This is a genomic window from Bradyrhizobium sp. JHI2711 (assembly GCF_056156565.1).
The window spans coordinates 112,526-225,817 of sequence record NZ_JBPZPT010000002.1; the positions used below are offsets into that span (position 1 = coordinate 112,526).

Annotated in this window: 105 protein-coding genes and 2 tRNA genes (1 of these 107 running past the window's edge); 57 read left to right on the top strand and 50 right to left on the bottom strand. The window is 65.5% G+C overall.

Annotated features, from left to right (window positions below):
• Positions 1-76: 76 nt before the first annotated feature.
• On the bottom strand, positions 77-880 hold the full coding sequence (locus ACTEK7_RS13065; protein ID WP_225148335.1) for a HesA/MoeB/ThiF family protein: 804 nt from the start codon (positions 878-880) through the stop codon (positions 77-79).
• A gap of 106 nt (positions 881-986) precedes the next feature.
• Between ACTEK7_RS13065 and ACTEK7_RS13070 the strand changes: the two genes are divergently transcribed.
• Together ACTEK7_RS13070 and ACTEK7_RS13075 are read left to right on the top strand one after the other, a co-directional pair.
• Complete coding sequence (locus ACTEK7_RS13070) at positions 987-2,345, top strand: serine protease (RefSeq protein WP_225148336.1); 1,359 nt, start codon at positions 987-989, stop codon at positions 2,343-2,345.
• 360 nt (positions 2,346-2,705) lie between these two features.
• Positions 2,706-3,449: a ParA family protein gene (locus ACTEK7_RS13075; RefSeq protein WP_036009049.1), complete on the top strand. Its 744-nt coding sequence runs from the start codon at positions 2,706-2,708 to the stop codon at positions 3,447-3,449.
• A gap of 234 nt (positions 3,450-3,683) precedes the next feature.
• Here ACTEK7_RS13075 and mutM read toward each other — a convergent pair whose 3' ends face one another.
• The gene (mutM, locus tag ACTEK7_RS13080; protein WP_225128061.1) at positions 3,684-4,565 is read right to left on the bottom strand and encodes a bifunctional DNA-formamidopyrimidine glycosylase/DNA-(apurinic or apyrimidinic site) lyase; all 882 of its coding nucleotides are present in this window, start codon (positions 4,563-4,565) and stop codon (positions 3,684-3,686) included.
• An 81-nt stretch (positions 4,566-4,646) separates the two neighbouring features.
• Between mutM and ubiE the strand changes: the two genes are divergently transcribed.
• The 12 genes from ubiE (at position 4,647) to ACTEK7_RS13140 (ending at position 22,807) form a co-directional block, all read left to right on the top strand.
• Positions 4,647-5,408: a bifunctional demethylmenaquinone methyltransferase/2-methoxy-6-polyprenyl-1,4-benzoquinol methylase UbiE gene (gene ubiE, locus ACTEK7_RS13085; RefSeq protein WP_225148337.1), complete on the top strand. Its 762-nt coding sequence runs from the start codon at positions 4,647-4,649 to the stop codon at positions 5,406-5,408.
• Positions 5,405-6,979: a 2-polyprenylphenol 6-hydroxylase gene (gene ubiB, locus ACTEK7_RS13090; protein ID WP_225148338.1), complete on the top strand. Its 1,575-nt coding sequence runs from the start codon at positions 5,405-5,407 to the stop codon at positions 6,977-6,979. The genes ubiE and ubiB overlap by 4 nt, the downstream gene beginning before the upstream one ends.
• A gap of 56 nt (positions 6,980-7,035) precedes the next feature.
• Positions 7,036-8,478 carry a bifunctional phosphopantothenoylcysteine decarboxylase/phosphopantothenate--cysteine ligase CoaBC gene (gene coaBC / locus ACTEK7_RS13095; RefSeq protein WP_225148339.1) on the top strand — a complete coding sequence of 481 codons (1,443 nt, stop codon included), beginning with the start codon at positions 7,036-7,038 and terminating at the stop codon, positions 8,476-8,478.
• On the top strand, positions 8,475-8,933 hold the full coding sequence (gene dut, locus ACTEK7_RS13100) for a dUTP diphosphatase (protein WP_225148340.1): 459 nt from the start codon (positions 8,475-8,477) through the stop codon (positions 8,931-8,933). The genes coaBC and dut overlap by 4 nt, the downstream gene beginning before the upstream one ends.
• Positions 8,934-9,138: 205 nt before the next feature.
• Entirely contained in the window at positions 9,139-11,643 is a 2,505-nt protein-coding gene (locus tag ACTEK7_RS13105) for a sensor histidine kinase (protein ID WP_036024463.1), read from the top strand.
• Positions 11,640-13,157 (top strand): tRNA (adenosine(37)-N6)-threonylcarbamoyltransferase complex ATPase subunit type 1 TsaE, encoded by a 1,518-nt coding sequence (gene tsaE, locus ACTEK7_RS13110; protein WP_225148341.1) that lies wholly within the window; start codon positions 11,640-11,642, stop codon positions 13,155-13,157. Before ACTEK7_RS13105 ends, tsaE begins: the two co-directional genes overlap by 4 nt.
• Before the next feature lie 88 nt (positions 13,158-13,245).
• On the top strand, positions 13,246-13,563 hold the full coding sequence (locus ACTEK7_RS13115) for a PilZ domain-containing protein (protein WP_225148342.1): 318 nt from the start codon (positions 13,246-13,248) through the stop codon (positions 13,561-13,563).
• Positions 13,564-13,681: 118 nt separating this feature from the next.
• Positions 13,682-14,404 carry a nucleotidyltransferase family protein gene (locus ACTEK7_RS13120; protein WP_036040941.1) on the top strand — a complete coding sequence of 241 codons (723 nt, stop codon included), beginning with the start codon at positions 13,682-13,684 and terminating at the stop codon, positions 14,402-14,404.
• Between the two features lie 198 nt (positions 14,405-14,602).
• Positions 14,603-17,749 (top strand): double-strand break repair protein AddB, encoded by a 3,147-nt coding sequence (gene addB, locus ACTEK7_RS13125; protein ID WP_225148343.1) that lies wholly within the window; start codon positions 14,603-14,605, stop codon positions 17,747-17,749.
• A complete protein-coding gene (gene addA / locus ACTEK7_RS13130; protein WP_225148344.1) occupies positions 17,743-21,252 on the top strand; it encodes a double-strand break repair helicase AddA in 3,510 nt (1,169 codons plus the stop codon). Before addB ends, addA begins: the two co-directional genes overlap by 7 nt.
• Before the next feature lie 70 nt (positions 21,253-21,322).
• Positions 21,323-21,643 carry a thioredoxin gene (trxA, locus tag ACTEK7_RS13135; RefSeq protein ID WP_008540017.1) on the top strand — a complete coding sequence of 107 codons (321 nt, stop codon included), beginning with the start codon at positions 21,323-21,325 and terminating at the stop codon, positions 21,641-21,643.
• A 156-nt stretch (positions 21,644-21,799) separates the two neighbouring features.
• Positions 21,800-22,807, top strand: a complete 1,008-nt coding sequence (locus ACTEK7_RS13140; RefSeq protein WP_225148383.1) for an ATP-dependent DNA ligase — start codon at positions 21,800-21,802, stop codon at positions 22,805-22,807.
• A 99-nt stretch (positions 22,808-22,906) separates the two neighbouring features.
• On the opposite strand, the gene ACTEK7_RS13145 is transcribed toward ACTEK7_RS13140, so the two are convergent.
• The 12 genes from ACTEK7_RS13145 to aroA all read right to left on the bottom strand — a co-directional run bounded on the left by ACTEK7_RS13145 (position 22,907) and on the right by aroA (position 35,233).
• Complete coding sequence (locus ACTEK7_RS13145) at positions 22,907-23,647, bottom strand: metallophosphoesterase family protein (protein ID WP_225148345.1); 741 nt, start codon at positions 23,645-23,647, stop codon at positions 22,907-22,909.
• A 104-nt stretch (positions 23,648-23,751) separates the two neighbouring features.
• Positions 23,752-25,095, bottom strand: a complete 1,344-nt coding sequence (locus ACTEK7_RS13150; RefSeq protein ID WP_225148346.1) for a bifunctional folylpolyglutamate synthase/dihydrofolate synthase — start codon at positions 25,093-25,095, stop codon at positions 23,752-23,754.
• Entirely contained in the window at positions 25,092-26,033 is a 942-nt protein-coding gene (accD, locus tag ACTEK7_RS13155) for an acetyl-CoA carboxylase, carboxyltransferase subunit beta (RefSeq protein ID WP_225148347.1), read from the bottom strand. Before accD ends, ACTEK7_RS13150 begins: the two co-directional genes overlap by 4 nt.
• Positions 26,034-26,204: 171 nt before the next feature.
• Positions 26,205-27,041, bottom strand: a complete 837-nt coding sequence (gene trpA, locus ACTEK7_RS13160) for a tryptophan synthase subunit alpha (protein ID WP_036009108.1) — start codon at positions 27,039-27,041, stop codon at positions 26,205-26,207.
• Positions 27,038-28,252 (bottom strand): tryptophan synthase subunit beta, encoded by a 1,215-nt coding sequence (trpB, locus tag ACTEK7_RS13165; RefSeq protein WP_057027852.1) that lies wholly within the window; start codon positions 28,250-28,252, stop codon positions 27,038-27,040. Before trpB ends, trpA begins: the two co-directional genes overlap by 4 nt.
• Positions 28,249-28,908, bottom strand: a complete 660-nt coding sequence (locus tag ACTEK7_RS13170; RefSeq protein WP_036009115.1) for a phosphoribosylanthranilate isomerase — start codon at positions 28,906-28,908, stop codon at positions 28,249-28,251. Before ACTEK7_RS13170 ends, trpB begins: the two co-directional genes overlap by 4 nt.
• 67 nt (positions 28,909-28,975) lie before the next feature.
• Positions 28,976-29,368, bottom strand: a complete 393-nt coding sequence (locus ACTEK7_RS13175) for a lipopolysaccharide assembly protein LapA domain-containing protein (protein WP_225148384.1) — start codon at positions 29,366-29,368, stop codon at positions 28,976-28,978.
• A gap of 82 nt (positions 29,369-29,450) precedes the next feature.
• Positions 29,451-29,756: an integration host factor subunit beta gene (locus tag ACTEK7_RS13180; RefSeq protein ID WP_025032949.1), complete on the bottom strand. Its 306-nt coding sequence runs from the start codon at positions 29,754-29,756 to the stop codon at positions 29,451-29,453.
• Between the two features lie 172 nt (positions 29,757-29,928).
• Positions 29,929-30,909: a signal peptide peptidase SppA gene (gene sppA / locus ACTEK7_RS13185; RefSeq protein WP_036024439.1), complete on the bottom strand. Its 981-nt coding sequence runs from the start codon at positions 30,907-30,909 to the stop codon at positions 29,929-29,931.
• Positions 30,910-31,287: 378 nt separating this feature from the next.
• The gene (rpsA, locus tag ACTEK7_RS13190) at positions 31,288-32,994 is read right to left on the bottom strand and encodes a 30S ribosomal protein S1 (RefSeq protein ID WP_036009120.1); all 1,707 of its coding nucleotides are present in this window, start codon (positions 32,992-32,994) and stop codon (positions 31,288-31,290) included.
• Between the two features lie 266 nt (positions 32,995-33,260).
• Complete coding sequence (gene cmk, locus ACTEK7_RS13195) at positions 33,261-33,899, bottom strand: (d)CMP kinase (RefSeq protein ID WP_036009123.1); 639 nt, start codon at positions 33,897-33,899, stop codon at positions 33,261-33,263.
• Positions 33,896-35,233: a 3-phosphoshikimate 1-carboxyvinyltransferase gene (gene aroA, locus ACTEK7_RS13200; protein ID WP_225148348.1), complete on the bottom strand. Its 1,338-nt coding sequence runs from the start codon at positions 35,231-35,233 to the stop codon at positions 33,896-33,898. Before aroA ends, cmk begins: the two co-directional genes overlap by 4 nt.
• A gap of 158 nt (positions 35,234-35,391) precedes the next feature.
• On the opposite strand from aroA, the gene ACTEK7_RS13205 reads away from it, so the two are divergent.
• The 3 genes from ACTEK7_RS13205 (at position 35,392) to ACTEK7_RS13215 (ending at position 36,364) form a co-directional block, all read left to right on the top strand.
• Positions 35,392-35,799, top strand: a complete 408-nt coding sequence (locus ACTEK7_RS13205) for a TIGR02300 family protein (RefSeq protein ID WP_036009126.1) — start codon at positions 35,392-35,394, stop codon at positions 35,797-35,799.
• A 94-nt stretch (positions 35,800-35,893) separates the two neighbouring features.
• Positions 35,894-35,969: transfer RNA gene (locus ACTEK7_RS13210), tRNA-Ala, on the top strand.
• Between the two features lie 158 nt (positions 35,970-36,127).
• Entirely contained in the window at positions 36,128-36,364 is a 237-nt protein-coding gene (locus ACTEK7_RS13215; RefSeq protein ID WP_225142425.1) for a GIY-YIG nuclease family protein, read from the top strand.
• A 3-nt stretch (positions 36,365-36,367) separates the two neighbouring features.
• On the opposite strand, the gene ACTEK7_RS13220 is transcribed toward ACTEK7_RS13215, so the two are convergent.
• On the bottom strand, positions 36,368-36,826 hold the full coding sequence (locus tag ACTEK7_RS13220; protein WP_074447577.1) for a MarR family winged helix-turn-helix transcriptional regulator: 459 nt from the start codon (positions 36,824-36,826) through the stop codon (positions 36,368-36,370).
• Between the two features lie 155 nt (positions 36,827-36,981).
• Here ACTEK7_RS13220 and ACTEK7_RS13225 point away from each other — a divergent pair, with 155 nt between their 5' ends.
• The 11 genes from ACTEK7_RS13225 (at position 36,982) to ACTEK7_RS13275 (ending at position 49,054) form a co-directional block, all read left to right on the top strand.
• Positions 36,982-37,407 (top strand): organic hydroperoxide resistance protein, encoded by a 426-nt coding sequence (locus ACTEK7_RS13225; RefSeq protein ID WP_036009140.1) that lies wholly within the window; start codon positions 36,982-36,984, stop codon positions 37,405-37,407.
• 179 nt (positions 37,408-37,586) lie between these two features.
• A complete protein-coding gene (locus ACTEK7_RS13230) occupies positions 37,587-38,789 on the top strand; it encodes a CaiB/BaiF CoA transferase family protein (RefSeq protein ID WP_036009143.1) in 1,203 nt (400 codons plus the stop codon).
• Between the two features lie 283 nt (positions 38,790-39,072).
• On the top strand, positions 39,073-40,389 hold the full coding sequence (gene ugpB / locus ACTEK7_RS13235) for a sn-glycerol-3-phosphate ABC transporter substrate-binding protein UgpB (RefSeq protein ID WP_036009146.1): 1,317 nt from the start codon (positions 39,073-39,075) through the stop codon (positions 40,387-40,389).
• A 47-nt stretch (positions 40,390-40,436) separates the two neighbouring features.
• Positions 40,437-41,318 (top strand): sn-glycerol-3-phosphate ABC transporter permease UgpA, encoded by an 882-nt coding sequence (gene ugpA / locus ACTEK7_RS13240; protein ID WP_036009149.1) that lies wholly within the window; start codon positions 40,437-40,439, stop codon positions 41,316-41,318.
• On the top strand, positions 41,318-42,166 hold the full coding sequence (gene ugpE, locus ACTEK7_RS13245; RefSeq protein WP_036024416.1) for a sn-glycerol-3-phosphate ABC transporter permease UgpE: 849 nt from the start codon (positions 41,318-41,320) through the stop codon (positions 42,164-42,166). Before ugpA ends, ugpE begins: the two co-directional genes overlap by 1 nt.
• A 108-nt stretch (positions 42,167-42,274) precedes the next feature.
• Positions 42,275-43,363 carry a sn-glycerol-3-phosphate import ATP-binding protein UgpC gene (locus tag ACTEK7_RS13250; protein WP_109141873.1) on the top strand — a complete coding sequence of 363 codons (1,089 nt, stop codon included), beginning with the start codon at positions 42,275-42,277 and terminating at the stop codon, positions 43,361-43,363.
• 268 nt (positions 43,364-43,631) lie between these two features.
• Positions 43,632-44,057, top strand: a complete 426-nt coding sequence (locus ACTEK7_RS13255; protein WP_024338612.1) for an Hsp20 family protein — start codon at positions 43,632-43,634, stop codon at positions 44,055-44,057.
• 50 nt (positions 44,058-44,107) lie between these two features.
• Entirely contained in the window at positions 44,108-44,380 is a 273-nt protein-coding gene (locus tag ACTEK7_RS13260) for a BQ00720 family protein (RefSeq protein ID WP_007598581.1), read from the top strand.
• Between the two features lie 431 nt (positions 44,381-44,811).
• Positions 44,812-45,453 (top strand): TetR/AcrR family transcriptional regulator, encoded by a 642-nt coding sequence (locus tag ACTEK7_RS13265; RefSeq protein ID WP_225148349.1) that lies wholly within the window; start codon positions 44,812-44,814, stop codon positions 45,451-45,453.
• The gene (locus ACTEK7_RS13270; RefSeq protein ID WP_225148350.1) at positions 45,450-48,137 is read left to right on the top strand and encodes a molybdopterin-dependent oxidoreductase; all 2,688 of its coding nucleotides are present in this window, start codon (positions 45,450-45,452) and stop codon (positions 48,135-48,137) included. The genes ACTEK7_RS13265 and ACTEK7_RS13270 overlap by 4 nt, the downstream gene beginning before the upstream one ends.
• Positions 48,134-49,054: an FAD binding domain-containing protein gene (locus tag ACTEK7_RS13275; protein ID WP_225148351.1), complete on the top strand. Its 921-nt coding sequence runs from the start codon at positions 48,134-48,136 to the stop codon at positions 49,052-49,054. Before ACTEK7_RS13270 ends, ACTEK7_RS13275 begins: the two co-directional genes overlap by 4 nt.
• Positions 49,055-49,263: 209 nt before the next feature.
• On the opposite strand, the gene ACTEK7_RS13280 is transcribed toward ACTEK7_RS13275, so the two are convergent.
• From ACTEK7_RS13280 to ACTEK7_RS13290, 3 genes are read right to left on the bottom strand one after another with little or no spacing between them, the layout of a single operon-like run.
• On the bottom strand, positions 49,264-50,802 hold the full coding sequence (locus ACTEK7_RS13280) for an AMP-binding protein (protein WP_225148352.1): 1,539 nt from the start codon (positions 50,800-50,802) through the stop codon (positions 49,264-49,266).
• Positions 50,803-50,859: 57 nt separating this feature from the next.
• Positions 50,860-51,990: a DUF5938 domain-containing protein gene (locus ACTEK7_RS13285; RefSeq protein ID WP_036009171.1), complete on the bottom strand. Its 1,131-nt coding sequence runs from the start codon at positions 51,988-51,990 to the stop codon at positions 50,860-50,862.
• A 38-nt stretch (positions 51,991-52,028) separates the two neighbouring features.
• Entirely contained in the window at positions 52,029-52,832 is an 804-nt protein-coding gene (locus tag ACTEK7_RS13290; RefSeq protein WP_225148353.1) for an SDR family NAD(P)-dependent oxidoreductase, read from the bottom strand.
• Positions 52,833-53,144: 312 nt separating this feature from the next.
• Between ACTEK7_RS13290 and ACTEK7_RS13295 the strand changes: the two genes are divergently transcribed.
• Positions 53,145-53,780, top strand: a complete 636-nt coding sequence (locus ACTEK7_RS13295; RefSeq protein ID WP_225148354.1) for a TetR/AcrR family transcriptional regulator — start codon at positions 53,145-53,147, stop codon at positions 53,778-53,780.
• 96 nt (positions 53,781-53,876) lie between these two features.
• Positions 53,877-54,503: a GNAT family N-acetyltransferase gene (locus ACTEK7_RS13300; protein WP_225148355.1), complete on the top strand. Its 627-nt coding sequence runs from the start codon at positions 53,877-53,879 to the stop codon at positions 54,501-54,503.
• Positions 54,504-54,539: 36 nt separating this feature from the next.
• On the opposite strand, the gene ACTEK7_RS13305 is transcribed toward ACTEK7_RS13300, so the two are convergent.
• The 11 genes from ACTEK7_RS13305 to ACTEK7_RS13355 form a co-directional block, all read right to left on the bottom strand.
• Entirely contained in the window at positions 54,540-55,379 is an 840-nt protein-coding gene (locus ACTEK7_RS13305; RefSeq protein WP_225148356.1) for an outer membrane protein, read from the bottom strand.
• Positions 55,380-55,606: 227 nt separating this feature from the next.
• The gene (locus tag ACTEK7_RS13310; protein ID WP_225148357.1) at positions 55,607-56,626 is read right to left on the bottom strand and encodes a glycoside hydrolase family 5 protein; all 1,020 of its coding nucleotides are present in this window, start codon (positions 56,624-56,626) and stop codon (positions 55,607-55,609) included.
• 13 nt (positions 56,627-56,639) lie between these two features.
• Complete coding sequence (locus ACTEK7_RS13315; protein ID WP_225148358.1) at positions 56,640-57,923, bottom strand: O-antigen ligase family protein; 1,284 nt, start codon at positions 57,921-57,923, stop codon at positions 56,640-56,642.
• 347 nt (positions 57,924-58,270) lie between these two features.
• Positions 58,271-58,732 carry a PTS IIA-like nitrogen regulatory protein PtsN gene (gene ptsN, locus ACTEK7_RS13320; protein ID WP_008141251.1) on the bottom strand — a complete coding sequence of 154 codons (462 nt, stop codon included), beginning with the start codon at positions 58,730-58,732 and terminating at the stop codon, positions 58,271-58,273.
• 229 nt (positions 58,733-58,961) lie between these two features.
• A complete protein-coding gene (hpf, locus tag ACTEK7_RS13325) occupies positions 58,962-59,567 on the bottom strand; it encodes a ribosome hibernation-promoting factor, HPF/YfiA family (protein WP_225148359.1) in 606 nt (201 codons plus the stop codon).
• An 81-nt stretch (positions 59,568-59,648) separates the two neighbouring features.
• Positions 59,649-61,286, bottom strand: coding sequence for an RNA polymerase factor sigma-54 (gene rpoN, locus ACTEK7_RS13330; protein WP_225148360.1), 1,638 nt, complete (start codon positions 61,284-61,286; stop codon positions 59,649-59,651).
• A 90-nt stretch (positions 61,287-61,376) separates the two neighbouring features.
• Positions 61,377-62,390: an LPS export ABC transporter ATP-binding protein gene (gene lptB / locus ACTEK7_RS13335; protein ID WP_225148361.1), complete on the bottom strand. Its 1,014-nt coding sequence runs from the start codon at positions 62,388-62,390 to the stop codon at positions 61,377-61,379.
• A gap of 224 nt (positions 62,391-62,614) precedes the next feature.
• Positions 62,615-63,316 (bottom strand): LptA/OstA family protein, encoded by a 702-nt coding sequence (locus ACTEK7_RS13340; protein WP_225148362.1) that lies wholly within the window; start codon positions 63,314-63,316, stop codon positions 62,615-62,617.
• 5 nt (positions 63,317-63,321) lie between these two features.
• Positions 63,322-64,053, bottom strand: a complete 732-nt coding sequence (gene lptC, locus ACTEK7_RS13345) for an LPS export ABC transporter periplasmic protein LptC (RefSeq protein ID WP_225148363.1) — start codon at positions 64,051-64,053, stop codon at positions 63,322-63,324.
• Between the two features lie 164 nt (positions 64,054-64,217).
• Positions 64,218-64,832 (bottom strand): ribonuclease D, encoded by a 615-nt coding sequence (locus ACTEK7_RS13350; protein WP_225148364.1) that lies wholly within the window; start codon positions 64,830-64,832, stop codon positions 64,218-64,220.
• A gap of 207 nt (positions 64,833-65,039) precedes the next feature.
• Positions 65,040-66,362 (bottom strand): UbiA family prenyltransferase, encoded by a 1,323-nt coding sequence (locus ACTEK7_RS13355; RefSeq protein ID WP_225148365.1) that lies wholly within the window; start codon positions 66,360-66,362, stop codon positions 65,040-65,042.
• Between the two features lie 274 nt (positions 66,363-66,636).
• Between ACTEK7_RS13355 and ACTEK7_RS13360 the strand changes: the two genes are divergently transcribed.
• From ACTEK7_RS13360 to ACTEK7_RS13370, 3 genes are all read left to right on the top strand, one after another.
• Entirely contained in the window at positions 66,637-67,902 is a 1,266-nt protein-coding gene (locus ACTEK7_RS13360) for an MFS transporter (protein ID WP_225148366.1), read from the top strand.
• 189 nt (positions 67,903-68,091) lie between these two features.
• Complete coding sequence (locus tag ACTEK7_RS13365) at positions 68,092-69,045, top strand: Bug family tripartite tricarboxylate transporter substrate binding protein (protein ID WP_050995914.1); 954 nt, start codon at positions 68,092-68,094, stop codon at positions 69,043-69,045.
• A 351-nt stretch (positions 69,046-69,396) separates the two neighbouring features.
• Entirely contained in the window at positions 69,397-69,852 is a 456-nt protein-coding gene (locus ACTEK7_RS13370; RefSeq protein ID WP_225148367.1) for a lysozyme inhibitor LprI family protein, read from the top strand.
• 158 nt (positions 69,853-70,010) lie between these two features.
• Here the strand turns inward: ACTEK7_RS13370 and ACTEK7_RS13375 are convergent.
• Positions 70,011-70,097: transfer RNA gene (locus tag ACTEK7_RS13375), tRNA-Leu, on the bottom strand.
• A gap of 151 nt (positions 70,098-70,248) precedes the next feature.
• On the opposite strand from ACTEK7_RS13375, the gene ACTEK7_RS13380 reads away from it, so the two are divergent.
• Positions 70,249-71,214, top strand: a complete 966-nt coding sequence (locus tag ACTEK7_RS13380) for a complex I NDUFA9 subunit family protein (protein ID WP_225148368.1) — start codon at positions 70,249-70,251, stop codon at positions 71,212-71,214.
• A 188-nt stretch (positions 71,215-71,402) separates the two neighbouring features.
• On the opposite strand, the gene ACTEK7_RS13385 is transcribed toward ACTEK7_RS13380, so the two are convergent.
• The 3 genes from ACTEK7_RS13385 to ACTEK7_RS13395 form a co-directional block, all read right to left on the bottom strand.
• A complete protein-coding gene (locus tag ACTEK7_RS13385) occupies positions 71,403-72,143 on the bottom strand; it encodes an SDR family oxidoreductase (RefSeq protein WP_225148369.1) in 741 nt (246 codons plus the stop codon).
• 3 nt (positions 72,144-72,146) lie between these two features.
• Positions 72,147-73,472 carry an FAD-binding oxidoreductase gene (locus ACTEK7_RS13390; RefSeq protein ID WP_225148370.1) on the bottom strand — a complete coding sequence of 442 codons (1,326 nt, stop codon included), beginning with the start codon at positions 73,470-73,472 and terminating at the stop codon, positions 72,147-72,149.
• A gap of 173 nt (positions 73,473-73,645) precedes the next feature.
• Positions 73,646-74,452 carry an undecaprenyl-diphosphate phosphatase gene (locus tag ACTEK7_RS13395; RefSeq protein WP_036003355.1) on the bottom strand — a complete coding sequence of 269 codons (807 nt, stop codon included), beginning with the start codon at positions 74,450-74,452 and terminating at the stop codon, positions 73,646-73,648.
• A gap of 169 nt (positions 74,453-74,621) precedes the next feature.
• Here ACTEK7_RS13395 and ACTEK7_RS13400 point away from each other — a divergent pair, with 169 nt between their 5' ends.
• The 3 genes from ACTEK7_RS13400 to ACTEK7_RS13410 all read left to right on the top strand — a co-directional run bounded on the left by ACTEK7_RS13400 (position 74,622) and on the right by ACTEK7_RS13410 (position 77,417).
• Positions 74,622-75,314 (top strand): glutathione S-transferase family protein, encoded by a 693-nt coding sequence (locus ACTEK7_RS13400; protein WP_036024387.1) that lies wholly within the window; start codon positions 74,622-74,624, stop codon positions 75,312-75,314.
• Complete coding sequence (gene queG / locus ACTEK7_RS13405) at positions 75,263-76,438, top strand: tRNA epoxyqueuosine(34) reductase QueG (RefSeq protein WP_225148371.1); 1,176 nt, start codon at positions 75,263-75,265, stop codon at positions 76,436-76,438. Before ACTEK7_RS13400 ends, queG begins: the two co-directional genes overlap by 52 nt.
• A gap of 181 nt (positions 76,439-76,619) precedes the next feature.
• The gene (locus ACTEK7_RS13410; protein WP_225148372.1) at positions 76,620-77,417 is read left to right on the top strand and encodes an acyl-CoA thioesterase domain-containing protein; all 798 of its coding nucleotides are present in this window, start codon (positions 76,620-76,622) and stop codon (positions 77,415-77,417) included.
• Between the two features lie 132 nt (positions 77,418-77,549).
• On the opposite strand, the gene ACTEK7_RS13415 is transcribed toward ACTEK7_RS13410, so the two are convergent.
• Both ACTEK7_RS13415 and ACTEK7_RS13420 read right to left on the bottom strand, forming a co-directional pair.
• Positions 77,550-78,017, bottom strand: coding sequence for a nuclear transport factor 2 family protein (locus ACTEK7_RS13415; RefSeq protein ID WP_036024382.1), 468 nt, complete (start codon positions 78,015-78,017; stop codon positions 77,550-77,552).
• Positions 78,018-78,211: 194 nt separating this feature from the next.
• Positions 78,212-79,000 (bottom strand): alpha/beta hydrolase, encoded by a 789-nt coding sequence (locus tag ACTEK7_RS13420; protein WP_225148373.1) that lies wholly within the window; start codon positions 78,998-79,000, stop codon positions 78,212-78,214.
• 251 nt (positions 79,001-79,251) lie between these two features.
• Here ACTEK7_RS13420 and infC point away from each other — a divergent pair, with 251 nt between their 5' ends.
• Complete coding sequence (gene infC, locus ACTEK7_RS13425) at positions 79,252-79,791, top strand: translation initiation factor IF-3 (RefSeq protein ID WP_074447655.1); 540 nt, start codon at positions 79,252-79,254, stop codon at positions 79,789-79,791.
• 67 nt (positions 79,792-79,858) lie between these two features.
• On the opposite strand, the gene ACTEK7_RS13430 is transcribed toward infC, so the two are convergent.
• Positions 79,859-80,254, bottom strand: coding sequence for a hypothetical protein (locus ACTEK7_RS13430; protein ID WP_225148374.1), 396 nt, complete (start codon positions 80,252-80,254; stop codon positions 79,859-79,861).
• A 275-nt stretch (positions 80,255-80,529) separates the two neighbouring features.
• Between ACTEK7_RS13430 and rpmI the strand changes: the two genes are divergently transcribed.
• The 5 genes from rpmI to ACTEK7_RS13455 all read left to right on the top strand — a co-directional run bounded on the left by rpmI (position 80,530) and on the right by ACTEK7_RS13455 (position 85,638).
• Entirely contained in the window at positions 80,530-80,730 is a 201-nt protein-coding gene (gene rpmI / locus ACTEK7_RS13435; protein ID WP_008539890.1) for a 50S ribosomal protein L35, read from the top strand.
• A 79-nt stretch (positions 80,731-80,809) separates the two neighbouring features.
• Positions 80,810-81,169 (top strand): 50S ribosomal protein L20, encoded by a 360-nt coding sequence (gene rplT / locus ACTEK7_RS13440; RefSeq protein ID WP_027550107.1) that lies wholly within the window; start codon positions 80,810-80,812, stop codon positions 81,167-81,169.
• 214 nt (positions 81,170-81,383) lie between these two features.
• Entirely contained in the window at positions 81,384-82,466 is a 1,083-nt protein-coding gene (gene pheS, locus ACTEK7_RS13445) for a phenylalanine--tRNA ligase subunit alpha (RefSeq protein ID WP_128265094.1), read from the top strand.
• Entirely contained in the window at positions 82,463-84,871 is a 2,409-nt protein-coding gene (gene pheT / locus ACTEK7_RS13450; RefSeq protein WP_225148375.1) for a phenylalanine--tRNA ligase subunit beta, read from the top strand. The genes pheS and pheT overlap by 4 nt, the downstream gene beginning before the upstream one ends.
• Positions 84,868-85,638, top strand: coding sequence for a sulfite exporter TauE/SafE family protein (locus ACTEK7_RS13455; protein ID WP_225148376.1), 771 nt, complete (start codon positions 84,868-84,870; stop codon positions 85,636-85,638). Before pheT ends, ACTEK7_RS13455 begins: the two co-directional genes overlap by 4 nt.
• A gap of 182 nt (positions 85,639-85,820) precedes the next feature.
• On the opposite strand, the gene ACTEK7_RS13460 is transcribed toward ACTEK7_RS13455, so the two are convergent.
• Positions 85,821-87,209 carry a flavin monoamine oxidase family protein gene (locus tag ACTEK7_RS13460; protein ID WP_225148377.1) on the bottom strand — a complete coding sequence of 463 codons (1,389 nt, stop codon included), beginning with the start codon at positions 87,207-87,209 and terminating at the stop codon, positions 85,821-85,823.
• Between the two features lie 189 nt (positions 87,210-87,398).
• Here ACTEK7_RS13460 and ACTEK7_RS13465 point away from each other — a divergent pair, with 189 nt between their 5' ends.
• The gene (locus ACTEK7_RS13465) at positions 87,399-88,364 is read left to right on the top strand and encodes a YiiX/YebB-like N1pC/P60 family cysteine hydrolase (protein ID WP_225148378.1); all 966 of its coding nucleotides are present in this window, start codon (positions 87,399-87,401) and stop codon (positions 88,362-88,364) included.
• Positions 88,365-88,517: 153 nt separating this feature from the next.
• On the opposite strand, the gene ACTEK7_RS13470 is transcribed toward ACTEK7_RS13465, so the two are convergent.
• Positions 88,518-88,793, bottom strand: coding sequence for a metal-sensitive transcriptional regulator (locus ACTEK7_RS13470; RefSeq protein WP_225148379.1), 276 nt, complete (start codon positions 88,791-88,793; stop codon positions 88,518-88,520).
• A gap of 63 nt (positions 88,794-88,856) precedes the next feature.
• Here ACTEK7_RS13470 and ACTEK7_RS13475 point away from each other — a divergent pair, with 63 nt between their 5' ends.
• The 3 genes from ACTEK7_RS13475 (at position 88,857) to ACTEK7_RS13485 (ending at position 92,756) form a co-directional block, all read left to right on the top strand.
• Positions 88,857-91,307 carry a heavy metal translocating P-type ATPase gene (locus tag ACTEK7_RS13475; RefSeq protein ID WP_225148380.1) on the top strand — a complete coding sequence of 817 codons (2,451 nt, stop codon included), beginning with the start codon at positions 88,857-88,859 and terminating at the stop codon, positions 91,305-91,307.
• A 124-nt stretch (positions 91,308-91,431) separates the two neighbouring features.
• Positions 91,432-91,878, top strand: a complete 447-nt coding sequence (gene nikR, locus ACTEK7_RS13480; protein ID WP_109141916.1) for a nickel-responsive transcriptional regulator NikR — start codon at positions 91,432-91,434, stop codon at positions 91,876-91,878.
• A 137-nt stretch (positions 91,879-92,015) separates the two neighbouring features.
• Complete coding sequence (locus tag ACTEK7_RS13485) at positions 92,016-92,756, top strand: sulfate transporter family protein (RefSeq protein ID WP_225148381.1); 741 nt, start codon at positions 92,016-92,018, stop codon at positions 92,754-92,756.
• 21 nt (positions 92,757-92,777) lie between these two features.
• Here ACTEK7_RS13485 and nth read toward each other — a convergent pair whose 3' ends face one another.
• Positions 92,778-93,530 carry an endonuclease III gene (gene nth / locus ACTEK7_RS13490; protein ID WP_225148382.1) on the bottom strand — a complete coding sequence of 251 codons (753 nt, stop codon included), beginning with the start codon at positions 93,528-93,530 and terminating at the stop codon, positions 92,778-92,780.
• Positions 93,531-93,552: 22 nt separating this feature from the next.
• On the opposite strand from nth, the gene ACTEK7_RS13495 reads away from it, so the two are divergent.
• Together ACTEK7_RS13495 and ACTEK7_RS13500 are read left to right on the top strand one after the other, a co-directional pair.
• Positions 93,553-94,086, top strand: a complete 534-nt coding sequence (locus ACTEK7_RS13495) for a DUF2244 domain-containing protein (RefSeq protein WP_225135140.1) — start codon at positions 93,553-93,555, stop codon at positions 94,084-94,086.
• Between the two features lie 54 nt (positions 94,087-94,140).
• Positions 94,141-95,037 (top strand): methylated-DNA--[protein]-cysteine S-methyltransferase, encoded by an 897-nt coding sequence (locus tag ACTEK7_RS13500; RefSeq protein WP_036024351.1) that lies wholly within the window; start codon positions 94,141-94,143, stop codon positions 95,035-95,037.
• Between the two features lie 151 nt (positions 95,038-95,188).
• Here ACTEK7_RS13500 and ACTEK7_RS13505 read toward each other — a convergent pair whose 3' ends face one another.
• From ACTEK7_RS13505 to dnaK, 8 genes are all read right to left on the bottom strand, one after another.
• A complete protein-coding gene (locus ACTEK7_RS13505; protein WP_036003261.1) occupies positions 95,189-95,812 on the bottom strand; it encodes a 2,3-bisphosphoglycerate-dependent phosphoglycerate mutase in 624 nt (207 codons plus the stop codon).
• Between the two features lie 26 nt (positions 95,813-95,838).
• Entirely contained in the window at positions 95,839-96,654 is an 816-nt protein-coding gene (dapB, locus tag ACTEK7_RS13510; protein WP_036046077.1) for a 4-hydroxy-tetrahydrodipicolinate reductase, read from the bottom strand.
• Positions 96,655-96,908: 254 nt separating this feature from the next.
• Positions 96,909-97,220 (bottom strand): DUF1330 domain-containing protein, encoded by a 312-nt coding sequence (locus ACTEK7_RS13515; RefSeq protein ID WP_036046075.1) that lies wholly within the window; start codon positions 97,218-97,220, stop codon positions 96,909-96,911.
• A 24-nt stretch (positions 97,221-97,244) separates the two neighbouring features.
• Positions 97,245-97,955: an orotidine-5'-phosphate decarboxylase gene (pyrF, locus tag ACTEK7_RS13520; RefSeq protein ID WP_225135138.1), complete on the bottom strand. Its 711-nt coding sequence runs from the start codon at positions 97,953-97,955 to the stop codon at positions 97,245-97,247.
• A gap of 6 nt (positions 97,956-97,961) precedes the next feature.
• A complete protein-coding gene (locus ACTEK7_RS13525; RefSeq protein WP_036024345.1) occupies positions 97,962-98,540 on the bottom strand; it encodes an NADPH-dependent FMN reductase in 579 nt (192 codons plus the stop codon).
• A gap of 55 nt (positions 98,541-98,595) precedes the next feature.
• A complete protein-coding gene (locus ACTEK7_RS13530; RefSeq protein ID WP_036003251.1) occupies positions 98,596-99,195 on the bottom strand; it encodes a class I SAM-dependent methyltransferase in 600 nt (199 codons plus the stop codon).
• An 88-nt stretch (positions 99,196-99,283) separates the two neighbouring features.
• Positions 99,284-100,420, bottom strand: coding sequence for a molecular chaperone DnaJ (dnaJ, locus tag ACTEK7_RS13535; RefSeq protein WP_036024343.1), 1,137 nt, complete (start codon positions 100,418-100,420; stop codon positions 99,284-99,286).
• A 272-nt stretch (positions 100,421-100,692) separates the two neighbouring features.
• Positions 100,693-102,594: a molecular chaperone DnaK gene (gene dnaK, locus ACTEK7_RS13540; RefSeq protein WP_036003245.1), complete on the bottom strand. Its 1,902-nt coding sequence runs from the start codon at positions 102,592-102,594 to the stop codon at positions 100,693-100,695.
• A 394-nt stretch (positions 102,595-102,988) separates the two neighbouring features.
• On the opposite strand from dnaK, the gene ACTEK7_RS13545 reads away from it, so the two are divergent.
• Positions 102,989-103,930 carry a hypothetical protein gene (locus ACTEK7_RS13545; RefSeq protein ID WP_036003242.1) on the top strand — a complete coding sequence of 314 codons (942 nt, stop codon included), beginning with the start codon at positions 102,989-102,991 and terminating at the stop codon, positions 103,928-103,930.
• A 230-nt stretch (positions 103,931-104,160) separates the two neighbouring features.
• Complete coding sequence (gene pncA, locus ACTEK7_RS13550) at positions 104,161-104,883, top strand: bifunctional nicotinamidase/pyrazinamidase (RefSeq protein WP_036003240.1); 723 nt, start codon at positions 104,161-104,163, stop codon at positions 104,881-104,883.
• A 152-nt stretch (positions 104,884-105,035) separates the two neighbouring features.
• Here the strand turns inward: pncA and grpE are convergent, their stop codons facing one another.
• Together grpE and hrcA are read right to left on the bottom strand one after the other, a co-directional pair.
• Positions 105,036-105,653: a nucleotide exchange factor GrpE gene (gene grpE / locus ACTEK7_RS13555; RefSeq protein ID WP_036003237.1), complete on the bottom strand. Its 618-nt coding sequence runs from the start codon at positions 105,651-105,653 to the stop codon at positions 105,036-105,038.
• 94 nt (positions 105,654-105,747) lie between these two features.
• On the bottom strand, positions 105,748-106,836 hold the full coding sequence (hrcA, locus tag ACTEK7_RS13560) for a heat-inducible transcriptional repressor HrcA (RefSeq protein ID WP_036003234.1): 1,089 nt from the start codon (positions 106,834-106,836) through the stop codon (positions 105,748-105,750).
• A 168-nt stretch (positions 106,837-107,004) separates the two neighbouring features.
• Here hrcA and rph point away from each other — a divergent pair, with 168 nt between their 5' ends.
• The 3 genes from rph to hemW are packed head-to-tail and all read left to right on the top strand — an operon-like array spanning position 107,005 to position 109,509.
• Positions 107,005-107,718: a ribonuclease PH gene (rph, locus tag ACTEK7_RS13565; RefSeq protein ID WP_036024340.1), complete on the top strand. Its 714-nt coding sequence runs from the start codon at positions 107,005-107,007 to the stop codon at positions 107,716-107,718.
• Between the two features lie 11 nt (positions 107,719-107,729).
• Positions 107,730-108,365, top strand: coding sequence for an RdgB/HAM1 family non-canonical purine NTP pyrophosphatase (gene rdgB / locus ACTEK7_RS13570; protein ID WP_036003228.1), 636 nt, complete (start codon positions 107,730-107,732; stop codon positions 108,363-108,365).
• Positions 108,352-109,509 (top strand): radical SAM family heme chaperone HemW, encoded by a 1,158-nt coding sequence (gene hemW / locus ACTEK7_RS13575; RefSeq protein ID WP_225148189.1) that lies wholly within the window; start codon positions 108,352-108,354, stop codon positions 109,507-109,509. Before rdgB ends, hemW begins: the two co-directional genes overlap by 14 nt.
• A gap of 100 nt (positions 109,510-109,609) precedes the next feature.
• On the opposite strand, the gene ACTEK7_RS13580 is transcribed toward hemW, so the two are convergent.
• Positions 109,610-110,842 (bottom strand): penicillin-binding protein activator, encoded by a 1,233-nt coding sequence (locus ACTEK7_RS13580; RefSeq protein ID WP_225148190.1) that lies wholly within the window; start codon positions 110,840-110,842, stop codon positions 109,610-109,612.
• Positions 110,843-111,196: 354 nt separating this feature from the next.
• Between ACTEK7_RS13580 and rsmI the strand changes: the two genes are divergently transcribed.
• The 3 genes in view from rsmI to gshB are tightly spaced (at most 10 nt apart) and all read left to right on the top strand, a layout consistent with a single transcriptional unit that may run on beyond the window.
• Entirely contained in the window at positions 111,197-112,147 is a 951-nt protein-coding gene (rsmI, locus tag ACTEK7_RS13585) for a 16S rRNA (cytidine(1402)-2'-O)-methyltransferase (protein WP_057030544.1), read from the top strand.
• A complete protein-coding gene (locus tag ACTEK7_RS13590; protein WP_036003220.1) occupies positions 112,134-112,535 on the top strand; it encodes a YraN family protein in 402 nt (133 codons plus the stop codon). Before rsmI ends, ACTEK7_RS13590 begins: the two co-directional genes overlap by 14 nt.
• Positions 112,536-112,545: 10 nt before the next feature.
• A protein-coding gene (gene gshB / locus ACTEK7_RS13595) for a glutathione synthase (RefSeq protein WP_036024326.1) crosses the window boundary here: on the top strand, positions 112,546-113,292 show its 5' portion. 198 nt of this gene lie beyond the right edge of the window; only the first 747 of its 945 coding nucleotides appear in the window; the start codon lies at positions 112,546-112,548; its stop codon lies beyond the right edge, outside the window.

Consider the following 113,292-nt stretch of genomic DNA (forward strand, 5'->3'; position numbering starts at 1 on the left):
TGTTTTCCAAGTACTGGCGTCGAGTTCTACTGTTCGCATAGTGCTCTCGGTGCCGCCCGAATTTTGGGCCGGTGTCCTACTCGCGGTGGATGCTCAAGTCTTCGAACACGGGCCCGTCGCCGTTGAGCGGATTGGCGGGATCGCGTGAATAGCGCAGGGTCTCGAAGCGCATCGCGCGCGCATCGATCATCAGGAGGCGGCCGACGAGGCCGTCGCCGAAGCCGACGATCTCGCGGATCGCCTCCAGCGCCATCATCGAGCCGAGTACGCCCGCCAATGCGCCCATGACGCCGGCTTCCGCACAGGCCGGCACGGTGCCGGGCGGCGGCGCTTCCGGAAACAGGCAGCGGTAGGTCGGATTGAACTCGCCCTGCTCGCCCGTCTCATGCGCGCGGATGGTGGTCAGCGAGCCGTCGAAGGTGCCGAGCGCCGCTGATATCAGCGGCCGCTTGGCGAAGAAGCAGGCGTCGGAAACGAGATAGCGCGTCGAGAAATTGTCGGAGCCGTCGAGCACGAGGTCGTAATCGGCGATCAGGCTGAGCGCGTTATCCGCGTTGAGCCAGGTGGCGTGACCGATGAAGCGAACATGTGGGTTGAGCGCCGCGATCCGCTCGGCGGCACTCTCGACCTTGTGTCGCCCGATATCGGGCGTCGTATGGATCACCTGGCGCTGCAGGTTGGACAGCGACACCACGTCGTCGTCGACCACGCCGAGCGTGCCAACGCCGGCGGCGGCCAGATACATCAGCGCGGGCGCGCCGAGCCCGCCGGCGCCGATCACCAGCACCGAGGCCCGCTTCAGCGCCGCCTGGCCGGGGCCGCCGACGTCGCGCAACACGATGTGGCGGGCATAGCGTTCGAGTTCGTCCGGGCTAAGCACCTTCTCTTACTCCTGAACCGCACCGTCATTGTTCGCGACCAACGAGATGTGCTTCAATCGCATGCTTTTCAATGTTTTGGCGTTCAACGGGCTGGCTGGATTTGTCATGAGACCGATGCTTGCGGCAACACTGATGTTGGCGGCTGCCACGGGCGCGCACGCCCAGATGACGACGCCCCAAGTGCCAGGCGCCACCCCGAAAACGGTCCAGACCGTTCCGGTCAAGCCCCCTGCGATGCAGACGCCGTCCGCGACGGCCGATGGCATGGCCAAAGCCGAGCGGCTGGCGCTCCAGTCCGACCTCGCCTGGGTCGGACAATATAACGGCGCCATCACCGGCGACGTCAGCGAGCGCATGGTCAACGCCATCAAGGAGTACCAGAAGGCCAAGGGCGGCAAGCCGACCGGCGTGCTCAATCCGCAGGAGCGCACCGCGCTCACTGAGGCGGCACGCAAGAAGCAGGAGAGCGTCGGCTGGAAGATCGTGACGGAGCCGACCAGCGGCGCCCGGCTCGGCATTCCCGGCAAGCTGGTGCCGCAGCAGGCAAGCGACGCCAACGGCTCGAAATGGACCTCGCCGACAGGGACGGTGCAGGTGGTTCTCAGCCGCCGCAAGGAAGTGAGCCCGACCTCGGCCAAGCTCGCCGATCTCGAGAAGGAGCCGTCCGGCCGCAAGGTCGATTACACCGTGGTGAAGCCGGATTTCTTCGTGCTGTCGGGCTTGCAGGGCCAGAAGAAGTTCTACGTCCGCGGCACCTTCAAGGGTGACGAGGTCCGCACCATGACGATCCTCTACGACCAGGCGACAGAGAATACGGTCGAGCCGGTCGTGATCGCGATGTCGAGCGCGTTCAACGCGTTTCCGTCGGGACCGCTGGCCGGGCCGCCGCCGCGCAAGACCGTTGAATACGGCACCGGCATCGTCGTCAGCGAGGACGGCGCGATCGTCACCGACCGCCTCGTCACCGACGGCTGCCTTGCGATCACGATCGCCGGCCATGGCAGCGCCGACCGTCTCGCCGAGGACAAGGAGCACGATCTCGCGCTGCTGCGCATCTACGGCGCGCGCGACCTGAGGCCGCTCAGCCTCGCCGGAGGGGCCGCGAAGACCAATGTCGATGTCGTCGGCATCGCCGATCCGCAAAGCCAGGGCGGCGCCGCCGCCGTGTCGAACCTCAAGGCCGCGTTGACGCCGGCGATGAGCAGCAATTCCGCGCTCTCGCCGCCGCCGGCGGTCGGCTTCTCCGGCAGCCCAGCCGTCGACGGCGACGGCAAGTTCGCCGGCATCGCGCTGCTGAAGCCGGCGGTGGTCGCGGGACCCGCGACGTCGGTGCCGGCATCACAGGCGATGATGGTCTCTGCCGAGGCGGTGCGCGGGTTTCTCAAGGCGAAGGGCGTCAGCCCGAATGGCACGTCGACGGACGCCAAAGCCGCCGTCGTGCGCGTGATCTGCGTGCGGAAATAAGGCGCTGCCGGCGATCCTCGTGTCCCGGACGCGGTGCGGCGTGAAATGCCGCTCCGCTGAGCCGGGACCCATATCTCAACAGTCGCGCTTGTGGCTTCTGGGCCCCGGCTCTGCAGCGCACCGCTATCGCGTTGCGCTTTGTCCGGGGCACGGACCGCCTCACGTACGACTACGGAGCCGGTAATGGTACGGATTCGCTGGCATTCGCGATTCCGCCATCATCGTTGCCGTTGATTCGGACCTCCGCGATCCCCTTTGGATCGGGCCGGCACGTCCTGAGCGAGAAGCGCTCAGCATCCAGAAGCGATGCACGTTCGCGTGGCGTATCCCTGACCCAGCACTCCAAAGGATTGACCTTCAATGCACACGATCGTACTGGCCACCCAAAAGGGCGGCAGCGGCAAGAGCACGCTCGCCATTGGCCTCGCCTTGGCCGCCAAGCAGGCCGGCTTCACCGTCCGCCTGATCGAGACCGACCCGCAGGGCACCCTCTCCAACTGGCAGCGCCGCCGCTCTACCGACGATCTCGTCGTCGAGCCGATCTATCACGCCGCCGATATCGCGCCGCGTCTCAAGATGCTCGCCGACAGCGGCCTCCAGCTCGCGATCGTCGACACCGCCGCCGGCCTCAGCGCCGCCACCACCGCCGCGATCCGCCATTCCGACCTCTGCCTGATCCCGGCCCGTCCCAGCGTCGCCGACATCGAGGCGACCGTCTCGACGCTCAGCGTCGCCCGTGCCTGGAAGCGGCCTTACAGCTTCGTGCTCAACCAGACGCCGATCCGCGGTCAGCGCATCGACAACGCCGCGACCGCGCTCGCCGAGGAGGCCGCGCTCGATCTTGCCGAGGTGCTCGCGCGGCCGCTGATCGTGATGCGCAACGATCACCAGGACGCGCTTGCGAGCGGCCTTGCCGTGAGCGAATTCGCGCCGAATGGCAAATCGGCGGACGAGATCCGCGGCCTGTGGCGCTGGATCGAGACCCGGCTCGAGCTCGAAGCCACCACCAATGTCCTGATCGACCAGGTCATCTCGGCTGCGCACGGCATGCTGCAGATCGCTGCGGAACAGGCGGCGGACGAGACCACGGCACTGGCGTCCTGAGCGGGGCGATCGCTCGGACGACAGTCGGGCTCTGCGCCATCCGGTGAACGGGCCCAAGCGACGAAGCAGTTCGGCCACCAGCCCGGCCGGATTGCTTCGCCTCGTGCGTTGTAGCGAGGGCTCCCGTAGCCTGGATGAAGCGAAGCGCAATCCAGGAAGGTCTCTCCGCGGAGAGGCCGGCCCCGGATTACGCTGCGCTCCATCCGGGCTACGACGCTGCGGCAATCCCGATTGTCACTTCTGACATTTCGGGCACCAGAAGGTCGAACGACCGTTCTGCACGAACCGCTTGATCGTGCCGCCGCAGCGCGGCGTCGTGCATTTTTCGCCTTCGCGGTCATAGACCCTGAACGAATGCTGGAAATAGCCGAGCTCGCCCGAGGTCTGGCGATGGTCGCGCAAGCTGGAGCCGCCGGCCTTGATGGCATCGTTCAGCACGGTGTGGATCGCGCCGACCAAGCGCTGCGCATGATCCGTCGGCTCGCCCTTCCTGGTGGATAGCGTCGCAGCAATGCGCCGCGGCGACAGATGCGAGCGGTGCAGCGCCTCGCAGACATAGATGTTGCCGAGCCCGGCCACCACGCGCTGGTCGAGCAGCGCGGCCTTCAGGCTCGTGGTCTTGCCTTGGCAGGAGCGCGCCAGCATCGCGGCGTCGAATTCGTTGCCGAGCGGCTCGGGGCCGAGCCCGCGCAGCAGCGGCTCGTCTTCGAGCGCGCCACGCGCAATCACTTTCATGTATCCGAAGCGGCGCGGATCGTTGAAGACGATGTCGGCGCCTGAGGACATCCGAAACAGCACGTGATCGTGCGCGGAATCCTTGGCCTTCGGATAATGAAACTCGCCTGGCTGAGCCTCGTTGTCCGGCTTGATGACGCGGAACGAGCCCGACATGCCCAGATGCATCAAGAGCACGTCGCCGGAGGCGAGATCGGCCATGAGATATTTTGCACGGCGCCCGAGGCCCGTGACGACTTGCCCCTTGAGCCGGGCCACGAAGTCGGGCTGGAACGGAAAGCGCAAATCCGGCCGGCGGGCCTCCGCATCGAGGATTTTCGCGCCCTCCATCACGGGCTGAAGGCCGCGGCGGACGGTCTCGACTTCGGGCAATTCAGGCATGGTCGGGCATTCACCTTATGAAGGCGGTGTGATAGCGCCATTGCGGCGGGCGGGCTATGGTCCGCCGAGTGGAGTAGAGTAATGGATCGGCCGGGCGAAACCACGCATTTTGGCTTCAGGGACGTTCCCCTCGGGGACAAGCAGACGCTGGTGAACGATGTGTTTCGCAGCGTGGCGTCGCGCTATGACCTGATGAACGATTTGATGTCCGGTGGCCTGCACCGGGTCTGGAAGGACATCATGATCACCACGCTGGATCCGCCGAGGGGCGACCGGCCGTTCGCGCTGCTTGACGTCGCCGGCGGCACCGGCGACATCTCGTTCCGTGCCGCCAAGTCCGCCGGCCCCGGCTTCCACGCCACGGTGTGCGACATCAATGCGGACATGCTGGCCGTGGGGCGCGAACGCGCCGCCAAGCGTCATCTGGAGACCCAGGTCGATTTCGTCGAAGGCAATGCCGAATCGCTCGGCTTTGCCGATCGCAGCTTCGATGCCTATACGATCGCTTTCGGCATCCGCAACGTGCCGCGGATCGACCTTGCGCTGCGCGAGGCCTATCGCGTGCTGAGGCCCGGCAGCCGCTTCCTGTGCCTGGAATTCTCCACCGTCGAGATGCCCGGCCTCGACAAGCTCTATGATCTGTTTTCGTTCAAGGTGATCCCGCCGCTCGGGCGCATGGTCACGGGCGACGCCGAATCGTACCAATATCTCGTCGAGTCCATTCGCAAATTTCCGAAGCCGGCCGCCTTCGCCGACATGATCCGCGAGGCCGGCTTTGCCCGCGTCAGCTGGCAGACACTCTCCGGCGGCATCGTCGCACTGCATTCGGGCTGGCGTTTGTGATCTCTGCCGTCACCCATCTTGCGCGCCTGATCCGCGCCGCGTTCGTGTTTGCGCACGAAGGCGTGTTCGGCGCGGTCGATCCGAGCCTGGTGCCGCCGCCGGGACAGCTCGCGCTGAAGCTGGCGCGCATCATCGAGCGCCGTGGCGCCAAGCAGGGACCGCGGATCTCGCGCGCGCTGACGCGGATGGGCCCGGCCTATCTCAAGCTCGGCCAGTTCCTGGCCACGCGCCCCGACGTGGTCGGCGTCATCATGGCGCGCGACCTCGAAAGCCTGCAGGACCGCCTGCCGCCGTTTCCGCAGCAGGAAGCCGAGGCCACGATCGCGACCTCGCTGGAACGGCCGCTGACGGACATCTTTGTGAGCTTCGGCCCGCCGGTCGCGGCGGCCTCGATCGCGCAAGTGCATCGCGGCGAGGTGGTGCGCGACGGCATCCGCAAGTCCGTCGCGATCAAGGTGCTGAGACCCAACGTCGCCGCGCGCTTCCGCCGCGATCTCTCCGATTTCTTCTACGTCGCGCACAAGGCTGAGGCCTATTCGGCCGAGGCGCGGCGCCTGCGCCTGATCGAGGTCATCAACACCATGTCGCGCTCGGTCGCGATGGAGATGGACCTACGGTTAGAGGCTGCCGCGCTGTCGGAGATGGCGGAGAACACGCGCGACGATCCCGATTTCCGCGTGCCCGCCGTCGACTGGGACCGCACCACGCACAACGTGCTGACGATGGAATGGATCGACGGCATCGCGCTGAACGATCACAAGCGCCTCGCCGAGGCGCGGGTCGACCTGCCCGATCTCGGCCGCAAGGTGATCCAGAGCTTCCTGCGCCACGCGCTGCGCGACGGCTTCTTCCACGCCGACATGCATCCGGGCAATCTGTTCCTGGATGACGCCGGCCGCCTCGTCGCGGTCGATTTCGGCATCATGGGCCGGCTCGGCATGAAGGAGCGGCGCTTCCTCGCCGAGATCCTGCTCGGCTTCATCACCCGCGATTATCGCCGCGTGGCCGAAGTGCATTTCGAGGCCGGCTATGTGCCCGCGCATCATTCGGTCGAGAATTTTGCCCAAGCCATCCGCGCCATCGGCGAGCCGATCCACAACCGCACGGCGGAAGAGATCTCGATGGCGCGGCTGCTCACGCTGCTGCTCGAGGTCACCGGCCTGTTCGACATGACGACGCGGCCCGAGCTGATCCTGCTGCAGAAGACCATGGTGGTGGTCGAGGGCGTGGCGCGCGGCTTCGATCCCAAGCTCGACATCTGGCGGATCGCCGATCCGGTGGTGCGCGAATGGATCGAGCGCAACCTCGGACCCATCGGCCGCATCGAGGGCGCGCTGGCCGGTACCGGGGACATCGCGCGGGTCTTGATGCGCCTGCCTGAGATCGCCGAGCGGTCGGTGAAGGTGCTCGAGCAGCTCGAGACCATGACGCGGGAGGGCATCAGGCTTTCGCCGGAGAGCATCGCGGCGATGGGACGCAGCGAGGGCCGCAAGAACCGCTGGCGCACCGTGGCGCTCTGGATCATCGCCGCGACCTTCATCGGGATTCTGATCGCCGTCCGGAATCTGTGATTGCACTGCAATCACTGGAGTGATAGCATCGCTATCATTCCGTGCCGGAGGGCGTCATGGCAAGCCTGACCATCCGCAAGCTCGACGACGCCGTCAAAACCTATTTGCGGCTGCGCTCGGCCAAGAACCACAGGTCGGTCGAAGAGGAGGTCCGGGTCATCCTGCGGGAGCTGATCGAGGGCCGCGAGGAGCCGCTGACGCCGTTTGCGGTGCCCTCCGCCGCCCCGACGCCGCAGCGCAGCGGCGCCGTTCCCGAGGTCAACGTCACCCTGATCATCGGCGGCGGGATCGCGGCCTATAAGTCGCTCGACCTGATCCGCAGGCTGAAGGAGCGCCGTATCGAGGTCCGCTGCGTGCTGACCAAGGCGGCGCAGCAATTCGTGACGCCGCTGGCCGCGAGCGCCCTGTCGCATGAGCGCGTCTATACCGACCTGTTCGACCCGCAGAGCGAGTTCGATGCCGGCCATATTCGCCTCGCGCGAGACTGCGACCTGATCGTGGTGGCGCCGGCCACGGCCGACCTGATGGCGAAGATGGCGAACGGTCATGCCGACGATCTCGCCAGCGCCATCCTGCTCGCGACCAACTGCAAGGTGCTGCTGGCGCCGGCGATGAATCCGCTGATGTGGAGCAACGCGGCGACGCGCCGCAACGTCGCCCAGCTCCAGCGCGACGGCGTTGTGCTGATTGGCCCGAATGCGGGCGAGATGGCCGAGGCCGGCGAAGCCGGAACGGGCCGCATGTCGGAAGCCATCGAGATCGCCAATGCCGCCGAGCGCCTGCTGCGGCCGCCGACGCCGAAGCCGCTCGCGGGCACGCGCGTGCTGATCACCGCCGGTCCCACCCATGAGGCGATCGACCCGGTGCGCTATATCGCTAACCGTTCCTCCGGCAAGCAGGGCTTTGCCATTGCCGCCGCTGCACAGGCCGCGGGCGCCGAGGTTACTCTGGTGAGCGGTCCGGTCGACCTCGACGATCCCCCGGGCGTGACGGTGAAGCATGTCGAATCGGCGCGGCAGATGCTGGAGCAGGTCAAGGCCGCGCTTCCCACCGACGTCGCGATCTTCGCCGCCGCAGTCGCCGACTGGCGCGTCGCCAATGAAGGCGAGCAGAAGCTGAAGAAAACCGCGGCCGGCATGCCGCCGCTGCAATTGGTCGAGAACCCCGACATTCTCGCCACCATCTCCAAGCTCGCCGACAAGCGCCCGAGGCTCGTGATCGGCTTTGCCGCCGAGACCGAGCACCTCATCGACAACGCCAAAGCAAAATTCGCGCGCAAGGGCTGCGACTGGATCGTCGCCAACGACGTCTCGCCCGCCACCGGCGTGATGGGCGGCGACCGCAACACGGTCCACCTGCTCAGCCGCAAGACCGGTGCGAAGGACGGCGAGATTGCAGTTGATTCCTGGCCGCCGATGACCAAGGAACAGGTCGCCATCGAACTGGTCGCGCATATCGCGAAGAGCGTGACCGGCAAATCCCTGGAGTCCGCATCTTGAGCACGAAGGTTACCGTCGAGCTGCAACGCCTCACCCACGCTGAGGGCCTGCCGCTGCCGGCCTATCAGACCAGCGAAGCCGCCGGCCTCGATCTGATGGCCGCGGTGCCGGACAACGCGCCCATGACGCTCGCACCAAGCCAATACGCGTTGGTGCCGACGGGCCTTGCCATCGCCTTGCCGCCCGGACACGAGGCGCAGGTGCGGCCGCGTTCGGGGCTGGCGGCCAAGCACGGCGTCACCGTGCTGAATTCGCCGGGCACGATCGATGCGGACTACCGCGGCGAGATCAAGGTGATCCTGATCAACCACGGCACCGCGCCTTTCGTGATCAAGCGCGGCGAGCGCATCGCCCAGATGGTGATCGCGCCGGTGCTGCAGGCCGCGCTGGTTCCCGTCGCCACATTGTCGTCGACCGACCGCGGCGCCGGCGGTTTTGGTTCGACCGGGCGCTAACCCAAGACAACTCCAGCCGAATCATCCTCAGAATCACGCGCCTTGGAACCGCGCGGCCCGCATTTTTTTGGGGCCGCCTTTGCGTTCACGATCTGGACTCTTACCGGCGGAGTCGCGGTGAGGGTATTGTCTTTTGATTCGCGCGCGACGGGGGTCGCCGCGCGCAGATTCGTGCGGTCTTGAATTTCCGCGTCTTGGGGCAACTATGTCAGGCGTGATCGTGTCGATGCGTCGGACGCTGTTGTCGTGCACATCGCTGGCGCGCAACGGCTTGGTGGGAGGCGCTCTCGCAGCGCTGCTGCCGGCTGCGCCGGCCAAGGCCGCCGACCTCATCGACACCCTCGCCCTCGTGATGGATCTCAACCGGCAGGAACTCGCGGTGCTCGCCACCGCGCTGGCCCTGCTCGGCTTTTCGGTGATGGCCGCGATCCTGTTGATGCGGACGCGGGTGCGCACGGCGAAGAACGAGGCGCGGCTGCGCGCGCGGATCGGGGAACTTCAGCTCCAGGCCGACCGCTTCGGCGCACTGTTGTTCGCCGAGCCGCAGATCCTGATCTCATGGCCGGCGGGCGACAACCGCGCGCAGATTTCCGGCGATATCGCGCTGGTGCTGCCGCGCGATTCCTCGCCGCAGCGCGTGCTGGCGTTCGGAACCTGGCTGCCGCCGGAACCGGCGCTGCTGATGGACCATGCGGTCGATGCGCTGCGCGAGCGCGGCGACGGGTTCCAGCTGACGCTGACCACCGCGCACGGCCATATGCTGGAAGCGATCGGGCGCGCCATCGGCGGCCAGGCCATCGTCCGCATTCGCGAGCTCTCGGGCCTGCGCCGTGATCTGGCCGAAACCAATCTGCGCTACAAGGCGCTCTCCGACGAGACCGAGATGCTTCGCGGCTTTGCCGCGGCCGCACCGTGGCCGATCTGGGCGAAGGGCGAGAACGGCGCGCTGACCTACGCCAACCCGGCCTATGTGCGCGCCACCGAGGCGACCAGCGCCATCGATGCCCAGGAGCGCAAGCTCGAGCTGCTCGACAGTGACGACCGCAATGCGATGGAGCGGGGGCTGAAGGACGCCGCCAATTTCACCTCGCGGCTGCCGATCGTGGTCGGCGGCGAACGGCGCATCTACGACGTGCGCGCCGTCAATGTCGGCAGCGGCAGCGTCGGCGTCGCCATCGATGCCAGCGAGGCGGATGCGCTGAGCTCGGCGCTGGTGCGCATGGCGGAGGCGCACCGCCGCACGCTCGACCAGCTCTCCTCCGGCGTTGCCGTGTTCGACGGCCAGCGGCGCCTTGCCTTCTACAACGATTCCTATCGCCGGCTGTGGGATCTCGATCGCAACTTCCTCGACGCTCATCCCGACGATTCCAGCGTGCTCGACCAGCTCCGCGCCGCGCGCAAATTACCGGAGCAGCCGGATTTCCGCGCCTGGAAGGCCAAGCTGCACGAGGCCTATCGCGCGGTCGAGACCGCCAAGGACACCTGGTTCCTGCCTGACGGCCGCGCGCTCTCGGTCGTCACCACGCCGAATCCCGAGGGCGGCGTCACCTATCTGTTCGACGACGTCACCGAAAGCCTCGACCTCGCCCGCCGCTTCGACGGCCTGATCCGCGTCCAGCGCGAGACGCTGGACAGCCTCGCCGAAGGCGTCGCGGTGTTCGGCAGCAACGGCAAGGCGCAGCTGTTCAATCCGGCCTTCGTGCGGATGTGGAAGCTGTCGAGCGATGCCATGCGCGACGAGCCGCATATCCAGACCGTCGAAGGCTGGTGCCATCAGCTGTTCGACGATCCGCAAGTCTGGCGCCAGATCCGCGAGGCCATCACCGCGATCGAGAACCGCGCCGACCTGCCGCTGAAGCTGGAGCGCAAGGACGGCAGCGTACTCGACGGCATGATCCGGCCGCTGCCGGACGGCGCCACCATGCTGACCTTCCAGGACATCACCGACACCGAGAATGTCGAGCGCGCGCTGCGCGAGCGCAACGAGGCGCTGGAGGCGGCCGACCAGATGAAGGTGGATTTCGTCCACCACGTCTCCTACGAGCTGCGCTCGCCGCTCACCACCATCATCGGCTTCGCGCATTTCCTCAGCGATCCCTCGACCGGACCGCTGACGCCGAAGCAGGCCGAATATCTCGACTACGTCACCAAATCGACCAACGCTCTGCTCGCGCTCACCAACAACATCCTGGATCTCGCCACCATCGACGCCGGCGCGATGAAGCTGGAACTCGGGCAGGTCGACGTCAGCAAGGCCATCGAGCTTGCCGCCGAGGGCATCCAGGACCGGCTCGCCACCGACCGCATCCGCCTCAAGGTCGAGATCGCGCCCGACGTCGGCAGCTTCGTCGGCGACGAGAAGCGCGTGGTGCAGGTGCTCTATAACCTCCTCGCCAACGCCGTCGGGTTTTCTCCACAGGATTCCACCGTCGGCATCAGCGCGCGGCGCACCGAACGCAGCGTGGTCTTCACCGTGACAGATTCGGGCCCTGGAATACCTGCCGACATGAAAGACAAGGTGTTCAACTGGTTCGAAAGCCGCTCGCAGGGCTCGCGTCACCGCGGCGCCGGGCTCGGCCTGTCGCTGGTGCGCTCCTTCGTCGAGCTGCATGGCGGCAAGGTGCGGGTGGATTCGATCGTCGGCCGGGGCACGGTCGTGATCTGCGATTTCCCGACCGACCAGGCGGCGCATCGCGACGCCGCCGAATGACGGAAACAACCACATTCTCCGTCGCGCTTCACAACGAGACGGCCACGGCGCAGCTGATGGCCGACCTCGCGCTGCTGGTCGGTCCCGGTGACGTCATTACGCTGACCGGCGATCTCGGCGCCGGCAAGACCGCGGCGGCGCGCAGCCTGATCCGCTATCTCGCCGCCGACGAGGCGCTGGAAGTGCCGAGCCCGACCTTCACGCTGGTGCAGGGCTACGAGCTGCCGCCCTTCCCGGTGCTGCATGCCGATCTCTACCGTGTCGAAGACGAGAGCGAGCTCGAGGAGATCGGGCTGTCGCCGCTGCCCGATGCCACGCTGGTGCTGATCGAATGGCCGGAGCGCGCAACGTCCGCAATGCCCGAGGACCGCATCGACATCGCGCTGACGCACCGGCCGGCGCTGGGCGCGAGCGCACGTGCCGCCGACATCACAGGCCATGGCAAGAGCGCAGCTACAGTTGCGCGGCTGAAGGCGCTGCGCGACTTCCTCGACGCATCCGGTTACATCGATGCGACGCGCAGGCGCATGCCAGGCGACGCCTCGACACGCTCCTATGCGCGGCTCGTGCGCGATGAGGACATCGTCATCCTCATGAACTTCCCGCAGCGGCCCGACGGCGCGGCGCTCTACAACGGAAAATCCTACAGCGCCGCGGTGCATCTGGCAGAGAACGTAAAACCCTTCGTCGCCATCGACGAAGGCCTCCGGGCGCAGGGGATCTCCGCGCCTGCGATCCATCATTTCGATCTCGACCAGGGCTTTCTGATCTCCGAGGATTTCGGCAGCGAGGGCGTGATCGAGGGCGATCCGCCGCGGCCGATTCTCGGGCGCTACGAAGCCGCCACCGACGTGCTGGCGATGCTGCACGGCAAGACGCTACCGGAGACGCTGCCGCTGGACGGGCAGACCTACGCGATCCCCGTCTTCGACGTCGAGGCGCTGCTGATCGAGATCGGGTTGATGCCGGAATGGTATTTGCCCGATCGCAACGCGCCGCTGAGCGATGAGGCGCGCGCGGAATTTTTTGCGATGTGGCGCGAATTGCTGAAGAGACCGCTGGCGGCGCCGAGGACGTGGATCATCCGCGACTATCACTCGCCCAATCTGATCTGGCTCGGCGAGCGCAACGGTGTCGAACGCGTCGGCGTGATCGATTTCCAGGACGCCGTGCTGGGGCCGCAATCCTACGACGTGGTGTCGCTGCTGCAGGATGCCCGCATCGACGTCCCCGAGACCATCGAGCTGACGCTGCTGTCGCGCTACATCAAGGCGCGGCGGGCGCAGGACACGAGCTTCGACGCCGCCGGCTTCGCCGAGCTCTACGCGATCATGTCGGCGCAGCGGAACACGCGCCTGCTCGGCACCTTCGCCCGGCTCAACCGCCGCGATGGCAAGCCGCATTACCTGCGCCATCAGCCGCGGATCTGGACCTATCTCCAGCGCTCGCTGGCGCATCCCGCGCTCGCCCATCTGCGCGACTGGTATCTCGCCAACGTCCCGCCGCCGGGCTGATTCAGGACCGATTTACCGGCCGTTAGCCAAGATGTCGCTATTCTGGCGCCGAGGGAGCCGGAACATTGCGGGGCTGGAGCGGGGGCAGATGGCAGCGAAAGCGGATCAGCGCGGAAATAGCCGGGTTATTTTCGAGCGCGGGTTTTCGGCCCAGATGATGGGAATCGACGGCACCTGGCGGCGCGACTGCACCATGGAGGATGTCTCCGATAGCGGCGCCAAGCTGACGATCGACGGTTCGGTCGAAGGCCTGCATCTGAAGGAATTCTTTCTCCTGCTGTCGTCCACGGGGCTCGCCTATCGGCGTTGCGAGCTGGCCTGGGTCAATGGCGACCAGATCGGCGTCAATTTCCTGAAAGTGGGCGACAAGAAGAAGAAGGTACGTTCCACAGCCGTTGGGGCATGACGGCAACACCCGTCGTACAACCGTCACGGCGGGTGGTTAAGGCGGTCGAGATGCGGTGCGGCAGATCGAGCCTCGTGTTAGGATTGCTGCGAACGCGAAAGGTCTGAAAAGGGGAAGGATGTCCGTCAAGCCGACCAAAGCCATGGTGCTCGCCGCAGGGTTTGGCCTGCGCATGCGCCCCCTGACGGACAAAATGCCGAAGCCGATGGTGCCGGTCGCGGGCCAGCCGCTGCTCGACCACGTGCTCGACAAGCTCGGCCAGGCCGGCGTGACCGAGGCGGTGGTCAACGTGCACTATTTGCCGGACCAGATCATCGACCACGTCGCATCACGCCAGCTTCCGCGCGTGACGATCTCCGACGAGCGCGACCAGGTGCTCGGCACCGGCGGCGGCGTCGTCAAGGCGCTGCCGCTGCTCGGCGATGCGCCGTTCTTCCACGTCAATTCCGACACGCTGTGGATCGACGGTGTGCGCTCGAACCTGACGCGGCTCGCGGAAAATTTCGACCCTGATCGCATGGACATCCTGCTCCTGATGGCGCCGACCGCGACCAGCATCGGCTATGGCGGCCGCGGCGATTACGGCATGCTGCCCGACGGCGCCTTGCGCAAGCGCAAGGAGAAGGAGGTCGTTCCGTTCGTCTATGCCGGCGCGGCGATCATGTCGCCCGCGATCTTCGTGGACGCACCCAGGGGCGAATTCTCGCTGACGAAGATGTTCGATCGCGCGGGCGAGCAGGAACGGCTGTTCGGCCTGCGCCTCGACGGCGTCTGGATGCATGTCGGCACGCCCGACGCCGTGCACGCCGCGGAAGAGGCGTTTTTGGAGAGCGTGGCGTAGGGGCTGCCTCGAAGACGCCGTAGCCCGGATGGAGCGTAGCGTAATCCGGGGCCTCTCGCCGCGGAGAGAGCATCCCGGATTGCGCTGCGCTCCATCCGGGCTACGAACCTCGGCGAACAGCGGGGACGACTCCTCCGCCACCCATGACCAATTGACCCCGCCTCCCTATATTGCCTGATCCTTCGAATCAGGCAGCTCATGCGCGTCTTCAGCGTTCCCATCTCAGTTCCGTTCCTGCGCACGGTCGTCACCGCCCTGCTCGATGGGCGGCTGGTCGAGGGATTCGAGGCGCGCAAGGAACCGGCGCGGCTGGCGGACGCCACGCTGTATCTGCCGACGCGGCGCGCCATGCGGATCGTGCGCGAGATCTTTCTCGACGAGATGAAGGCGGATGCCGTCGTGCTGCCGCGCATCGTCGCGCTCGGCGACATCGACGAGGACGAGCTCGCTTTCGCGGGCGAGAGCGAACAGTTTTCCGGGACCGCGCCGCTCGACATTCCGCCGCGCCTGGGCGAGCTCGAACGGCGTCTGACGCTGGCGCAGCTCGTCGCCGCCTGGGCCAAGGGCCCGGTGCTGGCGCCGCTGGTCGTCGGCGGCCCCGCCTCGACGCTGGCGCTGGCGTCCGATCTCGCGCGCCTGATGGACGACATGGTGACGCGCGGCGTCGACTGGAGCGCCCTTGATGGGCTGGTACCCGACAACCTCGACCGCTATTGGCAGCACTCGCTCGAATTCCTGCGCATCGCCCGCATCGCCTGGCCCAATCATCTCGCCGAGATCAACCGGATCGAACCGGCCGCGCGACGCGACCAACTGATCGAAGCGGAAGCCAAACGGCTGATCGCGGATCCGCATGGCCCCGTCATCGCGGCCGGCTCGACCGGCTCGATGCCGGCCACCGCAAAGTTCCTGCATGCGGTCGCCTCGCTGCCGCATGGCGCCGTGGTGCTGCCCGGTCTGGACACCGATCTCGACGACGATTCCTGGCGCAGCATCGGCGGCGTGCGCGATGCGCTCGGCAAGTTCGCGGAACATCCGGCCTCGAACCATCCGCAATATGCCATGCATGCGCTGCTGGATCGCTTCGGCATCAAGCGCAGCGACGTCGAGATTTTGCAGCCGCCAGCGGAAGACGGCCGCGACCTGCTCGCGTCGGAATCGATGCGGCCGTCCGCCAAGACCGAGGTCTGGCACGACCGGCTGAAGCAGCCCGATGTTGCCGCGAAGATCGCGGGCGGCATGAAGAACCTCGCGGTGGTCGAAGCGCCCAATCCTGAAATGGAAGCGCTCGCCATCGCCATCGCCATGCGCGAGGCCAGACACCTGGACAAATCCGCGGCGCTGGTCACGCCCGACCGCGCCTTGGCGCGGCGGGTGATGGCGGCGCTGACCCGATGGGATCTCGCCTTCGACGATTCCGGCGGCGACGTCTTGATGGAAACCTCCGCCGGCACGTTTGCGCGCCTCGCGGCGGAGGCGGCGACCAAGGGCCTGGAGCCGCCGACGCTGCTGGCGATGCTGAAGCATCCGCTGTGCCGGCTCGGCCGCGCGCCGGGCGCGTGGAAGATGGCAACCGAGAGCCTGGAGCTTGCGCTGCTGCGCGGCACGCGCCCGCCGGCAGGCACGGCCGGCCTCCTGCGCGAGTTCAACCGCTTCCGCGAGGAGCTGGCAAAGCTGTGGCGCAGCGAGGTCTCCGCACTGCATCGCGCCGAGCCGCGGGCGCGTCTCAAGGCCGAGGATCTCGATCGCATCCAGGCTCTGATCGACGCCCTGCAAAAGGCATTGGCGTCGATCGAGAGCCTGCCGCCGGCGAAGCCGTATGATTTCGCGGAGCTTGCGCATCGGCATCGCGAGATCATGATCGAGCTGTCGCGCGACGATCAGGGCATTCCGCTCGCCTTCGAGGATCGCGATGGACTCGCGCTCGCCGGCGCCTTCGACGATCTCTTGCGCGGCGGCACGACCAGCGGATTGCTGGTGCAGCTAGCGGATTACCCGGACGTCTTCCAGACCGCGTTCAGCGATCGCGCGGTGCGGCGGCGCGACAGGCCGGGCGCGCGGCTGCAAATCTACGGCCCGCTGGAATCGCGCCTGATGCAGGCCGACCGCATCATCATTGGCGGCCTGATCGAAGGCGTCTGGCCACCGGCGCCGCGCATCGATCCCTGGCTCAGCCGGCCGATGCGCCACGAGCTCGGGCTCGATCTGCCGGAGCGCCGCATCGGCCTGTCCGCCCATGACTTCGCGCAATTGCTCGGCGGCGACGAGGTCATTCTCACTCATTCCGCAAAGGCCGGCGGCGCGCCGGCGGTGGCCTCGCGCTTCCTTCATCGGCTGGAGGCGGTGGCCGGCGATGAGCTCTGGAAGGCGGCGGTTCGCGCCGGCGAGACATATGTGCAGTTCGCCGCGGCGCTCGACCAGCCCGACGAGGTCAAGCCGATCAAGCAGCCGGAACCACGGCCGCCGCGCGCGACACGGCCGCTCAAGATGTCCGTCACCGAGATCGAGGACTGGCTGCGCGACCCCTACACGATCTACGCCAAACGCATCTTGCGGCTCGATGCGCTCGATCCCGTCGACATGCCGCTCTCGGCCGCCGACCGCGGATCGGCGATTCACGATGCCATCGGCGAATTCACGGAAAGCTATGCGGCGCGTCTGCCCGACGATCCCGCGCGGGTGCTGCGCGCGATCGGCGAGAAGCACTTTGCACCGCTGATGGAGCGGCCCGAAGCACGGGCGCTGTGGTGGCCGCGCTTCCAGCGCATCGCGCGCTGGTTCGGCGAATGGGAGACGGCGCGGCGCGAGGCGATCGCGGCGATCGTCGCGGAGACCCGTGGCGAGATCTCGTTCATGCTCGATCCTCAGCGCAGCTTCCGCCTTTCCGCGCGCGCCGACCGCATCGAACGCCGCCAGGGCGGCGGCTACGCCATCCTCGACTACAAGACCGGCCAGCCGCCGACCGGCAAGCAGGTCCGCATGGGCCTGTCGCCGCAGCTGACGTTGGAAGCCGCGATCCTGCGCGAGGGCGGCTTTCCCGGTATCGACGCCGGCGCCTCCGTGAGCCAGCTCGTCTATGTCCGCCTCAGCGGCAACAATCCCCCCGGCGAGGAGCGCATCCTCGAGCTCAAGTACAAGCCCGGCGACGAGCCGCAGCCGCCGGACACCGCGGCCGCCGAGGCGAGGGCAAAGCTGGAAGCGCTGATCCGCGCCTTCGAGGACGAGAACCAGGCCTATACATCGCTGAACCTGCCGATGTGGGCGAATCGCTACGGCACCTATGACGACCTTGCCCGGATCAAGGAATGGTCCGCGGCCGGCGGGTTGGGGATCGAGGAATGGTGAAGGCGCCGCGTCCCATCCCCGACGAGGTACGCGCGCGGCAGGCGCGCGCCTCCGATCCGACCGCGTCGGCCTTCGTCTCGGCCAATGCCGGCTCGGGCAAGACGCATGTGCTGGTGCAGCGCGTGATCCGCCTGCTGCTCTCGGGCGTGCCACCGGAGAAGATCCTCTGCATCACCTTCACAAAAGCTGCCGCCGCCAACATGGCCGAGCGCGTGTTCACCACGCTCGGTCATTGGGTGACGCTGGACGATGACGCGCTCGACGCGGCGATCCGCGCGGTCGGCATCCCGCATCCCGGCGCAAAGCTGCGCCGCGACGCGAGAAAACTGTTCGCCTGCGCGCTGGAGACGCCGGGCGGGCTGAAGGTGCAGACCATCCACGCGCTGTGCACCCGCCTGCTCCAGCAATTTCCGTTCGAGGCTAACGTTCCCGCGCGCTTCGCCGTGATCGACGAGCGCGACCAAAACGACATGATGGAGCGTGCCAATCTGAAGGTGCTGCTGGAAGCCGCGCGCGATCCGGAGAGCGTTACCGGCCGCGCGCTGCTGACGGCGATGGCGAGCGCCGCCGATGTCACCTTCAAGGAGGTCGTGCGCGAGGCGTGCCTCAGCCGCGATCATTTCATGGCCTGGACCGACCAGGCCGGCAATGCGGAAGCCGCAGCGGCGCAGATGGCTGCGGTGCTGGGCGTTGACATCGGCGACCGTATCGAAGCCGTCGAGACGGAAATTCTCGACGGCCCGTTCCTGCCGCGCGCGCGCTGGGACGACATTGCCTTCGCGCTGGAGGACGGCAGCAAATCCGACAATGACCAGGCAGGGCGGCTGCGCGCGGCAAAGGTGTTTTCCGGCAGCGATCAGGTCGACGCCTATCTGTCCGTCTTCCTCACCGACGACAAGCTGCCGCGCAAGGCGGTGCTGACCAAGAAGTTCTGCGATCACAATCCCTCCGTGGCCCGCCTGTTCGAAGCCGAGGCGCAGCGCCTTGCAGGGCTGATCGAAAAGCGCCGCGCCGTGACGGTTCGGGACCGCACCGCGGCCCTGCTGCATATCGCGACAGCGGCCGCCGCGAATTACCGCCGCGAGAAGCAGGAGCGCGGCCTGCTCGACTACGACGACCTCATCGACAAGACGCTGGCGATGCTGGACCGCATCGCCTCGGGCTGGGTGCATTACAAGCTCGACCGCGGCGTCGATCACGTGTTGATCGACGAGGCGCAGGATACCAGCCCGCGCCAATGGGACATCATCGCGCACATCATCTCCGAGTTCACCGCCGGCGAAGGCGCGCGCGAGGGGCTGAACCGCACCATCTTCGCCGTCGGCGACGAGAAGCAGTCGATCTTCTCGTTCCAGGGCGCAGCTCCCCACGAGTTCGACGCGCGCAGGCGCGAGCTGCATCGCAAGTTCACCGCCGCCGGCCTGAAATTCGATCCGGTCGCCTTCACCTATTCGTTCCGCTCGGGCGCGACGATCCTGCATTCGGTCGACCACGTCTTCCGCGATCCCGCGATCTACAAGAGCATCCATTCGGTCGAGATCGGCCATCCCCTGCACAATTCGCTGAGCGATGCCGGCCCGAGCGTGATCGAGCTGTGGGATCTCGCCGAGGCCGACGATCGGCAGGACATCGAGGGCTGGCGTGCGCCATTCGACGGCGTCGCCGTCACCAGCCCCGAGGTCAAGCTTTCCCGACGCATCCAGGCCGAGATCAAGCGGCTGGTCGAGAGCGGCACGCTGACCGGGCACGAGGGCGAGCGTCGTCCCTTGCGCTATGGCGACATGCTGATCCTGGTGCGCCGGCGCGGCAACGCATTCGACGCCGTGATCCAGGCGCTGAAGCACGCCGGCATTCCGGTCGCCGGTGCCGACCGCCTCAAGTTGACCGAGCACATCGCCATCATCGACTTGATGAACCTGGCCGACGCGCTGCTGCTGCCACAGGACGATCTCGCGCTCGCGGTGGCGCTGAAGAGCCCGCTGTTCGGGCTCGATGACGACGATTTGTTCACTCTCGCCTGGGACCGCAAGGGCTCGCTGCGCCGCGCGCTCGGCGAGCACGCGGCCACAAGCGAAAAATTCACCACGGCGTTGCGTCGCCTGGAGGCCTGCGAGATCCGCGCCCGCGACGAGACGCCGTTCGCGTTCTACGCCTGGCTGTTGGGCGGCGATGGCGGGCGTGCGCGCATCCTACGCCGGCTCGGCCATGAGGCCAACGACGCGCTCGACGAATTCCTGGAGCTCGCGCTGAACTACGAGCGCAAGGCGCCGGCTTCGCTGCAGGGCTTCATGGCCTGGCTGCGCTCGGCCGACACCGAAGTGAAGCGCGACATGGAGATCTCGCGCGACGAGGTGCGGGTGATGACCGTGCACGGCGCCAAGGGCCTGGAGGCCTCGGTCGTGTTCATGGTCGACACCACGTCCTCGCCCGCGGACTCGCAGCGGCTGCGGCTGATCCAGGTACCGCGCGGCAATGGCGGCGAGGTCGTGGTCTGGGCCGGCCGCAAGGCCGACGATCCCAGGCCTGTCGCCGAGGCGCGCAAGGCGATGCTGGAGGAGACCGAGGACGAATATCGCCGCCTGCTCTACGTCGCGATGACGCGCGCGGCCGACCGGCTGATCGTCGGCGGCTGCATGCCCGGCAACATGAAGACGGTGCGCAAGCTGAGCTGGTACGACCTCGTCGACACCGGCCTTGCCGGCTCGGGCCTCGACAAGCAGGTGATCGAGACGCCGCTCGGCAAGGTCACCCGGTTCGCCCGTCCTGAGGACGTCGCGGCGCTGGGCGCGCCGGCGGCCTCCGTGCACCAGACCATCGCGCTGCCGGAGTGGCTGCGGACACCGGCCCCGCGCGAGACCATCGACGAGGATCCCGTGCGCCCCTCGGGCCAGCCTGCCGAGGAGGGCCGCAGCGTCCGATCGGGCGAATCGGTGCAGTCGCGCGCGCGGGCGTTGCAACGCGGCACGCTGGTGCATCGCCTGTTGCAATCGCTGCCCGAGATCGCCGGCGAGCGCCAGCGCGAGGCCGCGCTCGGCTTCATGGCGCGCAACGCCGCGGACTGGCCGGAGGCCGATCGCATCGCACTGGCCGACAAGGTGCTCGCCCTGATCACGGAGCCGCGTTTCGCGCCCGTCTTTGCCGCCGGCAGCCGGGCGGAGGTCGCGATCGCCGGGCGGCTGGAGCGGCCGGGCCGCACGCCGGCCCTGGTGTCGGGGCAGATCGACCGGCTGGTCGTGCGCCTCGAGGAGGTCCTGATCGTCGACTTCAAGACCAACCAAGCAGCGCCTAAAAGCGCGGCCGAGGCGCCGGCGACCTATGTCCTCCAGCTTGCGCTGTACCGGGCGGTGCTGTCGCGGCTTTATCCCCAAAAGCCGGTCAGGGCCGTCCTGCTCTGGACCGAGGCCCTTGAATATATGGAGATTTCGGCCCCCGCGCTGGACGCGGCGCTGGCATCCCTTCATCTCGGTGTGAGCGTCCTTGACCCGGCAAGGGGCCGTTCATAGGTTCACTCCATGACCCCGGGCGCGATTCCAGGTCGCGCCGATTCTCTTTCAACCGAGTGAGGTACTCCCAATGGCCGTTAGCAAGGTTTCCGACGCCGATTTCGAAGCCGAAGTGCTCAAGGCGAACGGCCCCGTGGTCGTCGATTTCTGGGCCGAATGGTGCGGCCCCTGCCGCATGATCGCACCCGCGCTCGACGAGATCGCCGGCGCGATGGGCGACAAGGTCAAGATCGTGAAGCTCAATGTCGACGAGAGCCCGAAGACCGCCTCGAAGTACGGCGTGATGTCGATCCCGACCCTGATGATCTTCAAGGGCGGCGAGATGGCCTCGCGCCAGGTCGGCGCCGCGCCGAAGGCGAAGCTGCAGCAGTGGATCACCTCCGCGGTCTGATCAACTGGCCAGGATTATTGGCGCAAGATTATTTTCGACAACGGCCGGCGAAAGCCGGCCGTTTGGCGTTGATGGGACGTGTTCAGCGTATGACGAGTCCCGCCCTTGCCTGCTCCTCCCCGAAAGCGCGACCGCAAGCCCACCGCTCTCGCCGCAATGGAGGCGCGCTCGGTCGACGCGATCCCGCGCGGCGGTGAATGGCAATATGAACCCAAGTGGGACGGCTTCCGCTGCCTGTTGGCGCGCAACGGCAGCAACGTCGACCTGCGCTCCAAATCCGGCGAAGACCTCGCGCGCTACTTCCCGGAAGTCGTCACTGCTGCCTTGGAGCTGAAGGCCGACCGTTTCACGCTCGACGGCGAAATCGTCGTGCCGCACGGCAAGAGCTTTTCCTTCGACGCGCTGCTGCAACGCATTCATCCGGCGGCAAGCCGCGTGAAGAAGCTCTCGGTGGAGACACCGGCGCTCTACCTCGTCTTCGATCTGCTCGCGACATCCGGACAGAAGGGCCTGGCTGAGAAGACGCTGCGCGAACGGCGGCCGGCGCTGGAAGCCTTCGCGAAAGCCAACCTCAAGGGCAGCCTCTTCCGTCTTTCGCCGACGACGACGAGCTACGCCACAGCCAAAAAGTGGCTCGCGCAATCCGGCGGCGGCTCGGACGGCGTCGTCGCCAAGCGGATCGATCTGCCCTATCAGGCGGGAAATCGCGACGGCATGCAGAAGATCAAGAAATTCCGCAGCGCCGATTGCGTGGTCGGTGGCTTCCGCTATGCCACCAACAAGATCGCCGGCCGGAACGTCGTCGGCTCGCTGCTGCTCGGGCTCTACGACGATGACGGCCTGCTGCACCATGTCGGCTTCACCTCGGCGATCAAGGTGGAGGCGAAGCCTGATCTGACCGATCGGCTCGAAGCACTGATCGGCGAGCCCGGCTTCACCGGCAACGCGCCGGGCGGGCCGAGCCGCTGGTCGACGGAGCGTTCCGCAAAGTGGTGTCCGCTGAAGCCGAAGCTGGTGATCGAGGTCTGCTACGACCATTTCAGCGGCGAACGCTTCCGTCACGGCACCTCAATCCTGCGCTGGCGCCCGGACAAGGCGCCGCGGCAATGCACGTTCGAGCAGCTGAAGCAGAAGGCGGCCGATCCGATGAAGCTGTTGAAGTAGCGCGTAGCCCGGATGGAGCGGAGCGTAATCCGGGAATCATGCCCCAAGCAACGATGGCCCCGGATTGCGCTGCGCTCCCTCCGGGCTACGCAGCAACACCTACTTGATCCACCCCGTCGCCAGCGCGTTCGCAAGCTCCGGCTGACCATTGCGGCGCGCCAGCGCGGCCATGGCCTCGTGATCGTAGGCGACGTGGCGGAACGTCACCTGCCAGGCAGCATCGGCACGTTCGAGGATCGCATAGCGCGCGTGCGGCGTGCCGGCCTCGACCACATGCGCGTACGGATGCTTGTCGCGAAAACCAGGGCTGCCGACGCTGCCGGGATTGACGATCAGCCGGCCGTCGCGCAGGCGCACCGCGCGGGCGAGGTGGGTGTGGGCGCACAGGATCAGCGATTGCGTGATGCCGTCCGCGAGCTGCTCGATGCGGTCGAGCGGCGACAGCGCCACCGTGCCGTCGGGATGAACGGTGTCGAGCCAGTACACCTCATCGCTGCTGGGCGTCGCGTGGCAGACGAACACCTGCTCACGGAAGACACGCGTCATCGGCTGCGCGCGCAGCCAATCGAGGTGGGCGGCATCGAGCTGTTCATAGGCGGGACGATCCCACGACCCCATCTTCTCCGGCGGACGGTCGAGCAGATAGCGGTCGTGATTGCCGAGGACGTGCACGGCGTCGAGCGGCATCAGGATCTCGATGGTGCGGCGCGCATCGAGCGGGCCACTCAGCATGTCGCCGAGATTGACGATGTCGGCAATACCGAGCGCGCGGATGTCGGCGAGCACGGCCTCCAGCGCGAGATAGTTTCCGTGGACATCGGCAATCGCGGCGAAGCGCATTGGCATTTCCTGTAGCCCGGATGGAGCGCAGCGTAATCCGGGACCTTCCTTGCTTGTGGCGCGATCCCGGATTGCGCTTCGCTCCATCCGGGCTACGGCAACCTCTATGCAGGCGGCGTGCCGTTGATCGCCAGCACGTGGCCGGCGAGATACAGCGAGCCGGTGATCAGGATCCGCGGCGGCAGCTCGTAGGCGAGCTGCGCCAGCGCGCGCAGGGCGGCCTCGACGCCGGGGGCAGGCTCGACGCGCATGCCGAGGCTGCGCGCGGCATCGGCGAGACGGTCGACCGGCATCGCATTCTCCGTGTCGGGAATCGGCACTGCGATGATGTGGCGGGTGAGGCCGGCGAAATTGGCGAGGAAGGCGTGCGCATCCTTGTTGGCCATCATGCCGGCGATGATCACCAGCGGCCGCGACACCCGCTCCTCGAGGTCGCCGAGCGCGGCCGCCGCAACGCGCCCGCCCTCGGCATTGTGGCCGCCGTCGAGCCAGATCTCCGAGCCCTGCGGACCCCAGGACAGCAACTCGCCCGAGGTGAGGCGCTGCATCCGCGCCGGCCAGTCGGCACCGACGATGCCGGCCTCGAACGCGGCGTGATTGACCTTGATGGTCGGCAGCGCGCGTAGCGTCGCGATCGCGAGCCCGGCATTGACGAACTGGTGGCGCCCGAACAGACGCGGCGCCGGAAGGTCCATCAAGCCGCGATCGTCGGAATAGACCAGACGTCCGCGCTCGACATTGACGTGCCAGCTCTCGCCTGCGGCGAACAGCGGCGCGCGCATGCGCCGCGCCTGCGCTTCGATGACGGCCATCGCTTCCGGCATCTGCTCAGCGCAAATCACGGGCACGCCGCGCTTGATGATCGCGGCCTTCTCGCCGGCAATCGACGCCAACGTATCGCCGAGGAAATCCATGTGATCCATGCTGACGGGCGTGATCACAGAGGCCGCCGGCTGATCGACCACGTTGGTCGAATCCAGCCGGCCGCCGAGGCCGACTTCGAGCAGCACGATGTCGGCCGGGTTCTGCGCGAACAGCAGGAAGGCAGCCGCCGTCTTCAGTTCGAACAATGTCGCGGCCTCGCCGGCATTGACGCGCTCGACCTCTTCCAACGCCGCGCGCAGTTCGTCGTCGCCGACGAGCACGCCGCCACTGAGGCGGCCAAGCCGGAAGCATTCGTTGATGCGGACGAGATAAGGGGACGTATAGGCGTGGACGCGAAGACCTGAGGCCTCCAGCGTCGCGCGCAGATAAGCGAGGGTCGAGCCCTTGCCGTTGGTGCCGGCAATGTGGATCACCAGCGGCAGCTTGCGCTCGGGGTGGCCGAGCCGCTCGAGCAGACGGTGCATCCGCTCCAGCCCGAGATCGATGCGCTTCTGATGCAGGGCCGACAGCCGCCCGATCACGTCGTCGAGCGGTGTCTTTGCACTGTCAGGGGAGACGTTCACGCGTGCGGCGCTGCCGGCGCCGTCTCGGCGGCGGATACGATCTGCGCCGGGCTCGCGACCGGCTGCACGGACTTCGATGCATCTTCCTGCGCCGGCGCCTTGGTCAAGAGGCGGCAGAGCCGCGCCAGGGTCGGGCGCAGCTCGTGGCGATGCACGACCATGTCGACCATGCCGTGCTCCTTAAGGTACTCGGCGCGCTGGAAACCTTCAGGCAGCTTCTCGCGGATGGTCTGCTCGATCACGCGCGCACCGGCAAAGCCGATCAGCGCGCCGGGCTCGGCGATCTGGACGTCGCCGAGCATCGCATAGGACGCTGTGACGCCGCCGGTGGTGGGATTCGTCAGCACGACGATGTAGGGCAGCTTTGCCTCGCGCAGCATCTGCACCGCAACGGTGGTGCGCGGCATCTGCATCAGGGACAAAATGCCTTCCTGCATGCGTGCGCCGCCGCTCGCGGCGAACACGATGAACGGCGACTTCTTCTCGACCGCAAGCTCCATCCCGCGCACGATGGCCTCGCCCGCAGCCATGCCGAGCGAGCCGCCCATGAAGTCGAAATCCTGCACGGCGACGACGACGGCGGAGCCTTCGAGCTTGCCGTAGCCGACCTTGACCGCATCGTTCAGATTGGTCCGCGCCCGCGCATCCTTGACGCGGTCGACATATTTCTTCTCGTCGCGGAACTTGAGCGGGTCTGGGGTGACCTCGGGCAGCGCCACGTCGAACCAGGTCTCGTTGTCGAAGATCGACTTGAGCCGCGCGACCGCGCCCATGCGCATGTGATAGTTCGAGCCGGGGATGACGAACTGGTTGGCCTCGACGTCCTTGTAGAACACGAGCTGTCCGGAATCCGGGCACTTGATCCACAGGTTCTCCGGCGTCTCCCGCCGCAGCATGTTGCGGATCTTCGGCCGGACCACGTTGGTAAGCCAGTTCATGGTTTGCTCCGATGTGCGATCCCGCCGGGAATCGCCTGAAGGATATATGGCGGCCGGACATCTGCCCGGCAAGCCGCCGTGTCGCCCGCGTTAGAGCATGATCCGGAAAAGTGTGAAGCGGTTTTCCGACCAGATCATGCTCAAACTAAAGAGCTACAGCGGAATTATGGCCTATTCCGCCGCCTGCTGCGCGCCCTTGACGCCCTGGGCCAGAGCGGCCGTCAATTCGGCGACGGCGTTAACGGTCTTGGCGGTCGCCCGCCCCTCGGCATCGAGGCTGTTCTTGAGGGCGTCGACCAGCGCGGTGCCGACCACCGACCCATCGGCCTTCTCGGCAATGGCGCGCGCCGCCTCCGGCGTGCGGATGCCAAAACCGACGCAGATCGGCAGCCTGGTATGCCGCTTGATGCGCGCGACAGCTTCGCCGACGGCATTGGCGTCCGCCGCCGCCGCACCGGTGATGCCGGCGATCGAGACGTAATAGACAAAGCCTGATGTGTTCGCGAGCACCGCAGGCAGGCGCTTGTCGTCAGTGGTCGGCGTCGCCAGGCGAATGAAGTTGAGCCCCGCCTTCAGCGCGGGAATGCAGAGCTCGTCGTCTTCCTCCGGCGGCAAATCGACGATGATCAGGCCGTCGACGCCGGCCGTCTTGGCATCAGCCAAGAACTTGTCGACGCCGTAGATGTAGATCGGATTGTAATAGCCCATCAGCACCAGCGGCGTGACATTGTCGTCCTTGCGGAAGTCGCGCACCAGCTCCAGCGTCTTCTTCAAGGTCATGCCGATCTTGAGCGCACGCAGGCCTGCAGCCTGGATCGAAGGACCATCCGCCATCGGATCGGTGAAGGGAATGCCGAGTTCGATGACGTCGGCGCCGGACTTCGGCAGCGCCTTGACGATCTCGAGCGAGGTCGCGGGATCGGGATCGCCGGCCATCACATAGGTGACAAAGGCCGCGCGGCCTTGGCTTTTCAGCTCGGCAAAACGGGTATCGATACGCGTGGTCACTTCTTGCCCCTCAGGATGTCGCCGACCTGCGGGACGTCCTTGTCGCCGCGGCCGGAGAGATTGACGACCATCAGGTGGTCCCGCGGCCGCTTCGGCGCGAGCTCCATCACCTTGGCGATGGCATGCGCGGGCTCGAGCGCGGGGATGATGCCTTCGAGCTTTGACAGCAGCTGGAACGCGGCGAGCGCCTCGTCATCGGTCGCGGAGAGATAATTGACGCGGCCGACCTCGTGCAGCCAGGAATGCTCAGGGCCGATGCCGGGATAATCGAGACCGGCCGAGATCGAATGCGCGTCCTGGATCTGGCCGTCGGCATCCATCAAGAGATAGGTGCGGTTGCCGTGAAGCACGCCGGGGCGGCCGCCCGCGATCGAGGCCGCATGCAGCTGCGTCAGGCCATGGCCGGCGGCTTCGACGCCGAAGATCTCCACGGAGGAATCATCGAGGAACGGATGGAACAGGCCCATCGCGTTGGAGCCGCCGCCGATACAGGCCACCAGCGAATCCGGCAGGCGCCCCTCGATCTCCTGCATCTGCGCCTTGGTCTCGTCGCCGATGACCGACTGGAAATCGCGCACCAAGGTCGGATAGGGATGCGGACCGGCCACCGTGCCGATGCAATAGAAGGTGTTGTGCACGTTGGTGACCCAGTCGCGTAGCGCCTCGTTCATGGCGTCCTTCAGCGTGCGCGTGCCCGACTGCACCGGCATCACCTTGGCACCCAGCATCTCCATGCGGATGACGTTGGGCTGCTGCCGCTCGACGTCGACGGCGCCCATATAGACCACGCATTCGAGGCCAAAGCGCGCGCACAGCGTCGCGGTGGCAACGCCGTGCTGGCCCGCGCCGGTCTCGGCGATGATGCGCTTCTTGCCCATGCGCCGTGCCAGCATGATCTGGCCGAGCACGTTGTTCACCTTGTGCGAGCCGGTGTGGTTGAGCTCTTCACGCTTGAGGTAGATCTTGGCGCCGCGGAGATGCTCGGTCAGGCGCTCGGCGAAATAGAGCGGCGAGGGCCGGCCGACATAATTCTTGAGATAGCCGTTCATCTCGGCCTGAAACGCCGGATCGGCCTTGGCTGCGGTGTAGGCCTTCTCCAGGTCGAGGATCAGCGGCATCAAGGTTTCGGCGACGAAGCGTCCGCCGAAAATGCCGAAATGGCCGCGATCGTCGGGGCCGCTGCGGTAGGAGTTTGGCTTGGCAATGTTCATCGGACGCTTAACTCTTGGGTGGCGCGCGCGGCGCGGATGAAGGCCTTGATCATGTCAGGATCCTTGACGCCGGGCGCGCTCTCGACGCCCGAGGACACGTCGACGCCGCTGGCGCGGGTGACACGAAGGGCCTCGGCGAGATTCTCGGCGTGCAGCCCCCCCGAAACCATATAGGGCAGTTTCAGATCGAGCTTTTCGAGCAGGTGCCAGTCGAAGGGCTCCCCGAGGCCGCCGGGCCGCGTCGCGTCCTTCGGCGCGCGCGCATCGAACAGGATGCGATCGGCGACCGCGGCGTAGCCGGGCAGCACCGCGAGATCGGCCGCTGTCGCGACCGGGACCGCCTTCATCACCGGGCGGCCGAAGCGTTGCTTGAGGTCGCGCAGCCGCGCCACGCTCTCCCCGCCGTGGAGCTGGAAGATGTCCGGCGACAGCGCGTCCATGATGTTGTCGAGCGTTGCGTCATCGGCATCGACCGTGAGCGCCACCTTGAGCGCGCGCCGCTTGACCTGACGGCCGAGGTCACGGCCGAGTTCCAGGGACAGGTGCCGGGGCGACGGCGGAAAGAACACGAACCCGACCATGTCGGCGCCCGCCTCGAGCGCCGTTTCGAGCGTCTCGGGCGTGGACAGGCCGCAGATCTTGACGAGCAGGGACATGGTCTCAAAGCGGGTAGAGGCCGCGGGTCCGCGGCCGGAAAACGGGGCTTTTCGGTCGGGGCCGCTTCTACAACGTCGCGCGCTGCTTGTCTCGCCCGACGGGCCCGTACAGGCCCATCCCGGAGGGAACGGGAAGGCGCTGGGACTCCGCCTTCGCTGCCGTCGCCTGGGCCCGCAGATCGGCCAGTTCGGCCCTGACGGCCCGGGCCTCCGCGTCATTCAGGCGCGCCGCGCGCCGCCAGCGCCGCTGGCCGATCCAGACGGCGGAGCCGCCCGCGACAACGCCCAGGGCCGCCGCCAGGATCAGCAACAGGAACAGCGGCAGGGTGATCGACAGCGAGGGGTCGTCGGCAATGAAGGGGTCGAAGGAGACCGTGACGAAATGCCTGTTGGCGACGGCGAACGCCACCAGGATCAGGCCCAGCGGAAGTACGATCAGCGCGGTCAGGAACTTTCGCATCTGGCTTCGCTCGCCTTCAATCAAGCTTGCGGCCGCATCCTGTGCGACCGCGAAAAACCCCAAAGCGCGCTCACATCGCGCTCTAGTCTACGCCGCCGGGATCCGGATGGTCGCGGTTCAGCCGCTCGCGCATTTCCTTGCCGGTCTTGAAGAACGGAACGCTCTTCTGATCGACGGGCACATGGGCGCCGGTGCGTGGATTGCGCCCTGCGCGCGCAGGGCGATGCTTGACCGAGAAGGCACCGAAGCCGCGCAGCTCGACGCGGTCACCGCGTGCAAGCGCCGCTACGATCTCTTCGAGAATCGCATTCACAATGTTCTCGACATCCCGCTGGTACAGATGCGGGTTGTGCTCGGCGATACGCTGAACAAGTTCGGATTTGATCATCGAGAGATAGGACCCGGGAGCGTGCGGATGACCATTTCCGTGAAAATACCGTGATCTGTCAAGACGCTAAATCAAGGATGGGCGTCGTGAAAATGCGTGACAAATGCCGAAAAAGCAGGCTGCGCCAGCACGCGTCAGACGCGAAAAAGCTCTGAAACTCGCCTGCCGACGGTCAGTTGGACGCAGCCGGCTGCCACAAGGCCAGCATTCCATCCATTCCGAGCCGATCCACCGCCTGCGCGACGCCGGTTTGCCCGATCTGGTGCGCGATCGAGCCCAAACCGAGCGCTTCCAGCGTCAATGCGGCCGCCGTCTTCAGGAACGGCAGGTCGCCGAAGCGCGGCTGCAGCTTGTAGTCGCGCACCGGTAGCCCCTTCTTGACGCCCTTCTGCTCGACCAGCCAGGTCACGGCCGTCTTCTCGTCGCCGATCTGGTCGATCAGCTTGAGATCGATCGCCTGGCGCCCGGTGAAGACGCGGCCGTCGGCGACTTTTTCGAGCTGCGTGTCATCCATGCCACGCCGCTCCTTCACCATTCCCTTGAACCAGGCATAGGAATCCTTCACCAGCGCATCGAGCGCGGCGCGCGCCTCGGGACTGGTCGGCTCAAAACCGTTGGGCGCCGCCTTCAGCGGCGAGGACTTCACCTCCTCGACCTTGACGCCGATCGTCTTCATGAGCTCGGAGAGGTTGGGGTACTGGAACAGCACGCCGATGGAGCCGACCAGGGAGCTTTGCTGGGCGACGATGTGGTCGCTCGCAATCGCGGTGATGTAGCCCCCGGAGGCGGCCAGCCCCTCTACCACCACCACCAGCGGCTTTTTCGCCTTGAGACGGACCAGCGAGTCATAGAGCTGCTCGGAGCCGGCGGTGGTGCCGCCGGGCGAGTTGATGTGAACGATGACGGCGGCGGCCTGCGAATTCTCGAGCCGCTCCAGCGCCTGCGTGCGGTCGGAATCGCTGCGGATCAATCCCTCGATCTGGACGCGCGCGATCGAGCCGGCGGATGCGAGGGTGCCGCGTGCACCGGGCGTCGCAATCAGCGCGAAGCTTGCAATCGCCGCGATCGCGATCAGCGCCGCCATCACCCGCCAGAACGTCAGCTTGCGGCGGATCCTGCGGCGATCGACGATGATGTCCGAATCCAGCGACATCGGAATATCTCCAAATGAAAGATCAGGCGCGTTGTGCCGTCACGGCGTGACCATTGGCTTATCTCGATACATCAATTGCGGGCCAATTTGAAGAAAACAAGGCCTGGCAGCGGTGTGGCAGGAGCGGTCACATATTCGGTGTCGTCCCCGCCTAGTGCGCAATTGCGCACGGGGGCGGGGACCCACAACCCCAAGGAGGAGTCGTCGAGCGAGCTGGCAACTCCGAGTCTTCTTCAAACTTCTCCCTGGGGTTATGGGTCCAGGATCGGCGCTCCGCTTCGCGTCGCTTGTCCGGGACGACAGCGGAGTTCGTGGAGACAGCAACAAAAAAGCCCCGGCTTGCGCCGGGGCCTTGATGTCGCAAAACGGACGTTTCGCTTACTTGCTGTCGCGGTTCTTCAGCGCGGTGCCGAGGATGTCGCCCAGCGTCGCACCCGAATCCGAGGAGCCGTACTGCGCGATGGCTTCCTTCTCTTCGGCGACTTCGAGCGCCTTGATCGACACCTGGACCTTGCGGGCCTTCTTGTCGAACTGGATGACGCGGGCATCGACCTTCTCGCCGACGGCGAAGCGTTCGGCGCGCTGGTCGTTGCGGTCACGGGCGAGCTCGGATCGCTTGATGAAGGTGGTGAAGTCGGTACCGGCGATCTTAACCTCGATACCGCTTTCCTTCACTTCGAGCACTTCGCAGGTCACGACCGCACCCTTCTTGACATCGCCCGGCTCGGCGAAGGGATCGCCTTCGAGCTGCTTGATGCCGAGCGAGATGCGCTCCTTCTCGACGTCCACATCGAGCACCACGGCCTTCACCATGTCGCCCTTCTTGTAGTTGTCGATCACCTGCTCGCCCGGAAGCTTCCAGTCGAGATCGGAGAGGTGGACCATGCCGTCGACGTCGCCCTCGAGTCCCAGGAACAGACCGAACTCGGTCTTGTTCTTGACCTCGCCCTCGACCACCGAACCGGTCGGGTGCTTCTCGACGAAGACCTCCCAGGGGTTGCGCATGGTCTGCTTGAGGCCGAGCGAGATGCGGCGCTTGACGGAATCCACTTCCAGCACCTGCACGTCGACTTCCTGCGAGGTCGACACGATCTTGCCGGGGTGCATGTTCTTCTTGGTCCACGACATCTCGGAGACGTGGATCAGGCCTTCGATGCCCGGCTCGAGCTCGACGAACGCACCGTAGTCGGTGATGTTGGTGACGCGGCCGGTGAAGCGGGCACCCAGCGGGTACTTGGCTTCGATGCCCTGCCACGGATCGTCCAGCAGCTGCTTCATGCCCAGCGAGATGCGGTGCGTCTCGTGGTTGATCTTGATGATCTTGACCTTCACGGTCTGGCCGATCGAGAGCACCTCGGTCGGGTGGTTGACGCGGCGCCACGCGATGTCGGTAACGTGCAGAAGGCCGTCGATGCCGCCGAGGTCGACGAACGCACCGTAATCGGTGATGTTCTTGACCACGCCGTCGATGACCTGACCCTCTTCGAGGTTCTGCACCAGCTCCTGGCGCTGCTCGGCCCGGGTCTCTTCGAGCACCGTGCGGCGGGACACGACGATGTTGCCGCGACGGCGGTCCATCTTCAGGATCTGGAACGGCTGCGAGTTGTTCATCAGCGGCGCAACGTCGCGGATCGGACGGATGTCGACCTGCGAGCGCGGCAGGAAGGCCACGGCACCGTCGAGGTCGACGGTGAAGCCGCCCTTGACTTGGTTGAAGATGACGCCGTTGACCTTCTCGTTGTTCTGGAACGCCTTCTCCAGCTTGCCCCAGCTCTCTTCGCGGCGCGCCTTGTCGCGCGACAGCACGGCTTCGCCGAGGGCGTTTTCGATGCGATCGAGGAACACTTCCACCTCGTCGCCGACCTTGAGGTCGCTCTCACGGCCGGGGCCGGAAAATTCGCGAAGGGCAACGCGGCCCTCGGTCTTCAGGCCGACGTCGATGACGGCCATGTCCTTTTCAATTGCAACCACCTTGCCCTTGACGACGGAGCTTTCCTGCAGGTTGCCACCTGCGAAGGACTCGTCGAGCATCGCGGCGAAATCGTCGCGCGACGGGCTATAGGTATCAGCAGAAGTCGAAGCCATTTGTTCTCCAGTTGCGGATGTCTTGCCGGCCGTTGGGTTCATGGGCGCATCGCGCGCGCAGTGTCGGAAGGTCCGCAAGACCTTCGAGCGACCGCTCGTTGCCCCGATCTGGCGACCAGAACAGCGGAAGCGGGCCGGCTGAGGCCCGCGCGTTCGATACGTTGAAAGCTTGTCCGGAACCTGGATCGCGCCGGTCCCGAAACCGGGACGAAGCGTATCGACCTCAAAGAGCGGGAGCGGGCACTTCCTCCAATGACGGCGGCGGCTTAACCCCGCGACCGGCCCGCTCGGACAGCCTCGATAATGTCGATGGCGGCCCGGACGCCGCCTTCTATATCCAGTTGGGAGTTATCTAGCAAGTAAGCATCCGGGGCCGGTTTCAGAGGCGCAATCGGCCGATTCTTGTCACGTTCGTCACGCTGGAGGATGTCGGCGAGCACGGCCGCCTCGTCCGCCTCCTCGCCCCGCGCTTTGGCCTCCATGGTGCGGCGCCGCGCGCGGACCTTGGGGTCGGCGACCACGAAGATCTTCACGTCGGCATGGGGGCAGATCACGGTTCCAATATCGCGGCCGTCGAGCACGGCGCCGGGCGGATCGGCGGCGAACTGGCGCTGGAAATTGACCAGGACCTCGCGAACCCGAGGGATTGCCGAGACGATCGAGGCCCCCTCGCCGGCCTTCTGGGTCTTCAGCGCAGGATTACCGAACTTTTCGGGATCGAGCTCCAACGCGGCCTGCACCGCGGCCGCCTCATCGTTGAGATCGTGCCCCGCCTGCATCAAGGCGTAGGCGACCGCGCGATAGATCACGCCGGTATCGAGATGACGATAGCCGTAATGGTGGGCGAGACGCTTGCCGAGCGTCCCCTTGCCCGAAGCCGCGGGCCCGTCGATGGCGATGATCATGAAAACTCGGCCCCTAGCGAACGCATCATCGGAATGAAATCCGGAAAGCTGGTGGCGATGAAGGCGGTGTCGTCGACGGTCACGGGCTGATCGGAGGCGCAGCCCATCACCAGCGCGGACATCGCGATGCGATGGTCCATATGGGTGGCGACAGTGCCGCCGCCCGGGACGTGGCCGCGACCCCTTACGATCAGATCGTCGCCGGAGACCTCGACCTTGACGCCGTTGACGCGCAGCATGGCGGCGGTGGCTTCAAGCCGGTCGGATTCCTTGACGCGCAGCTCCTGCAGGCCGCGCATGATCGTGGTGCCTTCGGCGAACGACGCCGCCACCGCCAGCACCAGATATTCGTCGATCATCGACGGCGCGCGCTCCGGCGGCACCTCGACGCCGCGCAGCTTCGACGCCCGCACGCGCAAGCGCGCCATCGGCTCGCCGGCATCGCCGCGCACTTCGCTCTCCTCGATGGAGGCGCCCATTTCGCGCAGCGTGGTGAACAGCCCGGTGCGCAGCGGATTGGTCATGACGTCGGACAGCACGACATCGGAGCCCTCCACGATCAGCGCCGCGACGATCGGGAAGGCGGCCGAAGAGGGATCGGCGGGCACCACGACATTGGCGCCATGCAGCTCGGGCTGGCCCACCAGCGTGATGCGGCGGCCGTGCCGGCCTTCCTGGACCGAGGTGATGTCGGCGCCGAAATGCTTCAGCATCAGCTCGGTGTGGTCGCGGCTGGCCTCGGTCTCGATGACCGTGGTGGTGCCGGGAGCGGCGAGGCCCGCCAGCAGCACGGCCGATTTGATCTGGGCCGAGGCGACAGGGGTCTCGTAGACGATCGGCAGGGGGTCGCGCGCGCCCTGGAGGGTCAGCGGCAGGCGCCCGCCCTCGCCGCCGGCGGTGACCCTGGCACCCATCTTTTCCAGGGGATCGAGGATCCGGCGCATCGGACGGCTGCGCAGCGAGGCGTCGCCGTCGAATACCGCCGAAATCGGGCAGCCGGCGACGGCGCCCATGACCAGCCGGCAGCCGGTGCCGGAATTGCCGAAATCCAGTGCTGCCTTGGGCTGGGCCAAGCCTCCGACCCCGACGCCGTTGACGGTCCAGGCGAAATCGCCGGTGCGCTCGACGCTGGCGCCCAGCGCCTGCATCGATTTGGCGGTGTTGAGGACGTCCTCGCCCTCGAGCAGGCCCGAAATCCTGGTCTCGCCGACCGCGAGCGCGCCCAGGATGAGGGCGCGGTGGGAGATCGACTTGTCGCCGGGCACCCGTACTTTCCCGGTCAGGGGACCGCTGGCGCGAGACTGGAGCGGCCTCGGTTGATCGGAATGGGTCAAGATTGTGTCCTTGAATAGGCCCGGTGGGCTGGCGCGCAGGTACCACATGGTCCGCGCCCCGTCACGGGCATGTCGTTCTCCCGTAATGCGCTATTGACAGCGGGCCGCCAACTAGCCAAGTGAAGCACCGCTTTTCAGACATTCCCAGGATTCCTGCCGTGGCCAAGTCCGAACTCGGAACCAAACGTATTTGCCCGACCACGGGCAAGAAGTTCTATGACCTCAACAAGAATCCGGTGATCTCGCCCTATACCGGCGAAGTGGTGCCGATCGCCCCGGTCGCTCCTGCCCGCGGCCCCCGTGCGGCCGAGGCCCGCAACATGGCCCAGGACAACGCGCCGGAGCCGGCGGAGACCGAGGAGTTGGTCTCGCTCGAGGAGGCCGATGCCGAGGAGAACACCGGCAAGGTCAAGGCGGTCGTGCCCGAATCGGAGGACGATATCGAGGTCGACGAGACCCTCGATGACGATGATGACGACGATTCGACCTTCATTGCCGACGAAGAAGAGGGCGATGAGGACGTGACCGACATCATTGGTGATGTCGGCGGTGATGAAGAGACTTGAGATCAGCCCTGATCTGTGAAAAAGGGTGCACCGCGCGAGTCGGAAGGCTCGCCGGTCCGGGGTGATCGACCAGGTTCACTCCGTCTAGGGTTAAGGGGCCATAGCTCAGCTGGGAGAGCGCTTGCATGGCATGCAAGAGGTCGGCGGTTCGATCCCGCCTGGCTCCACCAGCCTTCGCTGGCTTCGCCAGCTACGGCTCGGCAAGCCAGCTCCGCTCCCTCGTGGCGAAGCTAGCGAAGGCTGCCGCGGCGAAGCCCGAAGGGCGAAGCCGGGCTTCAGCAAAACAAGAGCGGGTGTAAGCTCTCCTCGCCTACCGAGGAGTGTGCCCGTGAAGTACGTCTACATCCTTGAGAGCCTTGATTCTCTCCACTTCTATGTCGGGATCACTGACGACCTCCGCGCCCGACTGGCAAAGCACAATGCTGGCGAGGTGCCCCACACTTCGAAATACGGACCTTGGCGGCTCAAGACTTACGTCGCATTCAGCGACGAGAAGCAGGCCGTCGCATTCGAAAAGTACTTGAAGTCAGCATCAGGCCGCTCCTTCGCCAAGAAGCGGCTTTAGCCCCTACTCCCCGATCACCGCATTCAGCCGATCCCTTAACGCCACGATCTCGTCTTTCATCGCGACCAGCTCCGACACCGAGCAGTCCGATGCCGCCAGGATCGATTGCGGCACGCTGCGGGCCTTTTCCTTCAGTGCATGGCCCTGCGGCGTCAGGGCGATCAGAACCTGGCGCTCGTCCTCACGCGAGCGGGTGCGCCTGACGAGATGAGCGGCCTCGAGCCGCTTGAGCAGCGGCGTCAGCGTGCCCGAATCCAGGAACAGCTTCTCGCCGATCTCCTTGACCGGCACGTCGTCGCGCTCCCACAGCACCAGCATGACCAGATATTGCGGATAGGTCAGGCCGAGCCGATCGAGCAGCGGCTTGTAGACGCGGTTAAAGGCGTGCGTAGCGGAATAGACCGCAAAGCAAATCTGGTTGTCGAGACGAAGCGGGTCTACCGCCGTTGATTTCCGGGCCATGAAGAATCCTGCGCGTTTCTCCCATTCTGGTCCCGACCGGCGCCACATTCAATTGCGAACAATTAAATGTGAGGCGCGACGAATTATATTGCGCGCAATCTAATTGTCTGCGATAAAGCTTGCACCCCAACCCGGAAAGACCCGAGGAGACGACAATGTCCGTGAACGTCCTCTACAAGACCAGCGCCAAGGCCACCGGCGGCCGCGACGGCCATGCTGCGACCCTCGACGGCGCGCTCGACGTCAAGCTCACCACGCCGAAGGAGCTCGGCGGTGGCGGCGGCGCTGGCAACAATCCCGAGCAGCTGTTTGCGGCCGGCTATGCCGCCTGCTTCATCGGCGCGATGAAGTTCGTGGCCTCGCAGGGCGGCCCGAAGGTGCCTGCCGACGCCTCGGTCACCTCGACCGTCGGCATCGGCCCGCGCTCCGAGGGCGGCTTCGGCCTCGATATCGACCTCGCGGTCTCGCTGCCGGGCCTTGCCCGCGCAGACGCCGAGGCGCTGGTCGCGAAGGCGCACCAGGTGTGCCCGTACTCCAATGCCACGCGCGGCAATGTCGACGTTCGCCTGACGGTGGTCTGATCGGCAGCGCGGATTGGCTGGCCCGGGATGCCCCTCGGGCCGGCCGCATCCGACTGAATTTGCCACGCTGCGGCATGGCTGCACGGCGGCGCATACGGCTCCACGCTCGGCGCCATTGCTGGCGCAAACAAACCTCGCTAGGCCTGTGATCCAATGATCGACACAGGGGAAGCGAAGGCATGACTGAAGCAGCAACGGGCGCCATGAGCGGACTGCGCGTCATCGATCTCACGCGCGTGCTCGGCGGTCCCTACTGCACCCAGATCCTCGCCGACCACGGCGCCGACGTGATCAAGGTTGAGCCGCCCGCGGGCGACGAGGTGCGCGAATGGGGCCCTCCGTTCCACGAGGAGGATGCGGCCTATTTCGTCGGCATCAACCGCAACAAGCGCTCGATCGGCCTCGACCTCGCCTCCGAGGGCGGCCGAATCGTGCTGCTCAAGATGCTGGAGACCGCCGACGTCCTGATCGAGAATTTCAAGCCGGGCACGCTGGAGAAATGGGGCATCGGCAACGACGTCCTCAGCAAGAAATATCCCCGCCTCGTGCATTGCCGGATCTGCGGCTTCGGCGCCGACGGCCCGCGCGGCGGCAACCCCGGCTACGATGCCATCATCCAGGCCATGACCGGCATGATCGCAGCGACCGGCTCGCCCGAGAGCGGGCCGATGCGGATCGGCGTGCCCTTGGTCGACATCACCACCGGACTTTATGCGGCGATCGGCATCCTGATGGCGCTGTCGGAGCGGCAGCGGTCGGGCAAGGGCCAGTTCCTGGAGACGACGCTGTACGAGACCGGCCTTGCCATCATGCATCCGCACACCGCGAATTATTTCATGCATGGCAAGCCGCCTGGTCTCACCGGCAACGAGCATCCGAACCTCGTGCCTTACGCGATCTTCCCGACCAAGACCGACAACATCTTCATCGGCGTCGGCAATGACGGCACCTTCCGCAAGCTGGCGAAGGAGATCGGCAAGCCCGAGCTCGGCACCGATCCGCGCTTTGCCCGCAACAAGGACCGCATCGCCAATCGCGAGGCACTGCGCGCCGAGCTTGCGGCCGTGTTCAGCCAGCACGAGGCCGAGCCGCTGTGCAACCGCCTGCTCGCGGCCGGCCTGCCTGCAGGTCCCGTGCAGAAGATCGACCAGGCGTTGACCAATCCGCACACGATCGCGCGTGGCGATATTATCGAGAAGGACTGGTACAAGGGCGTTGCCTCGCCGATCCGGCTCGACCGCAGCAAGCCGAGCCTGCGCCGCGTGCCGCCGAAATTCAGCCAGCACGCGGCCGAGGTGCTGGGCGAGTTCGGCTACTCCAAGGCCGAGATCGACGCGATGGTCGAAAAAGGCACGGTCTGCGGTCCCGAGCGGAAACGCTGAGCTAAGGCGAGCGTCAACGGTGGTGCGCTCCCTCTCCCGCTTGCAAGTGGGAGAGGTTCGGAGCCCGCGGCACGATAATGCCTCATCTCAATGCCGCACTGCGGCGCGCGCACGCATGTGCAGCGCGAACGGAGTTGGCTGACGGCTCGGTCTTGGCCTATTTGACGACTTCCCATTTGGCCGCGCTTGCTGCTTTCGTTTCTCCCGCTTACACAGTCATGTGAACGTCATATGGCGCTGCTAGCGCAAGCGCTTCTTTAGTGACGGGCAAGGGAGGTTCTTGATGGCTCTTCGACATTTTGGCACGGCGGCGGCCGTCGCACTCACAATTGGTCTCGGCGCGTCGCCGGCGCTTGCCGTGACCGAAATCCAATGGTGGCACGCGATGACCGGCGCCAACAACGACGTCATCGTCAGGCTCGCCAACGATTTCAACACCACGCAGAGCGACTACAAGGTGATCCCGACCTACAAGGGCAACTACGCCGACACGATGAACGCCGGCATCGCCGCGTTCCGCGCCGGCAACGCGCCGCACATCATGCAGGTGTTCGAGGTCGGCACCGCCACCATGATGGCCGCGACCGGCGCCGTGAAGCCGGTCTACAAGCTGATGGCCGAGACCGGCGAGAAGTTCGATCCGAAGGCCTATCTGCCTGCGATCACCGGCTATTACTCGACCTCGAAGGGCGAGATGCTGTCCTTCCCGTTCAACTCGTCCTCGACCGTGATGTGGGTCAATCTCGACGCACTGAAGAAAGCGAATGTCGAGGTGCCGAAGACCTGGCCCGAAGTGTTCGACGCCGCCAAGAAGCTGAAGGCGGCCGGCCACGCCACCTGCGGCTTCTCCAACTCCTGGGTCACCTGGGTCAATCTCGAGCAGCTCTCCGCCTGGCACAACGTGCCGCTCGCCAGCAAGGCCAACGGCCTCGACGGTTTCGACACCGTGCTGTCCTTCAACGGTCCGCTCCAGGTCAAGCATCTCGAAAATCTGGTCGAGCTCCAGAAGGACAAGACCTACGACTATGCCGGCCGCACCAACACCGGCGAAGGCCGCTTCACGTCGGGCGAATGTCCGCTCTACCTGACCTCGTCCGCGTTCTTCGGCAACGTCAAGGCGCAGGCCAAGTTTGCCTTCACCGCGGTGCCGATGCCCTATTACCCGGACGCTAAGGGCGCGCCGCAGAACTCGATCATCGGCGGTGCCTCGCTCTGGGTAATGGGCGGCAAACCGGCGGACGATTACAAGGGCGTCGCCAAATTCTTCTCCTTCCTCTCGGACACCGATCGCCAAGTCTACATCCACAAGGCCTCGGGCTATCTGCCGATCACCAAGGCGGCCTATGAGAAGGCCAAGGCGGATGGCTTCTACAAGGATCAGCCCTATCTGGAGACGCCGCTGCTCGAGCTGACCAACAAGGAGCCGACCGAGAATTCGCGCGGCCTGCGCCTCGGCAACATGGTGCAGCTCCGTGACGTCTGGGCGGAGGAGATCGAGCAGGCGCTGGCCGGCAAGAAGACCGCCAAGCAGGCGCTGGACGCGGCCGTCGAGCGCGGCAACACCATGCTGCGCCAGTTCGAAAAGACCGCCGTGAAGTAAGGCGACAAGCGGCAGGCCGGTCCCCCGGCCTGCCGCGCTGGGGCATCATGCAAAAGCAAGCCATTTTCCAATCGAAGCTGTTGCCCTATGCGCTGGTTGCGCCGCAACTCGCGATCGTCCTGATTTTCTTCTACTGGCCGGCCTTGCAGGCGATGATCCAGTCGTTCCTGCTGCAGGACGCCTTCGGCCTGTCGACCAGCTTCGTCTGGTTCGAGAACTATATCGAGCTGTTCAAGGAGCCCGCCTATTTCGAGGCGATCCTGCGCACCTTCTTCTTCTCATTCGCGATCGCGGTGTCGTCGCTGTCGTTCGCGCTGCTGCTGGCCGTGATGGCAGACAAGCCGCTGCGCGGCTCGATGCTCTACCGCACGCTGCTGATCTGGCCCTATGCGGTGGCGCCGCCGGTCGTCGGCGTGCTCTGGATCTTCATGCTGCACCCCTCGCTCGGCGTGCTCTCGCGCTACCTGCGGGCGCTGGGCATCGACTGGAATCCACTGCTCGACGGCGACCAGGCCGCAGCGCTGATCATCCTGGCCGCCGCCTGGAAGCAGATCTCCTACAACTTCCTGTTCTTCCTCGCCGGCCTGCAGAGCATCCCCAGAAGCGTGATCGAGGCGGCTGCGATCGACGGCGCCCGCCCGATGCGCAGGTTCTGGACCGTGATCTTCCCGCTGCTGTCGCCGACCATCTTCTTCCTCCTGGTCGTCAACATCGTCTACGCCTTCTTCGACACGTTCGGCATCATCGACACCATGACCCGGGGCGGCCCCGGCAAGTCGACGGAGACGCTGGTCTACAAAGTCTATACCGACGGCCTGCTCGGCGGAAACCTCGGCAGCTCCGCGGCGCAATCGGTGATCCTGATGATCATGGTGATCGTGCTGACGGGCATCCAGTTCCGCTTCGTCGAACGCAAGGTGACCTACTGATGGTCGAGGAAGAAGGCTTTCGGCGCTACATTGCCCATATCATCCTCTGGATCGGGATCGCGATCGTCGCCTTCCCGGTCTATCTCGCCTTCGTGGCGTCCACCCAGGACAACGCGGTGATCGCCAACGGGCAGATGTCGTTGCTGCCCGGGGGTCATTTCTTCCAGACCTACTACCAGACCATCTTCGTCGGCACGAGCGGCTCCACCCGCGAGCCGGTCGGCAACATGATGCTGAACTCGCTGGTGATGGCGCTGCTGATCGCGCTGGGCAAGATCGCGGTCTCGATCATCTCGGCCTATGCGATCGTGTATTTCCGCTTCCCGTTCCGGATGGCGCTGTTCTGGCTGATCTTCATCACGCTGATGCTGCCGGTCGAAGTCCGCATCTATCCGACCTACAAGATCGTCGCCGACCTGCACATGCTCGACAGCTATGCCGGCCTGTCGCTGCCGCTGATCGCATCGGCCACCGCGACGCTGCTGTTCCGCCAGTTTTTCATGACCGTGCCGGACGAGCTGCTGGAGGCCTCGCGCATCGACGGCGCCGGCCCCTTCCGCTTCTTCTGGGATACGCTCTTGCCGCTGTCGCGCACCAACATGGCGGCGCTGTTCGTGATCCTGTTCATCCTCGGTTGGAATCAATATCTCTGGCCGCTCTTGATCACCACGCGCGACGACATGCAGACCATCCAGATCGGCATCCGCAAGATGATCACCACCACCGACGCGCTGACCGAATGGCCGATCGTGATGGCAACCGCCGTGCTGGCCATGCTGCCGCCGGTGTTCGTCGTCGTCGCCATGCAGAAATTGTTCGTGCGCGGCCTGGTCGAGACGGAAAAGTGAAGATGGCGAATAGTGAATGGCGAGTGGCGAATGGGGTCGCTGCGTCCGCCTTGCGTGCTAACAAGTCTCCATTCGCCATTCCCTACTCGCTACTCGCCGGTGCAACCCATGGCTAACGTCACCCTGCGCAGCGTCCGCAAGACCTATCCCGGCGGCTTCGAGGCCATCAAGGGCGTCGACGTCGATGTCGGCGACGGACAGTTCTGCGTGCTGGTCGGCCCCTCCGGCTGCGGCAAGTCCACGCTGCTGCGCATGGTCGCGGGGCTGGAGACGGTCACCGGCGGCGAGATCGACATCGGCGGCCGCGTCGTCAACGGAGTAGAGCCCGCCGATCGCGACATCGCGATGGTGTTCCAGAACTACGCGCTCTATCCGCATATGAGCGTCTACAACAACATGGCCTATGGCCTGCGCAACCGCGGCATGGCCGAGGCCGAGATCAAGACCCGCGTCGAGGAAGCCGCGCGCGTGCTCGAGCTCTCCGCCATGCTAGAGCGCAAGCCGCGCCAGCTCTCCGGCGGCCAGCGCCAGCGCGTCGCCATGGGCCGCGCCATCGTGCGCCAGCCGAAGGTGTTCTTGTTCGACGAGCCGCTGTCCAACCTCGACGCCAAGCTGCGCATCGCGATGCGGGTCGAGATCCGCAAATTGCAGCGCCGGCTCAACACGACGTCGATCTACGTCACCCATGACCAGCTCGAGGCGATGACGCTGGCTGACATCCTCGTGGTGATGAACGGCGGCCAGGTCGAGCAGGTCGGCAATCCGCTTGATATCTACGAGAAACCGGCGACGACCTTCGTCGCCTCCTTCATCGGCGCGCCGCCGATGAACCTGATGTCGACGCGGCCCGAGGAAATCCGGTCGCAGCTCGCCGGCAGCGCCGCGGCCGATGCCGGCATCGTCGGAATCCGCCCGGAGGATTTCGTCATCACCGACGAGACGCCGGCCGGCGGCCTCGCCCTGCCGCTCACCGTCGAAGCCATCGAGCGCGTCGGCGCCGAGACCTTCGTCTACGGCTCCCGCGAGCAGGAGGACCAGCGCGTCGCCGCCACGCCCGGCGAGCTGCCGCCCGGCGAGGTCATCGTCCGCATTCCCGGAACCCAAGCGCCCGCCATCGGCGCGAGAATCCGTGTCGCGGCGGTGCGGGCGAAGCTGCATCTGTTCAGTGACGACGGGCGGACGCGGCTCAAGGGCTGAGCAGCTCCGGGGCCCGACGACAAAGGTGCGAAAACAACCCCATGCACAGTAGAAGGGGCTCTGTTTTCGTTGGGATAAATCGCCTCGCACGACGCGTCATGCCAACATGACGAACCAGGCGCTCGGGCTTGGCGGAAAGTGGCCCGTCCACAGCCTCTCCCGCTACCTGCTTGAACCCACAGGGGAACATGCCCATATTGCTGATCAAGGGGCGCCGCTCGCGGGCCCTGATGCACCAAAGTCGCTTTCTGCGAGGACTTTGTAAACTATGTCTCGTGTTCCAACGCTCTCCAGTCCCTTCCTGCTGGGCTTCGACGAGATCGAGCGCGTGCTCGATCGGGTCGTCAAAGGCGCCGACGGTTATCCTCCCTACAATATCGAGAGGTGCGACCGCACGGACGGCCAGCCCGAGCGTTTGCGCATCACGCTGGCGGTCGCCGGATTTACGCGCGACCAACTCGATGTAACCATTGAGGAAAACCAGCTCGTGATCCGCGGGCGGCAGCAGGACGACAAGACCCGGCAATACATCCATCGCGGCATCGCCGCGCGCCACTTCCAGCGCACCTTCGTGCTGGCGGAGGGGATGCTGGTGCTGGGTGCGGATCTGAAGAACGGGCTGTTGTCGATCGATCTGGCCCGGCCTGAACCGGAGCGGATCGTTAAGACAATCGCTATCAATGAGCACGAATAATGGAACGAGTAGCGGACTCGACCGCTTAGTGTTCCAGAGGAGTCGAGACCATGAGTGAAGGTCACGTTGCGTTCGAATACGAAGCCAAGAACGTCTCTCCGGAGACGCTGGCAACCCTGGGCGAAGGCCATATCGCCTATGTGAAACAGATCCGCTCCGAGGACGTGCCGGGCCTGTTCCCCGAGGCACCCAAGATCGCGCCGGGCCTCAAGCTTTTCGCGCTCCATGCCGCCGACGGCACGCCCATCATGCTGACCGACAGCCGAGAAGCTGCGATCGCCAACGCCTGGAGCAACGAGCTGCAAGCGGTGAGCGTGCACTAAAGCGCGCGCGTCGCACGAATAGGGTTTCAAACGGGCATGCCTTCGCAAGAAGGCGTGCCCGTTTTCATTTGGGCGGCGAGGTATTCGCGTCGCCATCGCCAGCCGACGGGAATTCGGTGACGTCCCCGCCCGCGTGCGGCGGGGCAATCGCATGTGACTTGTGGCGGCGGTCTGCGCGCACGCCTCGTCCTTCGAGACGGCGCTGACGCGCCTCCTCAGGATGAGGCTAATCAGCGTCAGGTCCCGTTGCTGCCGCGCACTCCGACCTCATCCTGAGGAGCCCGCCTCCAGCGGGCGTCTCGAAGGATGGCCGCAGGAAAAACTCTCAAATGCGATATCGCTGGCGTGCGGGCGGCCTTGGCTCTTGCACGCACGAGACCGTCATCAATCCGTGATTTGACATTTAGTTCGGGTTTGTCAAATCTGACAAAATGCAGGCCAAGGCCCCTCCCCAGGACCGGATCCTCGACGGTGCCTTGCGCGTGTTCCGGCGCCACGGCTTCCGCCGCTCCTCGATCGAGCTGGCGGCGGAGGAAGCCGGACTGACGCGGCAGGCGCTCTATCATCACTTCGCCTCCAAGGAGGCGCTGTTTCGCGCCGTGCTCGAGCGGATCTACGCGCAGGGGCTCGCTGCCGAAATCGCGGCAGCGAAGGCGGCGGAAGAAGCGGGCCTCGATCTTGCCGACATCCTGGTCGCCGAGATCGGCGCGCGAATGCAGTCGCTCCTCGCCTCGCTCAAGGATTCGCCCCATACCGAGGAGCTGTTTTCCGAGCACCTCGCGCAGGCGCGCGACCTCTACCAGAGCTATTCCAGCCGTTTCGCCGACGAGATCGCAACAACGATCGCGCGGGTGTGCCGCAAGCGAAAGCTCAGGCTCGAAAGCGGCATCAGCGTGCGCGAGCTCGCGCGCTGCGTCGAGATGGCGATCCACGGCGCCAAATCCGCCTTCCCTTCCATGCAGCCGGTCGACGCGTTCCTGAAACAGCTCGAGACCATGCTGCGCATGCTGATCGCCGGCGCGATGGCGCCGGCCGCAAAGAAGTCCCAACGCAAAACGGGAGTTCGAAAATGACCAGCACGACCATCAATGGACGGCCTCTGGCGCTGCCCGACGATCCGGATGCGCTCTTGATCGACGTGATCCGCGATGGCGGCCTCACCGGCACCAAACTCGTCTGCGGCTCCGGCGTCTGCGGCGCCTGCACCGTGCTGCTCGACGGCACGCCGGTCGTGAGCTGCCTGTTGCCGGCGCAGGCGGCCGCGGGCAAATCGCTGACGACCATCGAGGGCGTCGGGGCGGCCGGATTGCATCCGGTGCAGAAGGCGTTCATGGCGCACGACGCCCTGCAATGCGGCTTCTGCACACCCGGCTTCGTCGTCGAAGCCGCCGCCTTCCATGACGGCTGGCGCGCGACCAAGGGCGCGGCGACACCCTCGCGCGAGGAGATCGCCGCCGCGCTATCGGGACATCTCTGCCGCTGCGGCGCCTATGAAGGCATCTATCGCGCCGTCGCCGAAGCATGCTCGGGCCGCTTCGACGGTAACGAGCCCATCGCGCCGCGGCTGGAAGCCCGCGACAAGGTGACGGGACTGGCCCGCTACGCCGTCGACGTCCACCATGACGGACAGCTCGAAGGCGTCATCCTGCGCGCGCACGTCGCGCATGCGAGGATCACCGGGCTTGATCTGGCGCCGGCCCGCGCCATTGCCGGTGTTGCCGCGGTCGTTCCGCTGCTCGACGACGACAACATGGTCCGCTTCGTCGGCGCGCCGATTGCAGCCGTCGCGGCCAAGGATCGCCGCACCGCACTGCAGGCCATCGCCGCGATCAGCTTCAAGCCCGAGCCTTTGCCCGCTGTGATCGGGCTCGATGCAGCGCGACGCGACGATGCACCGGTCGTGTTCGAAAAGAAGGACCGCAAGCGTGCCGGCAACGTGTCCGAGGGCGCAGGCGGCGCTCCGGTGTCGTGGAAGGGCAATGTGCGCGGGCCCTCGGCGCCGTTCTCGCAGAAAGCCAAGCGCGCCAAGAGCTGGCTTGACGAGGCGCGCCAGCAACGCAATCCGCTGCTGGTCGAGGAGACCTTTCGCGTCTCGACGCAACAGCACGCAAGCCTCGAACCACATGCCGCCGTGGCCAGGTTCGATGGCGATCAGCTCATTGTGCACATCTCGACCCAGGCCATCCACGAGAGCATGGAGAAGCTCGCCAAGCGTTATGGCCTTCCGCACGACAAGGTGCGTGTGATCGCCGATCATGTCGGCGGCGGATTCGGCTCCAAAGGCAGCGTTGGGCTGGAGACCATCGCCGCGATCGAGCTTGCGCGCGCCGCGAAAGCGCCGGTGCGCGTCGCCTTCGATCGTGAAGAGGAGCTTTCCGTCACCGGCTATCGTCCGGCCGCCGAGCTGAAGCTGTCCTTGCTGCCTTCTGCGGAAGGCCGCCTCAAGGCGCTGTCGCTCACTGCCCATGCAGACACCGGCGCCGCCGTGAACTCGCTGATCGCGGGCCTGGCGCGGCTGATCTATCCGGCCGAAGCAAAGGAGCTCGTCGACTTCGACGTGCTCAGCAATTTGCCGCCCGGCGCGCCGTTCCGCGGCCCCGGCGGTCCGCCGATGTCGTTTGCGCTGGAGCAGGCGGTCGACGAGGCGGCGCTGCGCATGAAGATGGATCCGATTCAGCTGCGCAAGCTCTGGGACCCCGATCCCAACCGCCAGCGACTGTACGACTGGGCTGCCGGCCTCGACGTCTGGAAGAGCCGCAAGCCAGCCGCATCGCAGACCGGCCGCTACCGGCAAGGCGTCGGCGTCGCCACCGGTTACTGGCTCTATCTCTGGCAGACCGGCTCCTCGGTCGAACTCGCGATCAAGGGCGGCCGCATCGTCGCAAGCTGCGCGGTCCAGGATATCGGCACGGGCACACGCAGCGTGATCGCCAACACCGTCGCGAAGGCGTTCGATCTCGAGCCGCATGATGTGGACGTTCGCATCGGCCGCTCCAGCCTGCCGCGCGGACCGGGCTCCGGCGGCAGCCGCGTCACCGCCTCGGTGGTGCCGCCGACCTTGCTCGCCATCGACAAGCTGAAAGCGGAAATCAGGCGCACCGCCTCTCGCACACCTGCTCCGGGCTCGAACGCGCCGTGGCGCGAGATGATCGCGGCTTCTCCTGATATCGCCGTGTCGGCCAAGCGCCAGGAGGACGGCAAGCCGCCGCCCGGCGTCAGGCCCGCGCTGCACGAGGCGGGCATCATGGGCCGGGTGTTCGGTTGGGTGCTGCGTCTGATGAGCCACATGGTGGTCGGCGCCGGCGTGCCGAGCTCGGTGCAGGTGATGGAAGTCGAGGTCGACACCTGGCTCGGCCATGTGCGCGTGCTCAACGCCTATACGGGCCTCGCGGTCGGCAAGCTCGCCGCGCCGGCGCTGGCGCGAAGCCAGGCCGCGGGCGCGGTGATCCAGGGCATCGGCTACGCACTCTATGAGACGCGGGAGACCGATCCTTCGAGCGGCCACATCTTGAGCGGCAGCATGGAGGATTACCGCATTCCGGGGATCGCCGACATGCCGAAACTGGACGTGCATTTCGACGAAGCCGGTTTCGAGCATGTGCCGGGCGGCAGCGTCGGCATCGGCGAAGTCGCCACCGTGCCGACCTCGCCCGCGATCGCCAACGCCATCCGCGATGCGATCGGCGTGAGACTGACTGAAATTCCGTTCCGGCCCGATCGTCTTGTGGCCGCGCTGAAAGGGAGGGATGCAGCATGAGTGTCGCCGTCATCACCGCCAATCCCACGCCTGAATTCCGCGCCGGAGGCACCGACTTCAGCGAACGCCGCCGCAGCGGGGTGTCGCAGGGAATGCTGATCGATATCTCGACCAGCGGCGACAAGACGATCAGCTGGGGAGCCGATGGAGCGGCCCGGATCGGCGCGCTCGCCACCATCGCCACGATCGCGACCGACGCTCGCATCCTCGCCGTTTATCCCGGCATTGCGGCGAGCGCGCAGGGACTCGCCACGCCACAGGTGCGCAACGTTGCCACGCTCGGCGGCAATCTCGCGCAGCGTTCACGCTGCTGGTATTTCCGCCGGGCCGACATCGATTGCCTGAAGAAAGGCGGCAGCACCTGCCCTGCCCGTTCCGGCAATCATCTCTATGGCGTTGCCTTCGATCTCGGACCGTGCATCGCGCCGCATCCCTCGACCATGGCGGCGGCTCTGCTCGCCTATGATGCGACCATCACCACGGACCGGCGCAGCGGATTGACGATTAGCGGTCTCCTCGGCGACGGCTCGGTCGCGCACGCCGATCATACACTCGCAGCAGGCGAGATGATCAAGAACATTGCGCTTCCTGCTCCGCTCGAGGGCGAGCGCGCTTCCTACAAGCGGGCGATCAGCCGGACCTATGCGGAATGGCCGCTGGTGGAACTCTGCGCCCGCGTCGTGATCGCCGGCGGCAAGTTCCAGCTGGTGCGTCTCGCTGCCGGCGGCGTCGCGCCCGTGCCGCTTCGCCTCACCGCCGTGGAAGTCCAGCTCAGCGGCAAGCTTGCCAATGCGGCATCGATCGCAGAGGCGGCGAAAGCGGCGAGCTCGGGTGCCAAGCCATTGCCGATGACGGCCTACAAGCTCGATCTCCTGCAAGGGCTGGTGCGCGACGTGCTGGAGCGGCTTTCGGGCTAAAGCGCGATGAGATGAGGCTTGATCACGCAACGACGGAGGTGCCCTCCCTCTCCCGCTTGCGGGAGAGGGTTGGGGAGAGGGTGCTTCCGCAATGGGACAATCCCCAAGGGGAGAAAGCCCTCACCCGCGCCTTCGGCGCGACCTCTCCCGCAAGCGGGAGAGGTTGCACCGAGCCCGTGGCGATCGATGCAACCTACACCCATTACGCTCTAGCCGCCTGAGCGACCTGCCAGCCGCGCACGGATATCCGGCTTCAGCACCTTGCCGACCTTGGAACGCGGCAGATCGTCCCAGACTTCGATCTGCTTCGGTGTCTTGACGCTGCCGATCCGCTGCTTGACGAAGGCCGCCAGCGCCGTCGCATCGACGCTCTGGCCGGCACGGGGCTGCACCACGGCGACGATCCGCTCACCCCATTTCTCGTCGGCGAGGCCGATCACGGCGCAATCCTGGACCGCCTCGTGCGCCCGCAGCGCGTTCTCGACCTCGATCGAGTAGACGTTGAACCCGCCGGTGATGATCATGTCCTTGGCGCGATCGACGATATAGAGGTAGCCATCGTCGTCGATGTAGCCGACGTCGCCGGTGTGGTGCCAGCCATGCGCGGAAGCCTCCGCCGTGGCCTCAGGATTTTTGTAATAGCCTTGCATCACCAGGGAGCCGCGAACCACGATCTCGCCGCGTGAACCGGTCGGCAGCAAATTGCCGTCGCCATCCATGATGCCGGCCTGCACCAACGGGCTGATCCGCCCCGCCGAGGCGAGGCGCTCCATCGCGATCGTGCCATCGACATTGTAATGCTCGTCAGGTGCCATCATCGAGATCATCATCGGCGCTTCAGTCTGACCGAACAACTGCGCCATGGGCCCGATGCGCCGCAGCGCCTCCGCAAGCCGTGCGGCCGAGATCGGTGCCGCGCCGTACCAGAAGCATTGCAGAGACCCGAGCTTCGCGGAGTCGAGCTTGGGATGATCGAGCAGCATGTAGATCAATGTCGGCGGCAGGAAGGTGTGCGTGACATGGTAGCGCTCGATCAAATCGAGGAATTCGGCGGTGTCGGGGCGATGCATGATCACGACGCGGCCGCCGAGCGCCATGATCGGGAAACACAGCACACCGGCCGCATGGGTCAACGGCGCGAGCGCGAGATAGATCGGACGCCCCCTGAAGGGATAGCCCATCAGCGTCAGCGCCGTCATGGCTTCGATGTTGCGGCCCGACAGCATGACCCCCTTCGGTTTTCCGGTGGTGCCGCCGGTGCCCGGAAGCATCGCGAGATCGTCGACCGTCTCGCGTTGATATTGGTCGGTGGCAAGGCCAGCGAGCCAGCCGTCGAACGAGGGCGCGAAGGGCAACTCGGCATCGAGGCAGACGAGGACGCGCAGCTTCGGCAGCTCTGCACGCACCGCCTCGACCATCGGCGCGAAGCTCGAGTGAAACAGCAGCAGGCTGCAATCGAATTGGTCGAGGATGAGCCGGCTTTCGGCCGCCTCGTTGCGCGGATTGATCGGGCACCAAACCGAGCCCGCGCGGGAAATGCCGAACACGCATGCAAACGCGACCGGATCGTTGCCGGAAAGGATTGCGACCTTCTCGCCGGCAGCAATACCCGATCGCGTGAGCCCGCGCGCGACGCGATAGCTCAGCAACTGCACCTCGCGGTAGCTGAGATCGCGCCCGTCCATGGTCAGGCACGGCGCATCGGGGCCGAGCGAGGCACCTTTGTCGAGGTAATCGATGAAGCGCATGATCAATCCCGGAAGCAGCTGGCGGGTGGCGCGCGGCCGCGCCACCCGTGATCTTGCTCAGTCGTGCACGGTGAGGATCGGTCTGCTGACCAGCCCGAAGCTGCGCAGCTGGCCGAGCAGCTCGTGGTGACCGAATGCCTGGCAGCCGGAGGCGAAGCCCACGCGCTTGGGCGGCTGCTGCAGCAGGTGCGCCGCGGCATAGGCCTGCAGCAAGCCGGTCTGCTTGTAATTGCTGTTGCCGTTGATGACGCAGTGCGCGCGCCCCAATGGGCCGGAGGCATGCACCGAATCCAGCGACTTGTTGACGCGCGGGTTCTCGCGCGGCGGCATGGTGTTCATCACGCCGGCGGCGGTCTGCGCCAAAGCAGCGTAGCGGTCGTCGGGGTTCATGTCCTTGGTCGCGTCCAGCGCGGCGGCGACGATCTGCGGCACGCCCAGCATCAGCGCGCGGTTGAACACGCCGCCCAGCACCTTCACATTGGCCACACGCGGATCGCGCTTGAACCACACCGGATGCGAGGTGCCGCCCCAGGGCAGCGCCAGTGCGAGCTCATGCTGGCCGGGGATGGCGAGGTTGTAGAGGCCGGCATCCACCTGATGCTCGACATACTTGTTCTGCTCCAGATAGTAGGCCTTTGCCATCGCGGCGTTGACCAGGATGGTCTGCGTCGAGGCGATGGTCGGGCTGCCGCCCCAGAACACGGCGATGTCGAGCGTGTCGAGGCCGGGCGTCTCCAGGCACAGCTGCGCCGCAATCTCACCGGTGGTGTACATCTGCGCGATGCCCGGCGCGAGCAGCAGGCCGGCATTGGCGAACTTCGTGCCCCATTCCTGCTCGAGCGTGATCAGCCAGTCCTGCTCGCCTGTCGTGTCGGTGTAGTGGCATCGGGACGCCCAGCAGGCCTGCACCACCTCGGCGCCGAACCTGGCGAAGGGGCCCACGGTGTTGAGCACCACCGAGGCACCGTTGAACAACTCCGTCAGTGCGCTCACGGTGTGCGGCACTTCCACCACCTCGTAGTCGGCGGTCTCGATACCGGCCACGTTCGCCTTCATTGCGGCGTTGAGCTTCTCCGCGCTGCGCCCCGCGGCGATGAAGGGGATGTTGTACTCGCGTAAGTATTCGCAGACCAGGCGGCCGGTGTAGCCGGACGCGCCATAGACGATGACGGGCTTCTTCGCGCTCATTGTCGTTCCTCCGAAATGTTCGTTGTCAGGTTTGCAGCTCACATTCCCATGCCGCCATCGACCGGCAGTCCGATGCCGGTGATGAAGCGCGCCTCGTTCGAGCACAGGAACACCGCAGCATTGGCGATGTCGCCGACCTCCGCGAGCTTGCCGAGCGGCGTCTGCTCCACCACCGAGCCGACCGCGGCGTTGACGTCGGGCGCGAGACCGATCTTGACGATGTCGTTGGCCAGCTGCAGGCCCATGTCGGTCGGGATCAAGCCAGGATAGATGCAGTTGACGCGGACGCCATAACCGAGCTTGCCGGCCTCCATCGCAGCGACCCGTGTCATGCGATCGACCGCGGATTTCGTGCCGGAATAGACCGCGATGCTCGGGAAGGCGATCGTCGCCGCGACAGACGCGATGTTGACGACCGCGCCGCCTTTGCCCGCCGCTCCACCCGGCCGCATCGCGCGGAAGGCGTGCTTCATGCCGAGCACGGTGCCGACGATGTTGACGTCGCACATCCGCCGCGCATCCTCGGCCCTGATCTCGCTGACCAGCGACGTGATCTCGATGCCGGCATTGTTGACGAGAATGTCGTACCCGCCGAGGGTGGCAACCGTCGCAGCAGTCGCTTTCTCCCACTGCGCATCGTCGGCGACATCGAGATGCACGAAGCCGGTCTTCACACCGAGCCTGGCGATCTGGCCGGCGCTGTCCTTGCCGACGTCATCGAGAATGTCGCCGATCATGACCGCCGCACCGGAGCGCGCCAGTGCTTCTGCAATAGCCGCTCCTATCCCGCGGGCTCCGCCGGTGACCAGGGCTTTGCGGCCATCAAGACTCTTCTCACTCATCGCACGTCCTCCCTTTGCTTGGACTGATCTTTTGGACTGATCTGTTCGCTGATGATCGGTGCGTGCTGCGGTCGGCGGCACGGTGCCGGCGCGGTTGCGCAACGGCATGCGAGTCCGTTCCGGCGGCGCGGCGCCGGTGCATTTCCTCCATTTGCTGACGTCTTGACGACTGTCCAAATTTCTTGGCGCGCACACTCCTCCCGGAACTTGACAGTTGTCAAGGAAAAATTTGACAGTTGTCAAAGAGGATGGTCTGTAGACGATGATCGACGACGTGATCGTGGTGACCAAGAGACGGGAGACAGCGCGACGATGGCGCGGCAAGCGACAGGAGCGGCGAAGCGAGAGGCCGTGGCGGAGATCGTGCGGGACGACAAGTTCAACGCGCGACGCATCGAGCTTGCCGAGGCCGCACTCGAAACGCTTGGAGAGCTCGGCTTCGCCCGGACCAGCCTGCGGGAGATCGCGCAGAACTCGGCGTTCACGCACGGCGTGTTCCACTATTATTTCAGCGACAAGCTCGACCTGATCTGCTGCTGCGTTCGCCACTACAAGGCCAAGTGCGTGACGCGCTATGACGAGGTCGTCGCGACAGCGACGAGCCGCGACGAATTGACGGAGGGCTTCCTCGCCAAGCTCGCAGCAACGCTGCAGAACGAAGCCCGCATGCACCGGCTTTGGTACGATTTGCGCTCGCAGGCGATGTTCGAGGCGGCGTTTCGCAAGGATGTCCTCGAGATCGACAAGAGCCTGGAAGCGATGATCTGGCGCATTGCCTCGCGCTATGCCGAGCTCGGCGGCAAGCGGCCGGCGTCGTCGCCAGGTGCGCTCTACGCGCTGTTCGACGGTCTGTTCCAGAGCGCGCTGCTCAAGCACCTCGCGGGTGACAAGAGGGCGGTTCCCGAACTGCTCGACGAAGTCCGGCGCCTGCTGCCGACGATCTGCTGAAGCGCGGAAGCGGCGCCCACGAAGGCGTCGCCGCTCGATACCTGCACGTTGTGCCATCCAAATTGATCGTCCGACTCGAAACTGCTTAGATGCGGCATGCCGCCGAAAGTCGAACGTCTGCCCAAGCAGCAATTGTGGTTTCCGGCCGGGCGCTATTTCCTGCGCACCATCAAGCGCGATGACGCCTCGCAGCGCTGGGCGGACTGGTTGTCCGACCCCTGGACGGTACACGTCCTCAACACGTCACCGCGTGCGATGACCAAGGCGGAGATCGCCGACTACATCAAATCCTTCGATCAGCGCGAACGGCTCCTGCTCGGGATATTCGAGCGTGGCAGCCGCATCCATGTCGGCTTCATCCGCCTCGACATCAACGCGGCGGCGAGCGAGGCGCTCGTCAGCGCCGTGATCGGAGAAAAGGAGCACCGCAATGCCGGAGCGACGGTGAACACCTTCATTCCGCTGCTCAGGTTCGTGTTCGACGATCTCAAGCTGAGCCGCATCCGCGCGTTCGTGCTGGAGCGCAATCAGACGACCATTCAATATCTGTCGAAGCTCGGATGGACGCTCGAGCCCGAACCCGAAAAACCGGTGCGATCGCATACGGATGGATCGCTTCTGGCACTGCGTCGGATGATCTGGGACAGGCCCGGTTTCCAAGCCTGGTTGAAGAGCCCGATCGGGCAGCGGATCGTGAATCGCATGGAAGCGGCGCGAGGTTGAGCCCCGGCCGCTGCCTTTGTCTGCTTGCGCGATCAATCAGTACTTCGCGACGATTGGTGACCCGCCGAACCGATAGTTGATACCTACCTTCACGATATCGATGTCCTGACGAATATCGATCAAGGCAGTGGTGGCGGCGGCTGGATTGGCGAATCCCACGCGCTTGCTGTCGAAACCGTAGTGAGTGTACTCGACCAAGGCCGACCAGTTCGGGGCGAAGGCCCACTCGACACCGGCACCTGCCACCCAGCCGACACGATCGGTGCTGGCGCTTGAATTGCAGGGCTCAAAGACGAGGAATCCCACACCGGGACAAAAGAAGCCGCCAATCGACGAGAAATTGTTCAGATTGTATCGGTCATGCGCAAACCCGACGCCGCCCTTGCCATAAACGAGCAAGCGATCCCATGTGTAGCCGACCCGACCCGTGACGCTGGCGACCCAGTCGGTGCGGCTCGACAGAGTGGCGGGCGCGCCGGTCTTTCCGGCGAAGAAGGGATCGTTGGCGGTGCCGTGAAGATCGGTCGCCGTGAAATCGCCGGCAATCCCGATCACCCAGTTGCTGGCAAATTGGTAGTCGCAACCTACCTGAACGCCTCCTACAACTCCGACGTCTCCGTTCACCCCAACGCGATCACCAGGCACACTGCCTATGGTCATTGCAGGCGAGATGACCGCCCCCGTTCCGATGCCGGGATCCGTGAAGCCCGTTCGGCTCGCACCGCCGCCGACATGACCCCCGATATAGCAGCCGGTCCAACTGAAAGGCACGGCCGCCGCAACCGGCGCTTTCGAGTAGGGACGAGCTCCCAGATCGGCACCTTGAGCAGAGCCTGCGATAATCAGAGCCGACGTCGCCAGCAGCAGTCGTTTCATTCGTCACCCCCGAAGCAATCAGCGATAGAACTCTCCGGTAAGGTACATCGGCTTGGCCTCCGCGCGCTGTATTCGGGCAGCAACACTCCGACACATTTGGTAGTTCGGTACTGCCTGAACACAACGCGACACGGCGCCTTAAGCTTGATGACGGCGCTCCAGGCTGAACTATCCGATCGTCGGATGGCTTCACGCCGGCGCGGCTGAGTTCAGGTCACGCCCCCGTCTTAGCGCCCCGCCGGAATCAGCGCCCGCATGATCTCCGGCTTCCAGCTTTGACGCGCGCTGTCGAAGGCTGCGAAATCATGATCGAATTGCCAATAGGCCCAGGCCCAGCCGAGCCGCTCCGCGCTTCGCGCCACGAACGACAGATATCTCGTCCGTGCTTCGGCTGGCGCGGCCTCGTACACGCCGAACTCACCGAGATAGATCGGACGCTTTTCCCGTTCGGACCAGGACCGGATCTTGTCGAAATCGGCGCGCGCCTTCCGTTCGTCCTCCGGCGTGCCCCAATCAAGCGGGCCTATTTGCGAGAACGTCGGCGACCACGGTGCGCCCTGATGGGTGAAGCGGATCGGCGCGTAATAGTGAAACGTTACGATGATGTTTCGGTCATCCGGCGGCAGGACCAGGTCCTCGACGGGCATCTCGTCGATGTTGAGAACCGCGGCGATCACCGGCCGCCGGGGGTTGGTGGCGCGGATGATGCCGAGACATTCGTTCAGAAGGGCGTTCCAGGCGGCGGACGTCATCTGCCCGCCCGGCTCATTGAGCACCTCGAAGACGAGCCTCGGATATTTTCCGGCATAGCGCGCGGCGATTTGCGTCCAGAACGCTTTCAGTTTTCCTGCGCATTCGGAGACGTCGCGCTGACAGATATGGGTATCGTGCTCGTCCAGGATGGGGATGAGATTTCGGGCAAGCACCTCCTCGATCACGGCATCGAGCCGCCTCAAGACAATCTCATCCAGCGCATTCTCCGGGTCCATGAACTTGAAGCCGAAGAAATTGATCCGGACGTGCGAGAACCCGGCGCGCCTGATCGCGGCGAGGTTGTCCAGACGAAATGGCGCGTTCCGGCCTCCCTCCCAAATGCCGTCATAGCCGAGGATGTTGATGCCGCGCCCCAATTTTGGCGGAGCGGACGCGGCCTGTCCGGCGGCCTCTGCCGGGGAGCAGATTGCAAGCACGGATAGCGTCAATGCGAGACCGAAGGTTACAGCCCAGCGGACGCAGATGGCATTCATCCTGCCTGCCCCATCATTGCTGCAGGCCTTGCTGTGGCACCGGCCTGCACACCGCGAAGAAGAATGCGACGAGCAGCACCGAGGTGAACATCGTCGAGCGAAGGAACATCGTCTCCGTGAAATTCGATTGAAAGCTGAGGACGACGTATCCGATGATGAGAGCGCAGTGGCTACGGTCGATCGACCGCGTGGCGATCAGGTACAGGACCTTTTCCGAGAACAGATAGACGCTCGCCACGAACAGCACGTATCCCAGGAATCCCGTTTCCATCGCCACCGCGATGTAGCCGCTATGATAATTGTCCAGCACCCAGCCGTGATTCTGGTTGAAATAGTCGTAAATCGCAGGGCGCGTCCAGAACCCGTTGATGCCGAAGCCCAGCAGCGGCGCATCGTCGAAATGGCTGATGGCGTACTGCCAGATGAAGGTTCGCTCGGTCAGATTGATGGTCGATTCGCCGAGATGGATGGAATCGTAACCCGTGACGTAGAAATACAGGATCAGGAGCGCAGCCAGGATGCACATGACGACCGGCAGCACCGCGTAAATCCTCATGCAGCGGATCGACCATAGCGAGGTCATGAGCAGTGCACCGGCGGCAATTGCAACGGCGCCGGCACCACGGGATTCCGAGGCGATGACGCATGTCGATGCCAGGAGAAACGTCAGCAGAAAAACTGTCCAGCCCTGGCCCGTCATCTTCTGATAGCAGGCAAAGAACATCAGATAGGCGCTGATGAAGCCGAGGGTCTGCTTCGATTCGTAGATTCCCTGCCACTGGCCGTTGTGCATCCAGCTCTGATCGACGCCGATCTCGGGCACGAAAACCGCACACAGGGCCGAGGCGGCGACCAAGATGAAGAGCCCCAGCGCCGTCGCTCCGACGATCTCGTCGATGTCGATCCGCGTGATCAGGCAGTACGCACCGAAGGTCGTCATCACGAGGGCCGCGCTCTTCATGATCGCCGCGGTGGCGAGGCCGGTCCAGAGCACGGAAACAGCGGCGAGAGCATAGAATGCAACCAGCGCGATGAAATCGGGATTGGGCTGCACGCGCAGGCAGGGTCGCACGAAGGCACTGGCGTAGATCAGGATGACCCACATCAGGAGCGCAACGGCCTGTTGCACGAAGCTCCATTCTGCGGGAAGCAGCGCGGGGTTGAAGACACCCATCGACGCGATCACGTTGACGGTGATGGAGCCGCGCATCACGATTCTGGCGAGCTTTTCCACGCCGACACCGGGCGCTTGCCAGATCGCGCTGTCGTCCTCCTCGGAATCGTGCAGGCTGGTCATGAGCTGACCGCCTGACGCACGGCGAATCTTGCCTCACCGCGCATCACGGGCGCCTTCGCACGCGCGCCTGCCGCGGGCATCGGCCGGTCGAGGCCTGATTCCCAGGGCCGTTCTCCCGCCGCGGCCGCGAGGCGCAACGGCGTCATTCCATTCCCAGTCACGTCCGCTCAGTCCACAGCTCGAACGGCTCTCAGCGGATGTTGGCGCCGCCCAATGTGCCGTGCGTCTCAAGCGGGAAGATTGTCGTGCCTTCTACCATTGAGATCAAGGTGGCATGACGGGACGCTGCCCTCACAATCAGGTGCGAGGGACGATCGAGCCCCTGCCGGGGGGAGAGGGACGGAAGGTTACGCCGCCGTTGCCGGCGGCAGCGCCAGCACGGAATAGATCGCCTGCGCATCGCGCGAGGCGCGGAGCTTCTTGGCGATGTCCTGGTCGCGCAGCAGGCGGGCGATGCGGGCGAGCGCCTTGAGGTGATCGGCGCCGGCGCCTTCGGGGGCCAGCAGCAGGAAGACGAGATCGACCGGCTGGCCGTCCATCGCCTCGAAGTCGATCGGACGATCGAGCCGCGCGAACAGGCCGAAGATCTTCTCCAGCTTGGGCAGCTTGCCATGCGGAATGGCGACGCCATAGCCGACCGCGGTGGTGCCGAGCTTCTCCCGCTGCAGCAGCACTTCGAATACCGAGCGCTCGTTCTGCCCGGTCAGCTCGGCGGCCTTGGCCGCGAGCTCCTGCAAGGCCTGCTTCTTGCTGTTGACTTTCAATGCCGGGAGAATCGCCTCGGGTGCGACCAGATCGGTAATCGGCATGGAAGCTTTCCGAGGTGAATTAAACCGTCAGGTTCCGATTTGGCCGGCTTGATAGACCAAGCCCGGCCGGCGTCAATAACATGAAGCAGGAGGGGGACTTAGCCCGAAACCCCGCCAGGCCCAGATGTGGGGGGCTTCTACTCCAACGCAATCCCGGTGCCAACTCCTGCGTGCAGCTTTGCCCCCGTCATTGTTAAGGGCGGGATGGTACGGGCGCCGGCTGACGGGCCTAGCCACCGGCCTGGCCGTCCACCTTGGCTCCCGGCGGGTCGATCCAGCCCACATTGCCGTCCGCCCTGCGGTAAATGATGTTCACCCGGCCGGACGAGCCATGCTGGAATACCAGGCAGGGTGCCCCGCTGAGGTCGAGTTCCATGACGGCTTCGCTGACCGAAAGCCGCTTCAGCGACGTGGTTTGCTCCGCGATGATGACGGGGCTGTAGCCGGCGTCTTCCTCTTCGCCCTCTCCGGGCGCTTCCAGCACATAGCTGGTGGCGTCGAGCGCAGCCATCGCCTCGGAGGCGGCATGGGCCTTGCGCGCGGAGCGGTCCTTGAGCCGGTTCTTGTAGCGCCGCAGCCGCTTCTCGATCATCACCAGCGCCTGGTCGGCACTGGCATAGGCATCCGGTGCGTTCGAATCGGCTTCCAGCGTGATTCCCGAATCGAGATGCAGGGCGCAATCGGTGCGAAAGCCGAAGCCGTCCTTGCTCAGCGTGATGTGGCCGGAATAATTGCCGTCGAAATATTTGCGCAGCACCTCGTCGGTGCGATCGGCAACGCGGCCGCGCAGGGCCTCGCCGACGCTGATGCTCTTTCCCGAGATTCTGAGAGTCATGTGATGCCTCGCTTGGTTGGTGCCCAGCTTGGATCGGTCTCGATGGGGCATCGAGAGTAGCGCGATTTGGCGCCAGCGCAATCAGGCCGGTTCGGGATTGCGGGAGCGATCGGACAAGGCGGTAGAGAGGACGTTACCAAGAGCGCTCTGCTTGTCGCGGCGGCGTTGCACCGAGGAAGGTATGCGCATGGCTTCGCGGTACTTCGCGACCGTGCGGCGGGCAATATCAATGCCCGAGGCGCGCAAGCGTTCCACGATGGTGTCGTCCGACAGGATCGCGGAGGGCTCCTCCGAATCGATCAGCTGTTTGATGTGGTGACGCACCGCTTCTGCCGAATGCGCTTCGCCCCCGTCGGCCGAGGCGATCGAGGCCGTGAAGAAATATTTCAGCTCGAACGTGCCGCGGTTGGTCGCCATGTATTTGTTGGCGGTGACACGCGACACCGTGGATTCGTGCATCTGGATGGCGTCGGCGACGGCCTTCAGATTGAGCGGGCGCAAATGGGCGACACCGTGGGTGAAGAACCCGTCCTGCTGGCGCACGATCTCGGTCGCCACTTTCAGGATGGTGCGGGCGCGCTGGTCGAGCGCGCGCACGAGCCAGGTCGCGTTCTGCAACGCATCCGTGAAATAGGACTTGTCGCCGTCCTTGCCGATCTTCTTCGACAGCTCGGAATAATAGGTCTGGTTGACCAGCACGCGCGGCAAGGTGTCGCTGTTGAGCTCGACATGCCAGCCGCCGTCGGGACCCGGGCGGACATAGACGTCGGGCACCATGGTCTGCAGGCGCGCCGAGCCGAACTTCATGCCGGGCTTGGGATTGAGGCGGCGGATCTCGCCGATCATGTCGGCGATGTCCTCGTCGTCGACGCCGCAGATCTTGCGAAGAGCCGCGATGTCGCGCTTGGCGAGCAGATCGAGATGCTCGACCAGCGCCTGCATCGCGGGGTCATAGCGGTCGAGCTCGCGCAGCTGGATCGCCAGGCATTCGCTTAAGGAACGCGCGCAGACCCCGGGCGGATCGAATTTCTGCAGCACGGCGAGGACGCTTTCGACCTCGGCTTGCGACGCGCCGAGACGCTCGGCGGCCTGGCCGAGATCGGGCGGCAGATAGCCGGCCTCGTCGACGAGGTCGATCAGGTACTGGCCGATCATGCGTTGCGCGGGCGCGGTGAAGGCAACCGAGAGCTGTTCGGCGAGATGGCCCGGCAACGTCGTCTCGGCCGCGACAAAAGCTTCGAGATTGTAGTCTTCGTCACCGGACGCGCCGCCGCCCCATTCGGTATAGGTGGTCGGCGCGGCGTCCTGAGCGTTGCGCGCGGCCGCCTCGGCCGGCTCCTCGGAGAAGACGTTGTCGAGGCCGGTGTCCAGGGTCTGCTCGATCTCGGCGCGGGTGCCGAGATCCTTGCTCATCCATTCTTCCTGGCCCGGCTCGAAGCCTTCCGCGTTGCCGCCGAAGCCGTCCTCGCCCTGGCCATCGCCATGACCGTCACCTTGGCCGCCCCCGGAATCGCCGTAACTGCCGGCCTCGGCCGAAGCTTCGCCCGCGGGGGCCTCGTCACTGGCCCGTTCCAGCAGCGGGTTTCGCTCCAGCTCCTCTTCCACGAAGGTCGTGAGATCCAGATTGGACAATTGCAGCAGCTTGATCGCCTGCATCAACTGCGGCGTCATGACCAGCGACTGCGACTGCCGGAACTCTAATCTCTGCGTAAGCGCCATGAAGCAAGAACCGATCCCAAAAGTTGGTCCGATTTTTGCTTATCCTAGTCTCAGCCCGATGTACACGTCTTGACGAATTGGAAAAAAGGGCTAGAGGCGGAATTCCTCGCCAAGGTAAAGGCGGCGCACGTCCGGATCGGCAACGATTTCATCCGGAGTTCCCTCCGTCAAGATTTCCCCGGCATAGACGATATAGGCACGGTCGGTGAGGCCGAGCGTCTCGCGGACATTGTGGTCGGTGATCAGCACTCCGATGCCGCGGTTGGTGAGATGGCGGACGAGATCCTGGATGTCGCCGACCGCGATCGGGTCGATGCCGGCGAAGGGCTCGTCGAGCAGCATGTAATTCGGCCGCGTCGCCAGCGCGCGCGCGATCTCGACGCGGCGGCGCTCACCGCCGGACAGCGCGATCGACGGTGATTTCCGCAGCCGCGTGATGTTGAACTCGTCGAGCAGCGAGTCGAGCTGCTGCTCGCGCTTCTTGCGCGAGGGCTCGACCACTTCGAGCACGGCGCGGATGTTCTGCTCGACGGTGAGGCCGCGGAAGATCGAGGCTTCCTGCGGCAGATAGCCGATGCCGAGCCGGGCGCGCTGATACATCGGCAGCTTGGTGACGTCGTGGCCGTCGAGCTCGATCGCGCCGCGATCGGCCTTGATCAGGCCGGTGATCATGTAGAACACGGTGGTCTTGCCGGCGCCGTTCGGGCCGAGCAGGCCGACGGCCTCGCCGCGGCGCACATAGATGCTGACGCCGCGCACCACTTGGCGGCTGCCGAAGGCCTTTTCCACACTATGCACAGCCAGGAAGCCGGGCCGCTTCAACAGCAGCGGCGCGCCGGCACCGTTGGACCTGGCGGCCGTGCGGACGGGATGAACCGCCTGCGGACGCGGCTCGGCCTGATAGTCGGCCTCATAGTCGCCCGTGTAGTCACCTTGGAACTGGTCGGGCCCGCGGGGCTGGTCGCGGGCAATCGGCGTGTCCCTGACAGGACTGGGCACGAGGCCGCCGACGCTGTCCCCGAGCGCAGTGATGTCCTGACGCGCAAATCCTGGCCGGCCGCGCTTGGCGGGGCGCCGACGGAACATGCTGAAGAGATCGACCATCCCCGCCTTCTAGCCTTTGGCGTCGTCTTGCGCGAAATCCGCGCGATCTGTCGCGCCAGCCTGAGCGATTGGCCGACGCAGCATGGGTGAAGGAATGTCTCATGCCCAGTGAAACACGCCCGAAAAGCGGCGGACCCCGCTTCGAAAGCCCTGCGCGCTAGATACAGGCTCGCCGGGCAGGCTTCAACCCTCGGTTCGGCCGCATCCGAACCAAGCCGTTGAATTCATTTTGGTTTACTTGCACCGGGTAACTGCAAAGGCGGCGCGCCGCCGGGCTTGCCCGAACCGCAATCGTTGCTGGAGCCCTGCGGCAGCAGGACCTGAACCCGGCCGCTGTCGGATTCCACACGTGACACGCCGGTCGTCATATCGACAGTCAGCCGATCGCCCCGCATGACGTTCTTGCACTGGGTCATGACGACTTGGCCCGAGCCCCCGCCGAACATGGTGATCAGGTTGGTCTTGGTGTCGAACACGGCGGTCTCCCCCGTCACCACCTGGTCCTTCTGGGTGACCACGACATTGCCGCGCGCCTCGAGCCGCTTGATCGAGGAGCTGCCGCCCGGACCCGGCTGCGCCGACTGCATCGGCGCCGATTTCGCGCCTTTCGCTGGGGGCTGCGGCGCGGCCGGCTTGTCGCCGCCGGACTCATAGAACACCACCAGCGTCTTCGAGGTCATGGTGGTGTCGCCCTGCACGACCTTCACATTGCCGGCGAAGGTCGCCTCCTTTTTCTTGTCGCGCATCTCGAGCGAGGCGGCTTCGATCTGGATTGGCTGATCGCGGTTCTGCGAAAAGCCCTGCATCGCATTGGGCACACCCTGCATCGTGCTCTGCGCAAGGGCCGCACTCGTGGCGAGCAGTGCGAGGCCGATTGCGAGCGCAGCCTTGCTGACAACGGCGTCGCGCGGAAAACAGGTCATCATGAAAATCACTTCGAATTGGCAGACTTGTTCTGAGGCGTGCGTGTCTTCGTCGGCGCGGGCTCGGGTGGTGCAGGCTGAGCAGCGGCGGGCTCATCCAGCTTTTCCAGATGCATCACCACATTGCCCTCGAAGCGGATGACTTCGCCGCCTTCGGTAATTCGCAGGCGATCCGCACTCAGCGTGCCGTTGGTCAGCTTGACGTCGACGCGCTCGTCCGATGAGACCGTGCCCTTGCCCATGTCGACGAAGGCGGAATTGAGCCGCGCCTCGTAGCCGGTCGAGGTGCGCAGGAAGATGTCCTTGCGCAGATCGAGCTGCTGCTGCTTGTTGTCGAAGCGGCCGGTGCGGGCATCGAGGAACAGGGTCGACTTATCCTCCATCAGCACTTTCGCACGCAGGTCATTGAGATCGACATGATCGGGATCGGTGATGTCCTGCGTCGCGGTCTTGGCCCAGAGCTCGTAGGGCCGCTGGTCCGGCGTGTATCCGGCGAGGTGCGGCGATTCCATCGTGATCTTGGTGCCCGACACCACCAGATTTCCGGAGTCGAGCGAAAGCTTCGGCATCAGCATGCGGAACGGATTGAAGATCGAGACGCCGACGATGACAGCCATGGACAGCACCACGGCACCCGGGACCGCGATGCGCAGAATCCGCACCAGGCGGCTGTGGCGCGCCGCGCTGGCAAACTTCGCCGCAAGCGCGGCGTCGTAGGTGGGGTTCTGGGCCGAATTCACCGGGGTTCCTGCTTACCTGTCTCCTGACGTATCGCTCGCCATGTCCGGTCGAGGGGGCGCACCCCATTCTATCCGGCGCCGCCCAAATATGCAGCCGGCGACAGGCCGTTACGAAAGTGTCCGAAACGGGGCGGCAATCCCGGGCCAACCGCCACGGGGGGCCTTCAGGAGTGCGCGAAAATGTCCTCTTCCGCCCAGCCCTGGAGGTCCAGCAGGGCGCGGGTCGGCAGGAAGTCGAAACAGGCCTGCGCCAGCTGGCTGCGGCCTTCCCGCACCAGCACGGCGTCCAGTCGCTCGCGCAAGGCATGCAGATGCAGCACGTCGGAGGCGGCGTAGGCGAGCTGCGGCTCGCTCAGGCTGTCGGAACCCCAGTCGCTGGACTGCTGCTGCTTGGAGAGGTCGATGTTGAGCACCTCGCGGACGAGGTCCTTGAGGCCGTGGCGGTCGGTGTAGGTGCGGGTCAGGCGGGACGCAATCTTGGTGCAATAAATCGGCCCGGTCATGACGCCGAAGGTCTGGTACAGCACCGCGACGTCGAACCGCGCGAAGTGGAAGATCTTCGTGACCGCCGGATTGGCGAGCAGCGCCTTCAGGTTCGGCGCGTCGGTGTGGCCCTTGGGGATCTGCACCACGTCGGCGCTGCCGTCGCCGGGAGAGAGCTGCACCACGCAGAGACGGTCGCGGTGCGGGTTCAGCCCCATGGTCTCGGTGTCGATCGCCACCGCTCCGGTGTAGCGGGACAGGTCGGGCAGGTCGCCGCGGTGCAGGCGTACGGTCATGAGAACCTCGGGTCGAATCGGTGCGTCGATATCATAGGCTAGAGCATGATCCGGAAAAGTGTGCAGCGGTTTTCCGAAAAGATCATGCTCAATCAATCACCTAAAGCGCAATGACGATTCATCTTAATCGCATCGCGCTTTAGTCGAATGGATCGCGATGTAGCCAGTCGCAGCAGGTCACGCAAGCGGCCGTGACCTTACAGCCGGTCAGATCGCAGCGAGCATGATGCAGATCATCGCCGCGACTGCGGTGCGGCTGGGGCCGTCCCGGAACGCGTACAGGATCGGATCGTCCGGCATCTCGCGGCGATGCGCCATCATCAGCGCACGGCCGAACCAGTACAGCAGCAGCGGCGTGAGCAGCCACAGCATCCAGGGGCGGCTGTAGAGCGGCGTCACCGCCGAGGACGAGACGTAGAGCGAGAACACGGTCACCGCGTTCATGGCGCTTGCCGCCGCCATCGCGGCGATGACGTTAAGGTCGGTGACGCGATAGTCGCGGTTGGAGGGATCGGCGAGGCCCACGCTCTCGCGCATGCTGAGCTCGCTGAAGCGCTTGATCAGGGCGAGCGAGGTGAACACGAACAGCGAGAAGATCAACAGCCATTCCGACAGCACCACGCCGACGCCGACTGCGCCGGCGACGATGCGAAGCGTGTAGAGGCCGGCGAGCGTGACGATGTCGACCAGCATCTTGCGCTTGAGCACGAGCGAATAGGCGATCGTGGTGGCGAGATAGAGGCCGAGCACGCCGAGAAACAGCCGCGAGATGCAGAGGCTGGCGGCAAGCGCGAACAACCACAATGCAGGAATGGCCGACAGCGCCGACGAGATCGGCAAATCGCCGGCTGCGAGCGCGCGGTGGCGCTTGCTCGGATGCTGCCGGTCGGCGGCGAGATCGAGCAGATCGTTCATCAGATAGGCGCCCGAGGCGCAGGCCGAGAACGCCAGGAATGCGAGCAGCGCGTAGCCGAGCGTCGAAAGGTTCAGCTGATGCGCCGTGAGCGCAGGCACGAACACCAGCGTGTTCTTGGCGTATTGATGAACCCGCAGCGCCTTCACCCAGGTGGCGAGGCCGGCTCTGCGGACCTCGCGATTTTCGATGCGCGTGATGGAGGCACAATCGAACAGCACGCGGCCCGCCGCGAGATCGGCGTGCGTGACGACTCCATCGAAGCCGAGATGCGCTGAGATCGCCGCGGCATGAGCGGCGAGCCGATCCGCGACGAGATAGATCTTCTCGCCGCGCGCCCGTGCCGCCAGCGCCCGGTTCATCACATCGGAATCATAGGGCAGATGGGCGTAGTCGATCTCGGCTCGCGCCAGGATCGCCGTGAGCGCCGCCATCCCCGCCCGTCCGCCGGCACCGAAGCGCGCCAGCATGCGGCCGGGGCTGGAGAACAGCGCCTCCATCAGCAGTTCGGAACGCAGCAGCGCGCCTTCGAGGTCGATGACGAGGATCCGGGCCGCCGACGGCGTTGCCGACGGCTTGGACACGCCAGGATCGTACTGCGGGGCACGTTGCTCCATCGAAAAACGCTCTGACTTGCCGCGACATGACCGGCATTCGGCCGGGGAGCAGGAAATGGGTCGCCAACCCTATGGGATCATTCGCTAAAGGCGGCTTAATTCGCCCGGAGAGGTGGGGACGGCTTTCGCCCCAGGGCGCTGTTGCCCGGATCCCACAATCGGCGCGAGCTTCCTGTCCCGGCAGAACTTTTGCTTCGCGTGCCGTGGACATCGTCCCGACCCACCCTATCTGCCAGTTTCCCTCGCCGGGGGGGCCCACCCTGAATCAGGTGCCATGACCGAACCAACGCTCGCTGCGCCGATCGACGACCAGCGCCCGCGCGGATTTTCGCGCTACCAGGTGCTCCTCATCGCGCTGCTGGCGCTGACGCAGTTCACGATCATCCTCGACTTCATCATCATGTCGCCGCTCGGCGCCATCCTGATGCCCGCGCTCGGCATCACGGCGGGGCAGTTCGGCGTTGCCGTATCGGCCTACGCGTTCAGTGCGGGACTATCGGGCATCCTCGCCGCCGGCTTTGCCGATCGTTTCGATCGCAAGCGCCTCCTGCTGTTCTTCTATGTCGGCTTCACGCTCGGCACGCTGCTGTGCGCGGTGGCGCCAAATTACCATGTGCTGCTGATCGGCCGGATCGTGACCGGATTGTTCGGCGGCGTGATCGGCGCGGTCGTGCTCGCCATCATCACCGACCTGTTCTCGTTGCAGATGCGCGGCCGCGTGATGGGAATCATCCAGACGGCGTTCGCCGCCAGCCAGGTGCTCGGCATTCCCGCCGGCCTGTTTCTCGCCAATTATTGGAGCTGGCATGTCTGCTTCATCGCCATCGTCGTGCTGTCGATCGTGACGATCGCCATCATCGCCTTTGCAATGAAGCCGGTCGACGCGCATCTGAAGCTGAAGCAGGACAGAAACCCGTTCCGCCATCTGGTCGCGACGGTCAGTGAGCCGCGCTACACGCTCGCCTTCGCCGTCACGACGCTGCTGGCGACCGGCGGCTACATGCTGATGCCGTTCTCCAGCGCCTACACTGTGCACAATCTCGGCATCGACATCACGCATCTGCCGACGATCTATCTCGTCTCCGGCCTGTTCAGCATCGTCACGGGACCGCTGGTCGGCCGCGCCAGCGACGCGTTCGGCAAATATCCGACCTTCGTGTTCGGCTGCGCCATGACCGTCCTCATGGTGCTGATCTACACCCATCTCGGCCACGTCTCGCTGGCGACCGCAATCATCGTCAACGTGCTGATGTTCGTCGGCATCTTCTCGCGCATGATCCCCTCGCAGGCGCTGATGTCGGCGATCCCGGAGCCCGGCCAGCGCGGCTCGTTCAGCGCGGTCAGCGCCTCGCTCCAGCAACTCTCCGGTGGGCTCGGCTCGGTGCTCGCCAGCGCGATCATCGCGCAAGGCGCGGACGGCGCGCTGCTCCATTTTGACCGGATCGGCTACGTCGTCGTGACCACGACGATCATCACGCTGGTGATGATGTACTTCGTGCAGAAGGCGGTGGCGGAGCGGACGGGGAAGCGGGTGGTGTGAGGGGGAGAGGAGCCGCCGTCCGAATTCGTTTTCCGCGCGGTGGAAGTCACCTGCTTTGTTACGGACACAGTGCCGCACGTCACGCAGCCACGTTCTTCGCTAGTTTCATTCGATCGGTCCTCGCGACTCGACAAGAAACAACAAGACCAAGGGCGGGAAATGAGAAAGCTGACACGACGAACATTCGTGATGGGTTCGGCCGTCGCGTTGTGCGCGCCGGCTGTAAGGACCGAGGCGCAATCCGCGTGGCCGTCCAAATCGATCAGGATCATCGTGCCCTATCCACCGGGCGGCCAGACCGATGGCATCGCGCGCGCGTTCGGCGACTTCCTGGCGCGGCAGGTGGGCAAGCCGGTCATCGTCGAGAACAAGGGCGGCGCCGGCGGCGTCATCGGCGTGGCAGAAGCGAAACGCGCCGATCCGGACGGCACCACCATCCTGTGCACGATCTCGTCGTCGCTGATCCAGAACCGCGTCACGGTAAGAGACCTGCCCTACGATCCCGAAAATGATTTTACCTATCTGACGATGGTCATCGGCGCTGGCGGTCCGGTCGTGGCGGCGAAGAAGACCGGTGCGACCAACCTGCGCGAGTTCATCGAATACTGCAAGAAAGTCGGCAGCGTGAACTGGGGATCCTACGGCGTGGGCTCGACGCCGCACGTCCTGATCGAGACGATCGCCAAGCAATACGGCATAAAGGTTCAGGTCATCCAGTATCGCGGCGAGGCGCCGATGTGGAATGACGTCGCCGGACAGACGCTTGATGGCGCCGCCGGGAGCTATGCCGCAGCCGCGCCCGTCATCCAGGCCGGCACCGGCAACCTGATCGGCGTGGTCGGCACCCGTCTGCCGCCCCATCCGGACACGCCGACCATGACCGAGCAAGGCGCCGTCGGCGACTTCTACAATCTGCGTCCCTTCACCACGTTTGCGGTGCCGTCCGGCACGCCGCGGGATATCGTCGATCGCCTCTCGCCGCTGCTGATCCAAGCCGGAACCGATCCGAAAGTTCAGCAGATGCTGAACAACTTCATCCTGTCATCGCCGGCCGATTTCGAAACGACGAATCGGATCTTCAAGCGCGACAGCGACGTGATGCTCCGCATCCTGGGCGATCTCGGCGTCAAGCCGTCGGACTAGCCGCGTCGCGGCCTAGCAGCCCAGCGCGCTTTGCTCCTCGTGGCTCTCCGTATTCGGCGCCCAGCCGACATCGAGCGATCACGGCGACACTTCCGGGCGTCTGCCGGCGTGTCAAATGCACGGTCGTCGTTGCGGAGCCGCCCAGATGGTTTCCAGATATGACGTGCAGAGGGCGGCGGCGGAGCGGACGGGGAAGAAGGTGGTGTGAGGGAGCGGCTCCTGCTCCCCCTTCGGGTGAACCCACCCCGGGCCTTCGGTGACCAAGGTTTGCATCGATGCGCCGAACGGAGATCTCCAGTGAAATTCAAACTTGCCGCCGCGATCCTCGCCGCAAGCCTCCCGCTGGCATCGATGGCTTTCGCCCAAGGCACCACCCAAGACACCACCCAAAGCACCGCGCCAGCCGACCTTGCCGTGATCGATGCCTGCCTGAAGAAGGCGGAGAAAACCGGCGGTTTCGGCGGCGCCTGCGTCGGGCTTGTCGCCGACCCCTGCATCAAGGCGGCAGAGGGTGCGAATGACGATGTCGCCAGATGGAAGGCCTGCGCGGCGCGCGAACTCGCCGTCTGGACGCAGAAAACCAGTGAGGCGCTGAAGAAGGTTCAGGCCGGCGGGTTCGCCGACGCGATCAAGGCGGTCAATGATTCGCAGAAAATTTTCGCCGCGTCGCGTGATCGCCTCTGCGCGGTCTTCGACAACGTCGACCCCGGCATGTACCGGGGCGGCGCGAGCTACTGCCGCCTGCGCGAGACCGCGAACCGCTCGCTGAGCCTGATCAAGCTCGGCGCTGCGGTCAACGAGCACTGAGGCCTCCTAGGGGGGCTCGGGTCACCGGCCTTGCCGGCACCTTCCGACGTGGCGACGACGGCCATTCGGTGCGCCATGAGCGCCGTGCTTCGGTGTCGCGGACCGGTCAGCAGCTCGATGTCCTGCGGAGGAGCGATTTCAATCGCTTGAGCAGGGGATGGTGCCCAGGAAAGGACTCGAACCTTCACGGCCGTTAAGCCACTGGCACCTGAAGCCAGCGCGTCTACCAATTCCACCACCTGGGCATGCCGTTTGGGGCACGGAGGCGGTTACTACGGTTCGGTGACGCCGTTGTCAATTCATGCGTGAGGCCGGGGTCGGGATGCCGATTGCGCATCGCAAACCGGCCCGATACAAGCCTGACAAGACGCACTCTTTTCCGCAGGAACGGCTCCCATGGCATCGAATCTGGACACGCTGGTCACGGTTTTCGGCGGATCGGGGTTCTTGGGCCGCAGCGTCGTCCGCGCCCTGTGCAAGCGGGATTACCGGGTCCGGGTTGCGGTGCGGCGGCCGGAACTCGCCGGATACCTCCAGCCGCTCGGCCGGGTCGGGCAGGTCCACACCGTGCAGGCGAATCTGCGCTATCCGGCCTCGGTGGAGGCGGCGCTGCGTGATTCGCATGTCGTGATCAACCTGGTCGGCGTGCTCACCGAGAGCGGCGGGCAGACGTTTGACGCCGTCCAGGCCAAGGGCGCCGAGACCGTCGCCAAGGCGGCGGCCGCCGCAGGTAGCGCGCTGGTGCATGTCTCGGCGATCGGGGCCGATGCGCAGTCGCCTTCGGGTTATGCCAGGGCCAAGGCGGCCGGCGAGGCCGCGGTCCTGGCCGCAATTCCCTCCGCCACGATCTTCCGCCCCTCCGTGATGTTCGGACCCGAGGACCAGTTCACCAACCGCTTTGCCGCACTGGCCCGGATGTCGCCGGTGCTGCCCCTGATCGGCGGCGAGACGAAGATGCAGCCAGTCTATGTCGGCGACGTCGCCAGCGCGATCGCGGATGCGGCCGACGGCAAGGCCAAGGCGGGCGCCACTTACGAGCTCGGCGGGCCGGAAGTGCTGACCATGCGCGAGATCATCGAGGCGATCCTCGAAATCACCGACCGCAGGCGCATGCTGGTGCCGCTGACGTTCGGCCTCGCCCGCTTCCAGGCCAACTTCCTGCAATTCGCGCCGGGCGTGTTCAAGCTGACGCCGGACCAGGTCACGCTGCTCGAGCGCGACAATATCGTGTCGGACGCGGCGAAGGCGGCCGGGCTGACGCTGGAAGGCCTCGGCATCCAGGCCGACTCGCTGGAAGCGATCGCCCCGCAATATCTCTGGCGCTTCCGCCCGCAGGGCCAGTTCCAGCGCATGAGCGTGTGAGGGATCTTCTTTACCTCGCCCCGCTTTGCGGGGAGAGGTCGGATTGCGCAGCAATCCGGGTGAGGGGGTACAGGTCTCTCGAAGACCGCTCGTGCGGAGAGAGGCCCCTCACCCCAACCCTCTCCCCGTAAGAACGGGACGAGGGGGTGCACTGTCGCTGGAGCGAAGACTGGCCTGTTACACGACTTTCAAAACCTCAGCTTCTTGAACACCGCTTCCGGCAGCGTCTTGATGATCAGCATCACGAGACGCCATCTGCCGCTGACATAGACGATGTCGGTCTTGCTCTCGACGGCGCGAAGGATCGCAACGCCGACGACGGGGGCTTCGACGGTGAGCGGGCCGATCAGCTTCATGCCTTCGGTCATCCTGGTGCGGACGAAGCCGGGCTTGACCGTGACGACGTGGACGCCGCCACGGCTGGCGCGGGCGCGCAGGCCGGACAGGAAGGCGGAGAAGCCGGCCTTGGCCGAGCCATAGACATAGTTGGAGGCGCGGCCGCGATCGCCGGCGACCGAGGACACGCCGACCAGCGTGCCGCTGCCGCGGCCCAAGAACTTCTCCGCGAACAGGCCGAGGATCAGCGCCGGACCTTCGTAGTTGGAGCGCATGATCGCGGTGGCCTGGGCGAGATCGCTCTGCGCGCTCTCTTGCACACCAAGCAGGCCGACGATCGAGATGACGACATCGGGCAGCGCGGGCAGGCCGCCGACGAAGCCCTCGAACGAGGCGGTGTCGAGCACGTCGAATGTGTGAACACCGACCTCGACATTGTAGCGCGCGCGAAGATCGGCGGCGTCAGGCTCCAGCGCGCCGACGTCGCGGCCGGCGAGCCCCACATCGTATCCCGCTTTGGCAAAGGCGCGCGCCGTGGCGCGGCCGATGTCGGATGAGCCGCCCAGCACCAGTACAGACTTGCGCGACGTCACGGCCTAGACCTCATCGAACAGACGTTGTGAAAGCTTGGAGCGGATGTTGCCGGCGGGGTCGAGCGCTTTGCGGATCGCGTTGAAGCGCGGCAGGGCGGGATAGCCGGCTTCGAGCGTCTCGCGCGACTGGCGTGCATCCTTGGCAAGATAGAGCCGGCCACCGGCCGCGACAACGAGACGGTCGATCTCGTCGAGAAAATTCAGGATGTCGCCACGCACAGGGAAATCCAGCGCCAGCGTGTAGCCGGGCAGCGGAAACGACAGGATGCCCTCGCCCTGGCCGAGCTTCTTCAGCACCGCGAGGCAGGAGGCATCGCCGCGCCGCGCGACGCGACCCAGAATCTCGCCGAGCACGTCGCGCGCGCCGTTCTCGGGTATCACGCATTGATGCTGCAGAAAGCCGCGCTTGCCGTAGATGCGATTCCAGTCGGCAATGCTGTCGAGCGGAAAGAAATAGGGATAGAGCGAGACCACATGGCTGCCGCCGGCGCGGCGCGCGCCCATGCGATAATACAGCTCGTTGAAAACGCGGATGCCAAAGCGGTTCAGCGTCATCGAGGGCAAATCGATGGGCACGCCAAGACCGGGATGCTTGCCGGCGGGAAACGCCGCGGCGCCGGCAGGAAGCTCGTCCTTGCCGGCGTGCTCCCCGAGATAGATCAGCGAGCGGCCGAGATCCTTGCCGCGCGCAGCACAATCGATCCAGGCCACCGAATAAGTTGCGGCATCGCCTGCATCGAGCGCGCGCATCGCGGCATCGAGATCGGATGCCGAGATCACGCGCTCGCGGATCCACCCCGTTTCGACCTTGCGCAGCCGCAAGGTCGCTTCGAGGATGACCCCGGTCAGGCCCATGCCGCCGATTGTCGCAAAGAATGCGTCGGAGTTCTGCTCGCGCGAGGCTTCGATCAATTCGCCCTCGCCCGTGCGCAGCAGGATGCTGTCGACATAGCGGCCGAAGCCGCCTTCGCAATGGTGGTTCTTGCCGTGCACGTCGGCGGCGATGGCGCCGCCGATCGACACGAAACGCGTGCCGGGCAGTACGAAGGGCAGGAAGCCGCGCGGGCCGAAGGTCTCGATCAGGTCCGAGAGCAGCACGCCGGCCTCGAGGCGGATTCGGCCGGTCGCCGGATCGAACCACCTGATGCGGTCGAAGCCCGTCATCGTCAACGTCCTGACGGCCCCGATCGCGGCATCGCCATAGGCACGGCCATTGCCGCGCGCCACGGTGCCGGACACGATGGCGTCGGCAACCGACGCGAACGCGCGCGGACGCAGCATCTCGGTATCGACGACCGGGAAGCGCCCCCAGCCGCTGACGAGGGTCATGGCTCAGCTCCTGCGCCGGCGCGCCGCCCGGCATTGCGAAACTGAATACCGATCAAAAGCTTATATTGCGTTGAAAGCGTAGCCCGGATGGAGCGCAGCGTATTCCGGGATCGTGCCCCAAGTGACGACGGACCGGGATGCGCTGCGCTCCATCCGGGCTACGGACCAAGGGCCTACCGTCCCAGCGCCAGCGCGATCAGGCCGAGGGTGCCGACGATGACGCGCCACCAGGCGAACAGCAGGAAACCGTGCCGGGTGACATAGGTCAAAAACGTCTTCACCACGATGATCGCGGTGATGAACGACACCACGAAGCCGATCGCGACGATGTTGATGTGGTCCATCGTCATCTCGGCGCGGCTCTTGTAGAAGTCGTAGGCGAACGCGCCGATCATGGTGGGGATCGCCAGAAAGAACGAGAATTCCGCCGCCGCGCGCTTGTCGGCTCCGAGCAACATCGCGGCGACGATGCTGGCGCCGGAGCGCGACACGCCCGGGATCATGGCCACGCACTGCGCGATGCCGATATAGAGATACATCAAGAGCGGAAATCTGGTGGCATCATACTCGCGCGGCTTGAGCTCGAGCTTGTCGACCCAGAGCAGGACGGCGCCGCCGACGATCAGTGTGAAGCAGATGACCCACGGATTGAACAGCAGGAGCTTGATGTACTTACCGGCGACGAGGCCGACGATGACAGCGGGCAGGAATGCGACCAGCACGCCGATCACGAAGCGGCGAGCATAGGCATCGCCCGTGAACAGGCCGATGACGACGTCCCACAGCTTGCGGAAGTACAGCCCCACGATCGCGAGAATCGCGCCCAGCTGGATCAGAACCGTAAACGAATCCCAGAACGCGCCTTCGCCGAGATGAAAGAAGCGCTCGGCGATCAGGAGGTGGCCGGTCGAGGATACGGGAAGGAACTCGGTCACGCCCTCGATGATGCCGAGGATCACTGCCCGTATAGCGTCTGACATATTTACGGTCCATTTCGGCTGGAAAAGCGGGGCTCTTCTCGCCTATTCGACCCCATGCCGCAATCGCAAAATGCCAAATCACGCCCTTGCTTCGAGGTTTTGAAGGACTAGTGTGGCGCCGCACAAACATTGATGGATTCTTAAGCACCATCACATAGTCAAAGGCTTCATGTTTACGCTGTTTCATCATCCGTTCTGTCCGCATTCGCGCTTCATTCGCCTGATCGCGGGTGAATACGGGCTCGACCTGAAGCTGATCGAGGAGCGCAGCTGGGAGCGGCGCGAGGCGTTTCTGCTGCTCAATGCGGCCGGCACCACGCCCGTGCTGGTGGACGACGAGCAGCCGCCGATTCCGGGCGCGGCCATCATCGCCGAATATGTCGATGAGGCCTATGGGGCCGGGATGGGCCCCAAGCGCCTGATGCCGGAGACGCTTGCCGAGCGTGTCGAGGTGCGCCGGCTGATGGCCTGGTTCAACGAAAAGTTCTTCGAGGAAGTCTCGCATCCACTCGTCACCGAGCGCATCTACAAGCGCTTCATGAGCGAGGAGAACGGCGGCGGGCCGCCTTCGGCCGACGTGATGCGCGCAGCGAAGGCCAATGTGCGCTATCATCTGGCCTATATCGGCTGGCTGGCGCAGACCCGCAACTTCCTCGCCGGCGACCGGCTCACCTACGCGGATCTCGCCGCCGCGGCGCACCTTTCGGCGATCGACTATCTGGGCGACGTGCCATGGAGCGAGGACGACGCAGCAAAGGCGTGGTACGCGCGGGTGAAATCCCGCCCGTCGTTCCGTCCGCTCCTCAGCGAATGGCTGGCCGGCGTGCCGGCGTCGCGGACCTATGTGGACCTGGATTTCTGAGCTGCGACCCGACTGAACTGAAGGCGGCGCTGGCGCGCGAAGCGCACGCGCTCGGCTTCGACTGCATCGGCGTCACCGCGCCGGGCTCGATCGATGCAGCCGGACAACACTTCCTCGAATTCATCGCCTCGGGCGGCCATGGCGACATGGATTGGCTCGCGAACCAGCCGGAGCGCCGCGTCGACCCGCGCGGGCTGTGGGCCGATGTGCGCAGCGTGATCATGCTCGGCGTCAATTACGGTCCCGACTCCGATCCGCTCGCGATCCTGAAGCAGCGCGCGCGCGCGGCGATCTCGGTCTATGCGCAAGGCGACGACTATCACGACCTCATCAAGAAGCGGCTGAAGGCGCTGGCGCGCTGGCTGGTCGCGACCGCGCCGAGCGAGGTGAAGGTGTTCGTCGACACCGCGGCAGTGATGGAGAAGCCGCTGGCGCAGGCCGCGCATCTGGGCTGGCAGGGCAAGCACACCAATCTCGTCTCGCGCGAGTTCGGCTCGTGGCTGTTTCTCGGCGCGATCTACACCACGCTGGAGCTGCCGCGCGACGAACCCGAGATCGATCATTGCGGCTCGTGCCGAGCCTGCCTCGACATCTGCCCGACCGCGGCGTTTCCAGCGCCCTACAAGCTAGATGCGCGGCGCTGCATCTCGTATCTGACCATCGAGAACAAGGGCCCGATCCCGCACGAGTTTCGCAAGAGCATCGGCAACCGCATCTATGGCTGCGATGATTGCCTTGCCGCCTGCCCCTGGAACAAGTTTGCGCAAGAGGGGCGTGAGGCAAAACTCGCCGCGCGAGACGAATTGCGCGCGCCTTCGCTCGCTGAGCTGGCACGGCTGGACGACGCGGCATTCCGTGCGCTGTTCACGAAGTCGCCGGTGAAGCGCATCGGCCGCGACCGGTTCTTGCGCAATGTGCTGATTGCGATCGGCAACTCAGGCGAGGTGGCGCTGGCTGAGGCGGCGCGGCGATTGCTGGATGACGCAAGTCCGCTGGTGCGCGGCGCGGCGGTGTGGGCGCTGGGGCAGTTGCTGACGCGGGAAGAGTTTGCGGCGATGAAGGGTGCTGCGATCAGTAACGAGCACGACGAGAGTGTGCGCAAGGAGTGGCGCGCCGCTTCCTAGCTCACCGTAGTCATTCCCCGCGAAGGCGGGGAATCCAGTACGCCGCGGCCTATCGATTCAATCACAACTGCCGCGGAGTACTGGATCGCCCGGTCAAGCCGGGCGATGACACTCGTGTTGTGGCTGGCACATGCTCTCACCACCCTTGATTTCCCCGCCCATTCCCGCAATCTCGCGCGTCATGACAAGCATGCCTTTCTTCACCCGCGACGGTGGTACATTCCATCCGACGGAAGTCGCCAACGGTCCATGGGATCCGAAATCGCTGCACGGACGCGTCATCGTCGGCCTGCTCGGCTTCGTCATCGAGGAGCGCCATTCCGGGCCCGAATTCGTGCCGGCGCGGCTCACGGTCGACATGTTCCGGCTGCCGACTATCGACAAGCCGATCGAAGTGACGACGCGGCTGGTGCGCGACGGCATGCGCATCCGCGTGGTGGAAGCGGAGTTCTTTTCCGGCGGGGTCAGCATGGCGCGCGCCTCGTGCCAGCTGCTGCGCAAGACGCAAAATCCCGATGGCAATGTCTGGTCGCCGCCGAACTGGGACGCACCGAAGCCGGCCGAGATCCCCAAGCCGACCGATCCCAGGCTCGGCATGAACGGCAAATGGGCGACACGCCCGATCGTCGGCCATATGGGCTCGCTCGGCCCGCGCAGATTGTGGATGAGCGAGGTGCGTGAGCTCGTCGCGGGCACCCCGATGACGCCGTTCGTCCGCGTCGCCACCGGCGCCGATTTTGCGAGCCCGTTTGCCAATGCCGGCGACCAGGGGCTCGGCTACATCAACAGCGATGTCACGATCTATCTGCACCGCCTGCCCGTGACAGAGTGGATCGGCTTCGAGGTGGTGAACCACCAAGCCACCGACGGCGTCGCGATCGGCGAATGCTGGCTCTATGACGAACAGGGTCCGATCGGCACCGCGACGGTGGCCGCGCTGGCGCAGCGCAAGCCGATGGTGAATCCGTCGAAGCGGTAGGGACTTTTCCACCTGTCATTCCGGGGCACGCGAAGCGTGAGCCCGGAATCCATACTCCCGATGGTGGTTATGGATTCTCAGGTGCGCAATTGCGCACCATAGCTCGTGATTCGCGCGCCCCGGAATGACGACCTAGTCCAAATGCCGCTGCATCTCCGGCCGCGCCTTCAGTTCGGCACCCTGCTTGGCGACGATCTTCGCGATCCGCTCCGGGGCGAAGTTCAAATCGACGAACGCCGGCGCGGTGTTGGCGACCTCGTGATAGCTCGCGATCCTGCCGCCCTTCAGCGTCATGATCGCAACGCCCTCGAACATCGCCCGCGCGCCGTTTGCTTCCGGCAGGGTCGATCTATAGCTGAAGGTGTAGCGCGCATAGAGCGTGGTGCCGTCGGTGACGGGATCATGCATGTCCCAGCGGAAATCGGTCGCCGTGCGGTAGAACCAGTCGTCGATCATCGCGGCGATCTTCGCGCGGCCGGCGAAGGCGCCGTAGAAGACATCGTGATAGACGCCGTCCTCGGTGAACAGCTGGGCGAAGGCTTCGCCGTTGCGCTGCTCGACGGCATCGCAGAAGGCGCGCAGCATGGCGGTGGTGGTCATTGGCGTTGCCTCCCAGTTGTTATGCCCTCTCCCCTTGCGGGAGAGGCCAGCTCCGCTCGTTGACGCGCATTTCGTTCGGGTGAGGGGTTGCTTCCGCGAGTCCAACTCTCATTCGGGCCCGTGGAGAGAACCCCTCATCCGACTTCGCTTCGCGAAGCCACCTTCTCCCGCAAGGGGAGAAGGAAGATGACACATCACCCGATCTCAGCCACCGCCGCAAGAATGCGCGCGATGTCCTGCGGGCGGGAGAGGCGGTGATCGCCGTCCTGGATCATGGTCAGCACGACGTCGTCGGCCGGCAGGCGATGAGTCAGCGCAAACGCGTGCTGCCAGGGCACATCAGGGTCCTTCGCGCCTTGAAGGATGCGGACGGGGCAGCCGAGATCGATGGCGCTGCCGAGCACGAGGTGATTGCGTCCCTCCTCGATCAGGTTCCGCGTGATCGGATAGGGCGAGCCGTCGTCATATTCCGATGGGCGCAGCCAGAAGCCCTTGGTCTCGATTTCCTTCTTCACTGCGGGCGAAAAATTCTTCCACATCAGCTCTTCGGTGAAATCGGGCGCCGGCGCGATCAGGACGAGCCCTGCGAGCGACGCTTTGCCGGCACGCTTCTTGATCTCGCGCGCGAGCAGCAGCGCCATCCAGCCGCCCATCGACGAGCCGATCAGGATTTGCGGGCCGTCGCAGAAGCGTTCGAACACCGCAACACTGTCCTCGAGCCAGCTGCCGATGGTCCCCATGGCGAAATCGCCGCTGGATTCGCCGTGGCCGGAATAGTCGAAGCGAACGATTGCGCGGCCGCGCTCGTGGGCCCAGGCATCCAGCGCCACGGCCTTGCCGCCCTGCATGTCCGACTTGAATCCGCCCAGCCAGACCAGGCCGGGGCCTTTTCCGGGACGGCGGCGCACCGCGATCCTGCGTGCGGACGGCCCCTCGCCCACATCGATGAATTCAAGCGCGGCATCGGGAATTGCGTCGGTCATGGAACGTTTACTCTGGCTGTGCGGTTTGAGCTGTCCGGACCTGTTCCGAAAGCACGACCGGCATCGCTATTGGTCCTTTGGGACGCTTGCGGAACAGAGGCAAGGTGTCTATGTCGGTCAGCGTGCCGAGGGCCGTGACCAAAATGCCTCGCATTTGAGGATTTTTCGCGCCTCGCACCAGCGACTTGCTTGCCGGCAAACGCATCTTCCTTCAAAATAGCCGCTTCTTTCACAACTTTGGAGAACCACCCATTCGCCGTCCTAATAAAGCTCCGCCCGCTGCCAGCAAAGACGGGCCGCGCATCAATGATGATATCCGCAATGCGCAAATCCAGCTGATCGACCAGACCGGTGACAACAAAGGCACGGTCGAGACCGTCGTCGCCATCCGCATGGCGCAGGAAGTCGGGATGGATCTGGTCGAGATTTCGCCGAATACCAGCCCTCCCGTCTGCAAGATCATGGATTACGGGAAGTACAAGTATTCCGCTCAGAAGAAAGCCGCGGAAGCCCGCAAACGGCAGAAGACCGTCGAGATCAAGGAGATCAAGCTCCGTCCGATGATCGACGACCACGATTACGACGTGAAGATGCGCGCGATGCAGCGCTTCTTCGAAGAGGGCGACAAGGTCAAGATCACGCTGCGCTATCGCGGCCGCGAAATGGCGCACCAGGAGATCGGCACCAAGCTGCTCGACAAGATCAAGACCGACGTCGCCGAGCTCGCCAAGGTCGAGCAGGACGCGCGGTTCGAAGGTCGCCAGGTCGTAATGGTGCTGGCGCCGCGCTGACGCGCAACGCTTTAGGACCTCGAGAATTCAACGGCCCGTCCGGATCCCCGGCGGGCCGTTTTGTGTGTCAGGTCCTCGTCGCCTGCCAGGTTCCGCTGCACTGGTCGCCGGAGATAATTCCCTTCCACGACCCGGCGCCGTTCACGCCGGCGAGCCGGCCGCCGCCACTGGCGTGGGAGGCGCCGACCGAGACCTGCACGGCGACAGCGCCGGAACGGTTGACCCGGCCCGAGACCCGGCCGCCGCCGGCGGAGGAGACGCGGGTGCCGGTCACGGTGAAGGGAACACTGTAGCCCGAGCTGCAATTGCCGCGGGTGGTGGCGAAGGTGACGTTCCAGATGCCGTCGTAGCCGCCGGCGCGGGCGTCAGCCGCCTGTGGCAGCGCAGCCGCGGCGAGCACGGCGAACAGTGCCAGAGGGCGCGGGCGGACGAATGAAATCAGAAGTTGCGGGAAATGAGCCATTTTGGACCTGCTTCAGGCGAGAAGGCTTGGACATGAGGGGTGGCAGCGTTCAATAGTCGGCGGGCAGGTTGCGGCGGTTCATCGTTGCCAATTGGCCTCTCCTCTGTCATAAGCCCAGCCTTCACCGCCCGGCTGATTTACGGGCTGCCGTGGCGGTGTCTCGTGCGGGTTTCGCGCCTGTTCGCAAAACTTGAGCACAATCAACGCTCTAACGAGCATTTTTGACGGTCCAGCCGCCTTCGCGGGCGGATCTCTGTGGCCATTAGGAGAGCCAAATGCCCAAGCTGAAGACCAAATCGGGCGCTAAAAAGCGCTTCAAGGTGACTGCCACCGGCAAAGTGATGCACGCCCAGCGCGGCAAGCGTCACGGCATGATCAAGCGGACGAAAAAGCAGATCCGTCAGCTCCGCGGCACCCGCGTGCTGTTCAAGACCGACGGCGACAACGTCAAGAAGTACTTCTTGCCGAACGCCTGATCGGGTCCACGATCATTGCCACCTCTGCCGCGCATCCCGCGGCGATCCGATAACCAAGTCATCTCTGAAGGATCTCGTCATGTCTCGCGTCAAACGCGGTGTGACCGCCCACGCCAAGCACAAGAAAGTCTACAAGGCCGCCAAGGGCTTCTATGGCCGCCGCAAGAACACCATCCGCGCCGCCAAGCCGGCCGTGGAAAAGGCCCAGCAATACGCCTTCCGCGACCGCAAGCGTCGCAAGCGCACCTTCCGCGCGCTCTGGATCCAGCGCCTCAACGCCGCGGTCCGTCCGTTCGGCCTGACCTACAGCCGATTTATCGACGGCCTTGCCAAGTCGGGCATCACCGTGGACCGCAAGGTGCTGTCGGATCTCGCGATCCGCGAGCCCGCCGCGTTCCAAGCGATCGCCGAGAAGGCCAAAGCCGCGCTGGCGGCGTAAGCCGCCCCACTGCGCGACTTGCGCAGCGTTCAGCTTGTGATGGCCCGGGCAGAGGCGCGTGTCGCGCGTTCATCGCCCCGGCCGTCATCTCTCGCGCATACACTTCTCCGACGTGGATGCCCGGCGAATCTAACGCGAAGATGCGCTTCGCGCTTTTGGCCGGGCGTGACGGGCTAGGATCATCGGCTCAGCATCCTGGCCAAAAGGGATTGCCATGACCGATCTTGCCCAGCTCCAAGCCCAGATCATCGCCGACATCGCCGCCGCTGCCGACGAGGCCGCGCTCGAGGCCGTGCGTGTTGCAGCCCTCGGCAAGAAGGGCTCGATCTCGGCGCTGCTCGCCACGCTCGGCAAGATGTCGCCGGACGAGCGCAAGACGCAAGGCGCGGCGATCAACCAGGCCAAGGACGAAGTCAGCCAGGCGCTCGCGGTACGGCGCGATGTGCTGAAGTCGGCGGCGCTCGATGCGCGGCTGGCGTCCGAGACCGTCGACGTGACCCTGCCGCTGCGCGATGCGCCGGCTGAGGCCGGCCGCATCCATCCGCTGAGCCAGGTCTGGGACGAGCTCACTACCATCTTCGCCGACATGGGATTCTCGGTGGCCGAAGGCCCCGACATCGAGACCGACGATTACAACTTCACCAAGCTGAATTTCCCGGAAGGCCATCCGGCGCGCGAGATGCACGACACGTTCTTCTTCCATCCGAAGCAGGACGGCTCGCGCATGCTGCTGCGGACCCACACCTCGCCGGTGCAGGTGCGCACCATGCTGAGCCAGAAGCCGCCGATCCGCGTGATCTGCCCGGGCCGCACCTATCGCATCGATTCGGACGCGACCCACACGCCGCAATTCCACCAGGTCGAGGGCCTCGTCATCGACAAGAGCTCGCATCTCGGCCATCTCAAATGGATCCTGCACGAGTTCTGCAAGGCGTTCTTCGAGGTCGACCACATCAACATGCGCTTCCGTCCGTCGTTCTTCCCGTTCACCGAGCCTTCGCTCGAAGTCGACATCCAGTGCCGCCGCGACAAGGGCGAGATCCGCTTCGGCGAGGGCGAGGATTGGCTCGAGATTCTCGGCTGCGGCATGGTGCATCCCAACGTGCTGCGCGCCTGTGGCATCGATCCCGACGAGTACCAGGGCTTCGCCTGGGGCATGGGCATCGACCGCATCGCCATGCTGAAATACGGCATCGCCGATTTGCGCCAGCTGTTCGACAGCGACGTCCGCTGGCTGAGCCACTATGGCTTCAAGCCGCTCGAAGTGCCAACGCTTGCCGGAGGGCTCAGCACGTGAAATTCACCCTCTCCTGGCTGAAGGATCATCTCGAGACCGACGAGCCGCTCGAAAAACTCGCCGACAAGCTCACCATGATCGGGCTCGAGGTCGAGAACATCGAGGACAAGGCGAAGGCGCTGAAGCCGTTCACCATTGCGAAGGTGATCTCGGCCGAGCAGCATCCGAATGCGGATCGCCTGCGCGTCTGCATGGTCGACACCGGCGACGGTGGTGCGCCGGTGCAGGTGGTGTGCGGCGCGCCGAATGCGCGCGCCGGGCTCGTCAGCGTGTTCTCGCCGCCCGGCACCTACATTCCCGGCAAGGATATCACGCTCGGTGTCGGCACCATCCGCGGCGTCGAGAGCCGCGGCATGCTGTGCTCGGCGGCCGAGCTGCAGATCTCCAATGATCATGACGGCATCATGGAATTGCCGGCGGACGCGCCCATTGGTGCGGCCTATGCCGAATGGGCCGGCCTCGGGGATCCCGTCATCGAGATCAATCTGACGCCGAACCGGCAGGACTGCACCGGCGTGCACGGCATCGCGCGCGATCTCGCCGCCGCCGACATGGGCAAGTTCAAGGATCCCACCATCAAGCCGGTTAAGGGCGAATTCCCCTGTCCCGTGAAAGTGACGGTCGAGGATGCCACGCTGTGCCCGGGCTTTGCGCTCCGTCTCGTGCGCGGCGTCAAGAACGGGCCGTCGCCGGAATGGCTGCAGAAGCGGCTGACCGCGATCGGGCTGCGTCCGATCAACGCGCTGGTCGACATCACCAATTTCATGACCTACGACCGCGCACGCCCGCTGCACGTGTTCGACGCCAAGAAGGTGAAGGGCAATCTCGTCGTGCGCCGCGCGCGCGAGGGCGAGAGCCTGCTGGCGCTCGACGGCCGCACCTACAATCTCGATCCCGCCATTTGCGTGATCGCGGACGAGCACGGCGTCGAATCGCTCGCCGGCATCATGGGCGGCGAAGCATCGGGCTGCGACGAGAACACCACAGACGTGCTGATCGAATCGGCGCTGTGGAACGAGATCAACATCGCCCAGACCGGCCGCAAGCTCGGCATCAATTCGGACGCGCGCTACCGCTTCGAACGCGGCGTCGATCCGGCCTTCATGGTGCCCGGCATCGAGCTCGCGACCAAGCTGGTGATGGAGATGTGCGGCGGCGCGCCCTCTGAAACCGTCCTGGTCGGCAAGACTTTTGGCGACGACCGCCTGATCGAATTCCCGATCACCGAAGTCAAGCGCCTGTCGGGCATCGAGGTGCCGCAGGTTGAGATGAAGCGCATCCTGACCCATCTCGGCTTCATGATGGCGGGTCCCGGCCCGGTGGTGAAGGTCGCGGTGCCGTCCTGGCGCTCCGACGTGCACGGCAAGGCCGACATCGTCGAGGAGATCGTCCGCATCTTCGGCGTCGACAAGGTGCCGATGACGCCGTTCGAGCGCGGCGACGAGCCGCGCAAGCCGGTGCTGACGCCGCTGCAGCTGCGCACCCGCCGCGCGCGGCGCGCGCTCGCGAGCCGCGGCATGGTCGAAGCCGTGACCTGGTCGTTCATCGCCAAGCCTGCGGCCGAATTGTTCGGCGGCGGACAGCGCGAGCTCGAGGTTGCCAACCCGATCGCCTCGGATCTCTCCGACATGCGCCCGACCCTGCTGGCCGGCCTGATCGCGGCGGCGCAGGCCAATGCCGATCGCGGCTTCGGCGATGTCGCGCTGTTCGAGGTCGGCCAGGTGTTCAAGGGCGATCGCCCGCAGGACCAGTTCATGGCGGCGAGTGGCGTGCGCCGCGGCCTTGCGTCGTCCGAAGGGCTCGGCCGGCACTGGACCGGCTCGGCGCAGGCCGACGTGTTCGACGCCAAGGCCGATGCGCTGGCGGTGCTGGCGGCCGCCGGCGCGCCGATGCAGGCGCTGCAGATCGTGGCGGGTGGTCCCGGCTGGCTGCATCCGGGCCGCTCCGGCACGATCCAGATCGGGCCGCAGAACGTGCTCGGATATTTCGGCGAAGTGCACCCCAGAGCGCTCGAAGCGCTCGGCGCCGACGGGCCGCTTGTCGTGTTCGAGGTGATCCTCGACCGCATCCCCGAGGCGAAGAAGAAGCCGACGCGCGCCAAGCCCTTGATCGAGCTCTCGGCCTTCCAGCCGGTGTCGCGTGACTTCGCTTTCATCGTCGACCGCGCCGTCAAGGCCGGCGACATCGTTCGCGCGGCGCAAGGCGTCGACAAGAAGCTGATCACCGGCGTCAATGTCTTCGATATCTACGAAGGCAAGGGCATCGATGACGGCAAGAAGTCGATCGCGATCGCGATCACGCTGCAGCCGCGCGAGAAAACCCTGACCGATCAGGAGATCGAGGCCGTCGCCACGAAGATCGTGGCCGAGGTCACCAAGAAGACCGGCGGCACGTTGCGCGGATGAGTCCTGCTGACTTCCTTCCGAAGGACGTCAGCCTCACGACCGCGGCGGCGCTCTGCGCCGTCGCTTTCGTTTCGGGCACAGCGCGCGGCTTCTCCGGCTTCGGTTCGGCGCTGATCTTCATGCCGCTGGCGAGCAGCATCGCGGCACCGCGGCTCGTTGCTGCCCTGCTTCTCGTCATCGATTTCGTCGCAGCCGCGCCGCTGCTGCCGGATGCATGGCGGAAGGCCGATCGCAAGGCCACGGCCGTGATCGTGCTGGGCGCGCTGATCGGCGTCCCCATCGGCACCTATTTCCTCAGCGTGCTCGAACCCGTCACCACGCGCTGGATCATCTCCTGCTTCGTCGCAGCGCTGTTGCTGCTATTGCTGTCGGGCTGGCGCTATCGCGGCAAGGACCATGCCTGGCTGTCGGTGGGCATCGGCGGCCTCTCCGGCTTCTGCAGCGGGCTCGCGCAAACCGGCGGCCCGCCGATCGTCGGCTACTGGCTCGGCCGCCCGATCGCGCCGATGGTCGCGCGCGCCAATATCGTGCTGTTCTTCGGCGCCTCGGATTTCTTCTCGATGATCAGCTACGCGGCGACCGGCCTGATCAGCCGCGAATCGCTGGTGCTGTCGCTGATCGTCGGCCCGGTCTATGCGGTTGGCGTTGCGTTCGGCAGCTCATTGTTCGGCCGCGCCAGCGAGAGGGTGTTTCGCGGCATCTGCTACGCGCTGATTGCGATGGCGGTGATCTTTGGATTGCCGGTGCTGGATGGAGTGTTGCGATAGCTCTCTCCGCGGGTCGTCCCCGCGAAGGCGGGGACCCATAACCCCAGGCAGAAGTTATGGTGCAAGCTGGTCACCACGAGTCTTCGCCAAACCAGGCCCTGTGATTATGGGTCCCGGATCGGCGCGCGCCTTGGGGCGCGCTTGTCCGGCACGACATTGGAATTTGTTGCGGCTTGATTGCCTTACTGCTTCGGCACGCGCCGCTTCTTCGTCGACTGGGTCGGCACGTCGGCCGGCTCGTCCTTCAGCGCGCCGATCTTGCGCAAGGCGGCGTCCGCGGCGCGTTCGCCGCTTTCCCAGGCGCCGTCGACGGTGCCCCAGAGCGTCTCGTGCGTGGCTTCGCCGGCGAGGAACACATTGCCGATCGGCTCGGCCAGGGTCCTTCGCGACAGCTGGCCGCCCGGCGAGGCTGCCGACATCGCGCCCATGACGTAAGGCGAGGCGTTCCAGCGCGTGGCGCTGGTCTTCTGCACCACGGAAGCGGCCTCGCTGCCGAACAGCTTCGTGATCCATTCCCTGGCGAAAGCCACCATCGCCTTCTCGCCCTGCTCGGCGAGATCGCGGCCGAACGAGCCGCCGACATCGATCGAGCACAGCGAGGAGCCGCCGATATTGGCTAACATCAGCGCCGTGCGGGTCGAGTTGCTCTGCTCGACGAGGATGTCGTCGCGCGACAGGCCGAGCGGATTGCTCGGCAGCTGCAGCACGATGCGATCGTAGCTGCCGAGGCTGAGCTTCGATGCCGCATCCAGCGTCCGCTTGGGAATGTCGGGCGCGAACTTGATCGCGCCCGATGTCAGCACATTGGTCGAGACCGTGACGATGGCGGCGCGCGCCGCGATCTTGCCGGCTTGCGTCTCGATGCTGACGTCGCGATTGCTCCAGGCGATGCGGCTCGCCGGCGTCGACAGCGCCACCGGCGCCTGCTCGGCGAGCCTAGCGATCAGTGTGCCCAAACCCTGGCGGCAGGCGATCGCCGCGTTGCGGTCCTGCGCGCGTCCCTTGTCGATGGCGGACAGCTCCTTGAGGTCCTTGCCGGCGAAGCTCGCACCCAGCATGAACTCGGCCGCGCCGGCCCAGTCGCCGAGATCCTTCGGCAGCACCGATGCGCAGGAGGTGTCGAGCTTGCCCCGTCCGGCCTCGTCGATGGCGCGGTTGGCGCGCACCAGGGCGGCCAGGAATTGCTCGGTCTCGCCCGCGCGCGCGTTGCGGCGGCCAATGCGCATCTTCTGGCCCGAGGGCGCCGGCAGCACGTCCAGCCCGGCACTGCGCGCCAGCCGGATCATCGGGTTGGTGTCGGGATTGTACATCCAGCGCGCGCCCCGGTCGAACGGCGTGTCGAAGGTGGTGCTGTCGGTGATGCAGCGGCCGCCGACCTGCGCGGCCGCCTCCACCACGATGACCTTGCGGCCCGTCGCGATGATGCGCCGCGCCGCGGCAATTCCCGCCGCCCCCGCGCCAATCACGACGATGTCAGCCTCGCGCGGCAGGGGCGCGGCCGATGCGCGCAGCACCGGCATCGCCGCAAGGGCCGCCGACGCCGAAAGAAAGCCGCGGCGCGTGATTGTCATGTCATGGTTTCCGGGGACTTGCGGCGAACGTGAACAGCCCGCGAACCTTGCCGTATCCGATGTTGCGCAGCAACCAGGATGGTGAATCAACCATGCTTGATCTCACAGAGTGATGAACCGAATTGCAACACGTTTCGACCATGATAGAGAAGGGAAAAAGACGGCCGGAAAAGGCCGTGGGGGGTTGAGATGGGGACGGTCCTGGATTCTGTCGGCAAGGTGATTGCCGCGTACCTCTCAAAGGAGGTGCCGGGCTATGAGCCGTTCACGCCGAGCGACCCCGAGCATCTGCGCGGCATCATCGAGCCCGGCGACGTGCTGCTGGTCGAGGGCAACAACCGCATCTCCGGCATCATCAAATACCTGACGCAGTCGACCTGGTCGCACGCCGCGCTCTATGTCGGTCCGATCGATGGGGCAGAGGAGCCCAATGGCGAGCCGCATGTTCTGATCGAGGCCAATATCGGCGAGGGCGTCACCTCGGCGCCGCTGTCGAAATATTTCCCCTATCACACCCGCGTCTGCCGCCCGGTCGGGCTGTCCTATGAGGATCGCACCACGGTGTGCCGCTATGCGATCAACCGCATCGGCTTCGGCTACGACACCAAGAACATCGTCGACCTCATGCGCTATCTGTTCCCGCTGCCGATACCGCAGCGCTGGCGCCGGCGCATGATCGCGATCGGCTCGGGCGACCCGACCAAGATCATCTGCTCGGCACTGATCGCGCAGGCCTTCGACGCCGTGCGCTACCCGATCCTGCCGAAGATCACCAAGGCCGGCAGCCGCGCCGCACGGCGCGAGATCCTGCACATCCGCGATTCCTCGCTCTACATGCCCCGCGACTTCGATATCTCGCCCTATTTCGAAGTCGTCAAACCCACCATCGTGCACGGGTTCGACTACACCGCCTTGCACTGGGCCGACAAGCAGAAGCCGCTCGAGGAGGTGGCGGGCTCATTCAGTGTGTTTCCAGAAGCGCTCGTGGCGCCGCCGCTCGCTCCTGAAGCGGCTGACGAAGCGACGTCGGGTGAAATTCCGGCTCAAGAAGTGAGCGCGCCGCCTGCGCGAGCCAGTGTGGCTTTCTCCGAGCATTTCGTGCAGCTGAGCGAGCTCGCGATGTATCGCGCGCGGGCGCGGGAGAAGACGGCTTAGGTTCGCACGGTCTCGTAGGGTGGGCAAAGGCGCGAAGCGCCGTGCCCACGTTCGGGCGCGATCACTGACCGATGGTGGGCACGCTCCGCTTTGCCCACCCTACGAGACTTCGCCACGAGCGCAGCGAAGCAACGACGGTGGAGAGAGCGCGCGCTACCGATCCGCCCGTCCGATCACCGCCATCAGCTCCGCGATCTTGGCGCGCTGGTCGGCCTTGTCGCCGCTCGTGATGGCGTGCTCGACGCAATGGGCGACGTGATCCTTCAAAACCTCTTCCTCGACCCGGCGCAACGCGGCGCGCACCGCCGCGATTTGCGTCACGATGTCGATGCAGTAGCGGTCTTCCTCTACCATTCTCGAGAGGCCACGAACCTGGCCCTCGATCCGGCCGAGGCGTTTTCCGACGGATGCCTTGATGTCTTTGCGCATGGGGTCTATATACCCCTACCGGGTATAGGTTTCAAGAGCAAGCGCAAAGGCCGGAACATGGCAATGAACAACAACGAGCACGGGCATCGTCACAGCGCGGCAACGCATTCCGGATGCGGCTGTTCCACGAAAGCTGCAGCGCCGGCGGCGAAACCCGAGGCTTCCTCGTGCTGCGGCGGCCACGGCGATCATGCCGGCCACGACCATCACCACGGCGACGCCGCAACCAAGGTCAAAGATCCCGTCTGCGGCATGATGGTCGATCTCGCGACCTCGAAGCATCGCATCACACATCGCGGCGAGACATTCCATTTCTGCTCGGCCGGCTGCCGCACCAAGTTCGCCGCCGATCCCGCCAAGTATCTTGCCAAGGACAAGGCGCCCGAACCGGAGATGCCCGCGGGCACGATCTACACCTGTCCCATGCACCCGCAGATCCGCCAAGTCGGTCCGGGCACGTGCCCGATCTGCGGCATGGCGCTGGAGCCTGAGGTCGCAAGCCTTGAGACCGGCCCCAATCCCGAGCTCGCCGACATGACGCGGCGGTTCTGGATTGGCGGCGTGCTGTCCCTGCCGCCGATCGCGCTGGAGATGGGCGGCCATCTCGCAGGCCCCCACAGCTGGATCGATCCGACCGTGTCGAATTGGATCCAGCTCGTCTTTGCAACGCCCGTGGTGCTGTGGGCCGGCTGGCCGTTCTTCGTTCGCGGCTGGCAATCGCTGCTGACGCGCAATCTCAACATGTTCACGCTGATCGCGATGGGTACGGGCGTTGCCTATGTCTACAGCGTGCTCGGCACGGTCACGCCGCAGATCTTCCCCGCCACCTTCCGCGGCCATGAGGGCGCGGTCGCAGTCTATTTCGAGGCGGCCGCCGTCATCACCGTCCTGGTGCTGCTCGGCCAGGTGCTGGAGCTGCGCGCCCGCGATGCGACCTCGGGCGCGATTAAAGCGCTGCTGCAGCTCGCGCCGAAGACCGCGCGCCGCGTCGACGCCGGCGGCAGCGAGCACGAGGTCGAGATCGACACGCTGCACGCCGGCGATCGCCTGCGCGTCCGTCCCGGCGAGAAGGTGCCGGTCGACGGCATCATCCTCGAAGGCCGCTCGTCGATCGATGAATCGCTGGTGACGGGCGAATCCATGCCGGTCACCAAGGAGGCTGGCGCAAAAGTCATCGCCGGCACGCTGAACCAGTCCGGCAGCTTCATCATGCGCGCCGACAAGGTCGGGCGCGAGACGCTGCTGTCGCAGATCGTGCAGATGGTCGCGGATGCGCAGCGCTCGCGCGCGCCGATCCAGCGCCTGGCCGATCAGGTCTCCGGCTGGTTCGTGCCGCTGGTGATCGTCATCGCCGTCGCGGCCTTTGCCGCCTGGGCCTGGTTCGGACCGGAGCCGCAGCTCGCCTTCGGCCTCGTCGCCGCGGTCAGCGTGCTGATCATCGCCTGCCCCTGTGCGCTGGGCCTGGCCACCCCGATGTCGATCATGGTCGGCGTCGGCCGCGGCGCGCAAGGCGGCGTGCTGATCAAGAACGCCGAAGCGCTGGAGCGGATGGAGAAGATCGACACGCTGGTGGTCGACAAGACCGGCACGCTGACCGAAGGCAAGCCCAAGGTGGTGACGATCGCGCCGGCGTCCGGCTTCGCGGAAGAAGACATCCTCCGGCTGGCGGCCACCGTCGAGCGCGCCAGCGAGCATCCGCTGGCCGACGCCATCGTGCGCGCGGCCAAGGAAAAGCAGCTCACCCTCGGCCAGGTCGAGCAGTTCGACTCGCCGACGGGCAAGGGCGCGACGGGCAAGGTCGACGGCAAGACCATCGTGCTCGGCAATGCCAGATATCTGTCGTCGATCGGCGTCGACACCCATTCGCTCGCCGCCGAAGCCGAGCGGCTGCGCGGTGACGGCGCCACCGTGATCAACATGGCCGTCGACGGCCGGCTTGCCGGCCTGTTTGCGATCGCAGATCCGGTCAAGGCCTCGACGCCGGAGGCGCTGAAGGCGCTCGCGGCGGAAGGCATCAAGGTGATCATGCTGACCGGAGACAACCGCACCACGGCCGAGGCCGTGGCGCGCCGGCTCGGCATTGCCGAGGTCGAGGCCGAAGTGCTGCCCGACCAGAAGAGCGCGGTGGTGACCAAGCTGCAGAAGGCCGGCCGCAGCGTCGCCATGGCCGGCGACGGCGTCAACGACGCCCCGGCGCTGGCGGCGGCCGAGGTCGGCATCGCCATGGGCACCGGCACCGACGTGGCGATGGAGAGCGCCGGCGTGACGCTGCTCAAGGGCGACCTCGTCGGCATCGTCCGCGCGCGAAAACTGTCGCAGGCAACGATGAGCAACATCCGGCAGAACCTGTTCTTCGCCTTCATCTACAACGCCGCCGGGATTCCGATCGCCGCCGGCGTTCTCTATCCGGCGTTCGGTCTGTTGCTCTCCCCGATCATCGCCGCGGCGGCGATGGCGCTGTCCTCGGTGAGCGTGGTCGGCAACGCGCTGCGGCTGCGTGCGACGCGGCTGTAAGGACGCTGTGTAGCCCGGATGGAGCGTAAGCGAAATCCGGGGGTCCTGCCGCATATTGCACCGTCCCGGATTGCGCTTCGCTCCATCCGGGCTACGGTTCAGAGGACATAAGCGGGAGCATCTGATGCAGCGGATTACCATCACGATCGAGGACGATCTCCTGGCGGAGATCGACGCCGCGGCCGAAGCGCGCGGTTACCAGAACCGCTCCGAGATCATCCGCGACCTCGCGCGCGCCGGCCTGCAGCAGAGCGCCGAGGACACCGCGCAAACCGGCCAATGCGTTGCCGGCCTCATCTACGTCTATGACCACGCAGCGCGCGATCTGTCGAAACGGCTGGTGCAGGAATTCCACGGCCACCACGACCTCGCGCTGGCGACGCTGCATGTCCACCTCGACGACAACAATTGCATGGAGATGACGGCGCTGCGCGGCGCGGCCTCCGAGGTCAGGCATTTCGCCGATCACATCATCGCCGAACGCGGCGTGCGCTACGGCCGCGTGGTGATGATCCCGACGGGGGACGGCAAGTCGGCGAAGGCGCGCAAGCACGGGCATAGACACGACTAGGCTGAATCTTACCCTCCAGGGGAGGGTAAAGAAGAAATCGCGCCACCTTCACCGACAAGGGGAGACGGCCCACCGCCCTTGCCGAAGCCGCATCCGGTGTCTACCTCTCGCGCAGTGTCTACCTCAGAGGGTCCCCCATGCTGGATGCCGCCATTAAGGCGCTGTCGCAATTGATCTCGCCGCCGATGCGCTCGATCCTGTGGCGGTCGATCGGGCTCGCGTTGGTGCTGATCACCGTGCTGGCGATCGGCTTGCAGCGGCTGCTCAGCTGGTTTGCGACCTCCGGCGAGGTGTGGCTGGAAGGCCTGCTCGGGCCGGGCTGGCATTCTTCGATCGAGGTTCTCTCCTGGATCGTCTCGATCGTGACGGGTCTCGGCGTCGTGTTCGGCGGCATCTTCCTGATGCCGGCGATCACCTCGCTGGTGGCGAGCCTGTTCGTCGACGACGTCGCCGACATCGTCGAGCGCGAGCATTATCCGGCCGAGCGGCCGGGCGCGGCACTGCCGTTCAGCCGGGCGATGCTCGAGGGCATCAAGACCGCGCTCGTGGCCATCCTGGTCTATCTCGCCGCTCTGCCGCTGGTGCTGTTCGCCGGCGCCGGTTTCCTGATCTTCTTCCTCGCCGCCGCCTGGCTGCTTGGCCGCGAATATTTCGAGCTCGCCGCGATGCGCTTCCGCCCGCCGGAGGAGGCCAAGGCGATGCGGCGCGACAATGCCGCGACCATCTTCACCGCCGGCCTGTTCATCGCCGCCTTCGTCTCGATCCCGATCGTCAATCTGGCGACGCCGATCTTCGGCATGGCCTTCATGGTCCACATGCACAAGCGCCTGTCAGGCCCGCGGCCCGAGTTGATCGAGCCGGCGCGGCAGGTGCGATAGCGGCGCCGAGGCAGCGCTGCCTCACACCGTCTTCTCCGGCCAGCGGCAGAGATCGTTGATCAGGCAGACTTCGCAGCGTGGCTTGCGCGCGATGCACGTATAACGGCCGTGCAGGATCAGCCAATGATGCGCGTGCAGCATGAACTCGGCCGGGATCACTTTTTCGAGGCCGAGCTCGACCTCGAGCGGCGTCTTGCCGGGCGCTAGGCCCGTGCGATTGCCGACGCGGAAGACGTGGGTGTCGACTGCCATCGTGTGCTCGCCGAAGGCCATGTTGAGCACGACGTTGGCGGTCTTGCGACCTGCGCCGGGCAACGACTCGATCTCGGCCCGCGTGCGCGGCACCTCGCCGCCGAATTCACTGAGCAGCTTGGCCGACAGCGAGATCACGTTCCTGGCCTTGGTGCGGTAGAGGCCGATCGTCTTGATGTACTCGCGCAAGCGCTCCTCGCCGAGATCGAGCATCTTCTGCGGGGTGTCGGCAACCCCGAACAGCGCACGCGTCGCCTTGTTGACGCCGGCATCGGTCGCCTGTGCCGACAGCACCACCGCGACCAGCAGCGTGAACGGGTTGACGTGCTCGAGCTCGCCCTTGGGCTCCGGATTGGCCTTGCGGAAGCGGCTGAAGACCTCGTGGACCTCGGCCGGCGTCCACGGCTTTGTGGCTTTGAGTGATTTCTTCGCGGGTGCTCTCGGCTTGGTCGCGACCGGTCTTGCCGTTTTCTTCGGCACCGCCGCTTTGCGCGGGACCGGCTTGCGGGTGATTTTCGCCATGATCGGGATATACTGATGGACGATGAGCACTGGCAACGAAATTGCGCGGACGCAATCTGAGAGCGAGGACGAGCCTCAGATCTTCTCCGCGCTGCTGACGCCGCACCGCTCGCTGAACCGCACCGGCTTTCTCGCCGTGATGCTGTTCCTGAGCGCCGTCGGCTTCGTCACGGGCCTCGCTTTCCTGATGATGGGCGCCTGGCCGGTGTTCGGCTTCTTCGGTCTCGACGTGCTCGTGATCTGGTGGGCCTTCAAGGTCAATTTTCGCGCCGCACGGGCCAGCGAGGAAATCGTGGTGACGCCGTCGGAATTGCGGGTGCGGCGCGTCAGCCATCGTGGCCAGGTTGCCGAATGGACCTTCAATCCGCTCTGGGTCCGGCTCGACCAGGAGGTCGATGAGGAATACGGCATCGAGCACCTTTATCTGATCTCCCGCGGCCGCCGCCTGCTTATCGCGGGCTTTCTCGGGCCGGCAGAAAAGGCCAGCTTTTACAATGCCTTGGTGGGGGCTCTCAACGCCGCGCGGCGTGGCCCGACCTATCATCCGGCGACCTGAGCACAGTCGGAAATCGGGTGGTTTCGCGCCAGTCCCTCCCCTACATTTCCGGTCATGATGACCCTTGCGATACATGACCAGCGCCTGGCCAGGCCGGGCACCCAGAACGCCGCGTTGCGCGACTATGATTCGGTGCGGCGGGCGATCGCCTTCATCTCGGCGAACTGGCGCGCGCAACCGACCATCGAGGCGATGGCGGATGCCGCTGGCGTCACGCCGGATGAGCTGCACCATCTGTTCCGCCGCTGGGCTTCGATCACGCCGAAGGCTTTCATGCAGGCACTCACCCTCGACCACGCCAAGAACCTGCTCAGGGATTCCGCCAGCATCCTTGACGCGGCGCTCGACTCCGGCCTGTCCGGGCCGGGCCGGCTGCACGACCTCTTCGTCACCCATGAAGCGATGTCGCCGGGCGAATGGAAGAACGGCGGTGCCGGCCTCACCCTGCGCTACGGCTTCCATTCCTCGCCGTTCGGCACCGCGATCGTGATCGCCACCGATCGCGGCCTGTCGGGCCTCGCCTTCGCCGATCACGGCGAGGAGAAGATCGCGCTCGCCGACATGACGCGGCGCTGGCCGAACGCCACCTATGTGGAAGATCACGAAGGCACCGCGCCGCTCGCCGCGCGCATCTTCGATCCAAAATTGTGGCGGCCGGATCAGCCGCTGCGCGTGGTGCTGATCGGCACCGATTTCGAAGTGCGGGTGTGGGAGACGCTCTTGAAGATTCCGATGGGCCGCGCAGTGTCCTATTCCGACATCGCCTGCAACATCAGGAATCCCAAGGCTTCACGCGCCGTCGGTGCCGCCGTCGGCAAGAACCCGGTCTCCTTCGTCGTGCCCTGCCATCGCGCACTCGGCAAGAGCGGCACGCTCACCGGCTATCATTGGGGCATCACCCGCAAGCAGGCGATGCTGGGCTGGGAGGCCGGGCAGCTGGGGCTGCAGTAGGCAAGATGCAGTAGGATTTCGTAGGGTGGGTTAGCGCAGCGTAACCCACCTCTCTGGTTTCCGCAGAACAGAAGTGGTGGGTTACGCCAGCGACTGCGCTTTGCGCAGTCGCCGTCTAACCCACCCTACGGCACCGCGCTTGCGGCAAAGTCTACCCCGCCAGATCCAGCTTCGAGGCCACGGTCGAATCCGCGTTGAGGCGGTAGATGATCGGCACGCCGGTGGCGAGCTCGCGCTTCAAAATGCCTTCGGGCGAGAGCTTCTCCAGCACCATGATCAGCGCGCGCAGCGAGTTGCCGTGGGCGGCAACCAGCGTGCGCTTGCCGTTGAGCACACCGGGCAGGATCTCCTGCACGTAGTACGGCAACGCGCGCGCGAGCGTGTCCTTCAGGCTTTCGCCGCCGGGCGGCGGCACGTCGTAGGAGCGGCGCCAGATCAGCACCTGCTCCTCGCCCCATTTCTTGCGGGCGTCGTCCTTGTTGAGACCGGAGAGATCACCGTAGTCGCGCTCGTTGAGCGCGAGGTCCTTCGAAGTCGGCAGACCCTCCTGGCCGAGCTCAGCGAGGATGAGATCGAGCGTGTGCTGCGCGCGCGTCAGCACCGAGGTGTAGGCGACGTCGAACACCAGGCCCTGTGCCTTCAGCTTGCGGCCGGCTTCTTTGGCTTCCTTCACGCCGAGCTCGGTGAGGTCAGGGTCCTTCCAGCCCGTGAACAGGTTCTTCAGATTCCATTCGCTCTGGCCGTGGCGCACGAGCACGAGAAGGCGTTCGCTCATTGACTGCTTTCCGTTGCTTGATTGGATCAGATATCGTCGAGGCCGAGCACGTCGGCCATGGTGTAGTGCCCCGGCTTCTTGCCGTGCGCCCACAGCGCGGCCTTGAGCGCACCATGGGCGAACAGCATGCGGTCCTCGGCCTGATGCGACAGCGTCAGGCGCTCGAACGGGCCGAGGAAGGTGACGCTGTGGTCGCCGGCCACGGTGCCGCCGCGCAAGGAGGCGAAACCGATATTGCCCGGCCGACGGGCGCCGGTGATGCCGTCACGGCCGCGTTCGGAATGGTCATCGAGAGTAACCCCGCGGCCGCTCGCTGCGGCCTGGCCCAGCATCAGCGCGGTGCCCGAAGGCGCATCGACCTTCATACGGTGATGGGTCTCGACGATCTCGATATCAAAACTCTGGTCGAGCGCCTTGGCAACGCGCTTGACCACGGCGGCGAGCAGATTGACGCCAAGACTCATATTGCCCGACTGCACCACCACGGCGCGATTGGTGACGCTCTTGATCACGGCATTGTCCGAGCCGGACAGGCCGGTCGTGCCGACGACGTGCACGAGGCCGCGCTCGGCGGCGATCGCGACATTGGCGATGGTCGCCGCAGGCACTGTGAAATCGAGGATGCCGTCGGCCTCCTTGCACATCGCCCAGAGATCGGCGGAGAGCTTGATGCCGTTGGCGGGCAGGCCGGCGAGCACGCCGGCATCCTTGCCGAGCAGCTGGGAGCCCGGCGCCTCCAGCGCGCCGGCCAGCACGGCGCCCTCGCTTTCAGCAATCGCCCGCACCAGCGCCCGGCCCATCCGGCCGCCGGCTCCCGCAACAATCAAGCGCATGTCGGACATGGTGTGATCCTCTTCGAGGCCGTTGTAGCGGGGGGAGGCAGTTCCGGCAACCGAGGCCCAAGAGGGCGATGCGTGCCTTTACCCTCCCCTGGAGGGGGAGGGTCGATCGCGCGCAGCGCGGGCGGGGTGGGGTGACGGTCTCTCCGCGACGGACGGTGCCCGAGTGGAGAGATCACCCCACCCCGTCATGCAATCTCGCTTCGCTCGATCGCATGCCGACCCTCCCCCTCCAGGGGAGGGTAAGAACGAGAGCCTCAGCCGTCCTGCGGCTGCGGGCCGTCGTAGCCTTCGATGACGATGAGGTCGGCGATCGAGTGCGGCTGGCGCACCTTGATGTTGGCCTGGTATTCCGGCGAGTTGTAGCAGGCGAGCGCGGTCTCGTAGTCAGGGAATTCGATCACGACGTTGCGGTTGCGGCTGGCGCCTTCGACGGTGGTGAACTTGCCGGCGCGGACGACGAAGCGGCCGCCCCATTTCTTGAAGATCGGGCCGTTGGCGATGGCGTAGGGCTTATAGCCCTCGTCATTGCTGACGTCGACACGACCGATCCAGTAGCCTTTTGCCATTGTTCTCTCCCTGTTGTTGATGGATTACCCGAGAGCTTGCGCGATCTCGGTGTGGATGGCGTCGGCGACCGCCTTCGGATCGGCGGCTTCCACAACCGGGCGCCCGACGACCAGATAATCCGCGCCGGCGGCGATCGCACGGCTAGGCGTCATGATGCGCTTCTGGTCGCCGCTGGCGGCGCCGGCCGGACGAATGCCGGGGGTGACGAGGCTCATCTGGTGGCCGACGATCTTGCGCAGGCTACCCACCTCCTCCGGCGAGGACACGAGGCCATCGACACCGAGCACCTGCGCCTGCTGCGCACGCGCCTCGACCAGCTCCGACACGCTGAGCCGATAACCGGCCGCATGCAAATCGTCGTCGTCGTAGGACGTCAGCACCGTCACGGCGAGGATCTTCAGGCTGGCCCTGCCGCGGCCTTCGACGGCGCCCTTCATGGTCTGCGGATAGGCGTGAACGGTGACGAAGGTCGCGCCCAATTTGGCGACACTCTCGGTGCCGCGCGCGACCGTATTGCCGATGTCGTGCATCTTGAGATCGGCGAACACCTTCTTGCCCGCATCAGCGAGCTTGCCGATCAGCGGCAGGCCGCCGGCATAAGCGAGTTGATAGCCGATCTTGTAGAACGTGACGCTGTCGCCGAGCTTCGCGATCATCGCCTCCGCGGCATCAACGCTCGGCAGATCGAGCGCAACGATCAGGCGGTCCTTCGGGGCGATCTCGGCTGGCGTCATGTCACCTCACATCATGCGTTGGGAAACGTCGATCAACTGCGTCACCAGCTCCTTCAGCGCGGCGATATCGCCCTCGTTCTTCAGCCTGTCCCTATCGTCATAGGCCTGGTCGGCAAAGGCGAGCGTGAGCTGGCTGGCAATCACGTTGGCGTGGCAGGCGGAGAGGATCAGCCGCAGCGCCTGCAGCGCGCGGGCGGCACCTAACCGGCTCTGGGACGCGCCGGCAAGCGCGAAGACCCGGTTGCGGAACACCTCTCCGCGCGCCTCGTGCAGCTCGTGCACGCGGCTGACCCAGTCGATCGCGTTCTTCAGGAGCGGCGGCACCGAGGCGTTGTATTCGGGCGAGACGATGAGGACACCGTGATGCGCGCCGATCATGCGCTTCAGATTGATCGCGTGCTTGGGCACGCCCGATTTGGCCTGGAGATCGCCGTCATAGATCGGCAGCGGAAAATCGGCGAGCGAGATGCGGGTGACGTCGACGCCGGCCTGGACGAATTCGTAAGCAGCCACAGCCGCCAGCTTCGCATTGTGCGAGCCGGTGCGCAGCGAGCCGGGAATGATCAGGATCTTGGGGGCTGGCATCCAATCTCATGCATTCGGCGAAACGAGCCCGCCGCGCAAAGAGGAGCCGGCGGATTTAATGCTTGCGATACACCCAGACGCGGGCCGGCGGAAGGTTCATCCAGATCCGTTCCGAGGCCTCTGTGGACACGCCGGATAGCGATTTCGGGATCGGCGGCACCACCGCATAGGTGAACTGGATGAAGGGCGCACCGGGCGCGAGCGCGGTGAAGGCATCGCGGATGAGCCGCAGCCGCGTCAGCATCGGTTTGGTGACGAGCGGCAGGCCGGACACGACCGCGCTGGCCGGCGCGCTCAAGACATTCCAGAGCGTGTCGCGCAGGCGGTAGGCATCGCCCTGCACCACCTTGGCTTGCGGGTAGCGGTCGCGCAGCAGCGCGCAGAAGCCGGGATTGTATTCGACGAGAACGAGACGTTTCTGGTCGACCCCGCGCTCGATCAGCGCGGACGTGATGGCGCCGGTGCCGGGTCCGAGCTCGACCACCGGTGCGTCGGAATCGGGATCGACATAATGAGCCATGGTCCGCGCCAGCAGCTTGCCGGACGGCATCACCGCGCCCATGTGCAAGGGCTTTTCGATCCACGACCTGAGAAAGCGCACCTCGTCATCGAGACGAGGCTTCTTCAACGCACGCGCGGACGATGGCAATGGCATGTCGGGACCGGACGGAACCGCAGGACCGCGGCTTGTCAGAAAATGGTCATAAAGACGTATAGGCCGGAGGCGATACGGTCAAGACGCGTCAGTTCGCCCGATTGCCGAAGAAATCCTTGACCTTGGCGAAGAAGCCCTCGGCTTCCGGCTGGGTGTTGCCGGAGGAGAGCTTCTCGAACTCGGCCAGCAATTCCTGCTGCTTCTTGGTCAGGTTCTGCGGGGTCTCGACCATGACCTGAACGTACATGTCGCCCATCTGGCGCGACCGCAGCACCGGCATACCCTTTGATGCAATGCGGAATCGGCGGCCCGACTGGGTGCCGGCGGGCACCTTCACCTTGGTCTTGCCCTTGTCGATGGTCGGCACCTCGAATTCGCCGCCGAGCGCGGCGGTCACCATCGAGATCGGCACGCGGCAATGCAGGTCGGCGCCGTCACGCTGGAAGAACTGGTGCTGGGCCAGCGAGAGGAAAATGTAGAGGTCGCCGGGCGGTCCGCCGCGGACCCCCGCCTCGCCCTCGCCGGCGAGCCTGATCCGTGTGCCGTCCTCGACGCCTTGGGGAATGTTGACCGAGAGCGTCCGCTCCCGGGTGACCCGCCCTTGTCCCGCGCAGGACGGGCAGGCGTCTTCGATCATCTGGCCGCGGCCCTGACAGCCCGGGCAGGTCCGCTCCAGCGTGAAGAAGCCCTGCGACTGCCGCACGCGGCCGGCGCCGCCGCAGGTCGAGCAGGTCTTCGGCTTGGTGCCGGCCTTGGCACCGATGCCCGAGCAGGCCTCGCAGGTGACCGAGACCGGAATCTCGATCTGCGCGGTCTTGCCGCCAAAGGCTTCCTCGAGGGTGATTTCCATATTGTAGCGCAGATCGGCGCCGCGCTCGCGGCCACCGCGGCCGCGCTGCCCGGCCATGCCGAACAGGTCCTCGAAGATGTCGGAGAAAGAGGAGGCGAAGCCGGCACCGAAACCGGCGCCACCGCCGAAGCCGCCGCCCTGCTCGAACGCGGCGTGGCCGTAACGGTCATAGGCGGCGCGCTTGTCCTTGTCCTTCAGGACCTCGTAAGCCTCGTTGATTTCCTTGAACTTGACTTCGCTGGTCTCATCCCCGGGGTTGCGGTCGGGATGGAATTTCATCGCCAGCTTGCGGAACGACGATTTCAGCTTGCCTTCGTCGGCGTCGCGTTCGACTTCGAGGGTCTCGTAATAGCAGCGCTTGGTGGACGTGGACATGATGAGCTCGGTCTATCCAATCGCGATTCAAGTTGGCGCGGAACAACGCTGACATGCGGCGGAATGAGCGCCCTTCGACCTTGCAGCAGAGGGCAGCCTGGCAGCGCTGAGAATAACGGCTGGGAATTGATCGATCGTAACGGGGCCGACTTTGAAGGAGCCTTGAAAGGAGTCCTGGCCCGTCCGTCCCGACACGACGGCCTCCCCCGCGAGGGAGGAGGCCGGTAGCGTGTGTGGGGTCCAAGCCGTCCGCATCGTCACCCTCTCGGGGCTTAAGCGGACTTCTTGTTGTTCTTGTCGTCGTCGACCTCGGTGAATTCCGCGTCGACGACGTCGTCCTTGGCCGCATCCTTCTTGGCGTCGGCCTCGGCCTGCTGCTTGTACATGGCCTCGCCGAGCTTCATCGAAGCCTGCGCCAGCGTCTGGGTCTTGGCCTTGATCGCCTCGGCATCGTCGCCCTTCAGCGCTTCCTTGAGGTCGCTGACGGCATCCTCGATGGCGCGGCGCTCGCTCTCGGCAACCTTCGAGCCGTGCTCGGCCAAAGCCTTCTCGGTCGAATGCACCAGGCCATCCGCCTCGTTCTTGGCGGTGACGGCCTCGCGGCGCTTCTTGTCCGCCTCGGCATTGGCCTCGGCGTCCTTGACCATCTTCTCGATGTCGGCTTCCGACAGACCGCCGGAGGCCTGGATGCGGATCTGCTGCTCCTTGCCCGTGGCCTTGTCCTTGGCCGAGACGTTGACGATGCCGTTGGCGTCGATGTCGAAGGTCACCTCGATCTGCGGCATGCCGCGGGGCGCCGGCGGAATGCCCATCAGGTCGAACTGACCAAGCATCTTGTTGTCGGCCGCCATTTCACGCTCGCCCTGGAAGACGCGGATGGTGACGGCATTCTGGTTGTCCTCAGCCGTCGAAAACACCTGGCTCTTCTTGGTCGGGATCGTGGTGTTGCGGTCGATGATGCGGGTGAACACGCCGCCCAGCGTCTCGATGCCCAGCGACAGCGGGGTGACGTCGAGCAGCAGCACGTCCTTGACGTCGCCCTGGAGCACGCCGGCCTGGATCGCAGCGCCGATCGCCACGACTTCGTCCGGGTTGACACCCTTGTGCGGCTCCTTGCCGAACAGCTGCTTCACGACTTCCTGGACCTTCGGCATGCGCGACATGCCGCCGACCAGCACGACCTCGCCGATCTCACCGGCGGTGACGCCGGCGTCCTTCAGCGCCTTGCGGCAGGGCTCGACGGTCTTCTGGATGAGGTCGTCGACCAGCGCCTCGAACTTGGCGCGGGTGAGCTTCATCGTCAGATGCTTCGGGCCGGTCTGGTCCGCGGTGATGAAGGGCAGGTTGATCTCGGTCTGCGTCGTCGAGGACAGCTCGATCTTGGCCTTTTCAGCGGCTTCCTTCAGGCGCTGCAGCGCGAGCTTGTCGTTGCGCAGGTTGATGCCCTGCTCCTTCTGGAACTCGTCGGCGAGATAACCGACGAGGCGCATGTCGAAATCTTCGCCGCCGAGGAAGGTGTCGCCGTTGGTCGACTTCACCTCGAACACGCCGTCGCCGATTTCGAGAATGGAGATATCGAACGTACCGCCGCCGAGGTCATACACCGCGATGGTGCCGGCCTTGGTCTTGTCGAGGCCATAGGCGAGCGCGGCCGCGGTCGGCTCGTTGATGATGCGCAGCACTTCGAGCCCCGCGATCTTGCCGGCGTCCTTGGTCGCCTGGCGCTGAGCGTCGTTGAAGTAGGCGGGAACGGTGATGACGGCCTGCTCGACCTTCTGGCCGAGATGGGCTTCCGCGGTCTCCTTCATCTTCTGCAGGATGAAAGCCGAGACCTGCGAGGGTGAGTAGGTCTGGCCGTCGGCCTCGACCCAGGCGTCGCCGTTGGAAGCCTTCACGATCTTGTAGGGAACGAGCTTCTTGTCCTTCTCGACCATCGGGTCGTCGTAGCGGCGGCCGATGAGGCGCTTCACTGCGAAGAAGGTGCGCTCGGGATTGGTGACGGCCTGGCGCTTGGCCGGCTGGCCGACGAGGCGCTCACCGTCATCCGTGACGGCGACGATCGAAGGCGTCGTGCGCATGCCTTCGGAATTCTCGATGACTTTGGCGTTCTTGCCATCCATCACGGCGACGCACGAATTCGTGGTGCCGAGGTCGATCCCAATGACCTTTCCCATGGTCCTGATATCCTTCTTTTTGCGGCAGGTTGGCTGGGCCCAAGAGGCACCCGAACCGAAACCCCCTAAGATCAAACATCCGCGATATTGCGATGATTGAGGCTCATATAGGAGGGGGGGAGGGGCCCGCAAGGACCGAAGCTAGGTTTCTGCCGCTAAAACATCCGGTTTTGGAAGGTGATATCCGGGCTCAACCGCCCTTGCGGGTGAGGAATTATTAACAGGTCCGGGCGTCGGCAAGCCCCCGCACCCGCAAGCCCGCCCGCCCTGTTGCGGCGAGGCCAAACCGGCTAAAAGGCGGACCGACCGCACAGCCGGCGCAGCTGCTTCGCGCGACAAAGCGGCCCCGTGGCCGACCATCGAACGGCCTCAATGTGAACCAATCAGAGTGGCCATGAAGCTGATCCGCCCCCTCGCCGCGCTCGCCCTCCTCGCCGTAACAGCGCTTCCGGCCTTCGCCGCCGACGTCGTTTTCCCACCCGGCTTGCGTCTCGGCATGGTGCCGCTGATCGGCCTCAGCACGGCCAAGACCTTTCCGGGCTTCGAGAGCGAGGACGGCAACGTCAAGGTGCTGGTCACCGAGCTGCCGCCGGCCGCCTATGGCGAGGTCGTGAGCGCCTTCAATTCCAATCCCGGGGGGACCGGCGGCGTCAAGCAGGACAAGGTCGAGACCCCCGCTGGCCTTGCCTATTTCACCACCGAAAGCGGCAAGGCCGGCGATACCCCGGTGAAGCGGTATTCGATGATCGTGCCCGGCGCCGGCTTCTCCGGCTATGTCGCGGTACAGATCCCGGAGAATGCGACCAAGATCTACACGGACGAGGCGGTGCGACAGATGTTCGCGAGCGCCACCACCCGCAGGCAGGTCTCGGCCGAGGAGCAGATCGCGCTGCTGCCGTTCAAGATCACCGATCTCGCCGACTTCAAGGACATCAAGACCCTGGCACCGGGCTCGAGCATCATCCTGGCCGACGGCGATGAGAGCGTGGGCTACGAGGCGAGGCCGTTCATGATCCTCGGCCTGATCGGCGCCACCCCGCAAGCCGCCGACGACCGCGCCCGCTTCGCCCGGGAGGCGGCGCTCCAGATTCCCGGCGTGCGCGAGTCGCGCATCACCATGTCCGAGCCGATCCGCATCAACGGCCAGCAAGGCTTCGAGACCCGGATCGACGGCGTCAGCGGCAAGGACAAGGTCCCGGTGACGGTGGTGCAGTGGATCCGCTTCTCGAGCGGCGGCGCATCATTGCGCATCATCGCCAGCGCCCCGCGTGACCAATGGCAAGCCGCCTTCACCCGCTTCCGCACCGTACGCGACGGGATTCAGCCGAAGGGGTAGGGCGAAGCCGGCGCTAATCGTGGTTGGTCGCAGTTTCACGAAGAACCTTCGCCCAACTTCTCCCTGTGGTTATGGATCCCGGGTTCGCGCTTTGCGCGCCCGGGGATGACGGCGCTATGGGCTTTGTCAGCCCACGCGCTGGACAGAACCCGCTGCATTTTCAGGCTTCTGTTCGTATACGAACGGAACTAGGCTTCCTCCCGTTGGATCATCCTGGAGGGGAGGTAGACATGCTGGTTCGGCGACAGGTCTTGGCAATGCTTGGAACGACGGCGCTGGCGACGCTCGCGCCAAGCGCGCTGTTCGCGGCCGCACCGATCAAGCCGGACGAAGCGTCCGCGCTGCTCGTGATCGACGTGCAGAACTGCTTCCTGCCCGGCGGGAGCCTCGCGGTGAAGGAAGGCGAGCAGGTGGTGCCGGTCATCAATAAGATCTCGAAGGCATTTGCGAATGTGGTGCTGACGCAGGACTGGCACACGCCGGGCCACGTTTCGTTTGCGTCGGTTCATTCCGGCAAGAAGCCGTTCGAAACGGTCGACCTGCCCTACGGCAAGCAGGTGCTGTGGCCGGACCATTGCGTGCAGGGCACCGAGGGCGCGGCGCTGTCGAAGGACCTGTCGATCCCGCACGCCGAGCTCATCATCCGCAAGGGATTTCACAAGAACGTCGACAGCTATTCGGCCTTCCTCGAGGCCGACGGCAAGACCTCGACCGGGCTCGCCGGCTACCTGAGGGGCCGCAAGATCAAGCGCGTCTTCGTCGCTGGTCTTGCGACAGACTTCTGCGTCGCCTGGACCGCGCTCGACGGGCGCAAGGCGGGCTTCGAGGTCTATGTGGTGGAAGACGCCTGCCGCGGCATCGACACGCAGGGCTCGCTCGCCAAGGCCTGGGCCGACATGGCCAAGGCGGGCGTGAAGCGGATTCAGTCTGCGGATATCGCGGTGAGCGCGTAGGCGGCGCGCTATCCTTCCGTCATTCCGGGGCGCGCTTCAGCGCGAGCTATGGTGCGCAATTTGCGCACCTGAGAATCCATTGTGCGGTTGTCTCTGCTGTTCAATGGATACCGGGTTCTCGACTTCGTCGAGCCCCGGAATGACGCCAACACTCAGTTCGCCGCGCTGCTCGATTCGTTGTTGTTCGCCGCGGGCGCAGTCTTCGCGCCGCCCTTGGCGACGCCGACCAGCGCCGGGCGCAGCACGCGGTCACCGATGGTGTAGCCGGCCTGCATGATCTGCACCACGGTGCCCGACGGCACCGACGCGTCAGGCACTTCGTACATTGCCTGGTGGAAGTTCGGGTCGAACTTCTGGCCCTGAGGATCCAGCTTCTTCACGCCGTGTTTTTCCAGCGCGTTGAGCAGCGCGCGCTCCGTGAGCTCGACGCCCTCGATCAACGAGACCAGGCCGGGATCAGCCGCAGCACGCGCCTCCGCCGGAACGGCATCGAGTGCGCGCTGGAGATTGTCGGCGATGTCGAGCACGTCGCGCGCGAAGCCGGTGATGCCGTAGAGGCGGGCGTCGGCGACTTCCTTTGCGGTGCGCTTGCGCAAATTCTCCATCTCGGCCAGCGTCCGCAGCATGCGGTCGCGCGCTTCAGCCGCTTCCTTTTGCAGAGTTTCGACCGAACCCGGCTCGGGATCGTCGGGCATGATGTAGGGTTTCGACACCACGGGCTCGCCGGTCGCTGCAGTCGTGTCTTGGGGTTGCCGGTCTTGCTCGGTCATCGGCTCTGATCTCGAACTCGTTTCAGGGATGTTGGCCCGGATATCGTGCTTAAGCCCGCGAAAATCAAGCGCCCGTGATCGGCAGAAAGGCCGGTCAGCCCCCCAACAGGCGGCTGACGATGCGGGCGGCGTAGTCCACGGTCGGGATCACGCGGGCATAATTCAGCCGCGTCGGGCCGATCACGCCGAGAACGCCGACGATGTGGCCGGCGGCATCCCGATAGGGCGAGATGATGGTGGAGGACCCCGACAGCGAGAACAGCTTGTTCTCACTGCCGATGAAGATGCGCACGCCTTCGGCGGTCTCGGCCCGGCCGAGCAGATCGATCACGCCGCGCTTGGTCTCGAGGTCGTCGAACAACAGGCGAACCCGCTCCAGATCCTCCAGCGCGTGCAGATCTTCGAGCAGATTGGCGTGGCCGCGGACGATGAGCTGACGGTCCTCGCTCTCGCCGCCGGACCAGCTGGCAATGCCGGCCGAGATCACTTTCTGTGTCAGCTGATCGAGCTCGGCACGGGCCTCGCCGAGTGCGGTCTCGAGCTCGAGCCGCGCTTCGGCCAAGGTCCGGCCGCGGATCCGCGCATTGAGGAAATTGCCGGCCTCTGTCAGCGCCGAAGAGGGAACTCCGGGCGGCAGCGTCAACACGCGGTTTTCAACCTGGCCGTCTTCGCCGACCAGGATCACCAGCGCTTTTTCCGGTTCCAGGCGGACGAATTCGATGTGCTTCAGCCGCGCATTGGATTTCGGCGTCAGCACGACGGCGGCGGCCCGGGTCAGACCGGAGAGCCGCATCAAGGCCTGGTCCAGCGCCGCCTCGACCGATTGCGCCTCGCCGACGGACGAGAGCTGGCTCTGGATCGCCTGCCGCTCGGCCTCGTTGAGGTCGCCGACCTGCATCAGGGCATCGACGAAGAAGCGCAGGCCCAGTTCCGTCGGCAGCCGGCCGGCGGAGGTGTGCGGGGCATAGATCAGGCCGAGCTGTTCCAAATCGGCCATGACGTTGCGCACAGATGCCGGCGACAGCGGCATCGCAATCAGGCGGGAAATGTTGCGCGAGCCGACCGGCTCACCGGTCGCGAGATAGCTTTCGACAATTTGACGAAAGATGTCGCGGGAACGCTCGTTGAGCTGGGCAAGGCCTGCGCGCGGCGCGATCAGATGGATCGGATCGTGATGGGCCACAGACGGTAACTCCTCTCGGATCCTTATAATTTGTCCATCCGGACCGCGTCTGACAAGCGTGGCGTTTGCAGGCCGACGGTCAGGGGGTGAATAAGCCCTTGCCGCCCACCCCCGCCCCACCTACAAGCACCGCGAACAGCCTATTCCCGTGAGTTTTGGAGATTTCCCATGCGGCCAAGCCGCCGTGCGCCCGACGAATTGCGCCCCGTGACGCTGGAGCGCGGCGTGGTCAAATATGCGGAAGGCTCGTGCCTCGTTAAATTCGGCGACACCCATGTGCTGGTCACCGCCACGCTTGAGGACCGCCTGCCGCCGTGGCTGAAGGGGCAGGGCCGCGGCTGGGTCACCGCCGAATACGGCATGCTGCCGCGCGCGACCTCCGAACGCACCCGCCGCGAGGCCTCCGCCGGCAAGCAGAGCGGCCGCACGGTCGAGATCCAACGCCTGATCGGCCGCTCGCTTCGCACCATCGTCGATCTCGAAGCTCTCGGCGAGCGCCAGATCACGGTCGATTGCGACGTGCTCCAGGCCGACGGCGGCACGCGCACGGCCTCGATCACCGGCGCCTGGGTCGCGCTTGCCGATTGCCTCAACTGGATGAAGGCGCGCAACATGGTGAAGGCCAACGTGATGCGCGACAACGTCGCCGCGATCTCCTGCGGCATCTACAACGGCACGCCGGTGCTCGATCTCGACTATGCCGAGGATTCGGAAGCCGAGACCGACGCCAATTTCGTCATGACCGGCGATGGCCGCATCATCGAGGTGCAGGGCACCGCGGAACGCGAGCCGTTCACGCAGGACGAGTTCCTGAAGCTGATCGCCCTGGCGCAGAAGGGCATTGCGCGTCTGGTGGACTTGCAGAAACTGGCCGTGGCGTAGTCAATAGGCCCATGCACCGCCGAATCACCGACAAGCTCGTCATCGCCACCCACAATCCCGGCAAGCTCGCCGAGATGAGGGAGCTGCTCGCGCCGTACGGGATCGAGGCGGTGTCGGCCGGCGAGCTCGGCCTAGACGAGCCCGAGGAAACCGGCAACGATTTCCGCAGCAACGCCGCGATCAAGGCGATCGCCGCGGCGGAGGCGACCAAGCTGCCCTCCTTCGCCGACGATTCCGGCATCGTGGTCGATGCGCTCGATGGCGCGCCGGGAATCTACAGCGCGCGCTGGGCCGGCCCGACCAAGGATTTCAACGCGGCGATGGCGCAGATCGAGCGCCTGCTGCAGGAGCGCGGCGCCACCACGCCGGACAAGCGCAAAGCCCACTTCGTCTCGGCGCTTTGTGTGGCCTGGCCCGACGATCATCGCGAGGAGGTCGAGGCGCGCGTCGACGGCACGCTGATCTGGCCACCGCGCGGCACAGCCGGCTTCGGCTACGACCCGATGTTCCTGCCGGACGGGCACAGCCGCACCTTCGGCGAGATGACCAGCATCGAGAAGCACGGCCTGCCGCCGCTTGGGCTCGGCCTGTCGCACCGCGCCCGCGCTTTTCGGAAACTGGCGGAGATCTGCCTTGAGCCGCGCTAACAAGGATGCGTTTGGCGTCTATGTGCACTGGCCGTTCTGCCTGTCGAAGTGCCCCTATTGCGACTTCAACAGCCACGTCCGCCACGCCGCGATCGACGAGACGCGCTTCGCCGCCGCCTTCGCGCGTGAGATCGCAACGACCGCCGAGCGCGCGCCCGGCCGCGAGGTCACGTCGATCTTCCTCGGCGGTGGCACGCCGTCACTGATGCAGCCCGCCACCGTCGGCGCGGTGTTAGACGCGATCGGCAAGCACTGGTCCGTCGCGGGCGACGTCGAGGTGACTCTAGAAGCGAACCCGACCAGCGTCGAAGCCACGCGCTTTGCCGGTTATCGCATCGCCGGCGTCAACCGCGTCTCGCTCGGCGTGCAGGCGCTCGATGACGCCTCGCTCAAAGCGCTCGGCCGCATGCACAGCGCGCGCGAAGCGCTCGATGCCGTCGCCATCGCGCGCCGCGCGTTCGACCGCTATTCGTTCGACCTGATCTACGCCCGCCCCGACCAGACGCCGGCGATGTGGGCGGGCGAGCTGCGGCACGCCATCGATGAAGCGGCCGAGCATCTGTCGCTCTATCAATTGACGATCGAGGAAGGCACGCCCTTCTTCGGCCTGCACCAGGCCGGCAAGCTGAAGACGCCGGACGAAGCGGTCGCCCGCGCGCTCTACGACGTCACGCAGGAGACCTGCGACAAGCTCGGGCTGCCCGCCTACGAGATCTCCAATCACGCGCGGCGCGGCGCCGAATGCCGGCACAATCTGGTGTACTGGCGCGGCGAGGAATATGCCGGCATCGGCCCGGGCGCACATGGCCGTCTCGACATCGACGGGATCAGGCACGCCACCGCCACCGAGGAACGTCCCGAGGCCTGGCTGATGCGGGTCGAGACCAACGGCGACGGCGTCGTCAGCGACGAGCTCCTCAACAGCGAGGAGCGCGCCGACGAATTCCTGCTGATGGGTTTGCGTCTCGCCGAAGGCATCGATCCCGAGCGCTACAAGGCCCTCGCCGGCCGCCCGCTCGACCCCCGCCGCATCGCGCTCTTGCGCGAGGAAGGCGCGATCACCGTGGATGCGACGGGACGGCTGCGCGTGACCAGCAGCGGTTTTCCGGTGCTGGATGCCGTGGTCGCGGATCTGGCGGCTTAGCGGATCTCGTAGCCCGGATGGAGCGTAGCGCAATCCGGGACGGTCTCACCGCGTGGACAGAACCCGGATTACGCTGCGCTCCATCCGGGCTACGAAACCATTACGCCCCAAAGCTCTTCGGCGAGCCCGCCACCGCAACGCCGCCGCCTTGCGTCACCTTCATCACGGCAAGTCCGCGTTCATTCGTGCCATCAGCACGGAAGCGGAACAGGCCGTCGATGCCGGCGAAGCCTGAAGGGTTGGTGAGCACGTCGGAGGAGAAGCGCTGGCCGCCTTGCGTGCGCGCCAGCGCGGCAACGAGCGCGACCGCGTCATAGGAAAGGGTCGCGGTGCGGATCGGCTCGGCGCCGTATTTCGTGCGGTAGCGGCCGGAGAAGGCGCGGAAGCCGGCCGGATCGGGCGCGGCGTAAAGGCCGCCCTGCAGCGCGGCGCTGGCATAGACGCGCGGATTGTCCCACAGGCCGGTGCCGAGCAGCTGGATGTTGCGCAGGTTCGCGCCCGCGGCCGTCATCGCATCCGCCACTGACACGACGGCATCGCCGTCATCGGCAATGAACAGCGCGTCGGCACTGCCGAGCTGCTGCGCCACGGTGCGCGCGGGCGTGGCGCGATCGGCACCGTATTTCTCGAACGCAACGATGCGCCCGCCGCGCCGCGGCACCGCCGCCTTCACCGCGGCCTCGACGACATTGCCATAGGCGTTGTCGGGCACCAGCACGGCGAAGGAGCGCTTTCCGATGCCGGCGGAATATTCGACGATGCGGTTGACGTCGGACTCCGGCAGGAACGAGAGCAGATAGACGCCGCGTCCGGCGATGCTGGAATCGGTCGAGAAGGCGATGACGGAAATGCCGCGCGTGCGCGCGACCTGCGCCACCGCCGGCACCGATTGCGCGAACAGCGGCCCGAGGATGATCTCGGCACCCTCGTCGACCGCCTGCTGCGCGCCGGCCTGCGCGCCTTGCGGGCTGCCATTGTCGTCCTTGATCAGGAGCTGGATGTTCGGGTTCTGGAACTCGGCCAGCGCCATCTCAGCGGCGTTGCGCATCGATTGCGCGGCGAGCCCGGCATTGCCGGCTGCGGAGAGCGGCAGGATCAGGCCGACCTTCACGCCGCCGGTGCCGGCGGTCGTCGCCTGCTGCTGCGGGCCTGCCGGCTGGGCGGGCGGTGCGGAGCTCGAGAACGGGTTGGAGAACTGGCTGAGGCTTTGCTGCACGCCGGCGCAGGCCGACAGCACGGGCGCACCGAGCAACAGGCCGAGCGCAGTCCGCCGGGTCGCCCCTGGCGATCGGGGCCCCGGAGGGTGAGACTTTGGATGACGCGGGCCGACCATGGCAGCTTCTCTTCCGACCCGCCGTTCGCCGGCCGATCACGACATTGCTTTCCGCGACGGGGGGCCGCGGATTCAGGCAGTGTGTCGGCAAATAGTTAACCAAAACAAAAGGATAACAACCGCTTAACGCGGCCGCAATCCCGTCCCGGCAGGTCTTCGCCGTCACTCATTCACTTATCAAGGCGGCGTTTCCGTCGCGAATATGGCGCGAGGGCCCCTATTGCCTCCCGGCGCGATCTCGACCGATCACATTCCCGTCCGTTCCTCGCCCCTCACCTGGATACGATCTTTGGGCACGTCTTTTTCGGCGAGCCGGTTCCCAGCCTTAGCGATCGTGCCTAAGTTGGCTCCATTATGCGCGCAAAGCCGGCCCCGATAAATACGCCTGAAGCTCAAGACGCCGCCTCGCGCGGTTTCTCCATCGATGCCCATCGGCTCGCGGCGCCGAAGGCCGCGCCGGGCCTCCATCTGGTCGCGACCCCGATCGGCAATCTCGGCGACATCACCCTGCGGGCGCTGCAGACCCTCGCCGGCGTCGATGTCATCGCGTGCGAGGACACCCGCATCACGCGCCGCCTGACCGAGCGCTATGCGATCACGGCCCAGCTCAAGCCATATCACGAGCACAATGCGGAGGCCGCGCGTCCCAAAATCCTCGAAGCCCTCGGGCAAGGCGGCTCGGTCGCGCTGGTGTCGGACGCCGGCACGCCGCTGATCTCCGATCCCGGCTTCAAGCTGGTGCGCGAGGTCTGCGCCGCCGGCCATGCGGTGTATGCGCTGCCCGGCCCGTCCTCGGTGCTGGCCGCGCTGTCGGTCGCCGCGCTGCCGACCGACCGCTTCTTCTTCGAAGGCTTCTTGCCGGCGAAATCAGCCGCGCGGCGCAGCCGTCTCACCGAGCTCGCCCGCATTGACGCGACGCTGGTGATGTTCGAGTCAGGCAACCGCGTGCAGGATACGCTGGCCGATCTCGCCGAGATCATGGGGCCGCGCGAGGCCGCGATCTGCCGCGAGCTGACCAAGCTGCATGAGGAGATTTCGCGCGCAACGCTGAGCGAGCTGGCGCGCGAGGCTGCAACGCTGGAGACACGCGGCGAATTCGTGCTGGTGATCGCTCCGCCCGCGGCCGACGCCGAGGTTCTGACATCGGACGCGCTCGATAGTCTGTTGCGCGAGCAGCTTGCCGCGCACAGCGTCAAGGATGCCGTGGCGCACGCGGTCGCGTTGTCGGGCCGTCCGCGCCGCGAGGTCTATGCCCGCGCGCTCGAGCTCGCAAAGGACTCGCGGGGCAGCGATGGCGAAGACTGAGATTCCTGCGGAACCGAAGGTCGCGTCGCCCGAGCGCGTCGCGGCGTTCCAGACCGGTATTTCCGCGGAGAGCCGCGCCGCCGCCTACCTCATGGCCAAGGGCTACCGCATTCTCGCCAAACGTTACCGCACCCCGCATGGCGAGATCGACATCGTGGCGCGGCGCCGCAACCTGATCGCCTTCGTCGAGGTCAAGGCCCGCGCCACGCTGGACGAGGCCGCTTTCGCCGTGACGCCGCGCCAGCAGCAGCGCATCATCGACGCCGCCCAAGGCTGGCTCGCAGCGCATCCCGAGCATGCCGAATTCGAATTGCGATTCGACGCCATGCTGATTGCGCCGCGCTCGCTTCCGCGCCATGTGTTGGCGGCATTCGACGCCTCGACCTGAAAGGCAGCCCATGAAACTGAACGTCGCCGTCCAGATGGACCCCATCGCCCGCATCAACATCAAGGGCGATTCCACCTTCGCGCTGCTCTTGGAGGCGCAGAAGCGCGGCCATGGCCTGTCCTATTACACCCCCGACAAGCTCTCGATGGTCGGCGAGGAGCTGGTCGCGCCGGTTCAGCTCCTGACCGTGCGCGACGAGCCAGGCGACCATTTCACCCTCGGCGAGCCCAGGCGCGAGGCGCTGAACGGGTTCGACGTGGTGCTGCTCCGCCAGGATCCGCCGTTCGACCTCGCCTACATCACCTCGACGCATTTCCTGGAGCGCATCCATCCGAAGACGCTGGTCGTCAACGATCCCGCCTCGGTGCGCAACGCGCCGGAAAAGCTGTTCGTGATGAATTTTCCGCAGCTGATGCCGCCGACGCTGATCTCGCGCGACCTCGATGAGATCAACGCGTTCCGCGACAAGTACGGCGCGGTGGTCATGAAGCCGCTGCACGGCCATGGCGGCGCGGCGGTATTCCGCGTGATGCCGCAGGACATGAATTTCGGCTCGCTGTTCGACATGTTCTCGGTGACGTTCAGGGAGCCCTGGGTGATCCAGCAATTCATCCCCGAGGTGAAGCACGGCGACAAGCGCATCATCTTGGTCGACGGCGAGTTCGCCGGCGCGGTGAACCGCGTGCCGGCCGCCGACGACCTCCGCTCCAACATGGTGCGCGGCGGCGCGGCGCAGGAGACGGAGCTCACCCCGCGC

Coding starts and splice junctions, on each gene's coding strand:
- accD (WP_225148347.1), bottom strand. CDS start 26,033: ATGAACTGGCTTACCAACGTGGTCCGGCCGAAGATCCGCAACATGCTG.
- rplT (WP_027550107.1), top strand. CDS start 80,810: ATGTCTCGCGTCAAACGCGGTGTGACCGCCCACGCCAAGCACAAGAAA.
- ACTEK7_RS13145 (WP_225148345.1), bottom strand. CDS start 23,647: ATGCGCTTCGCCGCGATTGCCGATGTCCACGGAAACTATCTCGCGCTG.
- addB (WP_225148343.1), top strand. CDS start 14,603: ATGCGCGTCTTCAGCGTTCCCATCTCAGTTCCGTTCCTGCGCACGGTC.
- ACTEK7_RS13495 (WP_225135140.1), top strand. CDS start 93,553: ATGAGCACTGGCAACGAAATTGCGCGGACGCAATCTGAGAGCGAGGAC.
- ACTEK7_RS13075 (WP_036009049.1), top strand. CDS start 2,706: ATGCACACGATCGTACTGGCCACCCAAAAGGGCGGCAGCGGCAAGAGC.
- ptsN (WP_008141251.1), bottom strand. CDS start 58,732: ATGCCGATTACCGATCTGGTCGCACCCGAGGCGATTCTCCCGGCATTG.
- rsmI (WP_057030544.1), top strand. CDS start 111,197: ATGCGCGCAAAGCCGGCCCCGATAAATACGCCTGAAGCTCAAGACGCC.
- ACTEK7_RS13275 (WP_225148351.1), top strand. CDS start 48,134: ATGAGTGTCGCCGTCATCACCGCCAATCCCACGCCTGAATTCCGCGCC.
- ACTEK7_RS13530 (WP_036003251.1), bottom strand. CDS start 99,195: ATGCCATTGCCATCGTCCGCGCGTGCGTTGAAGAAGCCTCGTCTCGAT.
- dnaK (WP_036003245.1), bottom strand. CDS start 102,594: ATGGGAAAGGTCATTGGGATCGACCTCGGCACCACGAATTCGTGCGTC.
- ACTEK7_RS13105 (WP_036024463.1), top strand. CDS start 9,139: ATGTCAGGCGTGATCGTGTCGATGCGTCGGACGCTGTTGTCGTGCACA.
- ACTEK7_RS13360 (WP_225148366.1), top strand. CDS start 66,637: ATGACCGAACCAACGCTCGCTGCGCCGATCGACGACCAGCGCCCGCGC.
- nth (WP_225148382.1), bottom strand. CDS start 93,530: ATGGCGAAAATCACCCGCAAGCCGGTCCCGCGCAAAGCGGCGGTGCCG.
- trpB (WP_057027852.1), bottom strand. CDS start 28,252: ATGAACATTGCCAAGCCAAACTCCTACCGCAGCGGCCCCGACGATCGC.
- ACTEK7_RS13305 (WP_225148356.1), bottom strand. CDS start 55,379: ATGAAACGACTGCTGCTGGCGACGTCGGCTCTGATTATCGCAGGCTCT.
- nikR (WP_109141916.1), top strand. CDS start 91,432: ATGCAGCGGATTACCATCACGATCGAGGACGATCTCCTGGCGGAGATC.
- pyrF (WP_225135138.1), bottom strand. CDS start 97,955: ATGACGCCAGCCGAGATCGCCCCGAAGGACCGCCTGATCGTTGCGCTC.
- ACTEK7_RS13400 (WP_036024387.1), top strand. CDS start 74,622: ATGTTTACGCTGTTTCATCATCCGTTCTGTCCGCATTCGCGCTTCATT.
- ACTEK7_RS13170 (WP_036009115.1), bottom strand. CDS start 28,908: ATGTCCCTGCTCGTCAAGATCTGCGGCCTGTCCACGCCCGAGACGCTC.
- grpE (WP_036003237.1), bottom strand. CDS start 105,653: ATGACCGAGCAAGACCGGCAACCCCAAGACACGACTGCAGCGACCGGC.
- ACTEK7_RS13295 (WP_225148354.1), top strand. CDS start 53,145: ATGGCGCGGCAAGCGACAGGAGCGGCGAAGCGAGAGGCCGTGGCGGAG.
- ACTEK7_RS13225 (WP_036009140.1), top strand. CDS start 36,982: ATGTCCGTGAACGTCCTCTACAAGACCAGCGCCAAGGCCACCGGCGGC.
- queG (WP_225148371.1), top strand. CDS start 75,263: ATGGCTGGCCGGCGTGCCGGCGTCGCGGACCTATGTGGACCTGGATTT.
- mutM (WP_225128061.1), bottom strand. CDS start 4,565: ATGCCTGAATTGCCCGAAGTCGAGACCGTCCGCCGCGGCCTTCAGCCC.
- ACTEK7_RS13175 (WP_225148384.1), bottom strand. CDS start 29,368: ATGCGAAAGTTCCTGACCGCGCTGATCGTACTTCCGCTGGGCCTGATC.
- ACTEK7_RS13350 (WP_225148364.1), bottom strand. CDS start 64,832: ATGACCGTACGCCTGCACCGCGGCGACCTGCCCGACCTGTCCCGCTAC.
- ACTEK7_RS13120 (WP_036040941.1), top strand. CDS start 13,682: ATGTCCGTCAAGCCGACCAAAGCCATGGTGCTCGCCGCAGGGTTTGGC.
- rpsA (WP_036009120.1), bottom strand. CDS start 32,994: ATGGCTTCGACTTCTGCTGATACCTATAGCCCGTCGCGCGACGATTTC.
- coaBC (WP_225148339.1), top strand. CDS start 7,036: ATGGCAAGCCTGACCATCCGCAAGCTCGACGACGCCGTCAAAACCTAT.
- ACTEK7_RS13355 (WP_225148365.1), bottom strand. CDS start 66,362: ATGGAGCAACGTGCCCCGCAGTACGATCCTGGCGTGTCCAAGCCGTCG.
- ugpE (WP_036024416.1), top strand. CDS start 41,318: ATGGTCGAGGAAGAAGGCTTTCGGCGCTACATTGCCCATATCATCCTC.
- dnaJ (WP_036024343.1), bottom strand. CDS start 100,420: ATGTCCACGTCCACCAAGCGCTGCTATTACGAGACCCTCGAAGTCGAA.
- ACTEK7_RS13250 (WP_109141873.1), top strand. CDS start 42,275: ATGGCTAACGTCACCCTGCGCAGCGTCCGCAAGACCTATCCCGGCGGC.
- ugpA (WP_036009149.1), top strand. CDS start 40,437: ATGCAAAAGCAAGCCATTTTCCAATCGAAGCTGTTGCCCTATGCGCTG.
- trxA (WP_008540017.1), top strand. CDS start 21,323: ATGGCCGTTAGCAAGGTTTCCGACGCCGATTTCGAAGCCGAAGTGCTC.
- ubiE (WP_225148337.1), top strand. CDS start 4,647: ATGGATCGGCCGGGCGAAACCACGCATTTTGGCTTCAGGGACGTTCCC.
- ACTEK7_RS13365 (WP_050995914.1), top strand. CDS start 68,092: ATGGGTTCGGCCGTCGCGTTGTGCGCGCCGGCTGTAAGGACCGAGGCG.
- ACTEK7_RS13285 (WP_036009171.1), bottom strand. CDS start 51,990: ATGAGCGCGAAGAAGCCCGTCATCGTCTATGGCGCGTCCGGCTACACC.
- sppA (WP_036024439.1), bottom strand. CDS start 30,909: ATGTCGCTGGATTCGGACATCATCGTCGATCGCCGCAGGATCCGCCGC.
- ACTEK7_RS13270 (WP_225148350.1), top strand. CDS start 45,450: ATGACCAGCACGACCATCAATGGACGGCCTCTGGCGCTGCCCGACGAT.
- ACTEK7_RS13410 (WP_225148372.1), top strand. CDS start 76,620: ATGACAAGCATGCCTTTCTTCACCCGCGACGGTGGTACATTCCATCCG.
- ACTEK7_RS13465 (WP_225148378.1), top strand. CDS start 87,399: ATGGGGACGGTCCTGGATTCTGTCGGCAAGGTGATTGCCGCGTACCTC.
- ACTEK7_RS13485 (WP_225148381.1), top strand. CDS start 92,016: ATGCTGGATGCCGCCATTAAGGCGCTGTCGCAATTGATCTCGCCGCCG.
- ACTEK7_RS13590 (WP_036003220.1), top strand. CDS start 112,134: ATGGCGAAGACTGAGATTCCTGCGGAACCGAAGGTCGCGTCGCCCGAG.
- ACTEK7_RS13070 (WP_225148336.1), top strand. CDS start 987: ATGAGACCGATGCTTGCGGCAACACTGATGTTGGCGGCTGCCACGGGC.
- ACTEK7_RS13115 (WP_225148342.1), top strand. CDS start 13,246: ATGGCAGCGAAAGCGGATCAGCGCGGAAATAGCCGGGTTATTTTCGAG.
- ACTEK7_RS13390 (WP_225148370.1), bottom strand. CDS start 73,472: ATGACCCTCGTCAGCGGCTGGGGGCGCTTCCCGGTCGTCGATACCGAG.
- ACTEK7_RS13370 (WP_225148367.1), top strand. CDS start 69,397: ATGGCTTTCGCCCAAGGCACCACCCAAGACACCACCCAAAGCACCGCG.
- ACTEK7_RS13265 (WP_225148349.1), top strand. CDS start 44,812: ATGCAGGCCAAGGCCCCTCCCCAGGACCGGATCCTCGACGGTGCCTTG.
- ACTEK7_RS13505 (WP_036003261.1), bottom strand. CDS start 95,812: ATGAGCGAACGCCTTCTCGTGCTCGTGCGCCACGGCCAGAGCGAATGG.
- ACTEK7_RS13460 (WP_225148377.1), bottom strand. CDS start 87,209: ATGACAATCACGCGCCGCGGCTTTCTTTCGGCGTCGGCGGCCCTTGCG.
- ACTEK7_RS13140 (WP_225148383.1), top strand. CDS start 21,800: ATGGAGGCGCGCTCGGTCGACGCGATCCCGCGCGGCGGTGAATGGCAA.
- rpoN (WP_225148360.1), bottom strand. CDS start 61,286: ATGGCGCTTACGCAGAGATTAGAGTTCCGGCAGTCGCAGTCGCTGGTC.
- rpmI (WP_008539890.1), top strand. CDS start 80,530: ATGCCCAAGCTGAAGACCAAATCGGGCGCTAAAAAGCGCTTCAAGGTG.
- ACTEK7_RS13310 (WP_225148357.1), bottom strand. CDS start 56,626: ATGAATGCCATCTGCGTCCGCTGGGCTGTAACCTTCGGTCTCGCATTG.
- ACTEK7_RS13430 (WP_225148374.1), bottom strand. CDS start 80,254: ATGGCTCATTTCCCGCAACTTCTGATTTCATTCGTCCGCCCGCGCCCT.
- ACTEK7_RS13415 (WP_036024382.1), bottom strand. CDS start 78,017: ATGACCACCACCGCCATGCTGCGCGCCTTCTGCGATGCCGTCGAGCAG.
- ACTEK7_RS13300 (WP_225148355.1), top strand. CDS start 53,877: ATGCCGCCGAAAGTCGAACGTCTGCCCAAGCAGCAATTGTGGTTTCCG.
- ACTEK7_RS13260 (WP_007598581.1), top strand. CDS start 44,108: ATGAGTGAAGGTCACGTTGCGTTCGAATACGAAGCCAAGAACGTCTCT.
- ACTEK7_RS13290 (WP_225148353.1), bottom strand. CDS start 52,832: ATGAGTGAGAAGAGTCTTGATGGCCGCAAAGCCCTGGTCACCGGCGGA.
- hpf (WP_225148359.1), bottom strand. CDS start 59,567: ATGACTCTCAGAATCTCGGGAAAGAGCATCAGCGTCGGCGAGGCCCTG.
- dapB (WP_036046077.1), bottom strand. CDS start 96,654: ATGTCCGACATGCGCTTGATTGTTGCGGGAGCCGGCGGCCGGATGGGC.
- ACTEK7_RS13500 (WP_036024351.1), top strand. CDS start 94,141: ATGATGACCCTTGCGATACATGACCAGCGCCTGGCCAGGCCGGGCACC.
- rdgB (WP_036003228.1), top strand. CDS start 107,730: ATGCACCGCCGAATCACCGACAAGCTCGTCATCGCCACCCACAATCCC.
- ACTEK7_RS13340 (WP_225148362.1), bottom strand. CDS start 63,316: ATGATGACCTGTTTTCCGCGCGACGCCGTTGTCAGCAAGGCTGCGCTC.
- ACTEK7_RS13515 (WP_036046075.1), bottom strand. CDS start 97,220: ATGGCAAAAGGCTACTGGATCGGTCGTGTCGACGTCAGCAATGACGAG.
- ACTEK7_RS13315 (WP_225148358.1), bottom strand. CDS start 57,923: ATGACCAGCCTGCACGATTCCGAGGAGGACGACAGCGCGATCTGGCAA.
- tsaE (WP_225148341.1), top strand. CDS start 11,640: ATGACGGAAACAACCACATTCTCCGTCGCGCTTCACAACGAGACGGCC.
- cmk (WP_036009123.1), bottom strand. CDS start 33,899: ATGATCATCGCCATCGACGGGCCCGCGGCTTCGGGCAAGGGGACGCTC.
- ACTEK7_RS13280 (WP_225148352.1), bottom strand. CDS start 50,802: ATGCGCTTCATCGATTACCTCGACAAAGGTGCCTCGCTCGGCCCCGAT.
- addA (WP_225148344.1), top strand. CDS start 17,743: ATGGTGAAGGCGCCGCGTCCCATCCCCGACGAGGTACGCGCGCGGCAG.
- ACTEK7_RS13420 (WP_225148373.1), bottom strand. CDS start 79,000: ATGACCGACGCAATTCCCGATGCCGCGCTTGAATTCATCGATGTGGGC.
- ACTEK7_RS13455 (WP_225148376.1), top strand. CDS start 84,868: ATGAGTCCTGCTGACTTCCTTCCGAAGGACGTCAGCCTCACGACCGCG.
- ACTEK7_RS13230 (WP_036009143.1), top strand. CDS start 37,587: ATGACTGAAGCAGCAACGGGCGCCATGAGCGGACTGCGCGTCATCGAT.
- ACTEK7_RS13475 (WP_225148380.1), top strand. CDS start 88,857: ATGAACAACAACGAGCACGGGCATCGTCACAGCGCGGCAACGCATTCC.
- pncA (WP_036003240.1), top strand. CDS start 104,161: ATGCTGGTTCGGCGACAGGTCTTGGCAATGCTTGGAACGACGGCGCTG.
- ACTEK7_RS13220 (WP_074447577.1), bottom strand. CDS start 36,826: ATGGCCCGGAAATCAACGGCGGTAGACCCGCTTCGTCTCGACAACCAG.
- ACTEK7_RS13395 (WP_036003355.1), bottom strand. CDS start 74,452: ATGTCAGACGCTATACGGGCAGTGATCCTCGGCATCATCGAGGGCGTG.
- ACTEK7_RS13525 (WP_036024345.1), bottom strand. CDS start 98,540: ATGCCAGCCCCCAAGATCCTGATCATTCCCGGCTCGCTGCGCACCGGC.
- lptB (WP_225148361.1), bottom strand. CDS start 62,390: ATGGTCGATCTCTTCAGCATGTTCCGTCGGCGCCCCGCCAAGCGCGGC.
- rph (WP_036024340.1), top strand. CDS start 107,005: ATGCGGCCAAGCCGCCGTGCGCCCGACGAATTGCGCCCCGTGACGCTG.
- ACTEK7_RS13380 (WP_225148368.1), top strand. CDS start 70,249: ATGGCATCGAATCTGGACACGCTGGTCACGGTTTTCGGCGGATCGGGG.
- pheS (WP_128265094.1), top strand. CDS start 81,384: ATGACCGATCTTGCCCAGCTCCAAGCCCAGATCATCGCCGACATCGCC.
- ugpB (WP_036009146.1), top strand. CDS start 39,073: ATGGCTCTTCGACATTTTGGCACGGCGGCGGCCGTCGCACTCACAATT.
- ACTEK7_RS13580 (WP_225148190.1), bottom strand. CDS start 110,842: ATGGTCGGCCCGCGTCATCCAAAGTCTCACCCTCCGGGGCCCCGATCG.
- ACTEK7_RS13470 (WP_225148379.1), bottom strand. CDS start 88,793: ATGCGCAAAGACATCAAGGCATCCGTCGGAAAACGCCTCGGCCGGATC.
- ACTEK7_RS13255 (WP_024338612.1), top strand. CDS start 43,632: ATGTCTCGTGTTCCAACGCTCTCCAGTCCCTTCCTGCTGGGCTTCGAC.
- ACTEK7_RS13180 (WP_025032949.1), bottom strand. CDS start 29,756: ATGATCAAATCCGAACTTGTTCAGCGTATCGCCGAGCACAACCCGCAT.
- ACTEK7_RS13545 (WP_036003242.1), top strand. CDS start 102,989: ATGAAGCTGATCCGCCCCCTCGCCGCGCTCGCCCTCCTCGCCGTAACA.